Origin of the sequence: Enterobacter sp. KB-280D8 (genome assembly GCF_041399405.1) — a bacterium.
Taxonomy (GTDB): domain Bacteria; phylum Pseudomonadota; class Gammaproteobacteria; order Enterobacterales; family Enterobacteriaceae; genus Enterobacter; species Enterobacter cloacae_N.
Genome location: NZ_JBGKEC010000001.1, coordinates 508,415 through 623,341 on the forward strand (window position 1 = coordinate 508,415; position 114,927 = coordinate 623,341).

A 114,927-nucleotide genomic window follows, 5' to 3' on the forward strand; every position below is an offset into this window, starting at 1 on the left:
GAGTCCAGCATCCCGCTGACGTAGGCTTTCTTTTCCGTTCTGATAAGCCGCATGCCGCTGCTGTCTGAAATACGACGGGAGCGGCTGTTCGCGGCGGCCTTCGGCGCCCGCAAAACGGGTTTGTTCAGCGTATTAAACCAGTAATCCGTCGCCGCAATGCTGGCCTCACGCATATACCCCTGTCCCTGAAACTCCGGAGCCAGCCAGAATCCGCGGTTATTATCGTCAACGTCGTACAGGCAGATAATCCCCATCAACTCATCCGGCACCTCGCTACGGCGGATGCTCCAGAACCAGGCAATCCCTTTTGCCATATCCGGCAGCGCGACGTTGTTGACATAATTTTCCGCGCCGTTATCCGGGTAGGGCCAGGGCACTGTAGAGACCATATAGCGGACAATCTCCCAACGCGGATACAGCTTTTGAATCTGAACCGCATCTTCGGCAACCAGCGGTTTCAGCAGGAGACGTTCTGTCGTAAGTGTCGGTATCGTCATCTGCGGATCTCCATATTTAAGCGTTATGTTTTTGTTTGCGTTCTGGTATTTTCACTTCTATCACATTCTGTTTAGTTGCGTTGTAACTTATTTACTACCAAAATTTTGCTCTGCAGATCTCTCGATTACCGTCAGATTAGTTGGGTTAACCTACCCACAAACATAAGGAGTAATGTATGGTTTTGCCTGGAATGAATCCTGAGAAAAATCTACCCGGATATGATTATGCTCGCATGGCAGGTTTTGGAGCTGCGGATTTCGATTTCAAAGCATTGGGTTCCGCAATGGACTGTAATCGCGAATTCACACAAGCCGGGATCATTTATGCTGATGGAGCTCAACGATACCTGGTTCGTTCTGGTCAACGTCATCCTAATGGTCAAAGTGGTATTGGTTGCGTCACCCGGTAACATACCACGGACGGGTAAATACATTATCGGTACCATTCAGTCGCTGGCGGTATTCTGATGAGCTTTCTGAGTTTTTTAACCGGACGCGTATTCCAGGATCTCCTGCTGCATGGCAAAGAGATAGAAGAGGCTGTTGCTCGTCGCGATAGCCGCCTTTTAAACCATTCCACTCCCGAGCTGGAACGGTATTTTTCCCGGCCGCTCAGCGAGCTTCCGCGTCAAAATCCTTATCCGGTAGCGGCGCTGTTACCTCTGTTTTTAGTGGCATTTGCGTTAAACCTTTTGCCTTTTCTTCACGCATTGCCGGGCTTATCGCCATTACAGCATGCACTGAGTTTTTTCATACCATCATTAACAATGACAGGCGTGCTCATTGCGATAAGCGTACTTCTGGCCCGTGGAAAGACGTCTGGATTGTTGGGGTTTATGGCCTTGTTCATCATTCTGCTGATAACGACCCTCGTTCAGGCGCTCCATATACTGCTTTCTCATGACGGAAGTCTTTGGCCACTGGTCATCGCATTTTTCGCTCTGCTACTTTGTCGGATGGTGATGAACAGCAGAGGCTTTGTGCTGTTTACGCTCTATTGTCGCACTCAGCGTCTTGCCAGACTGGCACGCGAAATGCGGCTAAAAAGCCATTAATGAGGTGATATGACGTTACGAACTGCTCATCCGCAGGAAGCCGAAATACTCTGGAATATACGCAATCAGGCGATTCGTTACGGCTGCAAAACCAGCTACGAAGCTGACGTGATTGCACGCTGGACGCCGGATCTGATGCCCGAGCATTACCGCCAAACGATCATTCAATACCCTTTTTACGTGGTGGAAGACGAGAAGGGCGTCATTGCGGCAACCGGCTACCTGGATCTTGATACCCATTGCCTGGAGGCCATATTCACCTTGCCCTCAGCCACCGGGAGAGGCATGGCGACCCGGATTATCAAGGCGCTTACAAACGAGGCACGCAGTCGGGGAATAACCCGCCTGAGGCTGGATGCAACGCCTAACGCCCAATCCTTTTATCAGAAGCTGGGGTTTGTGACGCTGGGCGAAAACTATCATCACTCGCGTATGGCGGGGGCTGATTTACGCTGTTTTGAAATGGCAATCGACTTGTAATGTGAGGAACGCATGGCTGTTACGGTAAGACCTCTCCGCGAAGACGACTATTCCCAGTGGCGACCGCTGTGGGATGGCTATACCCATTTTTATGATTGCTACCTTGACGAGCCCGTCACCGCATCGACATGGAAAAGGGCGCTCTCAGCGCATTCTCCGATGTTCTGCCGCGTGGTAGAGAAAGACGAAAAGGTCATCGGTTTCGCAATGTGTGTTCTGCACGAAGGAACCTGGTCAACCGCGCCCATTTGCTATCTGGAAGATCTGTTTGTTGATGCCGACGAACGCGGCGCGGGAGCGGGTAAGGCGCTTATTGATGCCCTGATAGCGGAAGGCAAGCGTGAAGGGTGGTCAAAACTGTACTGGGTCACCCGGGAGAACAATCCGGCACGTAAGCTCTACGATCGATACGGTGACGCTGACGATTACGTCCGCTATCGAATCTCTCTGTAAGGCAACAGCGCCTGTGTTTGTATCACACTGTATCTGCATACCGGATACATACGCAGGCTTGCAATAAACCCGCTTTCGCACATATCCGCTATACATTGCAGTGTTGTTATATCCCCGTGAATTGTACTCAACCGGAGATACCAACATGTTCAGCAAACTCGCTTATTCAACGCTTGCTCTCACCGTTTCCCTTGGCACCGTCATGTCATGTCAGGCCGAAGTCACCGGCACTAACTTCGCGACGGCTTTCGATCGTCCACAGCAAATTAACGCCGGCGATCTTAACGTCGGGTATGTCGACATTGGTCCTAAAGACGGCCAACCGGTTATTTTATTACACGGCTGGCCCTACGATATTCACAGCTACGCTGAAGTCGCGCCTGCGCTGGCGGCAAAAGGCTACCGCGTGATTGTGCCTTCCCTGCGCGGCTACGGCACTACGCGTTTCCTGTCTGCAAAAACACCGCGCAACGGCCAGCCTTCCGCAATGGCGAAAGATATCGTGAACCTGATGGACGCCCTGAATATCAAGCAGGCGGTATTTGCAGGCTATGACTGGGGCGCCCGTACGGCGGATATCGTTGCGGCGCTGTGGCCAGAACGCGTTAAGTCGCTCGTTTCGGTGAGCGGTTATCTCATCAGCAGCCAGCAGATTGGCAAACAGCCGTTGCCGCCAAAAGCGGAGCAGCAGTGGTGGTATCAGTTCTATTTCGCCACCGAGCGTGGTGCTGAAGGCTATGCCAAAAACACCCATGACTTCGCTCGTCTGATCTGGTCTCAGGCCTCGCCTGACTGGAAATTTAGCGATGCAACCTTCAACGCCAGCGCCAAATCCCTTGATAACCCGGATCACGTTGCGGTTACGCTTAGCAATTATCGCTGGCGCTTAGGGCTGGAAAAAGGCGAGCGCAAATACGACAGCTACGAGCAAAAGCTGGCCACACTGCCGAATATCACCGTTCCAACGATCACCATCGAAGGCGGAAACAACGGGGCGCCGCATCCGGCACCGCAGGCCTACGCGGGTAAATTTACCGGTAAATATGAACACCGTACCTTCGGCGCAACCGTGGGGCACAATCCCCCTCAGGAAGATCCGCAGGATTTCGTCAAGGCAGTTGTTGACGCTGACAAACTCTGAAATGTGCTATTTTCAATACGTTACCCTTCGGTCTGGAGATTTCGGTGGAGCATATTGATCATATCCTTGTCGTCGATGACGACAGGGATATTCGTGAATTGATTATCGACTATCTCGTTAAGTCCGGTTATCGCGCCACTGGCGCGGCAAACGGCAAAGAGATGCGCGTCGTGCTGGATAAGCAGCATATCGACCTGGTGGTGCTGGACGTTATGATGCCCGGCGACGACGGGCTTACGCTGTGTCGGCAATTACGCGTCGGGAAATATAAAGATCTGCCCATCCTGATGCTGACGGCGCGCAATGAGGAGACGGACAGGATCCTCGGTCTGGAGATGGGCGCGGATGACTACGTGGTGAAGCCGTTTGTCGCCCGCGAACTGCTGGCACGTATCAAAGCGATTTTACGCCGTTTCCGTGCAATGCCGCCCAATTTACAGGTCACGGAAGCAGGGCGGCTGGTGACGTTCGGTGAATGGCAGCTCGATACCGTTGCCCGCCACCTGATTGACCCGGAAGGGGTGATCGTGGCGCTCAGCGGGGCAGAATATCGCCTGCTGCGCGTTTTCCTTGACCACCCGCAGCGGGTGCTGACCCGCGATCAGCTGCTCAACCTGACGCAGGGGCGTGACGCCGAACTGTTTGAACGCTCAATCGATCTACTGGTTAGCCGGGTTCGCCAGCGTCTGAATGAAGATGCCCGCACGCCCGCGTATATCAAAACCGTGCGCAGCGAGGGCTACGTTTTTACCATGCCGGTCACCATCAAAGAGGCTAACGAATGACGCTCTGGCCCCGCTCGCTGCTGGCCCGCTTGCTGATCGTCGTGCTGCCCGGACTGTTGCTGGCCAACGCCCTGAGCCTGACGCTGGTCATGATTGAGCGAATGCACAGCGCCCGAACGGTGATGCTCGGTAATCTGGAATACGATGTCGCGACCAGCGTGGCTATTTTGGACCGCTTACCCGCCAATGAACGCGCGGCCTGGCTGCCGCGACTTGAACGCGGTAACTACCGCTATATTCTGGGGCCAGGAGAACCCGGCAACGCGCCGACGGATAAGCGTTCGCGGGACGCCATCCGAACCTTAAAAGCGACGCTTGCGGCACAGTACCCGCTCAGCTTCACTGCCGTTCCCGGCGCCATTTCACACATTCAGGCGCATCTCACGTTACGCGATGGTGCGCCGCTGACCATCGATCTGATCCCACGGATGCCGCCGGTCGCCAGCTGGCTGCCCGTGGTTTTGATTCTGCAGCTGCTCGTGCTGGCTGCCTGCTCCTGGATTGCCGTGCGGCAGGTGGTGAGGCCTTTTTCGCAATTTACCCGCGCGGTAGATTCCCTGGACCCGGCCGCCAACACGCCAATGACGGAAAAGGGGCCGGTTGAGGTGCAGCGTGCAGCGCATGCCTTCAACGCGATGCAGGCGCGAATTCAGTCCTATCTCAGGGAGCGGGCGCAGATCCTGGCGTCCATTTCGCACGATCTCCAGACGCCCATTACCCGCATGAAGCTTCGTGTTGAGATGGCCGAACAGCCTGAACTGCGCGACAAACTTTTAAACGACCTTGATAATATGACGCGTCTGGTGCGGGAGGGTATTGCGTATGCCCGGTCATCAGAATTACTGGAAGAAACCTCGCTGAAGCTGGAGCTTAATGCCTGGATAAACAGCATCGCCTGCGATTATCAGGACATCGGTAAGAACGTGCAGTTTCAGGCAGGCGAGACCCGTTTGCCCATCGTCACGCGTCCACAGGCGCTTCGCCGGGTGATGACCAATCTGCTGGATAACGCCCTGAAATTTGGCGAGTACGCCACCATTAGCATTGATGACTCGACTACCGGAGAGGTGACCATTCACATCATGGACGGCGGGCCGGGTATACCGGATGCCGAACTGGAGGCAGTATTACAGCCGTTTTATCGGGTGGAAACATCACGCAACCGCGATACCGGCGGGACAGGCCTTGGCCTGGCGATCGCTGCGCAGCTCACCGCACAGCTGGACGGAAAGCTGAAGCTGGCAAACCGCGCAGAGGGCGGGCTGGACGTCTCGATTACACTCCCGTGCCGTTAATTGTACGGCTTTGTATCTGCCGGAAAGGGCGATACAGAGCCAGACAAAAACCACGCTTTTACACATGTCCTGAACACATCCGTACGATGAAATAACCTCACTGCAGCGTCGCAGGACTTGTATTGTGAGGTGTTTATGTTTCTGATAATTGCTTTTCTGGGCGGGATGATAAGCCTGCTCAGTCCATGTACGCTCCCGGTTATTCCACTCCTGTTCGCCGGTTTTCAGGGGCAGCGGCGGCACATTCTGGCGCTGCTCGCGGGGATGATCGTCATGTTCACCCTAGTGGCGATGGTCGTCACCGTTGCCAGCGAGTGGATCGCCGAGGCAACTATCGTCGGGCGCTGGATCGCCCTCGTCATTCTGGCCGCGGCCGCGCTGGCCTTAATTTTTCCTGCTTTTGCCCAGCGTATTGCCGGGCCGGCTGTCAGCGCAGGAAATGTCCTCAACGCGCGAAGCGGGCAAACGCGCGGTATGGCATCGGCATTTCTGGCCGGGCTTGCGGTCGGGCTGCTCTGGTCTCCCTGCGCGGGACCGATCCTGGGCGCCATTTTCAGCATCAATATTGCCGGACATTCGGCCATTGCCACAGGCGCTTTGCTGGCCGCCTATGGTAGCGGCTGCGCGCTGATGCTGGGTTTACTCGTTCTCGGAGGCCGCACGCTGATGGCGCCGCTGAGAGCCAAATCGGCGCTGATGGAAAAGCTACGTCAGGGGGCAGGCGTGGTAATGTTAGCGGCCGTCGTCTTTAACGCAACGGGGATGACCTCTGTTCTGCAGGGCGCAAACGGCGTCGCGGATCGCCTTGAAACCGCGCTGCTGAATCTGGCCAAACCTGCCACGCAGCCGCCGAAGCTTCAGCCGGTAGTGATGACCGAGCCCAGCAGCCAACTGCCTTCATTAAGCGGTGGGACAGGTTGGATTAACGGTGACCCTGTCACGTCTGAATCCTTGCGCGGGAAGGTGGTTCTGATCGATTTCTGGACCTGGGACTGCATTAACTGCCAGCATACGCTTCCGCACGTGCGCGACTGGGCAACAAAATACCAGTCTCAGGGCCTGGTCGTTATAGGAGTACACACGCCTGAATATCCCTGGGAGAAACCGATCGCCTCGGTGAAAAACGCGGTAAATAAATGGCAACTACCGTACCGGGTTGTAACGGACAACAACTATCAAATCTGGAACGCTTTCGGCAACCAGTACTGGCCCGCGCACTACTATTTCGACGCAAAAGGCCAGCTGCGCTATACCGCCTTTGGTGAAGGTGATTATGAGCAGCAGGAAAAAGTTATTCAGCAGCTGCTCAAAGAGGCCCGTTCATAGCCCCGTTCAGGGCTGACGCTGAGCCACAATAAACAGCCGCGGGAAAGCCAGCAGTATCTGCCCGTTTTCCTGGAGTGGATACTGCTCTTCCAGCAGTTCGTGATAGCGTTTCAGGAAACGTTTCTGCTCGCTCTCGTTCAGATCCTGTAGCCACGGCCGCAAACCGGTGGCGCTGACCCAGTCAATAATGGCCTGGTGCGAGCTCATTCTATGGAAATAGGTTGTCCGCCAGATATCCACATCGCAGCCGGCCTCCGACAAGATATCGTAATAGGCATGCACGCCTGGCAGCGGTTCGCGGCCGCGGTCAGGATAGTCCTGCTCCAGCGCCACTTCGCGCATCGCCACGTGCGTGGGTTCGAGCCAGTTATCCGGCATCTGGATCGCCAGTACGCCATTTAGCGCGAGCAGAGAGACAAGATTAGGCAGAAGATCGTAATGGTCAGGAACCCATTGCAGCGAAGCATTGGCATAAATCAGACTCAGCGGCTGGCCAGGCTTGTACTGGCGGATATCGGCCTCAACGAACTGGCAGCCGGGCAGTGCACTGCGCGCCTCTTCCAGCATGGCTGGTGAGTTATCGACGCCGACGATCTGAGCTTTCGGCCAGCGATGGTGCAGCAGCGCCGTGCTATTGCCCGGCCCGCAGCCCAGATCGGCGATGGTGGCGACGTCATCGAGGGGAATTCTGGCAAGCAGCTCAGCGGCGGGGCGCGTTCGTTCGGCGCCATATTGCAGGTAAAGCGAAGGGTTCCAGTCGGCCATCTTCAGATCTCCGTTTTGCGTGTTTCAGCAAGGATAGCACAGGCCGACACCTGCACCGGGGCAGGCGTCGAGAGCGGCAGGTTACAGAATGCCTTTTAGCGCAATATGATAGAGCAGCATGATGGTTTTTCCGTCGACGATCTTGCCCGTATCAATTGCCCGCAATGCCTCTTCAAAGGGCATTTCCAGTACGTCGATATCTTCTCCCTCCGCTTTGATACCGCCGCCTGCGCTGGTTTTGTCCTTCGGCTGATACTCGGCAAGATAGAAGTAGAGTTTCTCCGTGACGGAGCCAGGGCTCATATAGGCTTCAAAGATTTTCTGCACGCTCGACACGTTAAACCCGGTCTCTTCTTCCGCCTCTGCTTTAATGCGGCTTTCCGGATCCATGTTATCGAGCAGGCCGGCCGCCGCCTCAATCAGATCGTCCTCATGGCCATTAATAAAGACCGGGAAGCGGAACTGGCGGGTCAGAATCACCGTTTTTTTGTCACGGTTGTAGAGCAGGATCGTGGCGCCATTTCCCCGGTCATAAACTTCACGCGTTTGCCGCTGCCATTCGCCATCGCGTCTTTGCAGGTCAAACGTATATTTTTTAAGTAAGTACCAGTTATCGGACAGCGTTTCACTGTCAATGATGCGCACATCTGCACGTTTTGATTGCACGTTTCATCCTCCTTACGTAGAGTAACTATCAATAACAGCATTAGCGTGCAGTTTCAAGATTAAACATGCAACATCAGGAATCCATGATGCTCACCAGTCAGCGAAAACAATTGATCCTCGAAAAGCTCGGCACCGAAGGTCAGGTTCAGTCAAAAGCGCTAAGCGTTCTCTTCGACGTCTCTGAAGACACCATCCGACGCGATTTACGCGAGCTGGCGGCAGAAGGGCGTTTACAGCGAGTTCACGGCGGCGCGCTGCCGTCGTCTTCCGCTATTGTGCCTTTCGCGGAACGACAGTCCGTCAAAATGGATGCCAAAAGAAAGGTGGCGCAGAAGGGAGCGCAGCTGATCTCTTCGGGCCAGGTGGTGATCGTTGACGGAGGAACGACCACCTCAGAGCTGATCGCCTTCTTACCGCATGACCTGCGTATTACCGTGGTGACGCACAGTCCGAGCATTGCTCTGGGGCTTGTTAATCATCCTTACATCGAAGTGATTCTGATCGGAGGCCGTTTGTATAAGCACTCGATTGTGGCCGTCGGCGCGGCGACTATTGAAGGCATTGAGAACATTCATGCGGATCTGTTCTTTATGGGCGTGACCGGCATCCATCCGGAAGCAGGGCTGACGACCGGTGATTTCGAAGAGGCGTGCATCAAACGTGCATTTTCCGGCAGAGCCGCCGAAACGGTTGTCCTTGCGTCGCCGGAAAAAATAAACACGGCGTCATCATTTGTAATAGGCGATGTGTCCATGGCAAATACGATTGTCGTCGAAGGCGATACCGATCGTGGCTGGGTGAATGCGGTATCGGAAAAAGGGGTATCGATCGTGCTGGCTACCGCGTGAGCCAGCCAGAAAACTGGCTGGCGCGGGCAGCGTTAAGCCTGAGGAATGCTTTCAAGTGCGGTATAAATCGTGAGGCCGTGTTTACGGGCAACCTCTATGTCCATATCCGCGCCCTGAGACGCGCCGGCAATACGATAAATCGCATCGCATTTCGCGATGAGCCGGTGCGCAACGGGATACAGCATCGATTCTGCGACCTCATCGGCTACAGACTTCGAGCCCGCGGCCTTCGCCAGTGGAAGCGCCAGCCATTCACCAATCACCGGAACGTGGCCGAGCTGGTAAACGGCTAATGCAGCACGTTCAAGACGGGCAAGATTTTCATCAATGCGTGCCTGAACGCCTTCGGTTCCGCTGCGATAGGGGCCGGCAATCAAAATCAGCTGTTGCGTCATATTCACCTCGTTAAGTGTTTTTGCATGATGTTGCAGGTTTGCGTGTCACATTACGGGGATAATAATCGGCATTATCGTGCAATATCAAGCATTATCATGCATATTTACGAAGTTAAATTATTCCTCCTCGGGGGCATGGCATACCGCTTCGATATTATGACCGTCAGGCGCAATGACAAATGCTGCATAGTAATTTTTGCCGTAGGAGCGCAATCCCGGTGCGCCATTATCGCGTCCGCCTGCGCGCAACGCGGCATGGTAAAAGTCATTAACCTGCTGGCGTGTCGTGGCCACAAAGGCCAGATGAAGCGGAGCGGGTTTATCATTCGACTGAAAAAGGCAAAGAGAAACGTCGCCGGAACTCATTTCGACGCCATAGTCGGGAGAGCCTTCATCGACGAGTTCGACACCGAGCGGTTGAAGCGCCATGAGGAAGAAGGCTTTACTTTTCTCGTAATCGCTGACGCCGAATTTCACATGATCAAACATTATGGACTCCTCAAAAAGTGATAACGAAATGGGAAGTATAGAAAGAGAGTGGAGTCCAATGCGATCAAGGGGTTGTGAATGTGACCGATATCAAGATTCGCTACACAGCAGACCGTTTCCGCCCAACGAATGTCCAACGCAGGTAATCATAAAGCCAGTTAAAGAGCATCGTGTATGGCAGGAAAAATAGAACAAGGCCAATCTCAACAAAAAATGCCTCAGCGATCGTTAAATCCAGCATGAACATGGCTACAGGAATTAAGGAGACGATAAGGCCCGTTTCAAAACCAACCGCATGGATGGCGCGAACGAGGAATGTTCGTTGAAACTGATGTTTTTTCTGCAGGGAGTCAAAGAGCTTATTGAAGACAAAATTCCAGGCCGTTGCGGTAAGTGCGGATATCACGGACAACGAACCGGACTGGAGTACCGAAACGTTCATCAACCATGCAAGAGACAGTGCGATAATGACGTTGGCCGTCACTTCAAAAATGACAGCGTGGAAAATCCTTTCTTTAAAGCTTTTATCGAGTTCAATTTCCATAAGTCTGCGGGAGCGGTGGTCAAAGGCTTGAGTATATCAAACGTTTTTTAACCTTGTATAAACGTAGAAGTTGGCAGCTCACAGGCTTTCTATAACCAGGGCAATCACGACCGTAGAAAGGCAGATTTCCCCTGCCTTCACATTAGTGCGCATAATGTATATTATGTTAAATGACATCTGATAGTTAATCACGAGCCGATACATCAATCTGTTTCTAATTCTGACCTCCCTCTCGCTTCTCGTCTTTCACTGTCGATTACGACGATTTGTGAAAAAAACTCAAAACACCATTCGATGGCGCATGCTGTTTCCCTTCATGTCTGTGCAATACCCTGTCACATACAGAATTGCTGGCAATAAAAGAAGGAACACAGAATGAAGTATGTGAATCTGGGTCGTAGCGGTTTGCAAGTCTCCCGTCTTTGTCTCGGTTGTATGAGCTATGGTGAACCTGAACGTTTGCCTCAACCCTGGTCCCTGGATGAAAAGGCGTCACGTCCGCTCATTCGTCAGGCGCTTGAAGCGGGCATTAATTTTTTTGATACCGCGAATATCTACTCGGGCGGAAGTTCTGAAGAGATCACTGGAAAAGCGCTGAGAGAAATGGCCAGACGCGATGAGATCGTTGTGGCGACAAAGACCTTCTTTCCGTGGCGCAACTCACCCAATACCGGGTTTCTTTCCCGCAAGGCCATTTTTCAGTCTATTGACGATAGCCTGATGCGCTTAGGTATGGATTATGTGGATCTCTTTCAGATTCACCGCTTTGACCACTCCACGCCTGTTGAAGAGACCATGGAGGCTCTGCATGACCTCGTTAAATCAGGAAAAGTACGTTACATCGGCGCATCATCTATGGAAGCCTGGCGCTTTGCAAAAATGCAGCATACTGCAGAGCGTAACGACTGGACCCGATTTATTACGATGCAACCGCAATACAACCTGCTTTACCGGGAAGAAGAGCGCGAGATGTTGCCCCTGTGTGAAGACCAGGGCGTTGGTGTGATCCCCTGGAGTCCGATGGCACGCGGCAGGCTCACGCGCGACTGGAGTGTCACGTCCCGACGAACGCAAAACGATGCCTTTGCGTTAAAAATGTATGAGAACGCAGCCCTTCTGGATAAGCCCGTTATTGATGTCGTTGCCAGAATTGCCGAAAAGCACGATGTGCCAAGAGCCCATGTTGCAATTGCCTGGTTGCTATCAAAAACGGTCATCACAGCACCGATCGTAGGCGCGACGAAACCAGAACATCTTTCTACGGCTATCAGCGCGCTGGACTTTTCACTTAGCGATGCCGAAATCATGGAACTCGAGGCACACTATCTGCCGCACCCCGTCGACGGGATCATTCCCCCGCTTCCGGATACGCCACCTTCACTCACGCCGCCTTCAGCAATACTGGACTGTTAATGCCCTACCCTGGCCCGGCGTTGCCGGGTCTACCTGGCCACTGATGTGAAAAAAGGTGGCCATCACCATTTAACTTTTATCAAACTGACTTTCGGTAAACGGATCTGCGCGACCGCCCTGCAATGGGATCCTGGCAAGCGCTGCATCGATTTCGCGTAACTCGCTGTCCGTCAACCGGACTTGCGGTGCACCGCAATTTTCTATCAGGTGCGGATATTGCGTCGTACCCGGGATAGGGACAATCCATGGCCGCTGTGCCATCACCCAGGCCAGCGCGAACTGAACCGGAGTGGTGTTTTTGCGACGGGCCCACGACTGCGCGAATTCAAGCAGTACCATGTTTTTGGCCAGTGCATCTGGCTGGAAGCGTGGCAGGTTATGCCGCCTATCTGTGCTGTCGAACCGCTGGCTTGGATTGACTGCCCCGGCAAGGAAACTCCGGGCGGTCGGGCAGTAAGGTACAAAGCCGATACCCAGCTCTTCGAGCGTTGGAAATATCCGCGTCTCCGGTTCACGCCACCACATGGCATACTCACTCTGTACTGCAGTCACAGGGAGTACCGCATGTGCGCGGCGGATTGTCCTGGCACTCGCTTCCGACAATCCCCAGTGTTTCACTTTACCCTCCTGGATCAACGCCTTCACGGTTTCCGCCACATCCTCAATCGGCACATTCGGATCGGGGCGATGCTGATAAAGAAGATCGATGTGGTCCGTTTTCAGACGCTTTAGCGAGCCCTCTACGGCACGGCGAATATGGTCAGGATGGCTGTTGAGTGAGGTTGGCTTCCCCTCCTCCACGCCGAAACCGAACTTAGTGGCAATCACCACACGATCGCGAACGGGGGCCAGTGCTTCCCCGACAAATTCTTCACTGAGATGGGGGCCATACACCTCGGCAGTATCAAAGAACGTGATGCCTTGTTCGAAGGCGGCCCGGATGAGCGAAACCATGGCTTTACGATCGCGCGGACCACCGCCGTAATACCCCACCATAGGCAGACACCCGAGTCCCATGCTGGAAACCTCCAGCGAGCCGAGTTTACGCGTGGTTAAGGTCTCCTTCTGGACGGGAACAGCATCCGAAGGGGCGCTCGACGTGTCCTGACCAGCCGGTTTAGCCATCACGGCTCCGCTCCTGCCAAGGGTGGTAGCGGCCAACGCCAGACCGGCGCCGGCGATCAGAAAATTGCGACGATCCCGGGAAGCGGGTACGGAAGCAGAATGCTGGTCATGCATCATCTTGCTCATAAACTGGAACTCCCTATAGCGAAGAAAGGATTCATTAATTTGGGCATTACCAGGCATAAGCCTGGGGCGCTTCTCCCCCGGGGCCGGGCCAGATTTCGTTGAGACAGCTCATGGTGTCGTCTGATAGCGTGATTGTCGTTGCGTGAAGCGCCTCCCGGAGTTGTTCCGCCGTACGAGGCCCGATAAGTGGAGCAGTAACGACAGGATTCTGCAGGAGCCACGCAAGCGCCACATCGGAAGGGGTTTCGCCGAGGTCCTCACATAATCCTTCGTAGGCTTCCAGCTGCGGACGATACTGTTCGATTAGACGGGCAAACGCGGGCCTCGCACGGCGCCCGCTGGCCATCTTTTTCAGTACGCCGCCAAGCAACCCTCCGGCAAGTGGACTCCAGGGAATCAGTCCCAGGCCAAAATGACGGCATGCGGGAATGACCTCCAGCTCAACAGTTCGGGCAGTCAGATTGTAGAGACTTTGCTCAGCAACCAGGCCCAGGGAATGACGGGCCGTGGCAACTGACTGCGCAGTCGCAATGTCCCAGCCTGCGAAATTGCTGCTACCGATATAAAGCACTTTTCCCTGCTGAACAAGGAGCTCCATGGCCTGCCAGACCTCTTCCCATGGTGTATAACGATCGATGTGATGCATCTGATAGACGTCAATATGGTCGGTCTTAAGCCGTCGCAAACTGTCCTCGCAGGCCTTGCGAATATGGTAAGCAGAAAGACGGCGATCGTTCGGACCTGGTCCCATAGGCTGATAGGCTTTCGTCGCCAGAACGATACGGTCACGGCGGCCACCCTGCTGGAGCCAGCGACCAATAATCTCTTCGGACAGCCCCGAACCTTGCTGGATATCGGGTGATTGCTCGGTGCCATACACGTCTGCTGTATCAATGAAATTGATACCCGCCTCAAGCGCTTCATCCAGAATGCGGGCGCTGGTTTTCTCGTCGGTGACGTCACCAAAATTCATGGTTCCGAGACAAAGGCGGCTGACTTTCAGGCCGGTGCGGCCAAGATGCGTATAGTTCATACACGGCTCCGTTAGGTGAATATTCCGCCCTGACCGACGGCCAGAGCGCATAATTTTCAAGAATAACGAAGCACAACGTGTTCAGTGAGAGGCGATGAGTGGATGGACTTGTGAAATAAATTCAGCAACGGATTAGCGCTAATCGGTCTATGGTGTATATCATTTTCGTATCAACGCATTCGGGCCTTAACGCACAAGGAAAACGATTCTGTATGCAAATAAGCAGAGCTGATGTCGCCGATCTCATTTATTTCATGGCTATTGCACGTCATCGCAGTTTCAGCCGTGCGGCGATTGAATTAGGTGTCAGTGCATCAGCGCTTAGTCATGCCCTGAAGGGATTGGAAACAAGGCTCGGGGTTCGCCTCCTTAATCGCACGACCAAGAGCGTTACCCCTACGGCTGCAGGTGAAGAACTGGTTCAGTCTGTCCTTCAGCCTTTCGACAAGATAGAAGGCGCGCTTGAATCGCTTAACCGGTATCGTAATACGCCTACCGGGCGTATCCGCATCAATGCTGCCGTTGAAGCAGCCAATCTTTTGCTTGCACCGGTTATGCCCGCTTTTATGGATCGCTATCCCGATATTGAAATCGATATTGTTGCCAGCAACCGTATGGTTGACGTCACTGATGCGGGCTTCGATGCCGGTATCCGCTATGGTGGCACCGTTCCGGAAGACATGGTTGCCCGGCGTTTATCTGCCGATATTCGCTGGGTTATCGCAGCATCCCCCGACTACCTTGAACGCTACGGAACGCCTGAACATCCGGATGATTTATTACACCATCGCTGTATAAGCAATCGTCTCGGCGACGATCGGATTTATCGCTGGGAACTTGAACGAAACGGCGAAACGTACCAAATCACTGTGCCTGGCTCAGTGACGGTCAACCAGGCAGAAACGGGTCTTGTGGCCGTATTAGGCGGGGCCGGCCTGATGTATTTTCCGGAGCCTCTTGTTGCACCCTATGTGAAGGATGGTCGGCTCCGCCTGGTGCTTACGGAATGGTCCCCGCTGGAGGAAGGTTTTTATATCTATTATTCAAGCCGCCGGCAACTGCCGACCGGGCTTCGCCTTCTGATTGAGTTCATACAGGAGGCCAGGCCACTGGGGTTGTGAAATAGCGCTTCCATACGGGACGATGCGTTATCGTCTTTATCGCCCCGTAGCGGATATCAGAAAATCAATCAGGGCCTTCACTCTTTTCGTTTTACCCGCGTTTTTGGGGTAATAGAGATAGACTGGCGGGTAGGTTTTCCAGTAACTCTCCATCACGGGGATAAAGTGCTCTCTGTCGGGCTGTAACTGCCAGATGGGTTCAAACAGGCGTCCAATTCCCAGTCCGTTACGGATCCCGTCAGCCATAACGTCGATATCGTTACTGATTAACTGCCCGGGCATCTCAACCGTCAACTGCTCTCCGTGGTCGTTCAGGATCAACGGAAGGATGCGGTTGTTAGTAATAAAACGGTAGCCAATCAGCTTGTGTTGACTGAGGTCAGCCGGCACCTCGGGCATTCCATACTCGCGAATATAAGCTGAGGATGCATATAACCCTTCACGAAAGGGTTTCATTAACGGCCGCGCCACCACCCCACCTTCGAGAATATCGCCAAAACGGATCCCAAGGTCAAAACGCTCTTCGATGATATTCACGGTACCGTCGTAAACCGATATTTCCAACTGTATACCCGGGTATTGCTGACAGAATTCCGCCATTGCAGGCTTGAGAATTAACAGATAGGCAAAACGCGAGAGCGTAATTCTCACCACACCAGAGGGCTCCTGATTCTGGTCGCGAATGCTTTCAAGCGAATTTTCCAGCGACTCCACCGCCGCGGCGGTCTGTTCCAGCAACAGCTGCCCGGTTTCCGTCAGCTCAATACGGCGGGTCGTACGCACAAAAAGCGGATGGCCAATATGCTCTTCCAGCAATTTAAGCGCATTGCTGACGGAGGGAGGCGTAATTTCCAGTTTTCTTGCGGCTGCCGAAATATTGCCCTCACGTGCAATGCTCTGAAAGATGCGTATCTGGTTATACAGGGCGTTATTCATAATGTGTTCCTTAAGCAATCACTGCTTAATTATTAAGTACAGCCTAAAGATGCTTAAGTCAATGCCCCTCTAATCTTCGTGAAATTCGCCTCTTATACTTTTATCTCTTTCTACAACAACCTGAGTTCAGGAGACTATGATGCGAATTTTATGTCTGGATATCCCCGCACCTGGAGCATCGCTGGAAAAATATGCTCCACACCTTAACGCTGAAGCGCTGCACGCCTGGGGATTGTATAAATCCGGCTTCATCCGCGACATTTACTTCCGTCAGGACAGACCTGGCGTCGCTATTTTTCTTGAATGTGACTCTGTCGATGAAGCGATGAACGTAATGGCCGAATTCCCGCTGGTAAAAGCAGGCTTATTAAGCTTTGAGTGCATTCCGCTTGGCTCCTTTATTAACTGGGAAAATCTCTTTGCCGCTGAATTTAAAAATAAAGAGTGAGGCCCGATATGAAACCTGCAGATAAACCCGTGCTGTGTGTCGTTTCCAGCCATCCGATTAAAGGCGCATCCGGTGTACCAACCGGTTTTTTCCTGGCTGAGCTGACGCATCCGCTGAAAGTACTGGAAGATGCCGGACTAAAAACGACGATAGCCAGCATTCGCGGGGGACAGCCGCCGGTGGATGGATTTGACCTCAGTGACTCTGTCAACGCCTGGTTCTGGAACGAAACCGATTTTCAGCAGCGCCTGGCCACAACGCCTTCGTTATCCGAGCTGAACGGTACCGATTACAGCGCCGTTTTCTTTGCGGGCGGGCATGGAACCATGTGGGATTTCCGCGACAGCCAGGATGCCCAGCGTATTATCCGCGAAGTGTATGAAAGTGATGGGATTGTCTCAGCCGTCTGCCACGGACCTGCGGCACTGGTTGACGCAAAGCTCAGCAGCGGCGAATACCTGGTGAAAGGCAAAAACGTGGCGGCCTTTACCAACAAGGAAGAGGAAGAAGTTCACACCACAGATGTGGTTCCCTTCCTGCTTGAGACTGCACTCCGCGAGCATGGCGCGCTTCATCATGAGGCCCCGAACTGGTCTGAAAACGTGGTTACCGACGGACGCCTTATCACGGGGCAGAATCCCGCTTCAGCGCACGGTGTGGGTGTGGCGCTGTTAAATGCCCTTCGCCAGCCAACTTAATTCATTCATCTGTCTTTCATCGTTACTCACCCTCTTTGGCCGGTTTAAGTCAGCAACGTTCCGGCCTTTTTACAGGAGCTGAATATGAAAACACTACCTTCCGTCGCGCTGGGCACATGGTCCTGGGGCACAGGCTTCGCCGGTGGCGACACCGTCTTCGGCAATCATCTTTCTGATACTCAGATGGCAGACGTGTTCACCACGGCCATGAGTAAGGGTCTGAATCTCTGGGATACCGCAGCAGTATATGGCATGGGGAGTTCCGAGGCAGCGTTGGGAGCATTAGTCCGTCAGTTCCCCCGCGAGGATATGATTTTATCCACCAAATTCACGCCGCAGATTGCGAACGAACAGTCAGCGCAGCCTGTCAGCGATATGCTTGAGGCCAGCCTCGGACGTCTGGGTGTGGACGCGATTGATATCTACTGGATCCACAATCCCCTCGACGTTGAGAAATGGACGCCAGGACTGATCCCACTATTACAAAGCGGTAAGGTAAAACGCGTAGGTGTTTCCAACCACAATCTGGCACAAATCAGACGCGCCAACGAAATCCTTAACGCTTCCGGTTATTCCCTCAGTGCAGTACAGAATCATTACAGCCTGCTCTATCGCGCTTCTGAAGAGGCCGGGATCCTTGATTATTGCCGACAAAATAACATCACGTTCTTTGCTTACATGGTCCTGGAGCAAGGCGCGCTCAGCGGTCGTTATGATTCAAATCATCCCATGCCTGCCGGGAGTGGCCGGGCCGAAAGTTATAACGAAGTACTGCCGCAGATAGAAAGATTAACCGCCGCCATGAAAAAAATGGGAACCGAAAGGAATGCCAGCGTGGCACAGATAGCCATCGCATGGGCTATTGCAAAAGGTACCCTTCCCCTCGTTGGTGCGACTAAAGTCCATCACGTTCTGGACGCCGCCTGCGCTTCAGACATCCAGTTACGCGATGAGGAAATCATCCTGCTGGAACAACTCGCCACAGAGACCAGAGTGGATACACGAGGCGCCTGGGAAAAACCGATGGTGTAAACCCTGTCCGGGACAGACTGCCATGAATGACACTCACGAACGGGCTGTTCCGGGCGATCCTAATCTGCATCACTTTTACTGCTTTGTATGAAGGGTGAGAATATGAAAATCATTTGCCTCGAAGAACATTATCTCGACAGCGAGTTAGGGCGAGCGTGTATGCCTGTTGCGCTTGAGCAGGCACCTTTCCTTGGCGACTGGGGGAAAACCGTCGCTGATGGTCATAATCCTGACCGAAGCCGGCCGCAGATAGAAAAGAATGCGCTGATAAACGCGAAAGGCGCTGATTTGGGAGGCAGCCGCCTCAGGGATATGGATGAGGCTGGAATTACCCTGCAGATCCTCTCTGTGGGCGGATTCCCCCAGCTGGCTCCCGGTGATAAAGCGGTAACATTAAATACGGCGGCAAACGACCGCCTTGCCGGGGCGGTAAGAAATCATCCGGATCGCTTCGCGGCATTTGCCACACTTCCCTGGGCACAGCCGGAAGAGGCTGAAAAAGAGCTTGTCCGCGCAGTTGAAAAACTGGGGTTTAAGGGGGCTCTTCTGAATGGCCGACCCTCTTCATGCTTTCTCGATCATCCTGACTATGACTCCCTGCTTTCCCGCTTTAATAAACTGAATGTGCCACTCTATCTTCATCCCGGATTACCGGTTAAAAGCGTGCAACAGGCCTACTTCACGGGCTTCAATGCAGAGGTCAACGCCCGGCTCTCCATGTTTGGCTGGGGCTGGCATCACGAAGCCGGGATCCATTTGTTACGGCTGATGTTATCGGGCGCATTTGATAAATATCCCCACCTGCAGGTAATCAGTGGCCACTGGGGGGAGATGCTGCCCTTCTGGCTGCAGCGTCTTGATGACAGCCTTCCGCTGGCTGCAACGGGTCTGTCACGCACGCTAACGAGAACCTTCCAGGAGCACGTTTACGTTACCCCGTCAGGTATGCTGACACTGCCGCACTTCCAGTTTATCTACGCGTTAATGGGGGCAGACAGGATCCTGTTCTCCGTTGATTACCCCTATCAGACCCTGGACGGTGTAAAAACATTTATCGACAGTCTGCCCGTCAACAAGGCTGAAAAAGAGGCCATCGCGTTTCGCAATGCAGAACGTTTACTGGGCATCACGGCGTAGTTCACGGGTTCATGATGACCGGGCACAATGAAATCCGTCGACCATTATTAGTTTTTGTCTAAAAGTGAATGAGCCTTTACTGCTCTAAAAAAAATAATGGTGTCACTCTATACTGGGTTAAAAATCCACCAGCCTCTTTAACGTATTGAAATGAAAAATATCCTTGTTATTTCAGGTCATCCTGAGCTGAACCATTCCGTCGCCAACGCCACTATCCTTGATGAAGTGGCAACCGCCCTTCCCGATGCTGAAATTCGTCGTCTGGACTGGCTCTATCCGGACGGCAAATTCAATATCGCTGCGGAGCAGGAAAGCCTGCTCAGGGCCGATGTGATTGTCTGGCAGTTTCCTTTTTCCTGGTATGGGCTGCCCGGGTTAATGAAACAATGGCTGGACGAGGTCTTTGTCCACGGCTTCGCGCATGGCTCAACGGCGAAACTGGGCGGTAAAAAGCTGATCCTCTCCTTCACTACAGGGGCGCCACAGGCGCTCTATACCGCTGAGGGTTTCTTTTGCCATGCCATTGAAGAGTATCTTATTCCGTTCGAGACCACGGCAAAACTGTGCAATCTTGAGCTGCTGGCGCCGGTTTATACCTGCGGTATCAGCTATGCCGACCGGGATGCCGACAAAATCGCGCAGCATAAAACGCTTGCCCGGGAACATGCTTCAAGGCTTGTCGATCTGCTCAATTCCGTCGTGAATAATCCAGAGGGAGAATAACGATGCAGTATACCCGGCTCGGTAAAAGTGACTTACTGGTCTCCCGCATCTGTATGGGATGTATGGGGTTTGGCGACCCGTTAACGGGCCAGCATCGCTGGACGCTGGACGAAACAGCAAGCCGGGACATCATCCGCTACGGTCTCGAAAAGGGTATCAATTTTTACGATACCGCCATCGCCTATCAGAACGGCTCCAGTGAGCGATACGTTGGCCGGGCGCTGCGGGAGATGGCAAAACGCGAGGATGTGGTGCTGGCCACCAAGTTTCTGCCGCGAACCGCCGCGCAAATTGCCGCGGGGATCGGCGGAAAAGAGGCAATAGCCCGATCGCTCGACCAGAGCCTGCAGAATCTGGGGATGGACTACATCGACCTCTACATCTACCACATCTGGGATTACAACACGCCCGTTATTGAGGTGATTGAAGCGCTTCATGCCGCCGTTACTGCGGGCAAAGTGCGCGCTATTGGTATTTCCAATTGCTATGCCTGGCAGCTGGCGAAAGCGAACGCCCTTGCCGAACGCGAAGGGCTGACGCCCTTTGTTTCCGTGCAAAGCCACTACAACCTGATTATGCGTGAAGATGAACGAGAGCTCTTCGGTCTGTGCGCTGAAGATGATATCGCCATGACCCCCTATAGCGCGCTGGCCAGCGGTCGTCTCTCCCGGAAAGAAGGCCACACGCGGCGAGCCACGGAGGATGATTATGCGCGCGGGAAATATGACAGCACGGCTGAACAGGATCGGCTCATTATTGAGCGTGTCGCCGAACTTGCTGAACGACATCAGGTGTCCTTGACGGAAATCTCACTCGCCTGGCTGCTGACAAAAGTCACGTCACCTGTCGTAGGGGCCACAAAAAAAGATCACGTCGATGGCGCGGTAAACGCCGTAAATCTTCAACTGAGCCCGCAGGAAATCCGGTTTCTGGAAGAAACCTACCAGCCGCACGTTCTGACGGGGATCATGGCGCAAAACACGCCGCAAACGAAAGACGTTAAGCAGGTCTGGACGCGGTAGCAAACAGTAATTTTAGTAAAAGGATCAACGTGAAAAAGCCCCTTATGTTTTTAATTTGTATGCTAATAAGCAGCCCTGTCTTTGCAACAAAACCGGACACGCAGAATAAGCCCGTGATGAATATCTTCGAGCTTGGCGTCAGACCCGATCGGGACAAAGTTTTTGCAGACGTGGCCAGGCAGACGATTTCCGCTTCGGTTGATCATGAAGCAGGTACGCTGGCGATGTACGCCCTGCAACGAAGCGACAATCCACGTCAGGCATTCATGGTCGAACTCTATGAAAACGAGCGTGCTTACCGCAAACATCTGAATGCTGAACCGTACAAGGCATTCGCTGCCCTGGCACCTGACATTATCGATCGGAAAAATAAAATCACTCTGGAGCCCCAATTTCTGGGGGACAAACACATCCTACCGAATGAGCGAACCATTAATAATCTGGTGATCGTTGAGGTAAAGCCTGAATTTCAGACCGAATTTAAAAACATCGTTCTGCCTGAAATGGCTGAGTCGCTCAACGTTGAGAAAGGCGTGTTAGCCATGTATGCCGCTACAGACTCACAGACGCCAAACCGCTGGTATTTCTATGAGGTTTACGCCAGTGAGGAAGCGTATCAACTGCACCGACAAACGCCACACTTCCGGGACTATCTCAGGCAAACGGCGCATATGAGCGCCAGTAAGGACGCTATCCCGGTAAAACCGGTATTTCTTCATAACAAAGGCGGAATCACACAGGATCCGCACCGTTGACCAGTGAGGATTAACATGAAAAGCGTAATTGCAGTGGCGGCCATGTCGCTTGTTATTTCTGATTTTGCTAATGCTGAGGAAACAAGAGGTAAAGCTATGATGAAAATTGAACCTTCAGCGACTCCTGAAGCTGATATTCGTTCTGTCTCACCGGCTCTTGCCCGCTTTGGTCGAGAAGCTATTACTGAAGATCTGTGGACACGCGATGCCCTCTCGCCCAGAGATCGTAGTATGGTGACCGTCGCCATGCTAATTGCCAGAAACCAGCCTGGCGACCTTAAGCACTATATAGACATTGCCCTTGATAATGGCGTTACGCCAGCGGAATTGTCAGAAATCATTACCCATCTGGCGTTCTACTCAGGTTGGCCAAATGCAATGTCAGCCGTCAGCGTGACCAAAGCAGTATTTGAATCTCGTGGCGTCACGGCAGATGCACTTCCTGAAGCTTCTCCGGACCTGCTTCCTCTCAATCAGGAAGCAGAAAAGCAGCGTTCAGAGACAGTGGAAAAAAACGTGGGACCGATATCACCTGGTCTGGTTAAATTTACTGCTGACCCACTGTTCCTGGATCTCTGGCAAAGACCCGCGCTGAAACCCCGCGACAGAAGCCTGATTACGGTCAGCGCGTTAATCGCATCTGGACAGAGCGCGCAGATTGGCTATCACCTCAACAGAGCGATGGATAATGGACTTTCTGCTGAGGAAGCTGGGGAGATCGTTACCCAAGCCGCGTTTTACGCTGGCTGGCCAAACGCATTTACCGCTGCTCCTGTTGTCGGAGAGGTATTAAGCAATCGCTCATCGAGTAAAAGGTAATATTACTTAACACGAAAACCTGAAGTACATCATAAAATTAGAACGAACAATTCATGAACTAACAGACGTAACATCGAGTGATTTCTGGACAGCGTTTAACACAGTTATGAACTAAAACTGAGTTCATAACTGTGAGTTTGAATTGCCATTTGATTAATATCCATTTAAAACGGTTTGTTATACTGTTTCTGGTGCTGAAGTAAATTATGTATATTCCTCAAACCCAGAATAGTTAAATCAAATATGGCCGTTACCCTAACCTCAATTCCTTCAGTTGCATCCTGGGTTTATCCATAAGAAACACCCTCTTCCTTAGCTGATCGGGAAAACTCGCGATGCACACATGCCGCACTAAGTATGCACCCCGTAAAAATACCGCGCTCATTATCCAAGACGCGACACCTTTAATCTCGCCTCGTCCAGATGGCTGCGCAATGCGGCAAGACATGGCGCAAAATTGGCCGAAAAACGGCTGCAACCGGTGGCCAGTGTATAAAAGCGCTCGGCCAGCGCCAGTGCTTCATGCCAGGTTTCTCCCGCGATCGCGTCAATAAGCATGGCCGGACGCAGCGTATTCACCAGTGCGCCTCCTGATTTCGGGGCAAATCCCATGGGCAGCATGTCATAGGCTGGCGCAAGATCATATGGCCGTCCATGGGAACTGATAAACGACAGATTTCCATGGTGCATGTCGGTATTGCCGATCAGCATGCCAAACGCCCAAAGCCGTGAGGTGCGGGCGACCGCATCCGGGTGAACGCAGCCCTGATTTGCCAGCTCATTAACCAGAACTGGCCAGGCCTCTCTTGCCCGGCCGACAAATTCCGCCTCAAGCGCACGTAAAGAAAAAAGCCCCTTACGACCAAGCGGCCCCGTACGGTCGAACCGTGGGATTTCAAGGAAGCGCTGTCCTCCAAAATCAAACACCTCTGTTTCGACGCCAAGCACGCTCAGCGCCAGATGTTCCGCCAGCAGCAAATCTCGCCAACGTTCACTTACAGGGTTATCGTCAGGTGCCGTGAATTTCACAATGACGTGGCCACGTTCTGTATAAGTACAGAATTTCGGCTGCTCACCGCCAGCAGAGGAACCCGGTACATCGCCGGCGCTCACGGCCTGCGCCAACGACGGGTATGCGGTTGCCCGGTCCACTGCAACAGGAGACGGCATCTCTATAAAATGATTCCGCGCCTGCTCACCGATTAGCAGGTTGCCCACCGCATCGTGTCCATGAGCCAGCAAGGCCCTGATAACCTCAGTGTCGCTCCAGTTCTCAGGATTCGGCGGCAGGCCCAGCTCGGATGAAAACCGGGAGGCATACGCGCGGCCAAGGTATCCCTGAGGCCGCATGTCAAACAACCACCACGGCAACCCATCGCTATGGAGGCATATATTATCCGCTTGCTCCATTACAAATCCGTCGGGATAAACCGGAATGAGTTTACCCAGCGATTTAACCTGACCCTCTTCCGATATTCGGTAGACAGGAGCCGAACTGAATCCACGATGCGTATCCCGAAGCACATAGTGAATAGATGGACCAGCGCCAATGCGAACAACCTCATCGCCAAGCGCTTTAATCGAACGCGAAACAGTAGGCTGACTAATACCCATAATATCAGTGAGTTGCTTTACCGATACAGGGCCTTGTCTCAGCAATTGTCGTAGCGTTTCGGATCGATTTATCATGGCATTGAATAGCTTTATGAATAGGTTATTGAATAGCTAATTTATCAGGTATTAACTCCCCTGTCATCTCAACAAATGGCTGTGTTTGTTTTATACCTGCGCAACCAAATCAACTTATACGCCGCAGGAATAATAAACAGCGACAGCAGCGGCGCCGTGATCATCCCGCCAATCATAGGCGCCGCTATCCTGCTCATGACCTCTGACCCGGCACCGGTTCCCCAGAGAATGGGCAGCAGACCGGCAATAATCACCGCCACGGTCATCGCCTTCGGCCGCACGCGCAGCACGGCGCCATGATAAAGCGCGTCATCAAGCTCCTGCTCGGTGAACGTGTCCCGATGGGACAACGCCGGATTCTCCTCAATGGCATGACGTAAATACATCAGCATGACCACCCCAAACTCTGCCGCGACCCCCGCCAGAGCGATAAACCCGGTGCCGGTTGCGACAGACATGTGGAAGCCCTGCCAGTACAGGAACCAAATGCCTCCGACCAGGGCGAACGGCAGACTCATCAGGATTAGCAACGCTTCTTCCACGCGACGGAACGCCAGATACAGCAGAATAAAGATGATCATCACCGTCATCGGCACCATCAGCTTCAGCTTCTTGTTGGCATGTTCGAGGAGCTCAAACTGGCCGGAGAATGACACGCTGGTTCCCGGCTTCAGCTTCACGTTCTGGCTGATGGCCGTCTTCATGTCGTTCACCACCGACACCATATCCCTGCCACGGGCATCGATGTAAATCCAGCTGGCAGGACGCGCATTCTCCGTTTTCAGCATGGTCGGGCCAGATACGACCTTAATATCAGCCACATCGCCCAGCGTGATCTGCTGTTTCATCGGCGTCAGGATCGGCATCTGCTTCAACGCGTTCGGGCTGTTCCGGTAATCCTGAGGATAGCGAATATTAATCGGGTACCGGGCAACGCCCTCCACAGTTTCACCCACCGTCGCCCCGCCGATGGCCGAGGAGACAAACAGCTGCACGTCACCCACCGTCATTCCGTAGCGGGAGGCTTTTTCCCGGTTGATATCGACATCAATGTAGCGCCCGCCCTCCAGACGTTCAGCCAGGGCAGACACCACGCCCGGCACGGTTTTCGCTACCGTCTCGATGCTTTGCGCCGTCGCGTCGATATCAGACAACACGGTACCGGACACCTTGATACCAATCGGGCTTTTGATCCCGGTGGAAAGCATGTCTATCCGATTGCGGATCGGCGGAACCCAGAGATTCGCCAGACCGGGCAACCGAACGGTCTTGTCGAGCTCGTCAATAATCTTGTCAATCGTCATGCCGGACCGCCACTCATTCTCAGGCTTGAGCTGAATGGTGGTTTCCACCATTTCGAGCGGCGCGGAATCCGTAGCCGTTTCGGCTTTACCCGTCTTGCCGAAAACTGAGGCCACTTCAGGCACGGTTTTAATTAACTTGTCCGTGGTCTGTAACAGTGCGGCCGCTTCTGCCGGAGAAACGCCCGGCAATGTTGAGGGCATATACAGCAGATCGCCTTCGTTGATCTTCGGTAAAAACTCGCCGCCCACCTGGCTGAGCGGCCAGATCACCGTGAGGATCGATAAGGCTGCGACTAACAGCGTTGTTTTTGGCCAGTGAAGAACCCTGATAAGCAACGGGTGATAGGCTTTAATCAGCAGCCTGTTCAATGGGTTACTGGTCTCAGCGGGAATCTTGCCCCTGATCCAGAACCCCATCAAAATAGGAATAACAATGATGGCAAGCGCAGCCGCGCCCGCCATGGAGTACGTTTTGGTGAAGGCCAGCGGACCAAACAGCCGCCCTTCCTGTCCCTCCAGGGTGAAAATGGGAATGAATGACAGGGTGATGATCAGCAGGCTGATAAACAGCGCGGGGCCAACTTCGACAGAGGCGTTGGTAATCACCTTCCAGCGCGTGGCGTTATCAATCTGCTCTCCCGGATGCTGGTGATCCCACTCTTCTAACCGCTTGTGCGCGTTTTCAATCATGACGATAGCGGCATCCACCATCGCGCCGACCGCAATGGCAATGCCTCCCAGGGACATAATATTGGCGTTCAGCCCCTGGAAATGCATGACGATAAAGGCAATACACAGGCCCAGCGGCAGAGAGACAATCGCGACCAGCGCAGAGCGAACGTGCCACAGGAACAGCGCGCAGACAATGGCCACCACGATAAACTCTTCGAGCAGCCTGGAACTCAGGTTGTCGATTGCCCGGTCGATCAGTTGGCTGCGATCGTAGGTGGTCACAATCTCAACGCCTTGCGGCAGGCTGGCCTTCAGCGTCTCCAGCTTATCTTTTACCGCCGTAATGACTTCACGCGCGTTTTTGCCCGAACGCAGGATCACCACACCACCAGCGACTTCCCCCTGCCCGTTCAGCTCCGCAATACCGCGCCGCATTTCCGGTCCCGCCTGTACGCGGGCAACATCACGAAGGTAAATCGGTACCCCGTTCTCTCCGGTTTTCAGGACAATGTTATTGAAATCATCCAGAGTCTGCAGATAACCGCTGGCCCGGACCATATACTCCGCTTCCGCCATTTCAACTGACGATCCTCCCGCCTCCTGGTTAGACGACTCAAGGGCCTGCTTAACCTCAGGCAGGCTAACGCCGTACTGAGCCAGTTTTAACGGATTGACCTGAATCTGATACTGCTTAACTACGCCGCCCACCGACGCCACTTCAGCCACGTTCGGGATTGTTTTCAGTTCAAATTTCAGGAACCAGTCCTGCAGCGAGCGCAACTCTGCGAGATCGTGTTTTCCGCTGCGATCCACCAGCGCATACTCGAATATCCAGCCCACGCCCGTGGCATCAGGGCCGATTTCAGAGCTCACGCCCGCAGGCAGTTTGCCCTGAACCTGATTCAGATACTCCAGCACGCGGGACCGGGCCCAGTACAGATCGGTGCCGTCTTCAAAAATGACATACACGTACGAATCGCCAAACTGCGAAAAACCGCGCACGGTCTTTGCGCCGGGCACGGAGAGCATGGTGGTAGTCAGTGGATAGGTCACCTGGTTTTCAACAATCTGCGGTGCCTGGCCGGGATAGCTGGTTTTGATAATCACCTGAACGTCAGAGAGATCGGGCAAGGCATCGACCGGGGTGTTGATGATGGTCCATGTCCCCCAGACGCTGAGGAACAGCGCCCCCATCATGACCAGGAAACGGTTGGCGACTGACCGCCGGATAATCCATTCAATCATCATCGTCTCCTTAATGGCCGGAATGCGCGCCGTCAGCAGCTTCAGCGTGACGCATGCGCTCCAGCGCGCCGGTAATATTGGCCTCCGAGTCAATCAGGAACAGGCCGCTGACCACGACTGAATCCCCTTCATTCAGGCCAGAGCCAATGCCGGACTGCTGCTGAGATTCGTGCAGAACGTGGATCCTTTTCGGGACAAAATTCCCGTCCGCATCTACCGTAATAACGCGCTGTTCTTTGCCAGTATCGATAACGGCCTGGGAGGGGATCAGCAGCATCTCCTGACTTTGGGTATTCAGCTTCAGGTAGGCGTTCATGCCCGGTTTCAGCAGCTCGTCCTTGTTAGAGACCTGCAGGCGAACCTGCAGCGTGCGGGTGGTCTGGTCCACGCTCGGCAGAAGACTCCATTTTTCAACCGGGAAGGTTTTATCCGGATAAGCCGGTACCGAAACAGCAAACTGCGAGGTATCTTTCAGCAGATAAGCAATGGATTCAGGCACTGCCGCGCCGATCCAGACCGGATCCATCCCCTGAATTTGCGCCACTACCTTATCTTTGGAAATATTCATACCGGTACGCAGGTCAAAAGCCGTGATCACTCCGTCGATCGGCGCCTTGATGGTAAAGCGGGTCTGGATCGTTCGGGTGGCACGCAGCCTCTGAATATCCTCATCCGGCATACCCGCCAGGCGAAGACGTTCCAGAACGCCTTTTATTTGCGTCGGCGTTCCGCCGGTGCCGGATAACAGCAGAAACTCGCTCTGCGCCTCTACCCAGTCAGGAATGGTAATATCAATAAGTGGCGTGCCTTTCTTCACCTTATCGCCCGTCGTCAGCGGGTACACTTTCTCCACGAAGCCTTCCGCGCGCGCCTGCACAATGACGAACTGATAGTCGTTATAGCTAACGTTAGCCGGGATGGTCTGAGCATAATTCAGCGTTCCGCGCGTCACCTTTTGCGTTTTTAATCCGAGGTTCTGAACCTGGGTCGGGTCAATACGGATACCGACACTGATTTTATTGTCGTTTTCATCCGCATATTTCGGCACCAGATCCATATCCATAAACGGCGATTTACCGGGCTTATCGAATTTCACGTCGGGCTTCATCGGGTCATACCAGAAAAGCACCTTTCTTTCTGGTGCGCTATTTTCTGTTTTTTCAAAGGAATGAATAGCCTGCCAGGCCGTCACCGATATCAGCCCTCCCGCAATTAGGCTGCTGACTATCATGGCAGCATATTTTATTTTTAATGAGGCCATGCTGTTTCTCGCTATTTAATGCTCTTCAGTAAAGAGATATTGCCCTGCTGAATAAACGAAAAATCAACGTGACTGCCGACTTTTAAGGCATTGATACTCTCATCAGCCTGAATAAAGGTGAAACGCATGGTCATCGCGGGCCAGCCAATCGCCGGGATGGCTTCATGAGAAATCGTCACTTTTTTGTTCGTGAGATCAATGTCCTTCACGATACCGGTCCCGGTGATGAGCTGCTCTGAGGTCCCTTCACTGGCAGCACTGACCATCTCGTGCTGATGAACCTCAGCCTGGAGGCTGGCAGAAAACACAATAGAGACCGCACCGAATACAACGGCTTTAAGTGAATTACGCATTTTTATTTTCCTCTTTAATGAAGTTATTCAACCCAACCGCCGCCGAGCGCGGTGAAGTGATTAATCTCATTCACCTGGCGGGCGTAAATAAGGTCGAGAATGGTTTGCTGCGTGGAGAAAAGAGAACGTTCCGCGTCGAGCACCTCGATATAGCTGACCACACCGCTGGAATATAATCCTCTGGCCCGCTGCAGGGTAATTTGCAGCGAATCAAGATAACGCTGCTGCGCTTCAACTTGCTGATTAATGCTGTCCCGCAGCGCGAGCGCGTCGGCAACCTGTTTGAAGGCGGACTGAATTTTTTGTTCGTAATTCACAACCGACTGCTGCTGGCGAATCTCGGCCAGCTTCAGGTTGGCCTTATTCCTGCCCGCATTAAAAATGGGAATTTCGATTTTAGGAATAAAATTCCACATCCCGCTCCCTGACGTGAACAGGCTGGACAACTCCGTGCTGCCGGTTGAAAGCCCGCTGGTCAGCGAAATGGACGGGAAAAAAGCAGCACGTGCCGCGCCGATATTGGCATCGGCCGCTTTAAGCTGATACTCCGCCTCCATAATATCCGGGCGTTGCAGCAGTATCGCGGAGGAAAGATGGGGAGGTAGTTTTACCGGCGCAACGTCGCTGGCGTTCATGCTGCCGTCGCCCGGCAGCGCGCGATACGTGCCGAGGAGCAGCTGCAGGGCATTATTGGCCTGCGCCAGCTCCCCCTCTCTTTTGGCAATCTCTGCCTGCGTGCTTTCGATCTGTCCCCGGGCCTGTTCCAGCGCCAGGACGTTCGTGCTGCCCGTCACCAGCTGCTGCTCAACGAACGCATAGGAGTGCTGATAATTGGCCAGCGTATCCCGCGCAATACGCAGCTGTTTATACGCCAGTTGCTGGTTGAAATAGCTCTGCGACACATTAGAGACGAGCAGGATATGCACCGCGCGACGGGCCTCTTCGCTGGCAAAATAGTTTTGTCGATCGGCCTCGCTCATGTTTTTCAGCTTGCCGAAAAAGTCGAGCTCGTAGCTAAGCGCTAGCCCCGCGTCATACTGTTGTGAAGTGGGTTTGTCACTTTTCAGCCCGCCGCTGTACGTGATGCCCAAGGAGGCATTCAGTTGAGGATAACGATCCGCATCCGTCACGTTTAACTGTGCCCGGGCTTCCTCAACCTTCAGGGCGGCCATTTTTATATCCCGGTTGTTCTTCAGGGCTTCTGTAATCAGCCCGGCGACCTGGGGATCGACAAAAAAGCGTCGCCAGCCGGTGTCCTGGTACCCCGCCGCCGCGGGCATCAGGCCGTTACGGGAAAGCGAAAACTGCTGGGGTACCGGTGCTTCCGGCCGCTGGTATTCAGGCGCCAGCGAGACGCAGCCTGCCAGAATAAATACCGTACTGATGCTTAGTCGTTTTAACAGGAACATAACGGTTTAAATGAAGTCCAGAGTAGTTTTAGGGTTACTCTACGGAACGCATCCTGTTTGACGGGTGACAGGATAATGACAATGTTGTCATTTTTAGCGTAAGTCATTGTTAACGGTCGCAGGCTCACTAGAATGTCGTCAGCAGCCAGTCAGGGGGAGCACGATGAAAATACTGATCGTCGAAGATGAAATGAAAACCGGTGAGTACCTCAGCAAGGGGCTGACGGAAGCGGGGTTTGTCGTGGACCACGCGGATAACGGCCTGAACGGCTACCACCTCGCCATGACCGCTGAATACGATCTGCTGATTCTGGATATCATGCTGCCCGATGTGAACGGCTGGGATATTGTCCGCATGCTTCGCTCGGCCGGTAAAGGGATGCCCATCCTGTTACTCACGGCTCTCGGAACGATTGAACACCGGGTTAAAGGGCTTGAGCTGGGCGCGGATGATTATCTCATTAAGCCGTTCGCCTTCGCTGAGCTGCTCGCCAGGGTAAGGACGCTGTTAAGACGCGGGAATACGGTGATCGCGGAAAGCCAGCTCCAGGCGGCTGACCTGACGGTTGACCTCGTATCGCGAAAGGTCAGCCGGGCGGGCAATCGTATCCTGCTCACCAGCAAAGAGTTCAGCCTGCTGGAGTTTTTCCTGCGTCATCAGGGAGAGGTACTTCCCCGCTCCCTGATTGCCTCCCAGGTGTGGGACATGAACTTTGACAGCGACACGAACGCAATTGACGTGGCAGTAAAGCGGCTGCGCGCAAAGATCGATAACGATTTTGAACCGAAGCTGATCCAGACGGTGCGCGGCGTGGGTTATATGCTGGAGGTACCGGATGCACGTTAAGCTTCCCAGGCGCCCTTTTTCTCTTGCCTTGCGGCTGACCTTTTTTATCAGCCTCTCCACGATACTGGCCTTTTTCGCCTTTACCTGGTTTATGCTCCATTCCGTTGAAAAGCATTTCGCCGAGCAGGACATAAGCGACTTACAGCAGATCAGCAGCGCGATGCATCGCATCCTCCAGTCTCCGGCCGATCCCGACCAAAAGAAAATCAGCAAGATTAAAGAGTCGGTCGCCAGCTACCGCAACGTGGCCGTCCTGCTTCTGGATCCGCAGGGCAATACCCTGTTCAGCTCGGCGCAAGGGGCGGCACTGCGCCCGGCGATGAATACGGCGAACTTTAGCGCACACCGTCGTGCACAGGATGTGTTTCTCTGGACGGTTGAAGACCCTGCCGCCCCCCTGCACGCCGGGTCCGACATGAAGATGCAAACCTACCGAATTATCGCCTCTTCAGGCACGGCGACACTGCAGGGCAAAACCCAGAACTACGTCATGCTGATCGGGCTCTCGATAAATTTTCATCTCCACTACCTTGAGGCGCTGAAGAAGAATCTTTTTGCCATAGCCGCAGCGATCAGCCTGCTGATTGTGCTGGTTATTCGTATCGCGGTGCGCCAGGGACACTTGCCCCTGCGTAACGTCAGCACCGCCATTAAAAATATCACCTCCGAAAATCTGGATGCGCGGCTGGAGCCGTCCCGCGTGCCCGTTGAGCTGGAACAGCTGGTGATCTCCTTCAACCATATGATTGGGAAAATTGAAGATGTCTTTACCCGGCAGGCGAATTTTTCCGCCGATATCGCCCACGAAATCAGAACCCCCATCACCAACCTGGTGACGCAAACGGAAATTGCGTTGAGCCAGAACCGCTCTCAGAAAGAGCTGGAAGATGTCCTCTACTCCAGCCTGGAAGAGTACAACCGGATGACCCGCATGGTCAGCGATATGCTTTTTCTGGCGCAGGCGGATAATAACCAGCTGATCCCAGACCGGGTGATGTTTGATTTAAGCGCCGAGGTCATGAAAGTGTTCGATTTCTTCGAAGCCTGGGCGGAAGAACGCCACATCTCACTGAAATTTAACGGGATGCCCTGCCTGATAGAAGGCGATCCGCAGATGTTCAGAAGAGCAATCAATAACCTGCTCTCCAACGCCCTGCGCTATACGCCGGAAGGGAAAACGGTAACGGTCTCCATCAGAAAACGGGATAACGACGTTGAGCTGGTGACAGAAAACCCCGGCACGCCGATCCCGCAGGCGCATCTGCCAAAGCTGTTTGACCGTTTTTATCGCGTCGATCCGTCCAGACAGCGCAAAGGTGAAGGCAGCGGAATTGGGCTTGCCATCGTGAAGTCCATCGTCACGGCGCACCACGGCAAAGTCCGCGTGGAATCGGATGCGGTGTCGACGCGCTTCATCCTCACCGTGCCCGGAAAAGTGTTCTGAGCGTCAGCAAACAGCGCGGCACACCTCAAGGACCTTTTCCCTGAGCCAGCGATGCGCCGGGTCCCGCTCCATGCGAGGATGCCACATCTGTGACACCGTAATGGTGCGGGTCTTAAAGGGCAGTTCAAAGACGTGCACGCGCTCGGTCATCGCCTGATTGAGCAGGTACAACGCCGGAACCATAGCAATAAGATCGGAGGCCAGCGCCACGGATAACGCCGTCGGGAATCCAGGCACCACACTGGCGATCTTTCGTTTCATCCCCCGTTCCGCCAGCGCATCGTCAACAGACCCGTGTAATGCCCCATCAGGCGACGCCACCACATGGCCCCACGCGACATAATCGTCAAGGCTGACATCAGGCTGTGACGACAGCGGATGCCCCTTGCGCATCGCGCCAACAAACCGATCCTGAAAAAGCCGCTGCAGGCGTATTTCTGGCCCCATATTGTTCTGCACGCCGATCTCCAGGTCGACAAGCCCCTCCCGCAAATAGCGCGACGTTTTCTCTGGTTTGGGAGCGAAGCGGATGCACACTCCGGGCGCAACGCTCGCCACGGCGGCTATGAGCAGTGGCCCAAACGCCACCACAAAACCGTCGTTGGCCCGGATGGTGAACAGCCGCTCGAGACTTTCCACCTTCAGCGTGTCGGTGGAGGGCTGGAGCACCGCTCTCGCCTCATGCACGGCGCTTCGGGCTCGGTCCCGCGTGGCTTCAGCCCAGGGGGTCAGCACCATCTGCCGACCAGCCCGCACCAGGATAGGATCGCCTGTCACCTCCCGCAGCCTGCTCAGGGTACGGCTCATGGCGGAGGTGCTCAGGTTCAAACGTCGCGCCGCGCCCGCCACGCTGGCCTCGGCCAGCAGAACGTCGAGCGCAACCAGAAGGTTAAAGTCAGGATCGGACACGATGGCTCCTCAGATAAGGCGTTCTATGCAACGATAAAGTGCAAACGCTGCGTCTTCCGCCCTGTATACCCCATGATTATAGTTTCGTCATCACTATTCTTATCCGGAGTAACGACGATGACGCTATTTTCAAACCTGCCCGGCGATGAAGGATTACCCGGTCATGAACGCGCCAGGGTGATGGCCGCCGTCATGACCACCACGCTGATGGGCGTCTTTGACGGCACCATGATCAACATCGCGCTGCCCTCCATGGCAAAGGCAATGCAGGTGCCCGCGAACGTTGCGGTTTGGTTTGCCAACGGCTATCTGCTGTCAGCGGCCATGACGCTGGCCATCTTCGCGGCGCTGGCGGCGCGAGTGGGCTATCGCCCGGTGTTTCTTGCCGGGCTTGCCACCTTTACGCTCACCTCGCTCGGCTGCGCGCTGGCGAAGACGCCCGACATGTTGATCGGCATGCGTATTCTGCAGGGCATCGGCGGGGCGGCCACCCTGAGTATCGCCCCGGCGATCCTGCGATCCGTATTTCCGGGTCGACTGCTTGGCCGAATTCTGGGGCTGCACGCCCTGCTTATCGCCTCCAGCACGGCGATTTCCCCTGTCCTGGGCGGAACCATACTGGACGCGCTGAGCTGGCAGTGGCTGTTCGCCATTAACATCATCCCGGGCAGCGTTGCCCTGCTGCTGGCGTGGCGGGCGTTACCGCGCCAGCCGGACGTTGATCGGTCCCCCTTTGATACGCCGGGCGCCGTGCTCTCCGCCGTGCTGTTAGGTTCTGCAATCATGCTGGCCGACAGCCTTCAGCACATAACGCAAAGTATCAACCCGGCGGCCACAGGCTGGGGGCTCCTCACGCTGGCCAGCGCCCTCGCCTTTATCTGGCGTATTCGGCGCGCGCAAAGTCCCATACTGCCGCCCGTTATTTTCAAAAATGGGTGCTTTACGCTTGCAGCCCTGACCTCGCTGGCCTCGTTTGTCAGCCAGGGCATTACCTTTGTCGCGCTGCCGTTCCTGTTTCAGAGCGTGTATGGCTACAGCCCGGTGGTTTCGGCGCTGCTGTTCACCCCGTGGCCGATTGGCATCGTGCTGATCGCGCCGCACGCGGGGCGCTGGGCGGATACCCTTTCCGCGCCGCTGATCTCGACTGTCGGGCTGATGATTTTTGTCGGTGGGCTGGTTCTGCTGGCGACGTTGCCGGACAGCCCTTCCGTATGGAATATCTGCCTGCGCAGTCTGGTGTGCGGGATTGGGTTTGGCTGCTTCCAGAGCCCCAATAACCGGGAAATGCTCGCTAACGTGGCGCGGGAATATGCCAGCTATGCCTCCGGCGTGTTGTCGATTGTGAGGACATTTGGCCAGTGTCTTGGTGCCGCCGCGGTGGGCGTGCTGCTTGCGACGACCGAATCAGACCATGACCGGGCCGTGCATTTTGCGCTGTGGATCGCCGTCATCGCCTCGACGGGGTCGGTTTTGTTTAGCGCGAGTCGTTTGCGCCCTGCGGTTCGGGCATCAGCCTGATTCGCCCGGCGGCGCTACGCTTGCACAATGCAGGCCGGGTAAGCGCAGCGTCACCCGGCAAAAAAGACGACTCGCTCGTTTACTCCAGCGCCAGCAGCGCAAAGCTCGCCAGCCAGTGCCCGCCGCTGTAGTGGCTGCCCACCACGTGCTCGACGCTTGCCGTCAGGTGTTTCGACACGGCATCACGCAGCGCCTGCTGCGCCGGGTGGTTTGCCGGAAGCGCTTTAGCAATATGCTTCATACACCACGCGCGGCTGAGGTTTAATCCGTCGAGATGGGCGATTTTCGGATCGGTACGGTCGCTCACCTCCGCCGGGTTCATCAGCGCCGCAACGGATCCAACATCCGGCAGAAACGCGTCAAACCAGGCCGGGAAATCTTCCAAAACCTTGCTCATCAGCAGCGCTTCCGTCAGCGCCCCGGAAATGTACTCATCCCCGCCGGGTTCGTAGTGGGCAGGATAGCGCGTGTCGGCGCGATAAAACCGCTCCGCCGCCGTGACAATCGCCTGCTCAAGCGCGCTATCTTCTACGACTCGGGCGTAGTCCAGCCCCAGCGCGAGGGCAAACGCCGTGTTGTAGTGCGTCCCGACGCGGATCGGATAGGTGAGCTTGCTGAGGTAATCCACCAGCCGGTTACGAATATCCTGCGTTAGCGGCTCAAGCGTTTGATACCAGACTGCGGCCTGCGGCAGCGACGACTGTTTCAGCTCCTGAGCCAGTGCCAGCAGCCAGCCGTAGCCATACGGGCGCTCAAACGAGGCGCGGAACGGCGCGGTGAAATAGGCCAGCTCTTTCGCCACGTTCTTTTCCGTCAGGTGTTCGTCGAAAAGCGCGAAGATCGCGTCCCGGCTCGGCAGCTCCGGATAGAGGCGCACGCAGCGCAGCAGCAGCCAGTAGCCGTGCACCGCCGAGTGCCAGTCGAAACAGCCGTAGAAAATCGGGTGCAGCTCGCGCGGCGGCAGAACGTCACCATCATCATTCAGCAGGTGCATGATGTGGTTTGGGTATTCCTGGCGCAAATAGGTTAAAGGCATGCGGGCAAACGCGTCAGCCTGATGTTGCGTCAATTCCATAACAGCTCCTTAGCGAAACACGAGGAAATACATGAGGAACACGTTCACCACCAGCAGGGTTAACGCGGTCGGGATCTGGATCTTGATCACCTGATATTTGTCTTTCAGCTCCAGCAAGGCGGCGGGAACAATATTGAAGTTCGCGGCCATCGGCGTCATCAGCGTGCCGCAGTAGCCCGCGTACATGCCAATCGCCAGCAGCGGCGCCGGGTTGCCGTGATGCACGTTGATCAGGAACGGTAAGGCGATCCCCGCACTCAGCACCGGGAAAGCGGCAAAGGCGTTACCCATGATCATGGTAAACAGCGCCATCCCCACGCAATAAATCACCACCAGCATGAAGCGACTGTCCGGGTTCACGAACAGGCTGACCACCTTCTGCACCGAATCCCCGGTATTGGCCGCGACGAACACGCCGCCGAGCATCGCCAGCATCTGCGGCAGGATCACCGCCCAGCCGATAGTGTCGACAAGACGACGAGACTGGCGAATAGCATGCAGCGGCGTCCCCTTCGTCAGCCACCAGCCGGTGAGGATCGCCGCGACGCAGGCCACGCACAGCGCCGCCAGGGTGAGCTGTTTCTGATCGAGCAGGAACACGCCGCCAACCGACACCCCTTTCAGGAACAGCGTCCCGATAACCGTTACCACCGGGATCATCAGCGCGGGCAGGAACAGCCAGTTTTTAAGGCACTTTGACGAGGCAATGCGTTCCTCCTCGGAGGCCATTTTGTAGTGCCCTTTCCCGACCAGGCCAAAACCCGCCAGCAGCGCGATAGCGATGACGCACCCGCCAACGATCCGGTACGCCAGCGATTTACCCAGCTCCTGCACCATCAGGTCACCGAACAGGAAGATCCCGCCGAATAAAAACCAGAACAGCGCGGTGGTAAAACGCTTCGGATTGGCGCGATCGCGCAGGGTCATAACGACCAGCAGCATCACGACAAAGCCGATCAGGTAATACACACGGTTAATGGTGATAAGCGTCATCATTGCGCGGCCCCCTGCGTTCCCTGCTCTGCACGCCATGCCATCACGTCGCGACGGATGCTGGCGTCCAGGCGCAGCAGGCGCGTCATATGAATAATCAATGCCGCAATCGCGGTTGGGATAGCCCACAGGCCGATATGCAGCGGTTCGATGCCCTGAATACCGTTCTCTTTCAGGAACGCGTCGATCAGCAGCACCGCACCAAAGGCGATAAAGATGTCTTCTCCAAAGAAGACCGCAATGTTGTCGCACGCCGCGGCATGGGCCTTGATTTTGTCGCGAATGTGCTGCGGCAGCTCGCCGTATTCGTTCAGGGCGGCCCCTTCAGCCATCGGCGCCAGCAGCGGACGCACCGTCTGGGCATGGCCGCCCAGCGACATCAGCCCCAGCGCGGCGGTGCCTTCACGTGCCACGAAGTAGAGCATCAGGATACGCGCCGAGGTGGCGCTGGCGATCTTCGCGACCCAGGCCTGGGCGCGCTCTTTAAGCCCGTAGTATTCCAGCAGACCAATCACCGGCAGGATCAGGATGAAGGTCGCCAGCGATCGGCTGTTGACGAACTTCTCGCCGAAGGTTTCCAGCAGCATCCCGAAATCCATCCCGACCAGCAGGCCCGTCGCCAGCCCCGCCACCACGACTACCAGCAGCGGGTTGAAGCGCAGTGCAAAACCAATAACCACGATCGGTATCCCGATCAGCGGCAACAGCGTAGTACCGTCCATAACGTTTACCCTATCGAAAGTGAGCGTTGCGCGCCGACGGCTATTTTTTTAATTTGCGGCGAGCGATGTTGTGTTTTACGTCAGGCTTCACAAAACCTGCGCTAAAAAGCTATATCTGAACCTCAAAAACATGTAAACAAATTATCAATAAAATGTTCTTATTTTATCGACGAGTTTACATTTCTGGCTAAGGAACGTTATGACCTCGAAAAAGAGTGCTTCACCCGATCGCGACGATATCAACGATGGCCGGATCGTCTCTTCCCGCCATCTGGTTTCCGAGCGCTGCGCAGAACTGTCAGAGCTGGAGTACGCGCTGATCATGACCGGCAACGCGTTCAACAAGTGGATGGTGCGCTGCATGACCGCAGCCGGCGAACCGGATATGGGCGCCTTTGACGTTTCGCTGCTGCATCACGTGAACCACCGCGACCGCAAGAAAAAGCTGGCCGACATCTGTTTCGTGCTTAACGTGGAAGATACCCACGTGGTGACCTATGCCCTGAAGAAGCTGGTCAAAGCGGGCTACGTGACGAGTGAGAAAGCGGGTAAAGAGCTCTTTTTCTCCACCACGGAGGAAGGGAAAGCGTTGTGCATGAAGTACCGGGACGTGCGGGAAGCGTGTCTAATTGCCATCCACGCGGAGAGCGGCATTTCCGGGAAAGCGATCGGCGAAACCGCGCAGCTGTTACGCGCGATCTCCTCCCTGTATGACACCGCCGCCCGCGCGGCGGCGTCGCTCTGAACTACGGACGTCTGAACAGAGTAATGCTGCGTCCGGCCAGCTCGTACTCTACGGTGTCGGTGATTGCTGTTCCGGCGGCAGCGTCATCCGCCGTAGACAGTTCAAGAACCCATCCCCCTTCGCCAAACTGCGGGATCTGGAACGGCACGGTGCCTTCGAACGGGTTAAACAGCATCAGCACGTCGTGCCAGATTCCGTCCTCCTGCCTGAGATCCGGTCTGCTGATGGAGACCCCGAGCGTCGAACCTTCATCCCACTGCTCGGCCTGCTGCGGACCGCCCCCGGCATTAAACCAGCGGATCTCCAGCCCGTCGCGCCAGCTTTCACGGCGCAGCAGCGGCTGTTGCGCGCGAAGGGCAATGAGACGACGAGTAAACTCGCGCAGCGCAGCGTCGTTTTCGGAGAGCCCCTTCCAGTCAATCCACGAGATCTCGCTGTCCTGGCAGTAGCCGTTGTTGTTGCCCTTCTGCGTGCGGCCAAACTCGTCGCCCGCAAGCAGCATCGGCGTGCCGTGGGAGAACAGCAGCGTGGTCAGGAAATTGCGCTTCTGCCGTTCGCGTGTAGCAATAATATCCGGGTTCTCCGTCGGTCCTTCTTCCCCATAGTTGTACGAGCGGTTATCGTTATGCCCGTCGTTATTGTCCTCTCCGTTATCGGCGTTATGCTTCTCGTTGTACGACACCAGATCATTCAGCGTAAAGCCGTCGTGAGCGGTGATGAAGTTGACGCTGGCCCACGGACGACGCCCGCGCAGGTCGTACAGATCCCCGGAGCCCAGCAGACGCGCGGCAAAGTCGGTGGAGACGTTATCCCCCTTCCAGTACTCGCGAACGGTATCACGATACTTATCGTTCCACTCCCCCCAGCCCGGCGGGAAACCGCCGACCTGATACCCGCCGGGGCCAATATCCCAGGGTTCGCCAATCAGCTTGAGTCTCGATAACACCGGATCCTGAGTCATGGCGTCGAAGAAACCGCCGCGTGGGTCAAACCCCTCGGGCTCGCGGCCCAGTATCGTCCCCAGATCGAAACGAAAACCGTCAATATGCATCGATTCCGCCCAGTAGCGCAGGGAGTCCATCACCATCTGTAGCACACGCGGGTGCGAGGTGTTGACCGTATTCCCCGTCCCGGTGTCGTTGATGTAGTAACGGTGCTGGTCCGGCAGGGTTCGGTAATAGCTGTAGTTATCGATCCCCTTAAACGAGAGCGTAGGCCCTAGCTCGTTACCTTCCGCCGTGTGGTTATAGACCACGTCCAGAATCACCTCAATGCCCGCGTCATGATAGGCGCGCACCATGTCGCGAAAGCCCTGGATCCCCGCCGGGCCGTAGTAGCGCGACGCGGGGGCAAAAAAGCCCAGCGTGTTATAGCCCCAGAAGTTTTTCAGGCCACGGTCGAGGAGATGCTGGTCGTCCGGGAACCAATGAACCGGCAGCAGCTCCACCGAGGTAATGCCCAGGCTTTTGATGTAGTCGACCGAGGCTTTATGTCCCATCCCCTCAAACGTTCCGCGCAGCTCGGGCGGGATGGCCGGGTTCATCTGGGTAAAGCCCTTGACGTGGCTCTCATAGACAACGGTATGCGGCCAGGGCACGTTTGGCCGGTTGTTATCCTGCCAGTCGAAAGCGTTCGGGTCGATAACCTTGCATTTCGGCGTGAACGGCGCGCTGTCCCGCGTATCAAAGCTTAAATCTAACTCGTCATGCCCCAGCTCATAGCCGAAATGGGCATCGTTCCAGTCGATATCGCCCACCAGTTCACGGGCATACGGGTCGATAAGCAGCTTATGCGGGTTAAAACGGTGACCGTTTTCAGGGTCGTAAGGTCCGTAGACGCGATAGCCATACAGCGCGCCGGGCTTCAGATCGGGCACATAGCCGTGCCAGACCTCATGGGTATATTCCGGCAGCTCCAGCCGGGCGATTTCCGTTTTCCCGGACGGGTCAAACAGACAGAGCTCCACCCGCTCAGCGTGCGCGGAGAACAGCGCGAAGTTAACGCCCTTCCCGTCATAATTCGCCCCCAGCTGTTGGCCATGACCGGCCCGAATTTCAAACGTAGTATCCTTTGCCATTTTTGTTCTCCACGATTATTCGCAGGTAAGCAGAACCAGTACACATCCCTTTTCTGACGTTAAATCCAGCGTCTCTTGCAGAATGCGGCTCTCACCGCTGAACAGATCCCGATAGCGCTTCCCGGCCAGTTCGTCGGGTATCGCTACCGTGGTATTGACCCACAGCTGATGATTATCGGTGACGCCAAAAACCAGACGCGGCACGGCAACGATCAGCGCCTCGTCGTCCTTAACCCGCGCATAGACAATCAGGTTTTCCTCGCGCTCGCCGGAAACCTTGAGCGGCAGCCAGTCGCCGTAGCGGAAAAGCGCGTCGTAATGCGGTCGAAGTCGTAACAGCGTGGCGGTAACGAACTGTTTAACGCGCCCGTCACGCCAGCAGGCCGGGTTGTCAAACACCGTGGCATCCGCCGCGCTGAGGTTTTGCACCAGGGCCGGGAAGTCCGGCTCCCGTCGGTTATCCGGGTCGACCAGGCTAAAGTTGAGCGCCTCGCTGCCCTGATAGATATCCGGCACGCCGGGAGCTGTCAGCTTGATCAGCGTCTGGCTGAGGCTGTTCATCAGCCCGGCGCGGATAAAGGGCTGCATCGCCTCGCTGAAATCGTGCAGGAACAGGCTGTTATCCGAGGACAACAGGTGCCGCGCGTAGCTCAACACCACGCTCTCGTAGCTCTCGTTGCTGTCGATCCAGTCGGTGCGCTGCTTCGCCTCGCGAAGCGCTTTCTCAAGGAAGCCAAGGAAGCGCGTCTCCAGTGATGCAAGCCCTTCAGCGTCGTCCGGTGACAGCGTGGCAGGCCAGACGCCCGCCAGCGCCTGGTAGATCATCCAGGTATCTGCGGCGTTCGGCGCGGTGCCGTCATTAAGAAAACGCACCCGGGTCTGGTTAATCTGCCGCCAGCGGGCGAGATTTTCTCCCCAGCGTTCCGGCGCCTCCGTCAGGGTGTAGAGACGCGCCCGGGCGTCTTCTCCGCGCTTGGTATCGTGCGTGGAAGTGCCCAGCAGCGCGTCCGGCTGACGGGCCAGACGAATGCGCATCTCCTGATGAAAGCGGGATAGTGAAAACGCGCGCGGCGTCGGGTCAGCGCCCACTTCATTGAGCGCAAGCTCAAGGTTAAGGCGGAAAAACAGCGTGTCTTCCACCGACTTCGCCATCAGCGGCCCGGTCAGCTGCTGGAAGCGTGTTCTGAAAAGCGCGGCGGACTCGCGGCAATCTTCCGGCAGGTCGCCGGTAAGAATGCGCACAATCAGACTCAGGGCCGCCTCGGACGTATTTACGCCGGCGACCACGCGGCTAAGCAGCGCCACGTCCGGCGGGGTTAACCCCTCGCGAGTGCCATAGGTGCGGTACACCGGAAACGCAATAAGCAACTCGCGCAGCGCGTGACGGATTTCCTCGCGCGGCAGCGCTACCTCATTACGGCGGGCCAGATCGTCCGCAAGGTTTAGCAGCGTGGTGAACTCGCCCTCAAAATTACGATCGGTCATCAGGCCCTTGGCATCGCGCAGTTCAGCGTGGCGATCGACCATCATTCCCAGCGTCTCGTCGTGGATGGTCTCCAGACGCGACAGGTTATCGTCGTCGACCAGCACCTCCGCCAGCGAGGCGATAAACTCGTACCCGGTGGTACCGGAAACCGGCCAGTCGGTGGGCAGCTGCTCTCCCTTCGCGAGAATTTTCTCGACCGTGATGTAGCAGTCGGGTCCGGTTTTCTGCCGCAGGCGCTGCAGATAACCCAGCGGATCGGCCAGGCCGTCAATATGGTCAATGCGCAGGCCGTCTACGACGCCCGCGTGAACCAGCTCAAGGATCAGCCGGTGCGTATCGTCGAAGACCGCCTCGTCTTCAACCCGAACGCCCACCAGACCGGTGATCTCGAAGAAGCGCCGCCACGAGAGCTGCTTCGGCGCTTCCCGCCAGGACATCAGCCGCCAGCTTTGCGCGTCGTGCAGTTCGGCAATGCTTTTCTCCTCGCTGTAGGTGCCCGGGTTGAGCGGGTACGCGGTGTCGTAATAGACCAGAGAGGCTCTATTAGTGACAGTGCCACGTTCTAGCGTGATAGCCCCCTTCTCCAGCTCCGCCTCAAAGGTGTCGCCGAGAAACGGCAGCGTCAGTGGTCGCGACGCGTCGATATCGAAATAGCGGAAATAGCGGCTCTGCTGGCCGTATTCAATCACGTCCCGCCACCAGGTGTTCTCCAGCGAGGTGGACATATGGTTTGGGACAATATCAAGAATCAGCCCCATGCCGGCCTGCCTGAGCGCCGCGGCCATGCGGTCAAAGCCTTCCCGACCGCCGATCGCGGGATCAATTTCATTCGGGTTGGTCACGTCATAGCCGTGAGTGGAACCCGTTGTGGCGGTAAATACGGGCGAGGCGTAGAGGTGGCTGATGCCGAGGTCTTTCAGATACGGCACCAGTTCGACAGCGCGATCAAACGTCATGCCGTTGCGGAACTGGATACGGTACGTGGCGGAAGGGATCATAACGATGCGTCTCCATCAGCAAAGCGAACGACAATACTGTTCGGCGGCAAAACGTCCGTTACCTCCGGCCAGGCAAAGCGCGTCTCCCCTGAAAGCACAGGCAGATCGACAGGCTTAGGGCCGATATTAAGCGCCAGATAGAGCGTCCCGGACGGGAAGTGCCAGCTCACCACCGCCATGCCGGGCACGGTCTTGATTACCTTGCCCTGAACGGTGCCGCCGTGACGCAGAAGCGGAACGATATGGCGATGGCGCAGCGTCAGCAGGTGGCGCGTGAAGCGCAGCCACGTTTTACCTTCGTCGGTGGCAATCTTATGCCAGTCGAGCTTTGATCGAACGAAGGTGTTCACGTCGTTCGGATCCGGGACGGTTTCATCGTGCCCGGCGTGGCCGGTAAACTCTTTCGCGCGCCCTTCCCGCACCGCTTTTGCCAGTTCGCCGTGAAAATCGGTGAAGAACAGGAACGGGTGCGTTTCACCGAACTCTTCGCCCATAAACAGCAGCGGGATATGGGGAGAAAGCAGCAGCGCGGCAAGCAGCACCCGCGTCTTATCGGCCCCCGCGAGGGTGATAAGCCGCTCGCCCTGGGCGCGATTCCCGGTCTGATCGTGGTTCTGAATAAAATCGACGAAGAACTGCGGCGGCTGCGTGCTGCACTCCACCCCGCGAGATTCCCCGGTTTGCAGCGAAATCTCACCCTGGTAGACAAACCCTTCCGCCAGCGCACGAGCGAACTTTTTCTCCGGCTCAAAGGCAAAATCCTGGTAGTAGGCGTGCGTTTCGCCGGTAGCAAACACGTGGGCAGCGTTGTGGAAGTCATCATTCCACTCGGCGGTGAACAGCGGCGTGTTGCCCTGTTCATCGCGCGGATGCAGGAAAATCACGTTGCGGCTGTCTTCCGTGGTCAGGTGAACGTGACGGTGCGGGAGCGCCTCGCGGATCTTCGCGGCAATCTCCTCAAGAATGTGCGTCTCCTCGCTGTCTTTAATCTGGTCGATGGCATCAAAGCGCAGGCCGTCCAGACGGTATTCCGTCAGCCAGTAGAGCGGCGCATCGGTAATGTACTGCCTCACCGGCACGCGCTCGTAAGCGATGCCGTTGCCCCACGGCGTCATCCGATTCGCATCGAAAAACGCGGGCGACAGCAGAGGCAGATAGTTCCCCTCCGGGCCGAAGTGGTTGAGCACGATATCCAGCACTACCGAAAGCCCCAACCCGTGCGCGGCATCGATAAACGCGTGGAAATCCTCCGGCGTGCCGTAGGCAGAGTGCGGGGCATACAGCAGCACGCCGTCGTAGCCCCAGCCGCGGGATCCGCCAAACTGGGAGACGGGCATAACTTCAAGCTGGGTGATACCCAGCTCTGCAAGATAAGGCAGCTTGTCAATGGCCGCCCGGAAGGTGCCCTCCGGGGTAAAGGTGCCGATGTGCAGCTCGTAGATAACCGTCTCTTCCCACGGCCGCCCTGCCCAGTCCCGGTTAACCGGCTGATAGCGTCGGGGATCGATAACGACGGAGGGGCCGTTAACATCGCCCTTTTGCGCGCGCGATGCCGGGTCGGGTACCGCCATGCCGTCCTGCAGGACAAACTGATACTCTGTACCGTGCGTGACGCCATGAACGTCTGCCTGGAACCAGCCGTGCCCCACCGCCGTCATCGGCACGTCGATGGCGGCCAGACGTAGCGTAAGTTCTTTCTGTCCTTCAGCCCAGACGCGAAAACGTACAACGTCATCGGAAATAAACTCAGCACCCCACTGCTTTTGAAATGTCCTGAATTCCATTCATTGTCCTCGAATGACCCACATTTTACGCGGAACGAAGTACAAGCTTAGTTCAGGATTAAAAGTCCGTTAGCTCAGCGGATTTAACCGCTTCGTCTATTCTTTATGAAATAACTCACTACCGGGAATACTATGCAGATTCGAAAAGGATTAAATACCGATCTCCCACGCCTTGAATGCTGTGACTTTTCTTTCACCATTAGCCGCATCGCCAGAGAACCTTTTATCCACGGTGATTTGCATATCGAAGCCGTTGCCGAGCCCTGGATAAAAACCTACGAGCTCGACATCCAAACCCTTGAAAACCACTGTGTTAATCCGGATGCCATCTTTCTTGTTGCTGAAACGGATGACGGTCAAATAGCCGGATTTATTACCGCTTCGATCGGCTGGAATAAGTTTATTTCGGTGGATTACATCGCCGTGGAGCGCACGAAACGCCGAACCGGCGCCGCGCAAAAGCTGATGGCCGCCGCGCACGTCTGGGCCCGGAGCGTAAACGCGCCGGGATTACGGCTTGAAACACAAAATGTGAACGTCTCTGCCTGTCTGTTTTACCGTCACTACGGGTTTACCCTGGGCGGATACGATCGTTATCTCTACAACGCCTTGCCGGAAAAAGACGAAGTCGCCCTGTTCTGGTATTACATGCTGGTGTAGCGATGCAGCCTTCATATTTCTGTCATTGAACTTCATTACGCTTTCGGGATTTTAACCACGGTGTTGAGGAAAGAAGTGTGAATTCAATGGCTAAGGCATTACTGCTGGTATTACCTGTTATGAGTGCAGCGGCGACGGCCGCCGGGCGAGACCTGTGTGAACCCAAAGCGTACGAAATGGCGCTGCGTTATCAGCAGAAATCGGCAGAGATTATGGCCCTTCAGCTGCAGACGTATCGGTTTGCCACCGAGCGCTTCAACGAGAAGTTAAAGGATCTGAAAACGCCTGAAAATTACGCCGTAGTGATGGACCTAGATGAAACGGTGCTGGATAACACCCCCCTGCTGGTGCGCGACATGGAGCAGTGTCACGACTATACAAAATGGGATACCTGGAGCGACTGGGAGAAGCAGGGAAAACCCGGCTTAATTCCGGGAGCGAAGGCATTTCTTGACCACGTTAATCAAAGCAAGGTCCGTATCTATTACGTCTCGGACCGCATGCAGGAAAATAAAGCCGATACGCTCAGAACGTTAACAGCCCTGGGACTTCCGCAGGTGTCCGATGAAAGCGTGCTTCTGGATACGGTCAGCAAGGAAGAGCGTCGCCAGAGCATCCTCAAAAAGCAGCAGATCGTGATGCTGTTTGGCGACAGCCTGCCGGATTTCGCCGTGCAGTTTAAAAACAAAAAGCCGAGCGAGCAGCAGCGCGAGCTGGTTGAGGCCAGCGTGGAACACTTCGGTAATGACTGGATTGTGCTGCCTAATGCCGCTTATGGCTCCTGGTCGAAAGCCACTCCGGACGGCTGGAACGCATCGCTGAAAAAATAACGTTTTACGAGCCGGGAAAGGCTTCACTGTCACCCGGCTTTTGCGCTGAGCTATTTATCTCGTTTATAGGTCCTATCATTTCCGGGCAGGTTCTTATACTTTTACGGAGCAGTAAGATGAGCACTTTCAAAGGAGACTCGTATGCTTACCGTGAAAAAACTTGCTCTTTCCACGCTGATTTCAAGTTCAATGCTTTTTTACCCTACGCTGCAGGCCTCGGCGGAAACGCCGCAGCACGTCGTTAAACAATCGGCAGGCGGTTACAGCGTGCAGGTCGGCGACGTTGTGGTGACCTCGTTTACCGACGGGACCGTCGCGCAGGATCTGCACAAGCTGCTGCGCCGGACCACAGAGCAAAAAACTGACGCACTGCTCGCGAAAAATTTCCAGACCAACCCGGCGGAAGTGTCCATCAATGCCTTTCTGATTGCGATGCCCGGACACAAAATCCTGGTCGATACCGGCTCCGGCCAGCTCTTTGGCCCCGGTAACGGCGGACGTCTGATTGAGAGCCTCGCCACCAGGGGAATCAAACCCGGGGACATCACTGAAGTCCTGCTGACCCACGCCCATTCCGACCATGCGGGCGGCCTGGTGAAAGACGGCAAGGTGGTGTTCAGCAACGCGCGCGTTTACGTCGGCAAACCGGACGTCGACTTTTTCTTTAACGAAGACAATCAGAAAAAAACCGGCTACGACCAGAACTACTTTGACGTCGCGCAGAAAACCTTAAAGCCCTATCTTGACGCCGGCAAAGTGGTGCCGTTTAGCGGAACCTCTGAGATTCTTCCGGGGCTTACCGGCACGGTTCACCCCGGACACACGCCGGGTTCGGCCTTCTACACGCTTGAAAGTAAAGGCGAGAAGATCACCTTCATCGGTGACGTTATTCACGTTGCGGCGGTCCAGTTCCCGCAGCCTGAGGTTACTATCGCCTACGATCAGGATCAGGACGGCGCAGCACGCGTGCGCGAGCATGCGTTCGCAGAGTTTGTGAAAAACAGAGACCTGGTTGCCGCACCCCATCTGCCTTTCCCGGGCATCGGGTATGTGACGAAAGGAGAGAAAGGCGGCTATGTCTGGGTACCTGTCACCTATACCAACCGGGACGCCAGCAGCGCTAAATAAGATGGCGCCCGTTTCTGAGATGGACATAGACCTGCTCCTGACGCTGGACGCTCTGCTTCAGGACAGGAACATCACCCACGCGGCCGCGCGGCTGGGCATCAGCCAGCCCGCGCTGTCCGCTCGCCTGGCGCGTCTGCGCGCGCTCTTTGGCGAACCGCTATTTATTCCTTCTCCACATGGACGCGGGGTGTTACCCACGCCGAGAGCGGAAGCGCTGAAGCCGCAGGTAGAGAGCGTTTTGCGCGGCATTAGCGCGATGTTTGCCCCCGCCGCGTTTGATGGGAAGACCAGCACCCGGACCTTTGTCATCGCGCTGCATGAAAACCCGGCGCTGATGCTGGGCACCGGGCTGCTTAATCAGGTGATGGCCGATGCTCCCGGCATCCGCCTGCGCTTCGCCCTGCCGGAGATGGCTGCCCTGCCGCAGCAGCTGGAAAACGGTGATGTCGATATCTATATCGGCGTGAGCGCGGGTGCCCATGACGGCTGGGTAAGGCGCAAATTGCTCGACGACGCGTTTGCCACCGCCCAGCGCAAAGGCCATCCGCGCGGGACCGGTACGTTAGACCTGGAAAGCTACTGCGCACTTTCCCATCTGGTAGTGTCGTCAGCCGGGGATCCGTTTACCGGCTTTGTCGATCAAACCCTGGCCGGGCTGGGCCATCAGCGGCACGTCGCGATGTCAACCCAGAGCTACGCCATGGCGCCTGCGCTTGTCGCCGGTACCGATCTCGTTTGCACCTTACCGGAACGGATGCTGCGACAGTTCGCCAGCACGCTGGATATTTTTCCCCCGCCGCTGCCGCTCCAGCCGATTACCATTTACATGTACTGGCACCCGAAAAACAGCCGGGATCCGGCGAGCGTCTGGCTGCGCGAGCAGCTGCTGGAGGCGGCCGGGCGTCAGATGTGATCGAGGGTAACCAGAAACTTTTTAAGCACTTCTGAGCGAATAATCCGGTGGCAAACCAGCGTCAGCTCGCTTTCCCGGAGCCGGTCCAGGATGTCCACGTAAACCACATTCTCGACGCTCACCGCCTTTGCCGACGCCGGCAACAGCGCCAGGCCAAATCCGGCCGAGACAAGGCTTATCACCGTGGGCACGTCAGTCGCGTTTTGTACCACGTCCGGCTGAAAGCCCGCGCCGCTACAGGCGTCAAAGAAATACTGTTCCAGCCCCATTCCCTCCGGGTCGCGCAGGGAGATCCATTTTTCATCTTTCACCGACGAAAGCGTCAGCGCGGACGATCCCGCCAGCGGATGCTGACGATAAAGCGCCAGGACCGTTTTCTCTGACGCGAACGGGCGGCTTTGCAGATCGTCAGGCAGCGACGGCAGCGGTGCCCGGATAATGGCCACATCCAACTGGTTACTCTGCACAGCAGCGTAGAGCGTCTGCACGTTTCCCGTCACCAGCGACATGGTAATGGCCGGCCAGCGCGTGTGCATCTGGCGCAGCGCAGTGGGCAACCTGCCGTCAAACATCGCGCTCGATACGCACCCCAGGTTTAACACCCCCTGCTCACCTCGTGCCGTTTGTCTGGCGTCCAGAACCGCCTGCTCGGTCAGGGAGATGGCGAGCCTGGCTTTCACCAGAAACGCTTCGCCCGCAGGTGTCAGGGTTAAGCGGCGGTTCGCCCGGCTAAAGAGCGTAACGCCTAAACGTTCTTCCAGCGCCTTTATCTGCTGGCTTAACGCCGGCTGCGCCATGTTCAGACGCTCGGCGGCCCGATGCATGTGGAGCTCTTCGGCAACGACGATGAAATGGCGCATCTGACGAAACTGCACGGAACGCCTCCTTATTTTGATATGAATTCACTTATCAATTTAACAGCAATGATGCAATTGATGCTATTGGTCATTGCCATAAAAATGGAGGTATTCAAACGAGGGAGGAAAATATGGAAAACCCGATCAACGATCTCCGCAGCGCCATCGCCCTGCTTCAGCGCCACGAAGGGCACTATCTTGAAACCGATTATCCGGTCGATCCCAACGCGGAGCTGGCGGGTGTGTACCGTCATATCGGCGCGGGCGGTACGGTAAAACGTCCGACGCGCATTGGCCCGGCCATGATGTTCAACAGCGTGAAGGGCTATCCGGGCTCCCGCATTCTGGTGGGCATGCACGCCAGCCGCGAGCGCGCGGCGCTGCTCTTGGGCTGCGAGCCCTCTGAGCTGGCAAAACGCGTCGGCCAGGCGGTGAAAAAGCCGGTCGCCCCCGTTGTCGTCCCCGCCTCGCAGGCGCCGTGTCAGGAGCAGGTTTTCTACGCTGACGATCCTGACTTCGACCTGCGTAAGCTCCTTCCGGCACCGACCAATACGCCGATTGATGCAGGCCCGTTCTTCTGCCTGGGGCTGGTGCTGGCAAGCGATCCTGAAGATAGCTCGCTGACGGATGTCACCATTCACCGCCTCTGCGTCCAGGAGCGCGACGAGCTTTCTATGTTCCTTGCCGCCGGCCGGCATATCGAAGTCTTCCGCAAAAAGGCGGAAAAGGCCGGAAAACCGCTGCCGGTGACCATCAACATGGGGCTCGACCCGGCCATCTATATCGGCGCGTGCTTTGAGGCCCCTACCACCCCGTTTGGCTACAACGAGCTGGGCGTCGCCGGGGCGCTGCGCCAGCAGCCGGTCGAGTTGGTACAGGGCGTGGCGGTAAAAGAGAAAGCGATAGCGCGGGCGGAGATTATCATCGAGGGTGAACTGCTCCCGGGCGTGCGCGTTAGAGAAGATCAGCACACCAACACCGGCCACGCGATGCCGGAGTTCCCGGGCTACTGCGGCGAGGCGAACCCCTCCCTGCCCGTGATCAAAGTGAAAGCGGTGACCATGCGAAACCACGCGATCCTGCAAACGCTGGTGGGACCGGGAGAAGAACATACCACGCTGGCCGGTTTGCCGACGGAGGCCAGCATCCGCAATGCCGTTGAGGAGGCGATTCCAGGCTTCCTGCAAAACGTCTATGCGCACACCGCAGGCGGCGGCAAGTTCCTCGGCATACTGCAGGTAAAAAAACGCCAGCCGTCGGACGAAGGACGTCAGGGCCAGGCGGCGCTTATCGCCTTAGCCACCTATTCGGAATTGAAGAATATTATCCTTGTCGACGAAGACGTGGATATTTTCGACAGCGACGACATCCTGTGGGCGATGACCACCCGTATGCAGGGCGATGTCAGCATTACCAATATTCCGGGGATCCGCGGCCACCAGCTGGATCCGTCCCAGTCGCCGGAGTACAGCACCTCGATTCGCGGAAACGGCATCTCCTGCAAGACCATCTTCGACTGCACGGTGCCGTGGGCGCTGAAGGACCGCTTCGAGCGCGCACCGTTTATGGAGGTGGATCCGCGTCCGTGGGCGCCGGAGCTGTTTAAAGACAAAAAGTAAACGGACATTTCTCTTTTCTTCACCCCTCAGGGGTGAAGAATCTCACGCTAAAATTGCCGCTTCCCCTGCTTTCTTGTACCCTTTCACCGGTAAACCCACCCCCACTAAAACTGAGACCTTCGACACCTATGACTGCACACATTTCCAAAGATCCTTTACATGGCGTAACGCTGGAGATGATGGTCAACGCCCTGGTGGCGAAATATGGCTGGAGCGAGTTGGGTGACCGCATCAAAATTAACTGTTTCAGAAAGGACCCCAGCGTTAAATCGAGCCTGAAATTTCTGCGCCGCACCCCATGGGCGCGGGCGGAAGTTGAAGCCCTGTATCTGGACTCCCTCAACGACGAGGAAAGTGCAGAACAGGCGGTGCCCACCTTTAATCCCTGGGCTAACAGTCGGATTATCAAGAGCTAATACGCAAATGACGCGACACGTAAAACGGATCGGTGCGCTGGCTGCCTGCGCACTTTTACTTGTAAGCTGCTCCTCAAAACCACCCAAATCACTGGTTACCCCTCTTCCCACCGCGAGCAAACCGACACCGCAGGCCAACGCGCCGATGCGCGGGATCTGGCTGGCGACCGTCTCGCGTCTCGACTGGCCGCCGGTGGCCTCGGTGAATGGCCGCAGCGCCGACCAGCGCATCGCCATGCAAAAGCAGGCGCTCACCAGCAAGCTCGACAATCTTAAGCACCTCGGGATTAACACGGTATTTTTCCAGGTGAAGCCGGACAGCACCGCGCTCTGGTCATCAAAAATTTTACCGTGGTCGGATATGCTGACGGGCAACATCGGCGAGTACCCGGGATACGATCCGCTGCAGTTTATGCTGGATGAAGCGCACAAGCGCGGCATGAAGGTCCATGCCTGGTTTAACCCATACCGCGTGTCGACCAACACGAAGCCGTCAACCATCGCCGCGCTGAACCGAACCTCATCTCTCTCTCCGTCCAGCGTCTATGTGCAGCATCCGGAATGGGTGCGCGTCTCCGGCGATCGTTTTGTTCTCGACCCAGGCATTCCCGAAGTGCGCGACTGGATAACCAAAGTGGTGACCGAAGTGGTGGCGAACTACCCGGTAGACGGCGTGCAGTTTGATGATTATTTCTATGCCGAATCGCCGGGATCCGCGCTCAACGACGCGCAGACCTGGCGACAGTACGGCCAGGGATTTGCCTCAAAGGCCGACTGGCGAAGACACAACACGCAGCAGCTGATCGTGCAGGTGTCCCGCGCGATTAAACAGACGAAGCCCGACGTTGAGTTTGGCGTCAGCCCGGCGGGCGTGTGGCGTAACCGCTCCTTTGACCCGGCAGGCTCGGACACCCGCGGCGCGGCGGCTTATGATGAATCCTACGCCGATACGCGGCAGTGGGTGCAGCAAGGCCTGCTCGACTACATCGCGCCGCAGATTTACTGGCCCTTCTCCCGGGACGCCGCGCGCTACGACGTGCTGACCAGATGGTGGGCCGACGTGGTGAAGCCAACCCACACGCGCCTGTATATCGGCATTGCGTTCTACAAGGTGGGCGAGCCCTCGAAAAATGAGCCGGACTGGACGGTTCAGGGCGGCGTGCCGGAGCTGAAAAAGCAGCTCGATCTCAACGATTCGCTGCCCAACGTCAACGGCACCATCCTGTTCCGGGAAGATTACCTGAACCAGCCGCAGACGCAGCAGGCGGTGAACTATCTGAAAGGGCGCTGGGGAAGCTAAGTAACCATCAGGCAGAAACGGGACGTTTCTGCCTGATTTTTTTACGGCTTCGGCCCGAACATCGCCTCAAGCTGCTGAGCGTCCGGCATTCCGACCACCTGCTGTAGCTCATTGTCTGCATTCAGATAGTAAATGGCCGGCGTGGCATTAGCGCCCAGGCTGTCCATCAGCGTCTGGTGCTTCTGCAGGATTGCTACCGTTTCGCGGGAAGCGTCCCCCTCTGGCCTGGGCAATTTTTTCCCACCGGAAAGCTCGTATTCACGCCAGGCGGAGACCGGATCTTTCGCATTCAGGATCGCAGAGGCGTTGCGCCCGCTGTTAGGGTTGAGAAACGCCACCAGCAGCGTGTTGAGCTGAACCTTGCCTGCCTTCACCCACGGCTGCGCTTCGGCCCAGAACTGCTTGCAGTACGGGCAGAACGGATCGGCGAAGACGAAGACCTTACGCGGGGCGTTTTCCGCCCCTTCCTTCAGGGGATGCGCAGCGTTCAGGTTCTTCCACATCTCGCGTCCCATCGGAGCGTAGATCTCTTTCTGGAAATAGCCCTCGCTGAGGTTTTTTCCTTTGTCATCGTACAGATAGCCCGAAATGACGTGCTTGCCGTCCGGCGTTAAAAAGATCGTCACGCCCATGTCCTGATATTGCCCCAGCCAGGCCGGTGCGCCGCCGGGAGCATCAAGTTTCTTAATGATTTTGATCTGCTGCTGCTCGCTGAACTGCTTCACCACATCCGGTATGGTATCAGCGGCCTGGGTCAGCCCTGAGGTCGCCAGCGCCGAAAGTAACAGTAATTTTTTCATTTCCCTCTCCGGTTTGTCGGGGGCATTCCGCCCCCTTCAGGTTAGCGGTTTTTCAGAGCGTCACTGACCATTTCGTCGAACTGCTCAAACGGAACCCAGCCGGGCAGCAGCCCTTCGCCGATAAGCGTGGCGGGCGTGCCCTGAATTCCCATTTTTTCTGCGACGATCAGGCTGCGTTTGATCGACACCATACTCTCATCATCCGGCGCGGTGACGCTCACCCCGGCCCGTTTTTGCGCCTCCTGAATGCTGGCGTCATCGTGGTATCCCTTTTTTGCCATCAGGGTATGGTTAAATTTCATAAACTGCTCGGGATGCGCGCGCCAGACGGTTAACGCGTCACGTGCGGCGGTCAATGAACTTTCCGAGCGGAAAGGTAAAAACTTAAAGACCACCGCAACATCCGGGTGTTTTTCGACGATCTTCTCCAGGTACGGATCGAATTTCTTACAGTACGGGCAGTTGTAGTCGGTAAACACCACCAGGGTGAGCTTTGGATTTTTCGCGCCGATACGCGGTGAGTTCGGATCGTTAAACAGGAAATCAGCGATCATTTTCTGCGCGCGCTGCTCCTGGTCCGGCGTCAGCGGCTGGGCAGCGAACACCTGAAGCGGGGCCAGCAGGAGCAGAAGCGTTATAAGGAATTTTTTCATGACACAGTTAGCCTTTTGCGTTGTTCAGGGTGGTGACCAGGGTGCGCTTATCCAGCAGCGGGGAGAGGATCTCCCCCTCAGGCGTGCCGGGGCCATACACCTCATTAAAGGGAATGGCGTAGCGGTTTCGCTTCGCCAGAAAATCCGCGATTAGCGCGGAGGGCTGGCTCCAGTCTCCGCGCAGGGCCACCACGTCCGGCTGGCTCAGCGCGGCAATAACGTCCGGCTGACGCAGTACACGATGCTCGTTAACTTTGCAGGTCACGCACCAGTCCGCGGAGATATCCACAAACACCCGTTTCCCCTGCGCCAGCGCCAGCTGGATGGCCTCCTCGCTGAGCGGCTGCCACGGGATAGTCTGAGCGTCATTCCGCGCCACGGCGTCAGACGGTGAGTTAAGCAACCCGCGCAGCTGATACCCGCCGAACACCGACAGCGCGATAACCACGATCCAGAACAACGGCGAAGAGGTTTGCCCCTTCTTCACGAACAGTGCCAGCGCGATAGCGATCAGCACCAGCATCACGATCTGGCTGACCGCCTCGCCCAGATGCAGGCTCAGCAGCGTGACCAGCCAGAGGCTGGAGGCCAGCATCATCAAGCCCAGGATCGTTTTGAGCGTGTTCATCCAGCGGCCGGGTTTTGGCAGCAGCATGGCCGTTTTCGGCACCAGGGCGACAAACAGCCACGGCAGGCTCATGCCCACGCCGAGCATCAGGAAGATGAGCCACAGGGAGTGCAGCGGCGCGCCAAGGGCAAAAGCAACCGCCGTACCGAGAAACGGTGCGGAGCACGGCGTCGCCAGCAGCGTGGCGAACATCCCTTCGCAGAAGCTGCCGCCGATCCCCGCTCCCCCTGCCGTCGCCAGCCGTCCTGCCGCAGAGGAAGGCAGCAGCATTTCAAACGCCCCAAACAGGTTCAGCGCAAACAGGAAGGTGACGGCGACCATCAGGCCGATAAACCAGGGGTTCTGGAACTGAATTCCCCACCCCAGCGACGCCCCGGCCAGCTTCAGCGCGGTCACCATCGCGGCCAGCAGCATAAAGGAGGTAAGGATCCCGGCGCTGGTTGCCAGGAAGCGCAGCCTGATGGCGCGCCTGTCCGATCCTGCCAGCAGGATGCTGTTAAGCTTCATGCCCATGACCGGCAGCACGCAGGGCATCAGGTTCAGGATCAGCCCGCCCAGCAGGGCAAAAAGCACCATTTTACCCGTTCCGCCTGGAGTGGAAGGCTCTGCGGGGGTTGCCCCAACGGTCATGGTGGTCTGCTGCGCGTTACCGCCATTGGTCAGCACAAACGACAGACTCTTGCCTTCCAGCGAGGCGGGTTTATCGCCCCATTCGTCGGTCACGGGTACCGCCACCCGAAGCGTATTGCCGTCGTGTTTAATGACCGGCTCGCCGGGAAGAATGTCTCCCTCCAGCTGGTCAAAATAGATCCCCGGATTGACCCACTTCCCGTCCGTGGTACCGGTAATCACCAGCTTGTCGCCAGAAAGCCAGGCGGAAAGATCTGCGGATACGCCAGACGTGCCCGGAACGGTGCGCATCGCTTGCTCGAAGGCGGCCTGGAAGCCCTTATCCACCGGCTGGGTGAAATCGAGATGCAGCGGGTAGTCCGTCAGCAGGCAGACGTTACTGCACGTCGAGAGTGTGAGCGTTCCGTCGAGTGTGTCGCCCTTCACTCCGTCGAGAACGATCGGAATCGTGACCTTATCGTGATACCCCTGCGTCGTCATGCCGGAGATATCGAAGCGCGATGGAACCGGCCAGGACCAGCTGTCCGTTACGCCTTCCGGCCAGCTGATTTTTGGCGCGACGCCGCCCTCTCCCGGCGATCGCCAGTAGGTTTTCCAGCCGGGCTTTAGCTCAACGGTGAGCAGGCCTTTTACGTGCGTTTGTTCCCTCTCCGCCTGAAAGCGGATGCGGGCGTGATCGTTTTGTGGGGAGACCAGCCAGCCGGTGTCTGCCGCATGGGCAATGCCGATGCAGGACAGCCACAGAAAGACGAATCCCCTGAAGAGGTTAACCATGTATTACTCCGTGAACAGTGAAAAATTATCGTGTGGTGACGATGATTTTCATTCACGGAAAACGCAGTTTTTAAGGTGTATTCTGGGAGGCGGTGCCTGAACGGGCTGTTCCGCGGGAGCGAATGCCCGCCCTTGCGTAAGCAGCTGTAACAGCGCGAAGAAGATAATGATGGCCGGTAGCGCGCCGTCAAAGAACAGCGGCTGGGCACAAAGAAGCGACTGGGCGCCTAACTGGCAGGGCGATGGCCCGGACTGCTCGGTGCTGCTTTGCGTTGGGGCATCTGCACTCAGTGAAATCTGCGGATCCAGTCCCTGTAAAAAATGGTTGAGCATCACCGCACGCTGCACGAGGCAAAGCGCCATCGCGAGACAGGTGATAATCAAAAGCCATTTTCCGAGGAGCTGACGGTTGCGCATAATATTCCAGAGTAACAAGACGCCCCGATCATAAACGATAGTAATGAATCTACAAGTGCCCGGAGTGTAAGGTTTTGTCTGTCGCCGCTATTCACCCGTCAGCGCGTCGTAGATATCCCGCAGCCGAGTACGCAGAAACAGCACCGCCTTGTGCTTGCGGGATAATAGCGCCTGCTCTGTGGCCCCCGTCTCCTCTGCCAGCATTTTAATGCTGTAGCCGTGCAGCTCGGTCTTCTCAAACACCTCGCGCTGCGGCGGCGGCAGTTCAGACAGCGCCTGCCCCAGCTCTTCCCACAGCAGCGTTTTGAGATACTCCTCCTCTGGCGTTTGCGGTACGCCGAACAGGGTTTCAGCCAGCTCGTCTTCCGGGAAACCCTCGTCGTCATCCCCCGTAAAATAGCCGGAGAGCGAGACCTCACGCTTTTTACGCGCCCGGTCGGTCATCTCGTTACGCGCCGCACGAAACAGCCAGGCGGCGACGTTTTCGACCGGCTGCTCCACTTTCATCAGCTGATAGGTGACTTCCTGCAAAATGTCGTCGGCATCATCGCGAACGGACGTCCGTCCGCGAATGAAGGCTTTCAGCCGGGCGCGGCAGGCATTGAGCGCCGACATCAGCATGGATCCGCCCGCCTCCCCGGCTTTCATTTCGCTCACTCGGCTTCCGGCGCTTTTGGCGCGGCGTCATCGCGCTTATCGTCACGATGACCGTGCCAGCCGCAGTGACCACGACCCTGGCGACCAAAGCCTTCGCGCCGCTGCTGAATAAACGCCTCACGCTGCTCGGGCGTCATGTTCATCCAGCGCTCGTGCATCCGGCGGTGCGCGCCAAACATCCCCGGGCGGAAACCCAGCCCGCCGAAAAGAATGCGGCTCAGCACCAGAATCCCCAGCGCCTGCCAGAATCCGATGGCCTTCACGCCGAGGATCGCCGGGAGCAAGGCGTTCCACAGGGACATCACCAGCAGGCCGAGCACGATGAAAATTACCGCGCCGATGATTAAACCCTTGCCCATACGGTGGCGACCGAATCCGCGCCCGTGACCCCTGCCGTGCAGTTCAAAATCTCTCATGGTGTTTACCTCGTTTACAGTAACTGATTATGGCTTGTGATGAGGTAGACGGATGAGGAAGAGAAATATTGCTGGGGTGAATATAAAATTTTTTGTGCTGTCGGATTTGGAGTCATAGCTGTTAGAGCTGGCGGGCGCTATGAGTCTCCTTGAGGCCATCACTTTTTTCGAAAAATTCACTTAACGAATGCGATAGCGATGGCTGCCAGTATGATTGACACCAGTGCGAGGAAGATGAGCGAGGATAAGAGTGGATTTAACAAGCCACCTAAACTGGTGAAGTCGCTGATACGTCCAAGTTGCTCGGACGTGCATACACGCAGAATGATCTCAGGAATAATAAGCAAAAATATAATGACGGTCAGGACATAAACCAAAGCACTCTTGCGCTTTCCCATTTCCGTTGTTGCTCCTCTATCAAACATGATAAATGATAATAAGGTAATGATATTGCAAGGTTATATAAAATGGCACAAAACTATTTGCAACTGAAAATGCAGTCGAATAAACAGTTAGCTATTGCACTAACAAACTCACTTCGAGACATGCATGAAGACCATATGGCAACCCTGGAAAAGGTGAAACAGGGCACACAGCGGCTGGTTAGCTACGGTGCATGCCTGATGCCAGACGAATATTATCGTAACCAATCGCTAATAAACATAATTTGCGGTGAAGGTTTTCCCTCACCGCTTTTAACTTCAACTCAGCCTTGATTTTTTACAAGGCCCGCAACTCCAGCTAAAGAAATTCTTACCTAACGCATACCATTTATCATATAACTTTGGACTCAAAGGAGGGTTATACCTCCTTAAACTACCTTGATTAATATGTTTTAATGTATTGCTGAGCAAACCATCACCGAACCCATCATAAGTCAAACATGAAGGCTTACAATCACATTTTTTGGAGTCAATGCAATCACATTGAATATCATCGTTAAGTTTTTTCAAGATTGGGCGCCAATAATCCCCATGAGTATTATCGAGTTCCAAAGCAGTTTTTAAATCAAATCCTTTCTTATGATCAAAATAAAATTTTGCCGACTCATCGATTGAACATATTTTTTTAAAAAAATCAAGCGACTCTTGTTTTTTAACTAACAAATTCAAATCAGATAGTACTTTTTCAATTGTCTCAAAAGGTACCAGCGACTCGATTTCATGCACATCTAAAATCTCTACTAAACCTGACTTATTGGTTTTAGATTTGATAAAATGAGCACTAGTCCCTCCGAATGGAGCTCTAGGATGCTTCTTATCATTATCAACTATGCAAAACGCAATTTCGTTGTTTTGTATGGTCCGGTCAAAAACATCCTTTGTACTCCCACCGCCACCATTTAACGCAATGAAATTTATTGAACACCCTGACAATGACTCTTTTCTAGCATAGAAACTGGCAACTATCTTAAAAAAATCAGAATCTAAGGGATTTTCACAAACTATTTTGGTTTTCTGTAGTTGGGATGAGTCACTAAAGAATAAAGGGCCACAGACAAACTTATACCTCACACCCAAATCGACCCAACTAAATGAATTATCACGAATTGAAAAATCTATAGAAACATAAAAAGATACTTGATTGATGATCGAATGGTACTCTAGCAACCCAGATAAAGCTTCAGAAGCAAAATGCTTTGAAGATGTACTATAAACATCGCCCTGTGATTCAATTATATTCTTAAAAAAAGCCCTTTGTGCAATTAGCAAATGCTTTTCTTCAGCAAATGAACGCAGAATATTCTCAATTGAAATTATATAATCTTTATTGAGAACATCCTCTTTAGTCGCATTTTCAATTTTAATCAACATCATTATCTACCTGAAAAGAAACCTACGGGCCAGTTCTGGAGGTAACCATCTTCGTTGAAATAGGTTTTTTTGACGATGGTCTGCTGCTTTGAATTTTTTTCAAAGACTAAAACTGAAACATCATCTTCTGATAATCCCACCTCACCTTCAATGCACTCACCTAAAGCTTCAATCATTGTTTGGCTATGTGTTTCAAAAATTATTTTTAGATCAATTTCATTCTCTTTTGCTTTAGTAACAACTTTTGCAAATATCTTTGCCAAGTTATGCTGATATGATGGATGTAAATGAAGTTCTGGTTGCTCAATGATAAATGTAATAGGTCTTCTCGGACTACTAGCTCTACGTTCCGTTTCAAGCCAAATTGCAGCAACGATAGGTAGCACTTGAGAATAACCAAACCCCATATCACTTATATTATAGTTTTCAGCATTGTCACCAGTATTAACTAGGATAGCGAAATGAGAACCCGATTGTTCGACTTTAATAATAAAGTCGAAGTTAGTCTTGGTCCACTCTTCAAATTTTGCTTTATCTGTTGGCCTTAATGAATTGAGGAGCATCGCTAAATTAGACCCAGTATGATCTATTTCATTTACCTGTAAATCTTGAAAGCGATAGAATCGTTCTGAAGTTGCACGCAGTGGCGCAATATATTTTACATTTCTAAATGAATCTGCTAAAGATGTGTTAATTATATCAATAATATTATTAATATTCCAACCAATGACAAAAGGATATAACTCATCCATAATGTCATCTTTATGTTCTTTGAGATTCTTAGTGAATATTTTTTGTTCTTTGAAGAGGAATTTCAAAAGCGAATGTGCATGTTTTTTTGGCACGAATCCGATTTTTTTAAACGATTCAGTGATCTGACTAACGTCGGAATTTATATGGAAATAATTCCTTATCGATTTCGACGCTGCGTCAATAAATGATAACTCTAAAGCCCTGTCACCTCGAGGATGTCTTATCGAAAAGAAAGTTGGCGACGTTACTGTCGAATCCTCTTTACCCTTGGAATGCAGGCTAGGGATGAACTGGCCAAGATTCCTAGCAACAATACCTTCACGCTCTAAAGTCCTTCCTTTAGATTCTATTTGCAACTTCACATTGCTATTCTCGTCAAGAGATATTGTTATGATACCATCATCCAAAATCAATTTTATATTTTTTGTCTTAGTTTTTTTATCCTTAGAATAAACCGTCAATTCAGTTTCAATATTTGTAACCGTTTTGGCAGAATCATTAAATCGATAATAAGCGTATCTTTGCGAAATTTCCGGCGGCACAGAAAGCGAAAAACTAAAAGTAATTTCTTTATTCTCTGAGTTTCGAGACAATACATCTGTAAAGTCACCAAAGTCTACAAAACGCCCATACCAAAGGATAGGACCTGTGGTATTTTCTTCAACAGATTGACGCAGCAGAGGGAACGTACGTAATAATGAGCTTTTGCCGCTACTGTTTTTTCCAACAAATACAGTGATTGGTTTGAGATCTATAAATGTTTTATCCACAAAGCTTCTAAAATTTTGCAGGCCAATGCCATTAATCATTTTTATTCATCCCTAAGTAAAATTTACGGCTCACTTAAACTTATGAATTAATATATTGCTTTTAGTTCTATCGCGCAATGCTTTCCCCGCCTCGTCTGCCCGCTTAAGGGTGCGATTCTAATGCAGGTGCACCAGGAGCCCCGAGCCGTGCCAGCGCTGCAGCTGACTGGCAAACGCTGGAATATTAGACGGATGCAAACTCATGCACCTGATGCATGTAGAGCTTAAAAATGAGAAAATCGCGAGTAGATGGCGTAAAAAGACCGGCATTCTGAGTGTCGGTCTTGTGGCTTATTTCATGCATCAGTTTTGCCATGATATGATGTCGTCCAGACCAGAGAGCAGGTCTGGAAAGTAACTTTCATCGATATCGAAGGAATCATCCAGAGTAATACTGTCAGCATGGTTTTCAGGCTTAAGTACCATACTAACGCCAACAGCCCCGGCAAAATGTGCCTGATGAAACTTAAGCACAACCTGCTCGAATACCGAGGTTAAACTAATATCCTTAAATCTCTCACCTGTCCTTAAGGCCTGATGGAAACCATGTGTATCATTCCTGAACTGCTCCAACTGACCGACAAAAAACTCTGCAGCAAACTCTGTTTTTAAGGCAGGGATTGAGAATTCAACCCAAACCATAATACGGCTATAGGCAGGCTCTTCGGGCTCAGTCAGCCTTTCATAAGGCGTTAATTTAAGGTGCCTGTCACCGCTTGTGATATCTATCATGATCCCCCCTTACGGCATGTACTGAAAATGCATGATAGTCCAGTCAGTTTCCCTGACCAAAACCTCAAGACGGTAAGACTTATAAATATAAGTGCCTTTATTTTGCCTGTCTTCCACAAGCTTATACATTCGAGCCTCGTAACGGAAAAGCCCTGGCTTTTTGAGAGGGTCCGGCGTTCTGATGCCATAACGAATGGCCTTTTCCTGAATCTGTAAAGGCACATAACGACCTGGGGTCAGCATGTGTTTTGCAGATGACTCACTCATCCTGAGCGCGCGAGCTGATAAGCCCATTTTAAGACGGCCACGCAAGAGACTGATGGTAGCCTCACTGAGTCTCACAGTTACGGCGGCTTTGACACCACTTTCCAGTAACGCCTTACCTGCTCGAAAAAGACGAAATGCACCAAAAGCAATTAAAGCGAGGTCTGTTGGGTCAATCAGGGGGGGTTCTAATGGCGCTTCTTCCAGCCTGACAAACATGCCGTCTGCATCATAAATCTGCCACAAACCGGGAGCCTGAGCGACGGAATAACCAATACACATCCCGCTTTCGTCATCAACGATGGGTTTTGAGTTCAATGGAGGATTGCGGGGGCGAAATTCGAAATATTCACCGGCTGGCAATGTAGACTGGAAGGTGTAGAAACGTCCCGGCTCGTCTGTAATTAATCCAACGCTCATTGTCATGATTTCCTTTTGGGCTAACCTTTGAGTCATCATAAAGGACGTTTTTACTTCAATCTACTTTCCTGACCCTGATTTATCGACTTAGAAGCTAACGACTCGTAGGGCTCGTTGTTCAACACCACCGATACTGAAAGTGAGTTTCAGCGCCGGCGGCGTTTGCTATCGTAGACGTGGCGGCGGAATTAAGCACCAACGAATGAATCACTGGTGCTCTTCAAAACATTAAAAAGGCCCCCTCAGGAGCCTCCCCTCATTCAATCAAGCCTGCACCGGCAACCTAAAACTCGAAATACTCCGTGAAAGCTGCTGCGCCTGCTCTTCCAGCGAGGCCGCTGCGGCGGCGGACTGCTGCACCAGCGCGGCGTTCTGCTGGGTCACGCCATCCATCTCGGTCACCGCCTGCCCGACCTGGCTGATCCCGCGGCTCTGCTCTTCGGAGGCGACGGAGATCTGCTCCATCAGCGTATTCACTTTGTTCACCGACGAAATAATCGAGTCAATCACCTCGCCCGAGCGGCTGACCAACTCCGCACCGTTTTTCACGCTGGAGACCGACTGCGCAATCAGGCTCTCGATATCCTTGGCTGCCACCGCGCTTTTCTGCGCCAGGGTGCGCACTTCGCTGGCCACGACCGCAAAGCCGCGACCTTGCGTACCGGCGCGCGCCGCTTCAACCGCCGCGTTCAGCGCCAGAATATTGGTCTGGAAAGCGATGCTGTTAATCACGCTGGTAATGTCTTCGATGCGCTTCGAGTTCGCCGCGATGGTGTTCATCGTGTCGATCACTTCACGGGTCACCGCTTCACCGGTATGGGCATTTTTCACCGCGTCCTGCACCAGTTTACCGGCCTGATAGACGTTGTCGGTATTGTTCGCCACCGTCGCGCTTAGCTCTTCCATGCTCGCTGCCGTCTGGGTCAACGCGGAAGCCTGCTGTTCGGTACGTGACGCCAGGTCGATATTCCCGGAGGCAATCTCCTGCGCCGCGTGCGTTACGGTATGGCTCGCATCGCGCACCTGGGCGATGGTCGCGAGCAGTGCCTGACGCATCTGCTCCATCGAGCCCATCAGGTGGTCGATTTCGTTATGTGAACTCCCCTTCACCGGCACCGGAGTGTCCAGCTTGCCCGCCGCAATCTGGCTGCAGTGCTCGCGCGCCAGGTTAACCGGGGCAAAGACGAAGCGCTTCATAAAGAGGCTGACCGCGACAATCACCGCCAAAAACAGGCAGGCAATAACGGCAATCATCGCCAGGCCGGACACGAAATTACTGCGCGCATCCTCGTTCAGGCTTTTGGCGTATTTCTGGTGGACCGAAAGCACCTGGTCGAGAACGATTTCGTACTGACGGTCGAGGCGGGAAACTTCCGGGATCAGGGCGTTAAATTTAGCGACATCGTGCGCCGCCGCGGCATCGATCAGCGGTGCCAGCCCCTGATTGCGGTAGTTTTGCCAGGCGTCCTGATAGGCACTCACCAGCGGCGCTTCATCCGTCAGACGCGGCGAAGCCATAAAGGCCGCAAAGGCATTGTCGGCTTTGGTCAGCGCCTCTTTCACTGCGGCAAGCTTTGCAGACTCGTCTGTCGAGTTGCCCGCTTCCACCATCTTCACGTACTCCATCACCCGCACGCGCAGCGTACGGCTGTGGTTGATGGGGTCAATAATCGACAGCACCACCTGGATCTCTTTGTTCACGTTATCCAGGGAGTTATTACTTTTAATGATGAGGCCAACGCTCGTCACGGTGCTGACGATAAAGAACAAAAGCAGCGAGAACAGGACAATCAGGGACGACTTTTTCAACGACATAAACCAATACCTCAAGGAGAATTATTCCTTATGGTTATCGGCGCTTCCAAAACTTAAATTAATTAAAGTTATTGATGTATCGCGCGGGGCTATACCGCTGGCTTATAGCGCCGCTGCAGAGTGGCATCCAGCTTGCGCTGCAATGGTTGCGGCGTCTCCCCTTCGATCAATTTACCAATCAGATCAAAGCAGTGCCACGCCAGCTGGCGGTTGTCCTGACGAATGGTATCCACCGGGATCGTCAGCGAATCGTAGAGATAGTGATCGTCGAAGCTGGCTAACCTGATATCGCTTTGCAGCAGATTATGCTGGCCCATATAGCGCAGAACCCCCTCCAGCAGCCCACAGGCGGCGGTGAACAGCGCTTTTGGCGGACGCCCAAGGCGGGCGCAGAGTTCGGCAAACATCTCGTACCCGGAGCTCGGGTGATAGTTGCCGTGAACGATCCACTCGGGGCGCAGCGCCACGCCGGCCTCTCTCAGACCTTGCTTAAACCCTTCCAGGCGGTCGCGCGTCGGAGACAGGCGCGGCTGTCCGCCGAGGAAGTAGAACTCATCCGGATGCTGACGCGCAATGTCCGCTACCAGCGCCGTCGTCGGGGTAATGGAGTCGGTGATCACCAGCGGCAGCGCGCTGTCGTTCATGTGGCGGTCAAAAAGCACCACGGGCAGCTGCTCGCTGAGCTTCAGGTAGTCCGCATCGTTCAGCATGCTGGAGGCCACAATCAGCCCGTCCACCTGACGCGCCACCATGTTGTTCACCACCACTGTCTCCTGCCCTGGGTTTTCATCGCTGCATGAGATCAGCAGCTGAACGCCGGCCTCGCGGCACAGCGTCTCCAGCTCGTGAGAAAACACGGCAAAACCGTAGTTGGTGATCTCCGGAACGACAAGACCAATGGTGTGGCTGCGGTTATCGCGCAGCGACCGGGCGTGAATGCTTGGCTGATAGTGGTGCTCTTTTGCAATCGCCAGCACACGCTCGCGCGTCTCTTCCGCCACGCGAAGCTCTTTGCTACGCCCGTTCAGGACCAGGCTGGCGGTGGCTTTTGACACCCCCGCCAGCTCCGCGATGTCTTTGATGGTGACGCGTTTTGTTTTTCTCACAACGACTTAGATCCGGCTGCCAAAACCCTCATTCTATCATGCAGGCGCGCAGCGACCAGTAGCGTAATGTGATGTCGGACGCACCTTCGAATCGCACCCGGGCCGGATGGTCAGGAAAATAGCGGCTGCTCATCACCCCTTCACCGTGATTGATGAAAATTTCAACGCTGGAGCAGTCGCACAGAACGCGTAAATGACGAACCTCCCCCTGCCAGTAGCGAGTCAATGTTTCACCGGTTTTCAGGCCCGCGCGTTCAAGGCGTAAACCCTGCTCATCGACCGTGAGGCGCAGCGCGCCGGCAAAATCGATATTCACCTGCGATGCGCCCAGCTCAAACTCCAGGCGCGTCGCGTCCAGTTCCGGCGCCTCGCTGGCGCGCCCCTGCCAGCGCTGCTCATCTTCACGCAGCGCCGCCAGCTCGCGCGCCGGGGTCTGCCAGAGCCTGCCGTCGCTAAAGCGCAATTCTCGCGGGCAGGTCATCTGGTGCATCCAGCCGTGCGCCCGCGTGGGCTGAAGCATCTCTTCCCCGTCCGGTACGCCCATCCAGCCGATCAGAATGCGGCGTCCGTCCTCCGCCAGCGCGGTTTGCGGGGCGTAAAACTCAAAGCCCGCGTCCAGCTCGTGCAGCTCGCCGTGATCGAATGCGGCGTTTGCATAGTCAAACGCCCCGCTCATCCAGGTGGCCGGATAGGTGTTGAGATAGCGATGCGGCTCGCGCGCCAGCCCCTGCGGGCAGCAGATCAGCACGTGCGTTCCGTCGAGGGCGAACAGGTCCGGGCACTCCCACATGTACCCTGCGTCCGTCAGGCCGTTGACCCCGTGACCGGCGATCTCCCCGCAGGACGCCCAGGCGTGCAAATCGGCTGATTTAAACAGCAGCACTTTGCCGCGCTTTTGCACATCCTGCGCGCCGAGCACCATGTACCACTCCCCGTCGTGTTGCCACACCTTCGGGTCGCGCACGTGTCCGGTGTAGCCTTCCGGCAGCGCCAGCACCGGCCCCAGCTTCTTAAAGGTTCCGTCCGCTTGTTCCTCCGCCAGGCACTGCCAGGCGGTGCGGCTGCCATCATCAAACTTAACGTTGCCGGTGTAGCACAGCGTGAGGACGCCGTGGTTGTCCACGGCGCTACCGGAGTAGCAGCCGTTGCGGTCATACGCTTCGTCGGGCATCAGCGCCAGTGGCTCGTGCCGCCAGTGCACCAGATCCGCAGAGCTCCAGTGCCCCCAGCACTTAAAGCGATGCTCGCAGTCCAGCGGGTTCCACTGATAGAACAGATGGTAGCGTCCGGCAAACCAGATAAACCCGTTCGGGTCGTTCATCAGCCCCGTCACCGGCGCGGGGTGCCACTGCGGGTAGTGGCTATCCGCCTGCGCGCGGGGCTGACCTTTCATAACGGCCTGCAGGATCGCAGGCCAGCGGGAAGGTAACGTCATTATTCAGAGTCCGTTTTATATTTCAGCAGCAGCGAGACGGTAAACGCCACGCCGAAGGCAATCACCATGCCGATAATATAGTTAAGGAGCGAGCTGGCCTGCACGATAGCCATGCCCGGAATAGCGGTCAACCCGACGGCGGTCATGTAGACATGCACTGACACCACCCAGGCCCCGCCCGCCGCGCCGCCGATCAGCGCAGCGATAAACGGCTTCACGAAGCGCAGGTTGATACCAAAAATGGCCGCTTCGGTAATGCCCAGCATGGCAGAGAACGCCGACGGTAAGGTAATGGCTTTGATTTTGGCATCTTTGGTTTTGAACCACACCGCCAGACAGGCGCCGCCCTGCGCCACGTTCGCCATGGCCCAGATCGGTAGCAGGAAGTTTACGCCAATCGACGGGTTACCCAGCAGCCCGGCTTCAATCGCGTGGAAGCTGTGGTGAATACCGGTGATCACAATCACCGAGTAAAGCCCGCCGAACAGTAGCCCGGCCAACCAGCCCGCGTGTTCAATCAGCGTGCTCAGGATAAAGGAGATGCCGTCGCCCAGCGCGCGCCCCGCCGGGCCGATAATCAGCAAGGCGATAAAACCGGAGATAACGACGGTGAGGAACGGTGTCAAAATCAGATCCAGCGCGTCCGGGATTGCGCGGCGCAGGTTTTTCTCTACGATGCTCATAAACCAGACGGCCAGCAGCACCGGGAATACCGTGCCCTGATAGCCAATCATCGCGATCTCAAGGCCGAAGAAGTTCATAGTGTGGAAGCCGGAGGCCACGCCCCAGGCGTTGGTCAGCGCCGGGTGGGTCAGAATGCCGCCCAGCGTCGCTCCGAGATACGGGTTGCCGCCAAACTCCCGCGCGGCGGTAAAGCCGATCAGAATAGGCAGAATGATAAACGCCGCCGAGCTGCACATGTCCAGCATGATGTAGAGGGCATTATCCGCGTTGACCCAGCCGTAGGTTTTCACCATGCCGAGCAGGCCCATCAGCAGGCCGGAAGCCACAATCGCAGGAATGATCGGGACAAAGATATTGGAAAGCAAACGCGCAATGCGCTGGAACGGGTTCAGCTTGCGCGCCGCGATATCCGCCGCTTCAGACTTGCTGGACTCGCTAATCCCCGCCTCCTGAATAAACGCGGCGTAGACTTTATTCACCACGCCCGTGCCGAAAATCACCTGCATCTGCCCGGCGTTACGAAAACAGCCTTTTACGCCGTCGACCTTACCGATCGCCTGCTGATCGGCAAGCGCGTCATCGACCAGCACCAGACGAAGACGCGTAGCGCAGTGCGCCGCGCTGGCAATATTTTCCTTACCACCGAGCAGCGGAATAAGCTCGCGGGCGATTTGATTAACATCCATAGATACCTCTGCCTGACTTCTTTTTATGATGTGCGAAACGCCCCCGCCGGGCGGGAACGTGATGGGTTAAAACCAGGTTTCCATCTGGACCCCAAAGTTCCATTCCCCGCCGGCGTTGAAGCCGCTGCTGCCAAAGGCATCATCGCTGGCGTAATTATCGAGCTTGCTGCTCCAGTCCATCCAGGTGGCAAACAGGCGCAGCTCCGGACGGCTGAAGAAATCGCCGATTTTGCTCGCTTTTAACGTTGGCGCAAAGGTCAGCTTGTAGAAACTGCCGTTAACGGCGTTGCGGTCCTTATAGCCTTCCGGATTTAAGTCCATGTACTGATAGCTTCCCTCAAACGCCAGCGCGAAGTTCTGGGTTACCTCTTTAATCAGGCGGGTGTTGAGCGTCACCCACTCATAGCTGTCGCCCTTGACGTAGCGATCTTTACTGCTCTGCGCCAGCACGGCAGGCGCAACGCTCCAGCCACCGCCGATTGGCGTGACACCGTAACTTGCGAAGCGCCAGGTATCAGCATCAGACAGCAGCGCGCCGTCGGAGCCGATGCTTTTTACTTCCGCACCCAGACCGTGGCCGTACAGCAGCGCCGTTTTGGCACTTCCTTCACGCAGGCCGTAGAAGCTCTCGTTGTGCAGCCCCACCAGGGCATGAACGCCGTTATTTGCCGCGTCGGTTTTAATGAGATCGCCGTTAGCGTCTTTCCGGTCGTCGTTATCCTTCGCCCGCAGGCCGCTCACCATTACCTGCAAAGGCCCGGCGAAGTGGTTCATGCTGAGGATGTAGTTCTGAACGTTGTTGTCTGTCTGCTCCACGCTGCCGAAGTTGCGGCCGTAGATCGAGAAGTTGCTGCGCAGTGAATCGTTCCACTTCACGTCGTAGACGCCGCCGCCGGTACCGGCCAGAAACACCACGTCGGAATCCAGCCAGTGAATATCAAAGTTGTCGCGGTCGAAGCGTTTACCCGCCCAGAAGGTACTGCCCTTCAGCGCGCCGGTAAAATCAGGCAGGTTGCCCAGCTCCGCAAAAGCCTGGCGAATGTTGAGATCGCTGGTATCGGCTGACCAGTCGTTATAGGTTCGCTGACCGTCGGCCAGCATCGCCTTGAAGCGCGTGGTCGCCCCGTTATCCAGAGTTTGCTTGTGCTCCAGGTTCAGCTCGACGTAGGTGTCGGCTTCGTTACCCAGACGCCCTACCGCACCGCCGGTTTCCCCGGCCGGGGTCAGGTAAGGACCGCTTTTGCTGCTGGAGGCCGCATCGTTCATCAGCAGGCCGGAACGGGCGTAGCCATGGAACTCAAACCCGCTGCTCTGGTCCGCTTTTTTCTCCAGCGCGGTGGTGCGCTGCGCCACCGCCTGGGCCGTGGTTTGCGTCTGCTGCTGGGCGGCTACCAGCTGCTGCGTTTTTTGTTCGGCTTCGGTGGCCCGTTTTTCAGCGACCTGCGCACGCGCTTCAGCAGCCTGAAGGCGCTGCTCCATTGCGGCAAGGCGCGCTTCGATACTTGTCATATCCGTCTGAGCAAAAACAGAGGTACTGCCGGCCAGCATGCCTATCATCACGGCAAGTCTGCGTTTTTTATACATTTTGTCGCATCCCTAAAAGTATTAATCGAACGTGCTAAATTGCTAAACCGGTTTAGGTTGCTGATACTAAACCCCGGAATTTTGGATCGGCAATCTTTTTTGCTAAACCGTTTTAGTAAGTGTGATCGAGGCGACAATTCAGGCCGCCGGTCGGCGGCCCGTGAAGGAAGGATTACAGGTCGTGCTGCCAGGGCAACGCGGTCATCGCCCCCTTTGCCGTGGTGGCTAACGCGCCGCAGCGCTGGGCTAAGGCGATTACCGGGACCAGCTCCTGACCCGCGGCCAGCCCGTAGAGCAGCCCGGCGACGAAGGCATCGCCCGCGCCGGTGGTATCAACGCATTGCACAGGGTTAGCCGGATAGTGTTTCACCACGCCTTGGTGCCAGGCGATAACGCCCTCTTTACCCTGCGTCACCAGCACCAGACGCGCCGGGCAGCGCTGCATCAGCGCGTTCAAACCGTCTTGTACATCCGTATCGCCGGTTAAAAACGTCAGTTCCTCAACGGAAAGTTTCACCACGTCGGCGCTCTGCAGGGCCTGTTGCAGGCAGCGACGCAGCGCGTTTTCATCCGGCCAGAGGTCAGGGCGAATATTGGGGTCAAAGCTTACGTAACCGCCCGCTTTCCGGATGGCGTCCATCGCCTGAAAGGTCGCAGAACGGCTCGGCTCTGCGCTTAACGCGATGGAACAGACGTGCAGCCACTCGCCCGCGCTGAACGTCGGCAGGTCAGCGGGTTCAAGAAACAGATCGGCGCTCGGCCGCACCATGAAGGTAAACGAGCGTTCGCCGTGATCGTCCAGATCGACTACCACGGTAGAGGTGCGGTGCGTCGGGTCAAGGCGTATGTACTTCACGTCGACCCGCTCGTTAGCAAGAGTTTTCGCCATAAAGCGCCCGAAAGGATCGTCGCCAACCCTGCCGATAAACGCGCTCTGACCGCCCAGACGGGCAATGCCCACCGCGACGTTTGCCGGTGCGCCGCCGGGGCACTGCAGTAATTTCCCTTCACCATCGGGCAATAAATCCACTACCGCATCGCCAAGTACCCAAATTTTTTCCATGTGACCCTCGAAGCTAAACTATGTTAAACCGTTTTAGCTATTTAAGCACAGGCAGACCAAAGGGGAAATAACGCGGGAGGAAAATTGCCTAACGTTTCAGATGCGGCCAGCGGATATCGCCGACGCCGTTAAGCTGCGGACGAGCAAAAAGAAAGCCCTGGAAGCGGCGGATCCCGGCAGATTCGAGCCAGCACCACTCCTCTAACTTCTCGATCCCTTCGGCCACCAGGGTAATTTCAAGATCGGAGCAGCAGCTGATGATGGAGCGCACAATCGCCTGCTTCGGGCCGCTGAGGTGGATATCGCTAACTATCTCCCGGTCAATCTTAATTTTATCCGGCTGGAACCGGGTCAGCAGCGAAAGACCGGCATAGCCGGAACCAAAATCATCAATTGCCAGCCCAACGCCCTCGCCGCGAAGCTGCTTAATGGCGCTGTTGAACTGGTTAAGTCCGGAGATCATCTCGTTTTCTGTGATTTCAATAACCACCTGCTCCGGCTGAAGCCCATGCTGTTTAATCTGATCAACCAGAAACGCCACTGCGCCAGGAACATTCACCAGCGACATCGGCAGCAGATTGACCGCAATCTTATGGCTGCCAATCCCCAGCTTTTCGGCCAGCGCGAAGGCATACGCTTTCGTCTGTAGATCGACTTCATAAACTTTGGCCGGATCCAGAGAGCTGAAGAAATGCTCCGGGCTGCCGCCGTCATTGCCGCGGATAAGGGTTTCAAAGGAGCTGATCTTGCCTTCCGAGGGCTCAACAATGGGCTGAAGCGCAAACTGGCAATGCTGGCTGGCAATCAGACCCAGGCTCTCACCCAGAGGCAAGGTTTCCGTTGAGAGCGTCCACTTTGCCGGATCGTAGCGTCCCCCCGACGGGGCCGGACGTTTGCCCATAATAAAGGTCTGAATAAATTTGAACACCCGGTCATCGGATGTCAGATAGCTGTCCAGCCTGCTGTAATTCAGAACCGACTGCAGCACCTCTTTCGGTGACTGCGTCTGCAGATCGAACAGCAGCATACCGACATTTTCAAAACGCCTGCGCGGGCCATAATCCCGCATCAGTTCAACCACCCCACTGTGCCGCTTGTCATCGCGGATTTTATGGAACAGCTTAACCACGCTCTCCTCAGAACCTTCGAGTATTTGCAGCACGTCACTGCCCTTTGCGAGCAAAACCCCGGTGATATTCAGATTGGCATTGCGGATCCGGGCGTGCTCCACCAGCTCCCTCAGCACGGAGGACTGACAGGATAATTTTAACTGGCTTCGGTAAATCAGCGTGGTCAGCACAAAAAGGTGTTCCGATGAATGAAAGGTGCCTTAAAGCTACTGTTTAACATACTTTAACAATGTGACCTAACACATTCACACCACGTATAGAACGCTACTTTTTCTCGTCGCCAATCCGGCTGTTAATCCTCTCCTGCATATAGCCATAAAACGGGTTTGAGGTGACCCGCATCAGCGCCTCTTTTCCGACGCTCAGCACGGACGTTTCTCCCCACAGCGCAATCGTCCCCAGGCTGATGCCATAGCGGTTTTTCACCCCAGGTTCGCGACCATAGAGATCGTCATCCGGCGGGAACGGCACCGCAACGTGCGACAGGGAATAGACATCCTGCGGCCAGGCCTGCGCAAGCGGCACAACCGTCTCCCGCATGCTGCCTGCCGGGGTGGTTTTCGCCACCGTCGAGAAACTGTGCTCGCTGGCATTGGTGATAATCGTGACACTGTAACGTCTCTGCGCAACCGGCAGAAGCGCCGAGGTTGCTGTCCACGACGACGGCTTGAACAGCGGACGGAAGCTGGCCGCCTGGTTGATATCAAACACCACCAGTTCGCTGCCGTTTGCCGGAAGCTGGTCAAACAGGCCGGTCACCACCGCGCGGGTGCTGACCGTGGAATCCATGACCGACTGGAACGCCAGCACCGGCGGCAAATTCGCCAGCCTGTTTTCCCGAGCCTCGCGTCCTGTCTGCTCCTGCAGGGCCTTCGTCAGCAGCCAGGACTGGCGGGCTGCGTTCACCGGGAACGAGTTGTATTTATACGGGTTATATTCCGGGGAGATATTCAGCCACGCCGCTTTGGCAAACGCCGGCAGCAGCGCCGGTAGCCCGGCGAAACCGGCAAACCGCGCAAAGGCCGTCACGCCGATCATCGGTGAAAGCAGTACCACCTGCTGCGGCCGACGAAGCGCAGGTGATTCCAGCGCATCGAGGGCATATTTCATCGCCAGCGCCCCGCCGTTGGAATAGCCCACCAGATGCAGAGGCACGTTCTCCCCCGCCAGGCGTGTGGCTTCCCGCACCGCAAGACGCGTTGCGGCGAGCCACATCTCCCAGTCAACGTCCGTCAGCGCACCGGGCGCGGTGCCGTGTCCGGGCAGGCGCGGAGCCACGGCCACAAAGCCGCGCTGCTGATAGTTCTCGGCGAGGTGCCTGACGCTGTAAGGCGAATCCGTCAGCCCGTGCAGCAACACCACCGCGCCGCGCGGCTTCCCGGCAGGCATCAGCACAAAGGAGCGGTTGGCATCGGGCGTAAACTGCCCCGGCCATACCAGGCTCTGGCGATAATAACGGTTTAGCGGCGTTTGTTCCTCGCGCCCCGTTTTCGCCGTCACGGCGTTATCGAGATCGGCGAAAATGGCGTTTTCCCGGGCGACATAACCGGCAAAGTCGGCGTTATCCATTTCACGTTCGGACATCTCATCTGCCCGCCAGGTGTGCCAGAGGTGCAGTTCCGGCCCCTGCTGCGAGAGATAAACCCGCACCGCCAGCAGGACGACAAGGACGATCCCCACGACCATCCCTGTTTTCTTTGCAAGCGCCACCAGGCGCATGCTGATTCGCCAGGGCAAATTCGCCATGCCGGGATCCTTTTTATGTTCACAATGCTTCTATCTTATCAAAAATGTGAACGGGCTGACGTATTCACCAAATTCATACCTGCCGCGTCAGCCACTGCACCAAAAGTGAACTACGCTGCACAAATGTTGATCATCGGTTAACCAAATATTGCATGAAGTTTACAGCGCAGCGGGTTTTGACCGCCCTGTGAAAATGGCACGCGTCATGCATTGTTAACCGGATAACACACATCCAGCTTTTGACAGCCAGTTAACAGCGAGGCGGTATGACGACGAAACCCGAGATGTTGAGCCGTATCGAAGCGACGTTCAGCCAGCTCACGCCCAGCGAAAAGCGGGTCGGAAGCTGGCTGCTGGCGCACGCCGCGCAAATCCCGTTTGAAACGGCGGAGAGCGTCGGCCAGGCGAGCGGAACCAGCGGAATTACCGTCGGACGCTTCCTGCGCAAGCTGGGGTATCGCAACCTGGAAGATGCCAAAAAAAGCCTGCGCGATCCGTATCAGCCCTGGGGCATGAACGAGCGGCTGGACTCCTGGCAGCAGCAGCCCCCCCTGCCCAACCGCCTTCAGCACGCCCTGGCGCTGGAGGTGGACGCTATCGCGCAGGTGTATCAGCTGGCACAAACGGACGCCTTCCGGCAGGTGGTGCACAACCTCGCCCACGCCGACGCGGTGTTTGTGCTGGGGATCCAGTCCACGCGCGGGATTGCCAACGCCTTCTTCAGCCACCTCGAATATCTCCGTCCGCGCGTGAGCTATTCAGAGGGGGCTTCCGGCAGCTGGGTGGAATCCCTGAACTCGGGTTTTTCGCACCCTTATGTTGTGCTGACCGACACGCGCACCTACTCGGCGATGGCCCGCCAGTACTGCCGCGTCGCCAGCGAGAAAGGCATTCCGCTGGCCTTGATCACCGACATCTGGTGCCCGTGGGCTCGGGATTACCCGATGGATTTACTGCAGGTGAAAACCGATACCGGTCATTTCTGGGATTCACTTGCCCCCGTGAGCTGTCTGTTCAACCTGCTGCTGTCGGGCGTGGTGGAAGCGCTGGGTGATGCACTCCCGGCGCGCCTGGCGGTAAACCGACAATTACAACAAGAGTTTGGTCAATTCGAACGCTAAAGGAGCGGAGCTATGCCCGAAGAGAGTGAACTGATTGATGTGGCGAAGACGTTTCCCACGCTGCACATCGATCTGAAGTACGCCACCGCCGACAACATCACCGGCCGCCCGATCTATCAGGAGGCGCTGTGCCTGCTGCATACCGACGCGGCCACCGCGCTGGCAAAAGCCATCAGCATTGCCGCGCTGGCCGGGCTGAAGCTGGTGGTCTACGACGCCTATCGCCCGCAGCAGGCGCAGGCCCAGCTGTGGGACGCCTGCCCGAACCCGGAATACGTGGTCGACGTGGCGATTGGCTCTAATCACAGCCGCGGGACGGCCATCGACGTCACCCTGATGGACGAACATAACAGCGTGCTGGATATGGGCGCCGGCTTTGACGAAATGCATGACCGATCGCATCCCTATCACCCTTCCGTACCCCCGCACGCCCAGCGCAACCGTCTGCTGCTGAACGCCATCATGTTCGGCGGCGGTTTTGTGGGGATTAGCAGCGAATGGTGGCACTTCGAACTGCCGAACGCCGCCAGCTACCCGCTGCTGGAAGACCGTTTTGCCTGTTTTCCCCTGACGCACACCACTCTTTAACCTGGAGCACTGCCATGAAAACAACGCTTCTCACAACCCTGATTGCCGCCACGCTGGTTTTAAGCCCCCCGCTGGCGCTGGCTGCCGTTCCGAAAGACATGCTGGCGATCGGTAAAGCCGCCGATCCGCAAACGCTCGACCCTGCCATCACCATTGATAACAACGACTGGACCGTCACCTATCCGTCCTACCAGCGTCTGGTCAAGTACAAGCCTGGCTCTACCGAGGTGGAGGGCGATCTGTCGACGGGCTGGAAGGCATCCGACGACCAGAAAGAGTGGACCTTTACCCTGGCGGATAACGCCAAATTCTCCGACGGTACGCCGGTCACCGCCGAGGCGGTCAAGCTCTCCTTTGAGCGCCTGCTGAAGCTCAGCCAGGGGCCGTCTGAAGCCTTCCCGAAAGATCTGAAAATTGATGCCGTGGATGACCACACGGTGAAATTCACCCTCAGCCAGCCGTTCGCGCCTTTCCTCTACACGCTGGCAAACGACGGGGCGTCTATCATTAACCCGGCGGTGCTGAAGGCGAATGCCGCTGACGATGCGCGCGGTTTTCTGGCGCAAAACACCGCCGGCTCCGGGCCGTTTATGCTCAAAAGCTGGCAGAAAGGCCAGCAGCTGATCCTGGTGCCTAACCCCCACTGGCCGGGCGACAAGCCGCACTTTAAGCGCGTCTCGGTGAAAATTATCGGCGAGAGCGCTTCGCGCCGACTGCAGCTTTCCCGCGGCGATCTGGACATTGCCGACTCTCTGCCGGTCGATCAGCTCTCGGCCCTGAAGCAGGAAGGCAAAGTCGCCGTCGCCGAATACCCGTCCCTGCGCGTGACCTATCTCTACCTCAACAACAGCAAAGCGCCGCTCAATCAGGTGGATTTACGCCGGGCTATCTCCTGGGCGACGGATTACCAGGGGATGGTAAAAGGCATTCTGAGCGGCAACGGCAAGCAGATGCGTGGCCCGATCCCGGAAGGTATGTGGGGCTTTGACGCCGCGGCAATGCAGTACAGCTTCGACGAGGCCAAAGCCAAAGCGGCGCTGGAGAAGGTCAAAGACAAACCCGCCAGCCTGACCTTCCTCTACTCGGACAACGATCCGAACTGGGAGCCAATCGCCCTCTCCACTCAGGCCAGCCTTGGCAAGATCGGCATTAACGTCAAGCTGGAAAAACTGGCCAATGCCACCATGCGCGACCGCGTCGGCAAAGGCGATTACGACATTGCCATTGGCAACTGGAGCCCGGACTTTGCCGACCCGTACATGTTCATGAACTACTGGTTCGAATCGGACAAAAAAGGGCTGCCGGGCAACCGTTCGTTCTATGAGAACAAAGAGGTCGATTCGCTGCTGCAGGCCGCGCTGAAAACGACTGACCAGGCGGAACGCACCAAAGATTACCAGCAGGCGCAAAAGGTGGTCATCGACGAGGCGGCCTACGTTTATCTGTTCCAGAAAAACTACCAGCTGGCGATGAACAAAGAGGTCAAGGGCTTCACCTTTAATCCGATGCTGGAGCAGGTATTCAACATCGCCACCATGAGTAAATAACGGTTCTCGCCGGGGGAAAGCGTATGACGTTCTGGAGCATAGTGCGCCAGCGCTGCTGGGGGTTACTCCTGGTGGTGGCCGGTGTCTGTATCATTACCTTTATTATTTCACATCTGATCCCAGGCGATCCGGCCCGTCTGCTGGCGGGCGATCGCGCCAGCGACGAAATCGTGCAGAACATCCGCCAGCAGTTAGGGCTGGATCGGCCGCTGTACGTTCAGTTTGGCCGCTACGTGGACGCCCTGGCCCACGGTGATTTAGGCACGTCCATCCGTACCGGACGCCCGGTTGCGGAAGACCTGAAGGCCTTTTTCCCCGCCACGCTGGAGCTGGCCTTTTGTTCTCTGCTGCTGGCGCTGGTGATCGGCGTGCCGCTGGGGATTTTGTCGGCGGTCTACCGCAACCGCTGGCTGGATCACCTGGTGCGTTTAATGGCGATGACTGGGATCTCCACGCCGGCTTTCTGGCTTGGGCTGGGCGTCATTGTCCTGTTCTACGGGCACCTGCAGCTTCTGCCCGGCGGCGGCAGGCTGGATGACTGGCTCGATCCGCCGACCCACGTCACCGGGTTTTATATGCTGGATGCCCTGTTGGAGGGCAACGGTGAAGTGTTCTTTAACGCGCTGCAGCACCTGATTTTACCCTCGCTGACGCTGGCGTTTGTTCACCTGGGGATTGTGGCGCGTCAGGTGCGCTCGGCGATGCTGGAGCAGCTCAGCGAGGACTACATCCGCACCGCGCGCGCCAGCGGCCTGCCCGGCTGGTACATCGTCCTGCGCTACGCCCTGCCCAATGCGATGATCCCGTCCATTACCGTGCTCGGGCTGGCGCTGGGCGATCTGCTTTACGGTGCCGTACTGACCGAGACCGTCTTTGCCTGGCCTGGCATGGGCGCCTGGGTGGTGACGTCCATTCAGGCGCTCGATTTCCCGGCAGTGATGGGCTTTGCGGTCGTCGTTTCGCTGGCCTACGTGCTGGTTAATCTGGTGGTCGATCTGCTTTACCTGTGGATTGACCCGCGAATCGGGCGCGGAGGTGCCGAATGATGTTAACGCAGGAAACACCCGTCCCGGTGAAAACCGCCAGACAACGCGTCAACTGGGCAAAGCTGTTCTGGATGCTGCGTCAAAGCCCTCTCACGATCGTTGGCGGCGTCATTATGATTGCGATGCTCTTTCTGATGGTGGCCTCACCGTGGATTGTGCCGCATGACCCGAACGCGCTGGATCTGACCGCCCGCCTGCAGGCGCCGTCTGCGCAGCACTGGTTTGGTACCGATGAGGTAGGACGCGATCTGTTCAGCCGCGTGCTGACGGGAAGCCAGCAGTCGATTACCGCCGGGCTGGCGGTGGTGGTGATTGCGGGCGGCATTGGCTCACTGCTGGGCTGTTTGTCCGGTGTACTGGGCGGGCGCGGCGACGCCATCATCATGCGGGTGATGGACATTATGCTCTCCATTCCCTCTCTGGTGCTGACCATGGCGCTGGCCGCAGCGCTCGGTCCGAGCCTGTTCAACGCCATGCTGGCGATTGCGATTGTCCGCATCCCGTTTTACGTCCGCCTGGCGCGCGGGCAAACCCTGGTGGTGCGCCAGTTTACCTACGTGCAGGCCGCACGCACCTTTGGCGCTTCCCGCTGGCATTTGATCCGCTGGCATATCCTGCGCAACGCCCTGCCGCCACTGATTGTGCAGGCTTCGCTGGATATCGGCAGCGCCATTTTGATGGCCGCCACGCTGGGGTTTATTGGCCTGGGCGCGCAGCAGCCCACTGCCGAATGGGGCGCGATGGTGGCCGTTGGCCGTAACTACGTCCTGGACCAGTGGTGGTACTGCGCGTTTCCCGGTGCGGCGATTTTGATTACTGCCGTGGGCTTTAACCTGTTTGGCGACGGCATCCGCGATCTGCTGGACCCGAAATCGGGAGGAAAACAGTGATGACCGAATCGGTACTCAATATTGAAGACCTGCATCTGAGCTTCCCGATTTTTCGCGGTGAGGTTCATGCGCTGAACCACGTCTCGCTGGAGATCGGCAGGGGCGAAATTGTCGGTGTGGTGGGCGAATCAGGGTCGGGCAAATCCGTTACCGCCATGCTCGCCATGCGCCTGCTGCCGGAGGGCAGCTACCGTATTCATCACGGTCAGGTGAGATTACTCGGTGAAAACATCCTGACGGCGTCCGAGAAACAGCTCCGTCAGTGGCGCGGCGCTAAAGTGGCGATGATTTTTCAGGAGCCGATGACCGCCCTCAACCCGACGCGGCGGATTGGCAAACAGATGGTGGAGGTGATCCGCCAGCATCAGCCGCTTTCCCGGCGCGAGGCGCAGCAGAAGGCGATCGTCCTGCTGGAAGAGATGCAAATCCCGGACGCGAAACAGGTCATGGATCGTTATCCGTTTGAACTCTCCGGCGGCATGCGCCAGCGGGTGATGATTGCCCTTGCCTTCTCCTGCGAGCCGGAGCTGATCATCGCCGACGAGCCAACCACCGCGCTGGACGTTACCGTCCAGCTCCAGGTGCTGAGGTTGCTGAAGCATAAGGCGCGGGCCAGCGGCACCTCGGTGCTGTTCATCAGCCATGATATGGCCGTGGTGTCGCAGCTCTGCGACAGAATGTACGTGATGTATGCCGGCAGCGTGATCGAGAGCGGCGCCACGCAAACGCTGATCCACCGCCCCATGCATCCTTATTCCATTGGGCTGCTGCGGTGCGCGCCGGAAAACGGCCAGCCGCGCGCCCCGCTTCCCGCCATCCCCGGCACGGTGCCCAACCTCAGCCAGCTTCCGCAGGGTTGCGCGTTCCGCGAGCGCTGCTTTGCCGCCGGGGCGAAATGCAGCGAAACCCCGCGCTTAGTGCCCACTGGCGCAGAAGGCCAACAGGCTGCCTGCTGGTATCCACAACGGGAGAAACACCATGTCTGATGTACTGCTGGAACTGGATAGCGTGCACGTGAACTTTGCGGCGCGTAAAAACTGGCTGGGCCGCGTGACGGAACATGTCCATGCGCTTAACGGGCTGGACCTTGAGATCCGTCGGGGTGAAACGCTCGGCATCGTCGGGGAATCCGGCTGCGGGAAAAGCACGCTGGCCCAGCTGCTGATGGGCATGCTGAAGCCCAGCACCGGCGCGTGCCTGCGGGCGCACCACGCGGGCGGCATGCAGATGGTGTTTCAGGATCCGCTCTCCTCGCTCGACCCGAGGTTGCCGGTCTGGCGCATCATCACCGAGCCGGTGTGGGTGCAAAAACGCAGCAGCGAGCGCGAGCGCCGTCAGCTGGCGGAGGATCTGGCGCTGCAGGTGGGCATTCGCCCGGAATATCTCGACAGACTTCCGCACGCCTTCTCCGGCGGGCAGCGCCAGCGCATCGCCATCGCCCGGGCGCTCTCGTCCGACCCTGATATTATCGTGCTTGATGAACCCACCAGCGCGCTGGATATCTCCGTGCAGGCGCAAATCCTTAACCTGCTGGTGACCCTGCAGCAGCAGCGTAATCTGACCTACGTGTTGATCTCGCATAACGTCTCGGTGGTAAGACACATGAGTGATCGCGTGGCGGTGATGTATCTTGGGCAGATTGTTGAGCTGGGCAGCGCCGCGCAGGTGCTTGGCGAGCCGCGCCATCCCTATACCCGCCTGCTGCTCGACTCGGTTCCCCGCACCGGTGAACCGCTGGATGAAACGCTGGCGTTACGCAAAACGGAGCTTCCCGGCAACCGTCATCTGCCCGAAGGCTGTTTTTTCCGCGACCGCTGCCCGATGGCAGCGCAGGGGTGTGAACGTCCCCAGCCGTTACAGCGCTCACGCGAGGGCCGTAACGTTCGCTGCTGGCGTAATCTGGGTTAAATTTGCGCCATCCCGCCGTCCACAAACAGCTCGGTGGCGTTAATAAAGCTGGCAGCGTCGGAGGCCAGAAACGCCACCGCTTTACCCACCTCACCCGGCGCGCCTAAACGCCCCAGCGGTACCTGCGCGGCCAGCGCGTCGTACAGCCCCTGACGGTGCTCTTCCGGCACCAGATCGCCGAGACCCGGCGTTTTGATCGGTCCCGGGCTTACCACGTTGACGCGGATCCCGCGGCCCTGCAAATCAAGCGCCCAGGAGCGGGCAAAGTTGCGTACGGCGGCCTTACTGGCGCTGTAGACGCTGAAGTTGGCCGTCCCTTTAATGGACACCGTCGAGCCGGTCAGAATAATCGACGATCCGGCGGAGAGCAGCGGCAGCGCCTTCTGCACCGTGAACAGCACTCCGCGAACGTTGGTGCCGAAAATACGGTCAAACTGCTCTTCGGTGATCGCGCCCAGCGGCAGCATATCGCCGCCACCGGCATTGGCGAACAGGATATCAAGACGCCCTTCATCTTTGGCTATCCGGGCATAGACCTCATCCAGATCGGCAAGCTTTGAGACATCCGCGCGAATGCCTACCGCAGTTGAAGCAATTTCAGCCACCGCCGCGTCCAGCTCGGCCTGCCGACGTCCGGTGATGTATACCTTCGCGCCCTGAGCCGCCAGCTCCTGCGCCGTGGCAAGACCAATACCGGTGCTGCCGCCGGTGACCAGTGCGATTTTTCCTGAGAGAGTCGTGTTCATGTCATTTACCTTTTGTTGGGTTTGCGTTGGACAGACTTTAGCCCTTGCGGCATTAGTGAAAAACAGGCAAAAATGAAAATGACTATTCATCCACAGAAATAATCAGAGGTCATTATGGACCAGCTCATGGCGATGCGCGCTTTTACGCGGGTCGTGGAGTCCGGCAGTTTTACCCGCGCGGCGGACTCGCTGAATATGCCGATCGCCACCCTGAGCAAGCTGGTAAAATCGCTTGAGACGCATCTGGAGATACGCCTCCTGCACCGGACGACTCGCCGGGTGGTGGCGACGCCGGAAGGGATGGAATACTATGAAAAAGCGCTCAGGGTGCTGATAGATATCGAAGATATCGACACCTCGTTTCGCGTTTCCCGCGCGACGCCAAAAGGGCATTTGCGGGTTGACGTGGGCGGCTCCACCGCCCGGGACGTGCTCATCCCCCTGCTTCCGGAATTCATGCGGCGCTACCCGGATATCCGCATCGACCTTGGCGTAGCCGACCGGCCGGTCGATCTCATCAGCGGTAACGTAGACTGCGTGATCCGCGGCGGGCCGCTGGACGACTCGACCCTCATCGCCCGTCATCTCGGTAACGCCGAAATGGTCACCTGCGCGACGCCGGGTTACCTGAAAAATCACGGCGTCCCGGCCTATCCGCAGGAGCTGTGCAACGGGCACAAGCTGATAAGCTACCTTTCGCCCGTCACCGGGCGGGCATTTCCGTTTCGTTTCAGACAACACGGCGAGGCGCTGGAAATCAATATTCCGCACTATCTTGGCGTCAATGAAAGTAATGCCCATCTGGCTGCTGCCGCGGCGGGGCTGGGGATCGTTCAGACCTTTGAGTATTCGGCAAAGTCGTATTTGCTGGCGGGAACGCTGACGGCGATTCTCGGCGACTGGCGCCCTGCCGCCTATCCGTTTCATGTGGTTTACCCGCAGAACCGGCATTTGACGCACAGGCTGAAGGTATTTATCGCCTGGCTGGCTGAGGTGTTCCCCGCCGCGCTGAAGGGATAGCCGGGCGCGAACCCGGCTGGGGCTTAGTTAAGCTTATAGTCCAGGGTAATCTCGGCTTTCAGGAGCTGCGACACCGGACAGCCCGCTTTGGCTTTCTGAATAATGCCGTCAAACTGCTGTGGCGCAATGCCCGGAACGGTTACCTTGCTTTGCAGTGCAACCTTAGTGATGGCAAAGCCGCCGTCGGTTTTATCCAGAGAGACGTCCGCGGTCGTATCAATCGAATCAGCGGTATAGCCCGCTTCACCCAGCATCAGCGACAGCGCCATTGAGAAACAGGCCGCATGTGCCGCGCCAATCAGCTCTTCCGGGTTGGTCCCCTTTTCACCCTCAAAGCGGGTATTGAAACCATAAGGCTGTTGATTGAGAACGCCGCTCTCGGTGGAAACCGTTCCTTTTCCGCGCTTAATGTCGCCAGACCAGTGTGCCGAACCGTGCTTATGAATAGTCATTCTTGCTCTCCTTTTGGCTTACAAAGGGTTAAGTATAGACTACGCATCTGACACGCCCAGGAACACAGACGATTCCGGGACTTTCACCTGCTGTACCGACAACAAGGATAACGATATGACGCTAAAAATCAGGATGGCCGTCGCGGTAACCACGCTGGCTCTCTCACTGTCTTCACTGGCCAAAACGCCGGAGAACTTTATCTATACCAGCTCGGGCGACCTCGACGCGGCGCTCCCGCTTGTTGCGCGTAGCGACATCGGCGGCGTGCAGATCGTGTACAACTGGCGCCTGCTTGAACCCGAGAAGGATAGCTATGACTTCACGCGAATTGAGCAGGATCTGGCGCGCGTTAAATCCGCCCGGAAAAAACTCTTTATTCAGATCCAGGATCGTTTTTTTGAGCCGGACGCCCGCTACGTGCCGGACTATCTGATGCACGATAAGCAATACAACGGCGGGATTGCGCCGCAGTTCGATAACCCCGGCGAAGGCAAGCCTGTCGGCGCGGGATGGGTAGCGCGTCAGTGGGACCCCACGGTGCGCCAGCGCTACCAGGCATTGCTGGCAGCGCTCGCAAAACGCTTTGACGGCGAGGTGTATGGCGTAAACCTGCCTGAAACCGCCATTGATATCGACGAAAAAAATCCGCCCGCCGGGTTTACCTGCGACAGCTATTTCACAGGGGAGATGGAAAATCTGGCCTTTGCGCGCAAGGCTTTTCAGAAATCACACGTGGTGCAATACGTGAACTTCTGGCCGTGCGAGTGGGACAATGACCACAACTACATGGGGCGTCTTTTTGCGTATGCCAGCGCCAACAATATCGGCCTGGGCGGGCCGGACATTGTTCCCAACCGCAAGGCACACATGAAGAATGCCTATCCCTTCTTCCATAAAAATAAACAGACGCTGCCGCTCATCGCCATGGCGGTTCAGGAACCGACCCTGACCTATAAGAATCCTCAGACCGGAAAACCGTTCACCAAAGCGGAATTTGTCCGCTTCGGCGAAAGCTATCTCGGGGCCGATATTATTTTCTGGAGTACGTCGTCTCCCTGGCTAAAGGCGAAGTAACCCCTTCTTATGCCAGGTAGCGCGAAAGTTCGTCGAGAAACACGCGCAGCGCGGCAGGCTGATACTCCCGGGACTGATAAATGCCATGGATGGCAAGCGGTTTCGGCTTAAGCGCCTCCAGCACCGGCACCAGCAATCCCTTCTCCAGCGCGGCACGCGCTTCGCGCTCCGGCAGCATGGCAATGCCGCAGTGCTCGATCGCCGCGTCCATCAGCAGCGAAGAGATGCTGGCGCTCAGGTTGCCGCTGACGGCCACGCTCAGGCTTTCGCCTTCCGGCGTCAGGAAGTGCCAGGACTGCCCGGCGAAAAAGCTATAGTGCAGGCAGTTGTGCTGTGCTAATTCTTCGGGGCTGGCGGGTGTTCCGTGCTGCGCCAGATACGCCGGCGAGGCGCAGAGTACGGAGCGACACTCCCCCAGCCGGCGGGCAATCATGCCGGGTTCGGGGTTATCCGTAATGCGCACGGCGACGTCTATGCGCTCTCCCACCAGGCTGACCGGATGATTGTTCACGTCCAGCTCGATGCGCAGCTGCGGGTAGCGCGAGAGCAGTCCGGGCAGCACGGGCGCAATCAGGTGCATCGCGGTAAAGTGCGCGCAGGCCACCCGCAGCGTGCCGGACGGCAAATCTTTTACCGACTGACCTTCAATTTCCTGCGAGATCTGCGAGAGCGTCCGCGTTTTTTGCAGCACCTTTTCACCCGCCGCGGTCAGCGTTAGCTTGCGCGTGGAGCGGTTTACCAGCCGCGTACCCGCCCACTTCTCCATTTGTTCCAGGTAGCGGCTCACCATCGGGCGGGAGATGCCCAGCGCGCGCGCCGCCGCGCTCAAGCTTCCCAGCTCACATATCCGGTTGTAGACCTGAGCGGCAATAACGCGATCCATAAAAGCTCCATCTGCTCGATTTATGAAACTAAGCATGTCTTGTTTCAGGAATTCTGGCAAATGAGAATATCCGTACAATAGCGATATTCCTGAACAACTGAGACAACAGCATGAAACTCACTCATATTGCCCTGCTTTCCACCCTTTTCGCTCCGGCTGCTTTTGCCGCACCGTTGACCATTGATACCTATAACCCGCAGGAAAAAGGCATTTTCGCGGTCTCCTCCACGCTGGTGTCCGGCCCGAAAGAGGCAGTGCTGTTTGACGCGCAGTTCAGCGTGAAGGATGGCGAAGCGCTGGTAGAGAAAATTCGCCGCAGCGGTAAGACCCTGAATAAGATTGTGATCACCTCCGGCGATCCGGATTTCTACTTTGGCCTGCAGCCGCTGGTGAAAGCCTTCCCGAATGCCAAAGTGGTGGCCACGCAGCAGGTGGTTGACCATATTAAGGCCACCAAAGACGCCAAGCTCGCCTTCTGGGGCCCGCAGATGAAGGACGGCGCGCCGACTAAGCTGGTGGTGCCGCAGGTGCTCGCCTCCACCACGTTCATGATTGACGGTGAAAAGATCGATATCGAGCAGCCGGACAGCTACGCGGCCTATGTGTGGATCCCGTCTGCAAAAACGATCCTTGGTGGCACCGGCGTATCCTGGGGCATTCACGTCTGGACAGCAGATACCCAGACGCCGGCTCGCCGTCAGCAGTGGCAGCAAACCCTGGACAATATGGCCGCGCACAAACCTGAACGCGTGATCCCGGGCCACTATCTGGGTACTCCGCCTGCAGGAACCGGGGCGATTGATTTTACCCGTGACTATCTGCAGCATTTTGAACAGGCGTTATCGGCACATAAAAACTCAGCGGGCGTCATCGGTACCCTGAAAAAACAGTATCCGGGCCTGGCTGAAGAGAGCTCTCTGGAATTAAGCGCCAAAGTGAATACTGGCGAAATGAAGTGGTAACTTAAAAACGGCTCCTGCTATATTTTCGTGATGGCAGGAGCTCCCAAAAATATCTTCACCGCTACATATCAATATATCCCCACATTTTAAAAGCGCATAAAAGCATACACTTATGTCGTTTTTATTTCTAAGATGAATCTGAGCCACAACCGGGAAAATATTTGCCATTCTGTTTATGAATTAAATTTTTTGCGAGCCGTACCATTAAACAGACAACGACACGGAGGCAGCATGTTTACTTATTACCCGGCGAATACCGCAGCAGCACAACCTGAACTCGTTAACGCGATTGCGCAGGGTCTTCACGCCGAGCACGGTGCTGTGACTGAAGATGACATTTTGATGGAACTGACCAAATGGGTGGAGTCCACGGATAATGACATCCTCAGTGACATCTACCAGCAGACCATTAACTACGTCGTCAGCGGGCAAAACGCACCTTTGTAAAAACCTGCTAAGCTGGATCTGCAACCTAAGGGGTTACATTTCGTTTGCGAAAGCAAACTGGTCCTTAAAACTATCAACAGGATTGAGGAGTTAACATGAAATCGAACCGTCAGGCACGCCACATTCTGGGACTGAACTACAAGCTTTCTAATCAGCGTAAAGTGGTGATTGAAGGCGACCACGAAACGCAGGTCACTCACGCCACCGGCAGAAAACGCCACGCGGGCAAGTAAGTTCCAGACTGAGATTCAGAACACCATCGGTAATCCCGATGGTGTTTTTGTTTATGTGTTGCGGTAATTAATATTTAGCTCCTTTATAATACCGCCCGACCGCACCCCGTAGCACAGGCCAGAAAGATGACAAACAGCAGTGTCAGGGACGGATCTTCAAAAAAAAAGAGTGAGTGACATGGACAACAAACTGAAAAAACATCGTTCCTTATATATCCCTTATGCCGGCCCGGTTTTACTCGAATTCCCCCTGCTCAACAAAGGTAGCGCCTTCAGCATGGAAGAGCGCAGCAGCTTTAACCTGCTGGGCCTGCTGCCGGAAGTGGTTGAAACCATCGAAGAGCAGGCAGAGCGTGCGTGGATCCAGTATCAGGGCTTCAAAACCGAGATCGACAAACACATTTACCTGCGCAACATCCAGGACACCAACGAAACCCTCTTCTATCGCCTGGTACAAAACCATCTCGAAGAGATGATGCCGGTGATCTACACGCCAACGGTAGGTGCGGCGTGTGAACGCTTCTCTGAGATCTACCGTCGCTCACGCGGCGTCTTTATCTCTTATCAGAACCGTCACAATATGGACGACATCCTGCAGAACGTGCCGAATCACAATATTAAAGTGATTGTGGTCACCGACGGGGAACGTATTCTCGGCCTCGGCGACCAGGGCATTGGCGGGATGGGGATCCCAATCGGTAAGCTCTCTCTCTACACCGCCTGCGGCGGCATCAGCCCGGCGTATACCCTGCCGGTAGTGCTGGACGTCGGCACCAACAACCAGCAGTTGCTTAACGATCCGCTGTACATGGGCTGGCGCCATCCGCGCATTACCGACGACGAGTACTACCAGTTTGTCGACGACTTCATCCAGGCCGTGAAGCACCGCTGGCCGGACGTTCTGCTGCAGTTTGAAGACTTCGCGCAGAAAAACGCGATGCCGCTGCTGAACCGCTACCGCGATGAGATCTGCTCCTTTAACGACGACATCCAGGGCACCGCAGCGGTGACCGTGGGGACGCTTATCGCCGCCAGCCGCGCGGCCGGCAGCCAGCTGAGCTACCAGAAAATCGTCTTCCTGGGCGCAGGCTCTGCGGGCTGCGGTATCGCCGAGCAGATTATCGCCCAGACGCAGCGTGAAGGCTTAAGCGAAGAGCTGGCCCGCTCCCGCGTCTTTATGGTGGACCGATTCGGCCTGCTGACCGACGGCATGCCGAACCTGCTGCCGTTCCAGACCAAGCTGGTGCAGAAGCGCGAGAACCTGAAAAACTGGGATACCGACAACGAAGTCCTATCCCTGCTGGACGTGGTGCGCAACGTGAAGCCAGATATTCTGATCGGTGTTTCCGGGCAGACCGGTCTCTTCACCGAAGAGATTATTCGCGAGATGCACAAGCACTGCGCGCGCCCTATCGTGATGCCGCTCTCCAACCCGACCTCCCGCGTGGAGGCGACGCCGCAGGACATCATCGCGTGGACTGAGGGTAACGCGCTGGTCGCGACCGGCAGCCCGTTCGATCCGGTGGTGTGGAAGGATAAAACCTATCCGATTGCCCAGTGCAACAACTCCTATATCTTCCCGGGCATTGGTCTGGGCGTGATCGCCTCCGGCGCGTCCCGCATTACCGATGAGATGCTGATGTCGGCGAGCGAAACCCTTGCGGGCTACTCGCCGCTGGTCAACAACGGTGAAGGGCTGGTGCTGCCGGAGCTGAAAGACATTCACAAGGTGTCGCGCGCTATCGCGTTTGCGGTCGGTAAAATGGCGCAGCAGCAGGGCGTGGCGGTGAAAACCTCTGCCGACGCGCTGCAGCAGGCTATTGACGATAACTTCTGGATGCCTGAATACCGCAGCTATCGCCGGACCTCGATTTAATCCGCTCCGACCGTTTCCTCTCCATGTGGGAGACGCGGTGCGGCCCAATCGCCCGGTGGCGCTTCGCTTACCGGGCCTACGGGTGGGGTGTTTTCCCTCTCCCTGTGGGAGAGGGTTAGGGTGAGGGCATCAGACCGCACCATTGAATACCCACTAGCCAAACCCCTTTTCCCCCGCTACACTCCTTTCATCCATTAACTCACTGAATATATAAGGAGGCCATTTATGCTGTATCGTGAAATTTTCAATGTTTCACATACATTTGGTGATCGCACCAGCTCAAGCGTTATCGGTATCGTGCTGCGATAACTTCTGCTTGAGCGAAGACACCAACCCCTGAAATCCCTTCTCTCGGGCTTACTGAGTTATCGTCAGCGATGTTTGACGAGGCATAAACATGCCTGTAACTCTTGGGTAAGCAACAATGAGCACTTTACTCACTGCACAATCTTTACGCGTTGATACGGCGTTTGGCACGCTCTTCGACTCTCTCTCCTTTACGCTGAAAAAAGGCGACCGCATTGGCCTGCTGGGCGACAACGGCTGCGGCAAAAGTACGCTGCTGAAGGTGCTGGACGGCACAGATTCCCCTACCGCCGGAACGGTCGCGCTGGCCGGGCACTGCCTGATGGCACGCGTGGAGCAACATCTCCCGGACGCCATTTTCCCGCTGACCATGCTGGATGCGGTACTCGCACAGCTGCCCTTAGCTGAGCGCGATAGCCTGCGCTGGAAAGCCGAAACCCTGCTGACCAGCATGGGCTTCACGCCGCAGGATATGATGCTGCAATCCGCCACGCTGAGCGGCGGGCAACACACACGCCTGCTGCTGGCGCGGGCGCTGATTCACGAGCCGGATCTGCTCCTGCTTGATGAACCCAGCAACCACCTGGACCTGCCGACCATGCTCTGGCTGGAACACTTCCTACAGAACTGGTCAGGCAGCTTCGTGCTGGTCTCGCACGACAGACAACTGCTGGATGCCGTCACCAACGGCAGCTGGATCCTGCGCGATAAGACGCTGCACTACTTCGCCCTTCCCTGCACCGCCGCGCGCAGGGCGCTTGCAGCAAAAGATGAAAGCGACGCGCAGCGCCACAAGGCGGAGCAAAAGGAGATCGACCGCGTAACCGCCAGCGCGAAGCGGCTGGCGACCTGGGGTAAGGTTTACGACAACGAAGACCTGGCCCGCAAAGCCAAACAGATGGAAAAACAGGTCGAACGGCTGAAGGAGAGCCAGACGGAAGTAACGGCAGGCAGTCAGTGGACGTTAACCCTGCGCGGTGACGCGCTGCGGGCAGACCGTCTGCTGGAGATGGAAAACCTCGACGTTCCGCCTGCTCCGGAGCTACCGCCGCTGTTTAACATCGACGTTGCGCGGCTAAAAAGCGGCGACCGCGTGGCGATTGTCGGTCGTAACGGCTGCGGTAAATCGTCGCTGATGAGGCTTATCTGGCAACAATTTGCCGATATGCCCGCAGACAGCGGGTTGAAAATCCATCCGCGCGTGTCGCCAGGCTATTACGACCAGACACTGAATCAGTTGCCGGATGACGCCACGCTGCTCGACGCGCTGGAGCCTTTCGCGCCAGATCCGCAGAACCGCAAAATGGCACTGATAAGCGCGGGATTCCCATGGGCGCGTCACGGGCAAAAAGTCAGTACGCTCAGCGGTGGCGAGCGCTCTCGTCTGCTGTTTGTCGGCCTGACGCTTGCCCGCTATAGCCTGCTGATGCTGGATGAACCCACCAACCATCTCGACATGGAAGGCAAAGAGGCGCTGGCGGAAACGCTGCAACAGTTCGAAGGGGGCGTGCTGCTGGTCAGCCATGACCGACAGTTAATCAGCCAAAGCTGCAACCGCTTCTGGCTGATTGAAGAGGGAAAGCTGAGCGAGTGGCACGATGCAGAAGCGGTGTTTGAGCGCCTGCGTGAAAGCGCGGGGCTGGTGACATCCACCGCGCCCGTCATCGCCGCTGGTGAGGTTCAACCCTCCTCCCCGTACGACGATCTGCTTGAACGGCTGGTCGCGCTGGAAACGCTGCTGGAAGACGATCTGGCGCGTAAGCCGAAGCATCAAAAGCCGCAGCTGCAGGCGCAATGGCGTAAAGAGATTGAGGAGATAGAAGCACTGCTGTAAATCTGCGCCCGGCGAGTCTCTCTCGTCGGGCCAGTATTTTCCCCCTTAATTATTAGAGGAACGCCGTATTCTTAATCTGAAATCGGCTTAAATGATGACATTATGTTGCTGCAGCCTTGCATTACCAGGCTAATGTATTAATCCTTAAGAGGTATTACCCTGCTATGCAGATACTTATCATGAACAAGGAGATACACATGAAGGCTGCTGTTGTTACTCAGGATCATCAGGTCAACGTCACCGAAAAAACCTTACGCCCGCTAAAGCACGGGGAAGCCCTGCTGAAGATGGAATGCTGTGGCGTATGCCATACCGATCTCCACGTGAAGAATGGTGATTTCGGCGATAAAACCGGGGTGATCCTGGGCCATGAAGGGATTGGCATCGTGAAGGAAATCGGCCCCGGCGTGAAATCACTGAAAGTTGGCGATCGTGCCAGCGTGGCGTGGTTTTTCGAAGGTTGCGGCCACTGCGAATACTGTAATACCGGCAACGAAACTCTGTGCCGCGACGTGAAAAACGCCGGTTACTCCGTTGACGGCGGCATGGCGGAAGAGTGCATCGTCACCGCTGACTACGCCGTAAAAGTGCCGGACGGTCTGGAATCCGCTGCGGCCAGCAGCATCACCTGCGCCGGCGTTACCACCTACAAAGCGGTGAAGGTCTCGGGTATCAAACCGGGCCAGTGGATCGCCATTTACGGTCTCGGCGGGCTGGGTAACCTCGCTCTGCAGTACGCTAAAAACGTCTTTAACGCCAAAGTCATCGCCCTTGACGTTAACGACGAACAGCTGAAGCTGGCGGCCAGCATGGGTGCAGATTTAACCATTAACTCCCGCAGCGAAGATGCCGCGAAAATTGTGCAGGAGAAAACCGGCGGTGCCCATGCCGCAGTCGTCACTGCCGTCGCCAAAGCGGCATTCAACTCCGCCGTTGATGCCGTGCGTGCCGGTGGCCGCGTGGTGGCGGTTGGCCTGCCGCCGGAAGCGATGAGCCTCGATATTCCGCGTCTGGTGCTGGACGGCATTCAGGTGGTGGGTTCGCTGGTCGGTACCCGTCAGGATCTGCAGGAAGCCTTCCAGTTTGCGGCCGAGGGCAAAGTGGTGCCGAAAGTGACGATGCGTCCGATCGAAGACATCAACGCCATCTTTAAAGAGATGGAACAAGGCCAGATCCGTGGTCGTATGGTGATTGACCTGCGTTCGTAATCACCCACCGTACATCACCGCTCCTTACCGGGGCGGTTTTTTTATAGCCATTTTCCGGCAATCCTTATCTTAATTCCTTTGTTCACTTGTTTTCCCGCGCGCCCGATGATGAATCCGACGCTAACAAGAAGATAACAAAGGAATTCACCATGCAAACCCCATTTCGTCTGCCGCTACTGACGGCGCTGATTCTGACGACCACCGCAGCCTGGTCCGCGGATGCGCCTGTTAAAGGCGGCACGCTGATTTATCTGGAGCAACAGGCGCACACCAACCTCTATCCGCCTGCCGGCGGCTTCTACCCGAACGGCGGCATTCTGAACCAGATCACCGACAAACTGACGTGGCAGAACCCAAAGACGCTGCAGGTGGAACCCTGGGTGGCAGAAAGCTGGACCACCAACGCCGATAAAACCGAATACACCTTTAAACTGCGTCCCGGTATTACCTTCTCCGACGGCACGCCGCTGGATGCTAACGCCGTGGCGAAAAACTTTGATACCTACGGCTTAGGTAACAAGGCGCAGCGCCTGCCGGTGTCAGAAGTGATCAATAACTATGATCGTAGCGAAGTCATCGACCCGCTGACCGTGAAGTTCTACTTCAAAAAACCGTCGCCGGGGTTCCTGCAGGGCACCGCCACCATTGGCTCGGGTCTGGTCTCGCTCAGCACGCTGAAGCGCAACTTTGAAGAACTGGGTGACGCCCGCCACATCATTGGCTCCGGGCCGTTTGTGGTGAAGGACGAGAAGTTGGGGCGTGAAGTGACGCTCGAAGCCCGTAAAGACTACCAGTGGGGGCCCAAAAACCTGCCGCAGCAGGGGCCAGCCAATCTGGACGGCATCAAGTTTATCGTCACTCAGGAAGACAGCGTGCGCATCGGCGCCCTGCTGGCCGGCCAGGCCGACTTTATTCGCCAGGTGCAGGCGTATGACGAAAAGCAGGCGACCGACCAGGGCTATAAAATCTACGCTGCCCCAACGCGTGGGGTGAACGACAGCATCAGCTTCCGTCCGGATAACCCGCTGGTCTCCGATATTCGCGTACGCCAGGCGCTGCTGCATGCCACCAACGCAAAACAGGTGGTCGAGACCCTCTTCTCGGCCAACTATCCGCAGGCGAAGTCGGTGATTGCCGATTCCGCAGCAGGCTTTGTCGATCTCAGCGACAAATTGACCTTTGACCCGGTAAAAGCCAACAAGCTGCTGGACGACGCGGGCTGGAAAGCGGGCAGCGACGGGGTCCGCGCCAAAGACGGCCAACGACTGGCGCTAACGGTGTATGAATCCCTGCCGCAGCCGCAAAACAAAGAGGTGCTGCAGCTGGTTGCCCAGCAGTGGCGACAGGTGGGCGTGGCGCTGAGCGTCAAAGCCGGTGACGCAGGCAGCCGCACGCTGGATAACCTTGACCCGCTGAAAACCCCGTTAACCGTCTCCGAAGTAGGCCGCGCCGATCCTGACGTGGTGAAAAGCATGTTCTACCCGGCTAACCGCGACGCGCTGCTGCAAAAGGGCGGCTCCAGCGACAAGGTCAAAAACTTCCGTGACGACAAGCTGAATGAGCTGCTGGTGAATATTTCTGCTGAGGTCGATCCGCAAAAACGCCTGCAGCTGACGGGCGACGCCCAGCGCTACCTGCTGGATAACGCCTACGTCATCCCGATTTTCGAGGAGCCGCAGGTCTTTGCCGGTGCGCCGTGGCTGAAAGGCGTCAATTTTGAAGCGGTAGGCCGCCCGTCGTTCTACGGCGCGTGGATTGAGAAACACTGAGGAGCTGACGATGCGCCACGCACTTCTTCAACGCTTTGGGCACGGGCTGCTGGTACTGTGGGCCGCCTTTACCCTCTCGTTCGTGTTGCTCCAGGTGCTGCCGGGCGACGCGGTGCTGATTAAATTTCAGAACCCGGACCTGGGCCTAAGCCCGGCGCAAATCGAGGAGATGCGCGTGGCCTACGGTGCGGACAGCCCGCTGTGGCAGCAATACGGCCACACGCTGGTGGCGATGCTGCGCGGGGATTTCGGCTATTCGTTACAGGCAGGGGTGCCGGTCAGCGAGTTGATTGCCAGCAATCTGCCGGATACCCTGAGTCTTGCCCTGCCCGCGTTTGTGCTCGCGGTCCTGCTGGCGTTTGCGCTGGCTTTTGCATCGCGTCTGCCGGGTCTGCGCTGGCTGAGCAATACCCTCCAGTCGCTGCCGGTCCTGTTTATCTCCTTACCCACGTTCTGGCTGGGGATTGCCCTCATCCAGCTCTTTTCATTTCAGTTGCGGCTGATCCCGGTGATTAACCCGACGCCGCTGCAGGGGTTGATCCTGCCAATCGTCACCGTCGCGATCCCGATCTCCGCCCCGCTGGCGCAAATCCTGATGCGCAGCCTGGACCAGGTGGCAACGCAGCCGTTTGTCGCCGTTGCCCGGGCCAAAGGGCTGAGTGAAACCGCCGTTCTGTGGCGTCACGTCACCCGCAACGCCCTGCTACCGGTCCTGAACATTGCCGGGCTGCTGCTGGGCGAGCTGATTGCCGGGGCGCTGATCACCGAAACCGTTTTTGGCCGCAGCGGGCTCGGCCAGTTGACCCAGCAGGCGGTGAATAACCAGGATATCGCCGTACTTCAGGCGGTAGTGATGATTTCCGCCCTCGGTTTTGTCCTGATTAATCTGCTGGTGGATCTGCTGATGCCGCTGCTGGATCCCCGTCTGCAAACCGTTACCGGAGGTGCTTCATGAGCCTGGTCGATTACGCCGCCGCCGCGCGAAAGCGCGTTCCAGCGTGGCAGGAAGTGGAATGGCAACCGGGACTGTGGCTGGCATGGGGGGTGATTATTCTCGCCGCTTTTGCCGCCGTGGCGCCCGGCCTGTTAACCCACTACAGCCCGATTGAGGGCATCGCCGGGGCACAACGCCTGGCGCCGCAGGCGGGACACTGGCTCGGCACCGATCAGCTTGGCCGCGATGTTTACACGCGCATCGTGTACGGTGCCTCACACTCCCTGAGCGCAGCGCTGGCCGCCGTGACGATGGGTCTGGTGGTGGGTACCGGCTTAGGGGTGGTTGCCGGGGCGTTCGCCGGACGCGTCGAGTCTTTCCTGATGCGTTTTGTCGACGTGCTGCTGTCCATCCCGTCTCTGCTGCTCTCACTGACGGTCATTATTCTGCTCGGGTTTGGCACCGTTAACGCCGCGATTGCCGTAGGCGTTGCCTCCATTGCCAGCTTCGCCCGCCTCGCGCGCGGTGAAGTGGTGCGCATCCGGCATACGGATTACGTCGAGGCGGCGTTTGGCAGCGGCGGGACGTTTTTCGCCGTGCTGTGGCGACACATTCTGCCCAACGCGTTAACCGCCGTCCTCGCCTTTGCCACACTGCAGTTTGGTCAGGCCATCCTGGCGCTTTCCACGCTGAGCTTTCTCGGCTACGGCACCCCGCCACCCGTGCCGGAATGGGGCTTATTGATTGCCGAAGGCCGTAACTATCTCTCTACCGCCTGGTGGTTAACCACCTTCCCCGGCGTCGTCGTCATCGCCGTGGTGCTGGCCACCAACCGTATCAGCCAACAGTTCAGCGGAGGTCGCTAATGACCGTTCTCTCAGTGGAAAATTTGACGATCAGCTACCGTACCGCGCGCCAGTGGCGAGAGGTGGTGCATAACGTCAGCTTCACGCTCGGGCGAGGGGAAATGCTGGCGTTTGTCGGTGAATCCGGATCCGGCAAAACGACCACGGCACAGGCGATCATTGGTCTGCTGGCCGACAACGCCCGGCGCGATGCGGGAAAAATATCGCTCAACGGCGAAGAGATTAGCCTATGGTCCGCTAAGCGTCTCGATACCCTTCGCGGGGCGCGAATTAGCCTGGTTCCGCAGGATCCAGGTAATTCGCTCAACCCGGTGAAAACTATCGGCGCTCAGGTCGGAGAAATCATTCAGCTACACCAGAAAGTGACCCGCGCCCGGCGCGACGAACAGGTGCTCGCCCTGCTGACAAAGGTCGGCCTGAGCCACCCCGAACAGCGCATGACGCAGTATCCCCATCAGCTCTCCGGCGGGATGAAACAGCGCGTGCTGATTGCCATCGCCATTGCCCTGCGCCCGGACGTCATCATTGCCGATGAACCCACCAGCGCGCTGGATGTGACGGTGCAAAAGCGTATTCTCGATCTGCTGGATATCCTGCGCCGGGAATCGGGTACCGCCGTTCTGTTTGTCACCCACGATCTGGCGCTGGCCGCGCAGCGCGCCGACAGGCTGCTGGTTTTTCGCTATGGCGAGGTTCAGGAGCAAGGCAACACCGCCGATATCGTACGCACGCCGCAGCACGCCTACACCCGCCAGCTGCTGAGCGATCTCCAGGGCCAGCGCCTGACCATCGCCCCGGTGGCCGGCCGCCCGCTCGCGTCCCCGGCCATTCGCGCCCGCGCCATCAGCAAACAATTCTCCCTGGGCAAAGGTCATCAGCTTCAGGCGCTGGATCGGGTGACGTTTGACGTCAGGCGCGGCAGCACGCACGCGCTGGTCGGGGAATCCGGCTCCGGGAAAACCACCCTCGCCCGTATTTTGCTGGGTTTTGAACAGGCCGACAGCGGGCAGGTCATCATTGACGATATTGATGCCACCGCGCTCAGCCGCGAGGCCCGCCGCCAGCTGCGCCAGAAGATCCAGTTTGTTTACCAGAACCCGTTTGCCTCTCTCGACCCGCGTCAGACGCTGTTTGACATCATCGAAGAGCCCCTGAAGAACTTTTCTCGCCTCGGTAAGGCGGAGCGCAAAGTCCGGGTCGAGACCGTGGCACAGCGGGTTGCCCTGCCGGTCGATATATTGAGCCGCACCGCCCGGGAGCTTTCAGGCGGACAGCGTCAGCGCGTTGCCATCGCCCGGGCGCTGATCCTGGAGCCGACCATTCTGGTGCTGGACGAAGCCACCTCCGCGCTGGACGTCACCGTGCAGGCGCAGATTCTGGCTCTGCTTCAGCAGTTGCAGCAGCAGCTGGGACTGACCTACCTCTTCATCACGCACGATCTGTCCACCGTCCGCCGGATCGCCCACAGCGTCACGGTGCTGCGCAGCGGTCAGGTGGTCGAACAGGGCGATGTCGGAACCTTATTCGCGTCGCCGCAGAACGACTATACCCGCGAGCTGATTGACGCCATTCCCCATTTTTCACCCGCTACGGAGGAGTTCGCATGACGCGAAAACGCCTGGGATTTTTCACCCGCCTGCTTGACGACGCCACGCCGAAGGAGCGCTATCGTCTGGCAACCGAACAGATCCGCCACGCCGAACGCCACGGCTTTGACAGCGCCTGGATCGCGCAGCACCACTTCCATGAAAGTGAAGGCGGCCTGCCGTCGCCGCTGCTGTTTCTGGCGCACGTGGCCGCGCATACCGAAACCATCCGGCTGGGCACGGCCATCATTACCCTGCCGATGGAAAACCCGCTGCGCGTGGCGGAAGATGCCGCCGTGCTCGATTTACTCGCCGATGGCCGTCTTGAAGTCGGTTTTGGATCGGGCGGAACACCGACCTCCTTTCTGCCGTTCGGCCTGACGTTTGAGGATCGCGGCGCGGCCTTTGCGGACCATTTGCATGTGATCCAAAGCGCCTGGCGCGGGGATTCACTGACCCATCCTGATAACCACCTTTATCCGCCGGCGCCACAGCTTGCCGACCGTATCTGGATTGCCACCTTCTCCGTTGACGGTGCCGTTCGCGCCGCCCGGGCTGGACACGGTTTAATGCTCTCCCGCACGCAGCCTCGCCCGGCAGACCGCCCGGATTTAACGCTCGACGCGATCCAGAACCCGATTGTGGATGCCTACCTCGATGCGCTACCTGCGGACATCGCGCCGCGTATTCTGGCCTCCCGTACGGCGTTCGTCGCCGACAGCGATGACTATGCACTCAGGGTCGCAACGCTGGGCCTCACGAAACAGGCCCGGCAGCATCGCGCTGCCGGGTACGCAGTTAAAGGTGACACCGTCACCGATTATATCCGCCAGTTTGACGCGCATATCGGTTCCCCCGATACGGTCCTGCATTCGCTGAATGCTGACTCCGTTCTCAGGCGCGCAACGGATATTTCATTCCAGGTCCATTCGGTCGAACCCACGCACCGCGACACGCTGCGCTCCGTTGAGCTGATCGCAGAACAGATTGCCCCCCACATCCTTTGAGGAGACACCTATGTCATTAAGTCAGGACATTCTCGCCGAGCTGGCGGAAATTAAACCCGGTTCCCCTCTGGCAGAGGCGCGCGCTACGCGAGATGCCGCCACACGCCACGCCCAGGGCAGCTACGAAATTCTGTTTAGCCAGCAGGATAATGATTTTGCACTCGACGAGCGCTTCGCCGTGGCGGCCAAAGTCGCCAGGTGGCACAGCGCGGAGGCGCTGGCCGCGCACTATGCGGGGTTTGGACTGGCCGACCCCACCTCGGACCGCCTGACCCCGGCGCTGAACTTCGCGCGCCTGCTGACGTTTTCACCTGTCGAAGCCACGCCGGCCGCGTTAACGGCGCTGACCCAGGCCGGGTGGAGCAAGGAAGGCATCGTTACCCTGGCACAGCTCGTCGCGTTTGTGAGCTTCCAGAGCCGACTCGTCGCCGGGCTGCGTCTGCTGAACGACAGGCCCGTCGCGGCAAGCGAAACGTCGGTGGCGGCAGGCGTCTGGCACACGACCGCAACCACGGTCACCGGGAAGGAGGCACCCGTCGCGTTCACCCAGCAGGAGCTGGGATGGGAACCGTGGATAGCGGCCAAACCGCTGGCGGACTTCCGTGACGATGAGGTTGCCATCCTGGCGAAATTTGGCCATACCGATTCCGACTACTTCCGCCTGCTGGGGCGCAACCTGCCGGTACTTGAACAGCGCACGCTAACGGATAAAGGAATTTTTTATACGCCGGGGGGATTGCCGCGCGCCGAGCGCGAGCTGGCCGCAACGGTCGCCAGTAAAATTAACGGCTGCATCTACTGCGCATCTGTCCATGCGCGTAAAGCCAGCCAGCTGTCAAAGGATGACGCTGCGGTAGAGGCCCTGCTGGCCGTGCGGCCGGGGCAGTCCCTCAGCGAGGGGCAGTCTGCACGCTGGCAGTCGGAAATTAACTTTGCGGGGGCGCTGTCTGTCACGCCGCCTGCCGCCACGCCGCTACACCTCGCCGCGCTGGAAAAAGAGGGGCTGGATACCCTGGCGCAGCTTGACCTGGTGCAGTCCGCCGCGTTCTTCGCCTGGGCCAACCGGCTGATGCTGACCCTGGGTGAACCCTGGCTTGCGTAAACCCCATCAGGCTAGCGCGCGAGCGTTAGCCTGGGCACGTCTCGCCCGCAGGTAACCGTAAATCAGCAGCGCGCTCATGGCCGAGAAAGAGAGTATTGCCGCTGGCAGCGTGACGTAGCGCCAGCTAAAGCCGAGGGTAATCATCATCCCGCCGAAGTACGCACCGATCGCACTGCCGAGATTAAACGCCATCTGCCCTCCTGCTGCCCCCAGCATCTCACCGCCCTTCGCATTTTGCAGCAGCAGGATCTGCAGCGGCGCGGAGAGCGCAAACAGCCCGGCACAGCAGATAAAGCCCATGACCAGCGAGGCCGCTTGCAGTTCGCCAAAGGCAAAAAGCAGCAGCAGTGAGGCGACAATCACCATGTCGGTAGCCGCCGCAATGCGCAGCGGGCTAAACCTGCCAGAGAGCTTACCGCTCAGCAGATTACCTAACACCATGCCAAGCCCCATCAGCATCATGATGACCGTCATCAGCCCTTCCGAAAAGCCGGAAACATTGACCATAAAGGGCTTAACGAAGCTAAACCACGCGAACACCCCGGCATTACCAAACATCGTGGCGGCAAAAATCAGCCAGGGTTCAGGTTTCCTCAGAAATTTGAACTGCTCGGTCAATTTGATTTCTGACGTGTCGCGGATGTCCGGCACCCAGAGCAGAACTGAGAGGATCACCAGCGCGTCGAACACCGCAATCAGGAAAAAGGTATAGCGCCAGTTAAAGGCGTGCCCCAGCCAGGTCCCCAGCGGCACGCCCACCAGGTTGGCTACGGTCATACCGGCGATCATCCCGGCCACCGCGACCGTCACCTTACCCGGTGGCGCAATTTTGGAGAGGATTATCGCCCCGACGCCAAAAATGGCCCCGTGCGGAAAACCGGAAATCAGCCGCCCCAGCGCCAGCCAGAAATACGACGTAGAAAACGTAAACAGGGCATTGCCTACAGCGCACATCGCCACCAGAAACAGCAGCGTGGTTTTTAAGGAGAACTTGCCTGAAAACAGCGCCACAATCGGGGCGCCAACCACCACACCGAAAGCATAAAACGAGATCATATTCCCGGCGGAGGGAATCGAAATGCCGGTGTCATGCGCCAGCTCGGTTAGCACGCCCATAATGCCAAATTCAGCCATTCCCAGGCCAAACGTGCCAAGCGCCAGCGAAAAAATTGTCTTTTTCATACCGCAACCACAGGTTAAAAACTCGCGACGGGCATTATTGAACAATCTTGTATGGTGAGCCAGTTCAAATCAGCTGGCTGACACATTAATCCATTAATTCAGGTGGATTACACTTTGTAGTGCGGCCTCGTTTTTCCCGTGCCGGACAACCAGAGGATGACAATTATGGGAAGTAAAAAGAAAGCCCCTGTCGCTGTTGAAGTCGTAAAGAGTGCTCCGCTAAAGACTAAAGAATATGAAAAAGAGCTACGCCGCCTGCACGTCGAACTGGTCAAACTCCAGCAGTGGGTTGTCGCCAAAGGACTGAAGGTGTGTATCGTTTTTGAGGGGCGCGACGGCGCCGGTAAAGGCGGCACCATCAAAGCGATTACCGAGCGCGTCAGCCCGCGCGTCTTTCGCGTCGTCGCGCTTCCCGCGCCTACCGATAAAGAAAAAAGCCAGCTCTACTTCCAGCGCTACGTTCCGCATCTGCCCTCAGCGGGCGAAATCGTCATCTTCGACCGCAGCTGGTATAACCGCGCGGGCGTCGAGCGCGTGATGGGATTCTGTACCGAAGAACAGGTGGAGAAATTTCTGGACGGCACGCCGGTCATGGAAAAAGCGATGGTCGATGCCGGCATTATCCTGCTGAAATACTGGCTGGAGGTGACGCCAAAAGAGCAGGAGCGCCGCCTGCGCGACCGCATCAACGATGGGCGCAAAATCTGGAAGCTGTCCCCCATGGACATTAAATCTTTTAACCTGTGGGACGAGTATACCCTCGCCCGCGACGCCATGTTTGAAGCCACCGATACCGCCTGGGCGCCGTGGTTTGTGGCCCGTTCAGAAGATAAAAAACGCGTGCGCCTGAATATTATTTCGCACCTGCTGACGCAAATCCCCTATAAAGAAATACACGTAGACAAGGTGGATTTACCGAAACGTAAAATTGGTAAAGTTAAACCCACAAAATATCCGTTCCGGTATGTGGAAGAGCGGTTCTGATATAGCAGGGGTAGGCCCGTGCAAGCGCAGCGCCGCCGGGCAAAGCCGACGGCGCAGGTCTTACTTGATCCCTTCCGTACTTTCCTGTTTCGCTTCCAGACGTTCCACATCACGATACCAGCGCGGATGGTGTTTCTGCGCCCAGCGGCGGCTCACCTTCCCTTCAATCATGCCTTTAATCGACCCTTTTACCCAGAACGCCATATACATATGGATCAGGATGGCGTGGATCAGAATGATGGCCGACGTGGCGTGGATCAGCAGCGCGTAGCGAATTACCTGAATGGGGAAATACTGGGCAAAATACGGACGCCAGATAATTACGCCGGTCACCAGCAGCACAAAAATCATGCTCATGATGGTCCAGAACATCATCTTCTGTCCGGCGTTGTATTTGCCCACCTTCGCGACTTTATGCTCGTTGCCCTTCAGGACTTCGACGATACCTTTCAGCCACGGGATATCCTGCTTGTCCGGGATGTTATGGTGGACAAAGCGCACGAACATAAACATCAGCACCACGAAAATCAGCACGCCGAAGAACGGGTGCAGAATGCGCCCCATTTGCGGCGTACCGAAGGTCTCGGTCAGCCACTGTAGCGTCGGGAAGAAGAACGAAATCCCCGACACCGCCACCAGGAAGAAGCAGATCACCACCGTCCAGTGACAGGCGCGGTCGATAAACTTTGTGCGCACAATCATTTTCGACTTACTCATGGTGCTCCTCCTCGTCGTCATCCACCTCTTTGTTTGGCCCGATACCGATGTAGTGATAAATCAGCCCCGCAAAGGTGGCGATAAAGCCCGCCGCAGAGAGCGGTTTAAGCGCCCCTTTCCACAGGTTGATGGAGGTATCGATCGCCGGATCTTTCGGCAGATTATGATACAGCTCCGGCTGATCGTTATGGTGGAGCACGTACATTACGTGCGTGCCGCCCACGCCCTGCGGGTTGTAAATGCCCGCCTTGTCGTAGCCGCGCGCTTTCAGCTTTTCCACCCGCTCTTGCGCCACGTCCAGCATCTCTTTTTTGGTGCCGAAGTGGATAGCACCAGTGGGACAGGTCTTGACGCAGGCAGGCTCCTGCCCGACGCTGACGCGGTCCACGCACAGGGTGCATTTATATACCCGGTTATCCTCTTTATTGAGGCGCGGGACATTAAACGGACAGCCCGCGATGCAGTACCCGCAGCCGATGCAGTTGTCCTGCTGGAAGTCGACGATCCCGTTGGCGTACTGAATAATCGCGCCGGCAGACGGGCACGCCTTCAGGCAGCCCGGATCTTCACAATGCATGCAGCCGTATTTGCGGATGAGCCACTCCAGCCTGCCGTTCTGGTCGGTTTCGCTAAAGCGCATCACCGTCCAGGATTTGGCGCTCAGATCCGCCGGATTATCGTAGACCCCGACGCAGTGCCCCACCTCGTCGCGGATATCGTTCCACTCCGAACAGGCCACCTGGCAGGCTTTACAGCCCACGCAGGAGGAGACATCGATAAGCTTGGCGACCTCTGCCTTATAGTCCCGCGCGCGGGGCGCGGGGGTGATCGGGTTGGTCGCGGAGCGTTTAATAATGTCTTGTGTTTCCATCGCCATTTAATCGCTCCTTACGCTTTCTCGATGTTGACCAGAAACGCTTTGTACTCCGGCGTTTGCGAGTTGGAATCGCCGACGTTTGGCGTCAGGGTGTTGGCGATGTAGCCTTTTTGCGCAACGCCCTCAAAGCCCCAGTGCAGCGGGATACCGACAGTTTCTACCTGCTGGCCGTGCACATTCAGACTTTGCAAACGACGGGTGACCACCGCCACCGCGCGAATAAAGCCGCGCTTGCTGCTCACCTTCACACGGTCGCCGTTGGCAATGCCTTTCGCCTTCGCCAGCGTTTCGCTGATCTCCACAAACTGTTCCGGCTGCGCGATAGCGTTAAGCCGCGCGTGCTTGGTCCAGGTATGGAAATGCTCGGTCAGGCGATAGGTCGTTCCGACATACGGGAATTTGTCCTTTTTACCTAAGCGCAGCACGTCCTCTTCGTAGATCCGCACCACCGGGCTGGAGACCACGTTCGGGTGCAGCGGGTTAGTGCCGAGCGGCGTTTCCATCGGCTCGTAGTGTTCCGGGAACGGCCCTTCCGCCAGCTTGTTGAGGGCGAACAGGCGTCCCAGACCTTCCGGCTGCATGATAAACGGCCCGGTGTTGCTGCCTGGAGCGGCGGTGTTGTAGTCCGGGATGTCGTTCCCCGTCCACTTCGTCCCGTTCCACTGGATCAGCATCCGTTTCGGATCCCACGGCTTGCCGTTCACGTCGGCGGAGGCACGGTTGTACAGCACGCGACGGTTCAGCGGCCATGCCCAAGCCCAGCCCAGCGTGTTGCCCAGGCCTGACGGGTCAGCGTTGTCGCGGTTCGCCATCTGGTTACCCTGCTCCGTCCAGCTGCCGGTGTAGATCCAGCAGGATGATGCCGTGGTACCGTCGTCACGCAGCAGCGCGAAGCTGTTCAGCAACTGGCCTTTCTTCGCCACCAGGTTGCCGTTGGCGTCGTAGAGATCTGCCAGCGCCACGCCGTTGTTCTCTTTCGCGACTTCCTCAGACTCAGGACGATCCGGCTGCTTGTAGTGCCAGCTCATCTTCAGCAGCGGCTCAGCGCCTTTGCCGCCTTCAGTGCGGTACATTTCGCGCAGGCGATGGTAAATGCCAGCCAGGATTTCGCCGTCGTTACGCGCTTCGCCCGGCGCGTCCTGCCCTTTCCAGTGCCACTGCAGCCATCGGCCGGAGTTGGCAATAGAGCCGTCCTCTTCCGCAAAGCAGGTAGATGGCAGGCGGAACACTTCGGTCTGAATCGACGCCGGATCGACATCGTTTGACTCCCCGTGGTTCTGCCAGAAGGTGGAGGTCTCGGTCACCAGCGGATCGATAACCACCATGTACTTCAGCTTGCTCAGGCTGCGAACGACTTTGTTCTTGTCCGGGAAGGAGGCCACCGGGTTGAAGCCCTGGCAGATATAGCCCGTGACGTTGCCCTTATCCATCATGTTGAAATACTTGATGACGTCGTAAGCCTGGTCCCACTTCGGCAACCACTCAAAGCCCCAGTCGTTCTCCTTCTGCGCCGCGTCGCCGTAGAAGGATTTCATCAGGCTGACGTAGAACTTCGGATAGTTGCTCCAGTAGTTCACCTGATCCGGCAGCGTCGCTTTTGGCGTATTGGCCTCAAGATATGCTTGCAGATCGGCCTGCTTTTCAGACGGCAGCGTCAGGTAGCCCGGCAGGCTGGTGGAGAGCAGACCGAGATCGGTTAAGCCCTGAATGTTAGAGTGGCCGCGCAGCGCGTTCACGCCGCCGCCTGCCATCCCCATGTTGCCGAGCAGCAGCTGGATCATCGCCATGGTGCGGATGTTCTGCGCACCCACGGTGTGCTGCGTCCAGCCCAGCGCATACAGGAACGTGGTGGTTCTGTCGGCGGCGCTGGTGGAGGCCAGCACTTCACACACCTTCAGGAAGTCCGCTTTCGGTGTGCCGCAGATGTTCTCCACCACGTCCGGCGTATAGCGGGAAACGTGCTGCTTCAGCAGGTTCCACACGCAGCGCGGATGCGTCAGGGTTTCATCCCGCATCGCATAGCCGTTTTCGTCGAACTGATAGTTCCACGAGGACTTGTCGTACTGGCGTTTTTCAGCGTCATAGCCGCTGAACAGCCCGTCATCAAAGGCAAAATCATCCCGCACCAGCAGGTTCGCGTTGGTGTAGTGCTTAACGTATTCCGCGTTGATTTTGTTGTTTTCGATCAGGTACAGCAGCACGCCGGACAGGAACGTAATGTCCGTACCGGAGCGAATCGGCGCATAGATATCGGCCACAGATGCTGTACGCGTAAAGCGCGGATCGACGACGATAAGCGTCGCATCGTTGTTGTTTTTCGCTTCCATCGCCCAGCGGAACCCCACCGGATGGGCTTCAGCGGCATTACCGCCCATCACCACCACGACGTTAGCGTTTTTGATATCAACCCAGTGGTTGGTCATCGCACCGCGACCAAATGTTGGAGCAAGACTTGCTACCGTTGGTCCGTGTCAGACGCGTGCCTGGTTGTCTACCGCCAGCATGCCGAGAGAGCGCACAAATTTTTGTGTCAGCATGCCGGTTTCATTGCTTGCCGCAGATGCGCACAGCATCCCGGTAGAGAGCCAGCGGTTGACCGTTACGCCCTGCTCGTTCTTTTCAATAAAGTTGGCGTCACGGTCGGCTTTCATCAGTTTTGCAATACGGGAGAAAGCCTCATCCCAGGAGATACGCTGCCATTTGTCGGAGCCCGGCGCGCGGTATTCCGGGTAGCGCAGGCGGTTTTCGCTGTGGACATAGTCCAGCAGCCCCGCCCCTTTCGGGCAGAGTGCCCCGCGGCTCACCGGATGATCCGGATCCCCTTCAATATGGTAAATCGCTTCTCTGGCGTTCTTCGCGCCATCGCCCAGGCTATACATCAATAGCCCACAACCCACGGAGCAGTATGTGCAGGTGTTACGGATCTCTTTCGCACGCAGCAGCTTATAGTTGCGTGCCTGAGCCAGCGCCATTTTGGGAGCAAATCCCAGCATTGCGGCTGTGGTTCCGGCCATACCGCCCGCGCAGATTTTGAAAAATTGTCTGCGGCTGACGTCCATTGTTGTCCTCGTTATCTGATAAGACTTCGCGCCGCAAACTAACAGCAAAGTCCCTGTTTTTTTTGCGTCAAATCAAGGTCGCCTGACTTCGCCCCCTTAATAGTCACCGCTGCCGCGTTTGAATAATCCTTTAGGGTTAAACGCCTGAGAGAATAATTCGCGACAGGGTCAGGATTAATGCGATACATTTTTCCTTTGTTTTTTTAGCGATGAAGACGTAATGGACAGAAAGAGAGCAACGCTCACAGGACTGGCGGCAATACTGTTGTGGAGCACCATGGTGGGCCTGATTCGCAGCGTGAGTGAAGGGCTTGGGCCGGTCGGCGGCGCGGCGATGATATATACACTCAGTGGATTGCTTTGCCTGGTGACGGTAGGATTTCCTGATATTAAACGTTTTTCTCCCGGGTATCTTATTGCAGGCAGCGTACTGTTTGTCAGTTACGAAATTTGCCTGGCGCTGTCGTTAGGCTATGCCGCCACGCGAGCGCAGGCCATTGAAGTCGGTATGGTAAATTATCTCTGGCCGAGCCTGACGATCGTCTTTGCTATTTTATTCAACGGACAGAAATCAACGCTGTGGGTCATTCCCGGGTTAGCTATCGCGCTGCTCGGCGTGTGTTGGGTATTAGGCGGTGAGCAAGGGTTACATATTGATGAAATAACCCGCAATATCGTCTCGAACCCGCTCAGCTACGCGCTGGCCTTTGCGGGGGGATTTATCTGGGCCGCTTACTGCACGGTAACCGCTAAATTTGCCAGAGGCCAAAACGGTATTACCCTCTTTGTTTTGTTAACTGCGCTCAGCCTTTGGGTGAAATATTCTCTGAGCGATCAGCCGGAAATGGTGTTCAGTTTTCCGGTTATCGTGAAGCTCGTTATGTGCGGTATCGCGCTTGGGTTTGGCTATGCCGCATGGAATATTGGCATTCTGCACGGTAACGTTACGGTGCTGGCTGCCGTGTCCTATTTTACTCCCGTTCTCTCTGCCGCGCTTGCTGCCGTGCTGCTGAGTTCTCCCCTCTCTTTCTCGTTCTGGCAGGGTGCGCTGATGGTCTGCGCCGGGTCATTGCTCTGCTGGTACGCCACACGGAAATAGCGTCCGGATTTCTGCCGGGTGTGATTAAACCCGGCAGAAAATTAACATAAATTTAATATGTGATCGCACCAGAAAATATTAATCTGAACATTAGTGAGATCGTTTAGGTTCTGTTTATATTATCATCCTTTCGTAAATGCCACACACCTTAAATTGACATAACCTGACACCTGCGCGTAACTACTTCCCTGCGAATATTACCGTCCTTAATAGTAAGAAATGCAATGGTCCACGCCTCCGGAACCGTTTAAAAATAAATCCACGCCGATTAAATATTCGCCATCTCAAATTATCATGGCGTCATTAACCCGATCTCGATCACACTAAATGAAATTATTACTCATATTTTGAAACTTATTATTGAAAGGCAGCGACAAGATTTTTAAAAATAGCACGCCGTTGTCGAACAGCCTCGTATAGAAATTGCTCGCAATGGTTCAGGAAATACTGAAAAAAATTATAAGGAATATTTAAGATGAAACTTAAATTAGTTGCAGTGGCAGTCACTTCCATGTTGGCAGCAGGCGTTGTAAACGCAGCTGAAATTTATAACAAAGACGGTAACAAGCTGGATCTGTACGGTAAAGTGACAGGTCTGCACTATTTCTCTGATGACGCTGGCGCAGACGGTGATAAAACCTACATGCGTATCGGCTTCAAGGGTGAAACCCAGGTTAACGACCAGCTTTCCGGTTACGGCCAGTGGGAATACCAGATTCAGGGTAACAAAGATGAAGGCGACAACCAGTCCTGGACCCGTGTGGCCTTCGCAGGTCTGAAGTTCGCTGAAGCCGGTTCATTCGATTACGGTCGTAACTACGGCGTGATTTACGACGTGACCTCCTGGACCGACGTTCTGCCAGAATTCGGCGGAGACACCTACGGCGCAGACAACTTCCTGCAGTCTCGTGCAAACGGCGTAGCAACATACCGTAACCAGGACTTCTTCGGTCTGGTTGACGGCCTGAACTTTGCCCTGCAGTACCAGGGTAAAAACGGCAGCGTAAGCGGTGAAAACACCAACGGCCGCAGCCTGCTGAACCAGAACGGCGACGGCTACGGCGCATCCCTGACTTACGATCTGGGTGAAGGCTTCAGCGTTGGGGGGGCAATGTCCTCCTCCAAACGTACCGCTGACCAGAATGCGGCTGGCGTATACGGTGAGGGCGACCGCGCTGAAGTGTACAGCGGCGGCGTGAAGTACGACGCGAACAATATCTACCTTGCCGCGCAGTACTCTCAGACCTACAACGCGACCCGCTTCGGTACCTCTAACGGCAACCGCAGCGACATTTACGGTTTCGCAAACAAGGCGCAAAACTTCGAAGTTGTTGCTCAGTACCAGTTCGACTTTGGCCTGCGTCCATCCATTGCTTACCTGCAGTCTAAAGGTAAAGACATCGAGAACTTCGGCGACCAGGATCTGGTTAAATACATCGATGTTGGCACGACCTACTATTTTAACAAAAACATGTCCACCTACGTGGATTACAAAATCAACCTGCTGGACGATAACCAGTTCACTCGCCAGGCAGGTATCGGTACCGACAACATCGTTGCGCTGGGTCTGACCTACCAGTTCTAAACCTTGTTTGTACAAAAGCCAGCTGAATAAGCTGGCTTTTTTCTTCTCTTTACCCCGCAGACGTCTCCCCGCCCGCAGCCCTGCGAAGCCAGTTTTGCAGCAGCTTACCGTCCTCGGTCATCTCTGAATCTGTACGTACGCAGAGGTGATAGTCGCGCCCGTCATCGATGGGTAGGTCAAATATCTTCACCAGCTCACCGCTCTCCAGGTAAGGTGCGATCAGCGGCTCGCGCATTAACGCGCAGCCCAGCCCGGCCTGCACACCTGCCAGCGTCAACAGCCCGTCTTCAAACAGAGGGCCGCTGCGCCGGAGAGGACGTTTTACCCCCTGCAACAGAAACCACTGCGCCCACGTGGTGCGCTCTTCATCATGCAGCAGCGGCATTTGCAGCAGCTGCTCAGGCGTGTCGATATGGCCATGAATACGCAAAAACGTGCGGCTGCACACCGGCACCATCTGTCCGGAAATTAGCTTTTCACTTTGATAGCCCGCCCACTGACCGTTACCAAAACGAATCGACATATCCGACGCATCGCTCAGATAGTTACGATGGTTGGCATACACTACGTTGATCTCGGTCTGCGGATTCGCGCGCATAAAAGCAGGCAGACGCGGGATAAACCACCCCATGCCAAAGAGCGGGATCAGACTGATGGTGACCTGACGCGTTTGCGCCTGCTCAGCCAGATGCTCCGTTGCCTGGCGCAGCACGTTAAACGCCGCACGGATCGAGCGGTAGTATTCACGTCCGTGCTGGCTCAGCACCAGCCTTCGCCCCTGACGCTCCGTCAGTGGCATTTGCAGATAGCCTTCGAGCACCTTGAGCTGATGGCTGACAGCCGACGGTGAGATCTCAAGTTCCTGCGCGGCCAGCGTGACGCTGCCCAGCCGGGCAATGGCCTCAAAGGCACGTACGGCCCGAAGCGGTGGATCGTTTGCCAGGCGACTGTCTGCATAAGCAGACGCATCCGCTAATTGTTCTGTTTTATTCATATATTGATTTCTTTAGGCTTATCCGCCAAAAACAGGCTTACACTATCTTTATATAAATCATCAATATAAAGCAATATCGGTTTATCATAAGAAATAATATATGTGTATTTTACAATTTAATTCATTTATCGGATGGTAGCGGCAGAAGAAGCTCTTTGCGGGTACAAACGTTGGATACACTCATACAACAACTGATCAACGGCGTGATGCTGGGAAGCATTTACGCGCTGATCGCGCTGGGCTATACCATGGTGTATGGCATCTTGCGCATTATTAACTTCGCTCACGGCGATATTCTGATGGTCGGGGCGCTCACCACGCTTTCCGCCATTAACGCCCTGAACGCCACCTTTCCGCACATGCCGCTGCTGTTGCAGCTTGGTGTTGCCCTTGTGATTGCGATGGCCGTCTGCGCCCTGCTGGCCATGGCCGTTGAGCGCTTTGCCTACCGCCGGCTGCGCAACGCCCCGCGCCTGGCGCCGCTGATCTCGGGTATCGGCGTCTCCGTCCTGCTGCAAACCCTGGCGATGATTATCTGGACGCGCAACCCGCTGATGTTCCCGCAGATCCTGCCGATGGACCCTATCGCCGTCACATCCGGCAGCGAAGCGCATCCTCCCGCCATCATCACCGTCACCGGTATCGTCACCGTTGTCCTGGCGCTGGCGGTAATGACTGGGCTGTGGCTGCTGGTGGAATACACCCGCCTGGGGCGCGGCATGCGCGCCGTTGCGGAAAACCCACGCGTGGCAATGCTGATGGGGGTTAACCCAAACGCCATTATTACCCTGACGTTTGCCATTGGTGGCGTATTTGCCGCGCTGGCAGGCGTGATGATGGCGAGCAACTACGGCAACGCCAGCTTCTCAATGGGCTTTTTGCCCGGGATTAAAGCCTTTACCGCCGCCGTACTGGGGGGCATTGGCAACATTCGTGGCGCAATGGTTGGCGGCATCCTGCTCGGTATTATCGAAGCGCTGGGCGCAGGTTACCTTGGTGAACTAACCGATGGCGTATTTGGCAGCAACTATCAGGACGTCTTTGCCTTTATGGTGCTGATCCTGGTGCTGGTCTTCCGTCCGGCTGGCCTGCTGGGCGAGCGCGTGGCGCACAGAGCGTAAGGAATACCATGACAACACTTCAACTCCAGACCCCGGCAACAACGCGTAAATTCTGGTCAGGCATGAGCCTGTTCTGCCTTGCGCTGCTGGTTGCCCCCATGGTAGCCACGCAGCTGGGCGGCAACTACTGGGTGCGCGTTATCGACTTCGCCCTGCTCTACATCATGCTGGCGCTGGGGCTCAATATTGTGGTGGGCTATACCGGCCTGCTGGATATGGGGTTTATCGCCTTTTACGCGGTCGGGGCTTACCTCGCTGCGCTAATGGCCTCGCCACATTTGCTGGAGGTATTTCCTCTCCTCGGCGTCTGGTTCCCGGACGGGCTGCACACGTCATATCTGTTGATTATTCCGCTGGCTGCGCTTGTTGCCGCAGTCTGCGGCATTTTACTGGGTGCTCCCACGCTGAAGCTGCGTGGCGACTACCTGGCGATAGTGACCCTCGGATTTGGGGAAATTATCCGCATCCTGATGCGTAACCTCGACCGTCCGGTGAACATCACCAATGGTGCAAAGGGCATTACCGGGGTGGATACGCTGAATCTGTTCGGCCTGAAGTTCAGCGGCGTATACCACTGGTTTGGTTTCAAAGTGCCTGCCCTGTGGCTGTGGTACTACCTGCTGATGCTGGTCATTGTGGCGATTATTGTTGTCTGCCTGCGCCTGCAGCACTCGCGTATTGGCCGCGCCTGGCACGCCATCCGTGAAGACGAGGATGTGGCCCGCGCGATGGGCATCAACGTACGTAACTACAAGCTGCTGGCCTTTGCAATGGGCGCCTCTTTTGGTGGCGTGGCGGGCGCCCTGTTCGGCGCGTTTCAGGGCTTTGTCTCCCCGGAATCCTTCACTTTACAGGAATCCATTGCCGTGCTGGCGATGGTGGTGCTGGGCGGTATGGGGCACATTCCCGGCGTGATCCTCGGCGCGGTACTGCTTACCGCCCTGCCGGAACTGCTGCGCAGCCAGGCAGCCCCGATACAGCAGGCGCTGTTCGGCACGGTACTGATTGACCCGGAAGTGTTGCGTCAGCTTTTCTACGGCCTGGCGCTGGTACTGGTCATGCTGGTGCGCCCCTCTGGGATCTGGCCGGTACGCCACAAAGAGGTGAATACATGAGTCTGTTAACCGTGCGCAATATGTCAAAACGCTTCGGCGGCCTTACCGCCGTGGACGACGTTTCGCTCTGCGTAAATAAGGGTGAGATCTACGGACTCATCGGCCCTAACGGGGCGGGAAAAACCACCTGCTTTAACCTGATCACCGGGCTTTATCCGGCGGACAGCGGTGAGTTTTCTATTGCCGATAAGCCCTATTTCCCGAAGCACATTGAGAAAGTTACCGCCGCCGGGATTGCGCGCACCTTTCAGAACGTGCGCCTCTTTAGCAACATGTCGGTGCTGGAAAACGTGATGGTGGGCCGCCACGTGCGCACCCGTAACGGTCTGTGGGCCGCGCTGAGCCGCCACAGACGTGCACGCGAGGAAGAGAGGCAGACCCGGGAGCTGGCCTGGCACTGGCTGGAGTACACCGGTATTGCGAAGTTCGCCCACTACCGCGCCCGCGATCTGGCCTATGGTCACCAGCGCCGTCTCGAAATTGCCCGCGCGCTGGCAACGGAACCGCTGCTGCTGGCGCTGGACGAACCCGCCGCCGGGATGAACGCGGCGGAAAAAGTGGCGCTTGGCGAACTACTTACCCGTATTCGGGATGACGGTAAAACCCTGCTGATGATTGAGCATGACGTCAAGCTGGTGATGGGCATCTGCGACCGTCTGACGGTGCTCGATTACGGCAAAACGCTCGCCACCGGCACGCCGGAAAGCGTGCGTCGCGACCCGGCGGTGATCGCCGCCTGGCTTGGAGGCAACGCCCATGTCTGAATTACTGAAGGTAGAACGTCTGGACGTGCATTACGGCGGCATTCAGGCCGTACGCGATGTCTCCTTTACCCTTCACGAGGGCGAACAGGCTACGCTGATCGGCGCTAACGGCGCGGGGAAAAGCTCCACCGTGCGCGCCGTTACCGGGCTGGAAAGCTTTAGCGGCAGCATTGAATTCAGCGGTAAAGCGGTACGTAAACACAGCCCCGAAACCCTGCTCCGCGACGGTCTGGTCATGGTCCCGGAGGGACGCGGGCTCTTCTCCCGCATGACGGTACTGGAAAATCTGCAGATGGGTGCCTGGCTCAGGCGTGACACTGTCACCGTCAAGCGCGAGATGAACGCCATTTTCGAGCGCTTCCCGCGTCTGGGCGAACGTCAGCATCAGCTTGCCGGCCTGCTGTCCGGCGGTGAGCAACAGCTGCTGGCCCTTAACCGTGCCCTGCTCAGTCACCCGCGGCTGTTGATCCTCGACGAACCCTCGATGGGCCTTGCGCCGAAGATGGTAGAAAACATTTTTTCCGTCATCGCCGACCTGCGCGAGCGCGGCGTTGCCCTGCTTCTCATCGAACAAAACGCCCGTCTCGCGCTGGAAGTCACCGACAGCGCGTGGGTGATGGACAGCGGCAGCATCGTCCATCATGGCGAATCGAAAGCGCTGCTCAATGACAACCAGATTGCACAGATTTATTTGGGCGAAATGCCCGTTTAACAACACCAGCCAACATCAGGGAAATACAATGAAAACAGTAAAAATCAGTGCGCTTTGCGCCGCTATTCTGCTCGGTGGTTTTGTCTCTACCGGTGCCTGGGCCGCCGAAGGGGAAACCGTAGTTATCGGTCTGGCAGGCCCGCTCACCGGCCCGTCTGCCCGTATCGGTAAAGATCTGGAAAACGGCGCGCAGCTGGCTATCGATGACATCAACAAGCAGCACCCGACCATCGGCGGCAAAGCGGTGACCTTCAAACTGCAGTCCGAAGACGATCAGTCAGACCCGCGCACTGCCGTAGCCGTCGCGCAGCGCCTTGTGGACAGCGGCGTGGCAGGCGTGGTCGGCCACTGGAACACCGGCACCAGCATTCCTGCGGCCCGCATTTATCACGATGCGGGCATCGCCCAGGTGGCACCGGTCGCAACCGGCCATGCCTATACCAAACAGGGTTTTGACACCAGCTTTCGCGTGATGGGCCACGACGATGACGGCGGCCAGCTCGCCGGCCAGTACGCGGTCAACGCGCTGAAAGCCAAACGCATTGCGGTGATCGACGACCGTACCGCATTTGGTCAGGGTCTGGCGGACCAGTTTATTAAATCGCTGGAAGCGCAGGGCGTGAAGGTTGTCGATCGGCAGTACGTGGATGACAAAACGGTGGACTTCAGCGCCGTGCTGACCGCTATCCGGAGTAAAAACGCCGATCTGATCTTCTTCGGCGGCGTCGACAGCCAGGCTGCACCGCTGGCGCGTCGTATCAAACAACTGGGCATGAACGCCACCCTGATGGGCGCAGGCGGATTTGTCAGCCAGACGTTCCTGCAGCTGGCGCAGAAAGAAGGCGAAGGCGTGGTCGCGCTGGAGCCGGGTCTGCCGGTAGACGAGATGCCGGGCGGTAAAGCGTTCGAACAGGC

General features: G+C 56.3%; 109 protein-coding genes (2 of these 109 only partly in view). 60 read left to right on the top strand and 49 right to left on the bottom strand.

Features of this window, described 5'->3' with window-relative positions; all coding sequences use genetic code 11:
* A protein-coding gene (locus AB8818_RS02480) for a GNAT family N-acetyltransferase (protein WP_192982334.1) crosses the window boundary here: on the bottom strand, nt 1-497 show its 5' portion. It extends 52 nt beyond the left edge of the window; 497 of the gene's 549 nt are visible here — the first part of the coding sequence; the start codon lies at nt 495-497; its stop codon lies beyond the left edge, outside the window.
* 324 nt (nt 498-821) lie between these two features.
* Between AB8818_RS02480 and AB8818_RS02485 the strand changes: the two genes are divergently transcribed.
* From AB8818_RS02485 to AB8818_RS02520, 8 genes are all read left to right on the top strand, one after another.
* Nucleotides 822-965, top strand: a complete 144-nt coding sequence (locus AB8818_RS02485) for a hypothetical protein (RefSeq protein ID WP_162874948.1) — start codon at nt 822-824, stop codon at nt 963-965.
* A complete protein-coding gene (locus AB8818_RS02490; protein WP_192982332.1) occupies nt 965-1,552 on the top strand; it encodes a hypothetical protein in 588 nt (195 codons plus the stop codon). The genes AB8818_RS02485 and AB8818_RS02490 overlap by 1 nt, the downstream gene beginning before the upstream one ends.
* A gap of 9 nt (nt 1,553-1,561) precedes the next feature.
* Nucleotides 1,562-2,032 carry a GNAT family N-acetyltransferase gene (locus AB8818_RS02495; RefSeq protein WP_192982330.1) on the top strand — a complete coding sequence of 157 codons (471 nt, stop codon included), beginning with the start codon at nt 1,562-1,564 and terminating at the stop codon, nt 2,030-2,032.
* 12 nt (nt 2,033-2,044) lie between these two features.
* Nucleotides 2,045-2,485, top strand: coding sequence for a GNAT family N-acetyltransferase (locus tag AB8818_RS02500; protein ID WP_116339896.1), 441 nt, complete (start codon nt 2,045-2,047; stop codon nt 2,483-2,485).
* Between the two features lie 145 nt (nt 2,486-2,630).
* Nucleotides 2,631-3,626: an alpha/beta fold hydrolase gene (locus tag AB8818_RS02505; RefSeq protein WP_192982327.1), complete on the top strand. Its 996-nt coding sequence runs from the start codon at nt 2,631-2,633 to the stop codon at nt 3,624-3,626.
* 44 nt (nt 3,627-3,670) lie between these two features.
* Nucleotides 3,671-4,411, top strand: coding sequence for a response regulator (locus AB8818_RS02510; protein ID WP_192982325.1), 741 nt, complete (start codon nt 3,671-3,673; stop codon nt 4,409-4,411).
* On the top strand, nt 4,408-5,706 hold the full coding sequence (locus tag AB8818_RS02515; RefSeq protein WP_192982322.1) for an ATP-binding protein: 1,299 nt from the start codon (nt 4,408-4,410) through the stop codon (nt 5,704-5,706). The genes AB8818_RS02510 and AB8818_RS02515 overlap by 4 nt, the downstream gene beginning before the upstream one ends.
* Nucleotides 5,707-5,841: 135 nt before the next feature.
* A complete protein-coding gene (locus AB8818_RS02520) occupies nt 5,842-7,032 on the top strand; it encodes a cytochrome c biogenesis protein/redoxin (protein WP_192982320.1) in 1,191 nt (396 codons plus the stop codon).
* A 6-nt stretch (nt 7,033-7,038) separates the two neighbouring features.
* On the opposite strand, the gene tam is transcribed toward AB8818_RS02520, so the two are convergent.
* Both tam and AB8818_RS02530 read right to left on the bottom strand, forming a co-directional pair.
* Entirely contained in the window at nt 7,039-7,797 is a 759-nt protein-coding gene (gene tam, locus AB8818_RS02525) for a trans-aconitate 2-methyltransferase (protein WP_192982318.1), read from the bottom strand.
* Between the two features lie 81 nt (nt 7,798-7,878).
* Nucleotides 7,879-8,463 (bottom strand): NUDIX domain-containing protein, encoded by a 585-nt coding sequence (locus AB8818_RS02530; protein WP_192982316.1) that lies wholly within the window; start codon nt 8,461-8,463, stop codon nt 7,879-7,881.
* Nucleotides 8,464-8,549: 86 nt separating this feature from the next.
* Between AB8818_RS02530 and AB8818_RS02535 the strand changes: the two genes are divergently transcribed.
* Nucleotides 8,550-9,311, top strand: coding sequence for a DeoR/GlpR family DNA-binding transcription regulator (locus tag AB8818_RS02535; protein ID WP_192982512.1), 762 nt, complete (start codon nt 8,550-8,552; stop codon nt 9,309-9,311).
* A gap of 32 nt (nt 9,312-9,343) precedes the next feature.
* Here the strand turns inward: AB8818_RS02535 and AB8818_RS02540 are convergent, their stop codons facing one another.
* From AB8818_RS02540 to AB8818_RS02550, 3 genes are all read right to left on the bottom strand, one after another.
* On the bottom strand, nt 9,344-9,706 hold the full coding sequence (locus AB8818_RS02540; protein ID WP_316379145.1) for a DUF4406 domain-containing protein: 363 nt from the start codon (nt 9,704-9,706) through the stop codon (nt 9,344-9,346).
* A gap of 117 nt (nt 9,707-9,823) precedes the next feature.
* Nucleotides 9,824-10,195, bottom strand: a complete 372-nt coding sequence (locus AB8818_RS02545; RefSeq protein WP_163329408.1) for a VOC family protein — start codon at nt 10,193-10,195, stop codon at nt 9,824-9,826.
* Between the two features lie 100 nt (nt 10,196-10,295).
* Nucleotides 10,296-10,739: a PACE efflux transporter gene (locus AB8818_RS02550; protein WP_080327072.1), complete on the bottom strand. Its 444-nt coding sequence runs from the start codon at nt 10,737-10,739 to the stop codon at nt 10,296-10,298.
* 375 nt (nt 10,740-11,114) lie between these two features.
* Here AB8818_RS02550 and AB8818_RS02555 point away from each other — a divergent pair, with 375 nt between their 5' ends.
* Entirely contained in the window at nt 11,115-12,152 is a 1,038-nt protein-coding gene (locus AB8818_RS02555) for an aldo/keto reductase (protein WP_192982314.1), read from the top strand.
* A 69-nt stretch (nt 12,153-12,221) separates the two neighbouring features.
* Here the strand turns inward: AB8818_RS02555 and AB8818_RS02560 are convergent, their stop codons facing one another.
* Together AB8818_RS02560 and AB8818_RS02565 are read right to left on the bottom strand one after the other, a co-directional pair.
* Nucleotides 12,222-13,169 carry an aldo/keto reductase gene (locus AB8818_RS02560; RefSeq protein ID WP_226857550.1) on the bottom strand — a complete coding sequence of 316 codons (948 nt, stop codon included), beginning with the start codon at nt 13,167-13,169 and terminating at the stop codon, nt 12,222-12,224.
* A 280-nt stretch (nt 13,170-13,449) separates the two neighbouring features.
* Nucleotides 13,450-14,436: an aldo/keto reductase gene (locus tag AB8818_RS02565; protein ID WP_192982309.1), complete on the bottom strand. Its 987-nt coding sequence runs from the start codon at nt 14,434-14,436 to the stop codon at nt 13,450-13,452.
* 212 nt (nt 14,437-14,648) lie between these two features.
* On the opposite strand from AB8818_RS02565, the gene AB8818_RS02570 reads away from it, so the two are divergent.
* Nucleotides 14,649-15,557 carry a LysR family transcriptional regulator gene (locus tag AB8818_RS02570; protein WP_116339872.1) on the top strand — a complete coding sequence of 303 codons (909 nt, stop codon included), beginning with the start codon at nt 14,649-14,651 and terminating at the stop codon, nt 15,555-15,557.
* 36 nt (nt 15,558-15,593) lie between these two features.
* Here AB8818_RS02570 and AB8818_RS02575 read toward each other — a convergent pair whose 3' ends face one another.
* Entirely contained in the window at nt 15,594-16,493 is a 900-nt protein-coding gene (locus AB8818_RS02575; protein WP_116339870.1) for a LysR family transcriptional regulator, read from the bottom strand.
* A gap of 139 nt (nt 16,494-16,632) precedes the next feature.
* Between AB8818_RS02575 and AB8818_RS02580 the strand changes: the two genes are divergently transcribed.
* From AB8818_RS02580 to AB8818_RS02615, 8 genes are all read left to right on the top strand, one after another.
* Complete coding sequence (locus AB8818_RS02580) at nt 16,633-16,941, top strand: hypothetical protein (RefSeq protein WP_045413930.1); 309 nt, start codon at nt 16,633-16,635, stop codon at nt 16,939-16,941.
* A gap of 8 nt (nt 16,942-16,949) precedes the next feature.
* A complete protein-coding gene (locus AB8818_RS02585; protein WP_116339868.1) occupies nt 16,950-17,639 on the top strand; it encodes a type 1 glutamine amidotransferase domain-containing protein in 690 nt (229 codons plus the stop codon).
* Between the two features lie 84 nt (nt 17,640-17,723).
* The gene (locus AB8818_RS02590) at nt 17,724-18,671 is read left to right on the top strand and encodes an aldo/keto reductase (protein ID WP_192982307.1); all 948 of its coding nucleotides are present in this window, start codon (nt 17,724-17,726) and stop codon (nt 18,669-18,671) included.
* A gap of 102 nt (nt 18,672-18,773) precedes the next feature.
* Nucleotides 18,774-19,808 carry an amidohydrolase family protein gene (locus AB8818_RS02595; RefSeq protein ID WP_192982304.1) on the top strand — a complete coding sequence of 345 codons (1,035 nt, stop codon included), beginning with the start codon at nt 18,774-18,776 and terminating at the stop codon, nt 19,806-19,808.
* A 150-nt stretch (nt 19,809-19,958) separates the two neighbouring features.
* On the top strand, nt 19,959-20,531 hold the full coding sequence (locus AB8818_RS02600) for an NAD(P)H-dependent oxidoreductase (RefSeq protein ID WP_192982302.1): 573 nt from the start codon (nt 19,959-19,961) through the stop codon (nt 20,529-20,531).
* A gap of 2 nt (nt 20,532-20,533) precedes the next feature.
* On the top strand, nt 20,534-21,553 hold the full coding sequence (locus AB8818_RS02605; RefSeq protein WP_192982299.1) for an aldo/keto reductase: 1,020 nt from the start codon (nt 20,534-20,536) through the stop codon (nt 21,551-21,553).
* Nucleotides 21,554-21,612: 59 nt separating this feature from the next.
* Entirely contained in the window at nt 21,613-22,308 is a 696-nt protein-coding gene (locus AB8818_RS02610) for an antibiotic biosynthesis monooxygenase (protein ID WP_316387395.1), read from the top strand.
* A gap of 15 nt (nt 22,309-22,323) precedes the next feature.
* Nucleotides 22,324-23,127, top strand: a complete 804-nt coding sequence (locus tag AB8818_RS02615) for a carboxymuconolactone decarboxylase family protein (protein ID WP_192982296.1) — start codon at nt 22,324-22,326, stop codon at nt 23,125-23,127.
* Between the two features lie 384 nt (nt 23,128-23,511).
* Here AB8818_RS02615 and yjjJ read toward each other — a convergent pair whose 3' ends face one another.
* The 5 genes from yjjJ to AB8818_RS02640 form a co-directional block, all read right to left on the bottom strand.
* Nucleotides 23,512-24,816, bottom strand: coding sequence for a type II toxin-antitoxin system HipA family toxin YjjJ (yjjJ, locus tag AB8818_RS02620; protein WP_192982294.1), 1,305 nt, complete (start codon nt 24,814-24,816; stop codon nt 23,512-23,514).
* 68 nt (nt 24,817-24,884) lie between these two features.
* Entirely contained in the window at nt 24,885-28,037 is a 3,153-nt protein-coding gene (silA, locus tag AB8818_RS02625) for a Cu(+)/Ag(+) efflux RND transporter permease subunit SilA (RefSeq protein ID WP_192982506.1), read from the bottom strand.
* A 10-nt stretch (nt 28,038-28,047) separates the two neighbouring features.
* Complete coding sequence (locus tag AB8818_RS02630; RefSeq protein ID WP_192982292.1) at nt 28,048-29,298, bottom strand: efflux RND transporter periplasmic adaptor subunit; 1,251 nt, start codon at nt 29,296-29,298, stop codon at nt 28,048-28,050.
* 11 nt (nt 29,299-29,309) lie between these two features.
* Nucleotides 29,310-29,651, bottom strand: coding sequence for a cation efflux system protein CusF (gene cusF, locus AB8818_RS02635; RefSeq protein WP_192982290.1), 342 nt, complete (start codon nt 29,649-29,651; stop codon nt 29,310-29,312).
* Nucleotides 29,652-29,674: 23 nt separating this feature from the next.
* Complete coding sequence (locus AB8818_RS02640) at nt 29,675-31,060, bottom strand: efflux transporter outer membrane subunit (RefSeq protein ID WP_192982288.1); 1,386 nt, start codon at nt 31,058-31,060, stop codon at nt 29,675-29,677.
* A gap of 163 nt (nt 31,061-31,223) precedes the next feature.
* Between AB8818_RS02640 and AB8818_RS02645 the strand changes: the two genes are divergently transcribed.
* Both AB8818_RS02645 and AB8818_RS02650 read left to right on the top strand, forming a co-directional pair.
* Nucleotides 31,224-31,907 carry a copper/silver response regulator transcription factor gene (locus AB8818_RS02645; protein WP_116339845.1) on the top strand — a complete coding sequence of 228 codons (684 nt, stop codon included), beginning with the start codon at nt 31,224-31,226 and terminating at the stop codon, nt 31,905-31,907.
* On the top strand, nt 31,897-33,351 hold the full coding sequence (locus AB8818_RS02650) for a Cu(+)/Ag(+) sensor histidine kinase (RefSeq protein ID WP_192982286.1): 1,455 nt from the start codon (nt 31,897-31,899) through the stop codon (nt 33,349-33,351). The genes AB8818_RS02645 and AB8818_RS02650 overlap by 11 nt, the downstream gene beginning before the upstream one ends.
* A 3-nt stretch (nt 33,352-33,354) precedes the next feature.
* Here AB8818_RS02650 and AB8818_RS02655 read toward each other — a convergent pair whose 3' ends face one another.
* The gene (locus tag AB8818_RS02655; RefSeq protein ID WP_371199743.1) at nt 33,355-34,260 is read right to left on the bottom strand and encodes a LysR family transcriptional regulator; all 906 of its coding nucleotides are present in this window, start codon (nt 34,258-34,260) and stop codon (nt 33,355-33,357) included.
* A 117-nt stretch (nt 34,261-34,377) separates the two neighbouring features.
* On the opposite strand from AB8818_RS02655, the gene AB8818_RS02660 reads away from it, so the two are divergent.
* Entirely contained in the window at nt 34,378-35,778 is a 1,401-nt protein-coding gene (locus tag AB8818_RS02660) for an MFS transporter (protein WP_163329434.1), read from the top strand.
* A 79-nt stretch (nt 35,779-35,857) separates the two neighbouring features.
* On the opposite strand, the gene AB8818_RS02665 is transcribed toward AB8818_RS02660, so the two are convergent.
* Genes AB8818_RS02665 through AB8818_RS02675 form a run of 3 tightly spaced genes read right to left on the bottom strand, consistent with a single transcriptional unit; the run spans nt 35,858 to nt 38,568 of the window.
* Nucleotides 35,858-36,853 (bottom strand): DUF2891 domain-containing protein, encoded by a 996-nt coding sequence (locus AB8818_RS02665; protein ID WP_192982281.1) that lies wholly within the window; start codon nt 36,851-36,853, stop codon nt 35,858-35,860.
* A gap of 9 nt (nt 36,854-36,862) precedes the next feature.
* The gene (locus AB8818_RS02670) at nt 36,863-37,849 is read right to left on the bottom strand and encodes a DUF979 domain-containing protein (protein WP_192982278.1); all 987 of its coding nucleotides are present in this window, start codon (nt 37,847-37,849) and stop codon (nt 36,863-36,865) included.
* Nucleotides 37,846-38,568 (bottom strand): DUF969 domain-containing protein, encoded by a 723-nt coding sequence (locus AB8818_RS02675; protein ID WP_192982276.1) that lies wholly within the window; start codon nt 38,566-38,568, stop codon nt 37,846-37,848. The genes AB8818_RS02670 and AB8818_RS02675 overlap by 4 nt, the downstream gene beginning before the upstream one ends.
* A gap of 199 nt (nt 38,569-38,767) precedes the next feature.
* On the opposite strand from AB8818_RS02675, the gene AB8818_RS02680 reads away from it, so the two are divergent.
* Complete coding sequence (locus tag AB8818_RS02680) at nt 38,768-39,313, top strand: winged helix DNA-binding protein (protein ID WP_116339832.1); 546 nt, start codon at nt 38,768-38,770, stop codon at nt 39,311-39,313.
* A 1-nt stretch (nt 39,314) separates the two neighbouring features.
* Here the strand turns inward: AB8818_RS02680 and glgX are convergent, their stop codons facing one another.
* The 3 genes from glgX to treZ are packed head-to-tail and all read right to left on the bottom strand — an operon-like array spanning nt 39,315 to nt 45,658.
* Nucleotides 39,315-41,390, bottom strand: a complete 2,076-nt coding sequence (gene glgX, locus AB8818_RS02685; protein ID WP_192982273.1) for a glycogen debranching protein GlgX — start codon at nt 41,388-41,390, stop codon at nt 39,315-39,317.
* Nucleotides 41,391-41,405: 15 nt separating this feature from the next.
* Entirely contained in the window at nt 41,406-43,874 is a 2,469-nt protein-coding gene (gene treY / locus AB8818_RS02690; protein ID WP_371199744.1) for a malto-oligosyltrehalose synthase, read from the bottom strand.
* Nucleotides 43,871-45,658 carry a malto-oligosyltrehalose trehalohydrolase gene (gene treZ, locus AB8818_RS02695; protein ID WP_371199745.1) on the bottom strand — a complete coding sequence of 596 codons (1,788 nt, stop codon included), beginning with the start codon at nt 45,656-45,658 and terminating at the stop codon, nt 43,871-43,873. The genes treY and treZ overlap by 4 nt, the downstream gene beginning before the upstream one ends.
* Nucleotides 45,659-45,790: 132 nt before the next feature.
* On the opposite strand from treZ, the gene AB8818_RS02700 reads away from it, so the two are divergent.
* The 4 genes from AB8818_RS02700 (at nt 45,791) to AB8818_RS02715 (ending at nt 49,189) form a co-directional block, all read left to right on the top strand.
* Nucleotides 45,791-46,318 (top strand): GNAT family N-acetyltransferase, encoded by a 528-nt coding sequence (locus AB8818_RS02700; protein ID WP_116339824.1) that lies wholly within the window; start codon nt 45,791-45,793, stop codon nt 46,316-46,318.
* A gap of 77 nt (nt 46,319-46,395) precedes the next feature.
* Complete coding sequence (locus AB8818_RS02705; protein WP_116339821.1) at nt 46,396-47,148, top strand: 5'-nucleotidase, lipoprotein e(P4) family; 753 nt, start codon at nt 46,396-46,398, stop codon at nt 47,146-47,148.
* A gap of 141 nt (nt 47,149-47,289) precedes the next feature.
* Nucleotides 47,290-48,276 carry an MBL fold metallo-hydrolase gene (locus AB8818_RS02710; RefSeq protein ID WP_166711217.1) on the top strand — a complete coding sequence of 329 codons (987 nt, stop codon included), beginning with the start codon at nt 47,290-47,292 and terminating at the stop codon, nt 48,274-48,276.
* Nucleotide 48,277: 1 nt separating this feature from the next.
* Nucleotides 48,278-49,189: a LysR family transcriptional regulator gene (locus AB8818_RS02715; protein WP_371199746.1), complete on the top strand. Its 912-nt coding sequence runs from the start codon at nt 48,278-48,280 to the stop codon at nt 49,187-49,189.
* Here AB8818_RS02715 and AB8818_RS02720 read toward each other — a convergent pair.
* A complete protein-coding gene (locus AB8818_RS02720) occupies nt 49,180-50,064 on the bottom strand; it encodes a LysR substrate-binding domain-containing protein (protein WP_371199747.1) in 885 nt (294 codons plus the stop codon). The genes AB8818_RS02715 and AB8818_RS02720 overlap by 10 nt on opposite strands.
* A 113-nt stretch (nt 50,065-50,177) precedes the next feature.
* Here AB8818_RS02720 and AB8818_RS02725 point away from each other — a divergent pair, with 113 nt between their 5' ends.
* From AB8818_RS02725 to AB8818_RS02735, 3 genes are all read left to right on the top strand, one after another.
* Complete coding sequence (locus tag AB8818_RS02725; RefSeq protein ID WP_371199749.1) at nt 50,178-51,665, top strand: UbiD family decarboxylase; 1,488 nt, start codon at nt 50,178-50,180, stop codon at nt 51,663-51,665.
* A gap of 128 nt (nt 51,666-51,793) precedes the next feature.
* Nucleotides 51,794-52,081, top strand: coding sequence for a VF530 family protein (locus tag AB8818_RS02730; RefSeq protein ID WP_163329459.1), 288 nt, complete (start codon nt 51,794-51,796; stop codon nt 52,079-52,081).
* A 7-nt stretch (nt 52,082-52,088) separates the two neighbouring features.
* Complete coding sequence (locus tag AB8818_RS02735) at nt 52,089-53,381, top strand: glycoside hydrolase family 10 protein (RefSeq protein ID WP_371199750.1); 1,293 nt, start codon at nt 52,089-52,091, stop codon at nt 53,379-53,381.
* A gap of 41 nt (nt 53,382-53,422) precedes the next feature.
* Here AB8818_RS02735 and dsbG read toward each other — a convergent pair whose 3' ends face one another.
* The 7 genes from dsbG to AB8818_RS02770 form a co-directional block, all read right to left on the bottom strand.
* Nucleotides 53,423-54,181, bottom strand: coding sequence for a thiol:disulfide interchange protein DsbG (gene dsbG, locus AB8818_RS02740; RefSeq protein ID WP_371199751.1), 759 nt, complete (start codon nt 54,179-54,181; stop codon nt 53,423-53,425).
* A 41-nt stretch (nt 54,182-54,222) separates the two neighbouring features.
* Nucleotides 54,223-54,834: a DsbA family protein gene (locus AB8818_RS02745; protein WP_192982242.1), complete on the bottom strand. Its 612-nt coding sequence runs from the start codon at nt 54,832-54,834 to the stop codon at nt 54,223-54,225.
* 7 nt (nt 54,835-54,841) lie between these two features.
* A complete protein-coding gene (locus tag AB8818_RS02750; RefSeq protein WP_192982240.1) occupies nt 54,842-56,866 on the bottom strand; it encodes a protein-disulfide reductase DsbD in 2,025 nt (674 codons plus the stop codon).
* A gap of 48 nt (nt 56,867-56,914) precedes the next feature.
* On the bottom strand, nt 56,915-57,283 hold the full coding sequence (locus AB8818_RS02755) for a hypothetical protein (RefSeq protein WP_059354588.1): 369 nt from the start codon (nt 57,281-57,283) through the stop codon (nt 56,915-56,917).
* An 87-nt stretch (nt 57,284-57,370) separates the two neighbouring features.
* Nucleotides 57,371-57,931, bottom strand: a complete 561-nt coding sequence (locus AB8818_RS02760) for an RNA polymerase sigma factor (protein ID WP_192982501.1) — start codon at nt 57,929-57,931, stop codon at nt 57,371-57,373.
* A gap of 5 nt (nt 57,932-57,936) precedes the next feature.
* Nucleotides 57,937-58,356 (bottom strand): hypothetical protein, encoded by a 420-nt coding sequence (locus tag AB8818_RS02765; RefSeq protein ID WP_192982238.1) that lies wholly within the window; start codon nt 58,354-58,356, stop codon nt 57,937-57,939.
* 176 nt (nt 58,357-58,532) lie between these two features.
* Nucleotides 58,533-58,754 carry a hypothetical protein gene (locus tag AB8818_RS02770; RefSeq protein ID WP_192982236.1) on the bottom strand — a complete coding sequence of 74 codons (222 nt, stop codon included), beginning with the start codon at nt 58,752-58,754 and terminating at the stop codon, nt 58,533-58,535.
* Between the two features lie 69 nt (nt 58,755-58,823).
* Between AB8818_RS02770 and AB8818_RS02775 the strand changes: the two genes are divergently transcribed.
* On the top strand, nt 58,824-59,072 hold the full coding sequence (locus tag AB8818_RS02775) for a hypothetical protein (RefSeq protein ID WP_226857547.1): 249 nt from the start codon (nt 58,824-58,826) through the stop codon (nt 59,070-59,072).
* On the opposite strand, the gene AB8818_RS02780 is transcribed toward AB8818_RS02775, so the two are convergent.
* From AB8818_RS02780 to AB8818_RS02835, 12 genes are all read right to left on the bottom strand, one after another.
* A complete protein-coding gene (locus tag AB8818_RS02780; protein ID WP_371199752.1) occupies nt 59,058-60,173 on the bottom strand; it encodes a hypothetical protein in 1,116 nt (371 codons plus the stop codon). The two genes, AB8818_RS02775 and AB8818_RS02780, sit on opposite strands and share 15 nt — an antisense overlap.
* Entirely contained in the window at nt 60,173-61,732 is a 1,560-nt protein-coding gene (locus AB8818_RS02785) for a DUF3696 domain-containing protein (protein ID WP_192982234.1), read from the bottom strand. Before AB8818_RS02785 ends, AB8818_RS02780 begins: the two co-directional genes overlap by 1 nt.
* A 303-nt stretch (nt 61,733-62,035) precedes the next feature.
* On the bottom strand, nt 62,036-62,464 hold the full coding sequence (locus AB8818_RS02790; protein WP_226857545.1) for a hypothetical protein: 429 nt from the start codon (nt 62,462-62,464) through the stop codon (nt 62,036-62,038).
* A gap of 9 nt (nt 62,465-62,473) precedes the next feature.
* Complete coding sequence (locus tag AB8818_RS02795; RefSeq protein ID WP_226857544.1) at nt 62,474-63,148, bottom strand: hypothetical protein; 675 nt, start codon at nt 63,146-63,148, stop codon at nt 62,474-62,476.
* Nucleotides 63,149-63,412: 264 nt separating this feature from the next.
* Complete coding sequence (locus tag AB8818_RS02800) at nt 63,413-64,963, bottom strand: methyl-accepting chemotaxis protein (RefSeq protein WP_192982232.1); 1,551 nt, start codon at nt 64,961-64,963, stop codon at nt 63,413-63,415.
* 89 nt (nt 64,964-65,052) lie between these two features.
* Nucleotides 65,053-66,069, bottom strand: a complete 1,017-nt coding sequence (locus AB8818_RS02805) for a LacI family DNA-binding transcriptional regulator (RefSeq protein WP_116339792.1) — start codon at nt 66,067-66,069, stop codon at nt 65,053-65,055.
* A 28-nt stretch (nt 66,070-66,097) separates the two neighbouring features.
* Nucleotides 66,098-67,504 (bottom strand): sucrose-6-phosphate hydrolase, encoded by a 1,407-nt coding sequence (locus tag AB8818_RS02810; RefSeq protein WP_192982230.1) that lies wholly within the window; start codon nt 67,502-67,504, stop codon nt 66,098-66,100.
* On the bottom strand, nt 67,504-68,874 hold the full coding sequence (locus tag AB8818_RS02815; protein WP_192982228.1) for a sucrose-specific PTS transporter subunit IIBC: 1,371 nt from the start codon (nt 68,872-68,874) through the stop codon (nt 67,504-67,506). The genes AB8818_RS02810 and AB8818_RS02815 overlap by 1 nt, the downstream gene beginning before the upstream one ends.
* A 66-nt stretch (nt 68,875-68,940) precedes the next feature.
* Nucleotides 68,941-70,458, bottom strand: a complete 1,518-nt coding sequence (locus tag AB8818_RS02820) for a carbohydrate porin (RefSeq protein ID WP_116339786.1) — start codon at nt 70,456-70,458, stop codon at nt 68,941-68,943.
* Nucleotides 70,459-70,630: 172 nt separating this feature from the next.
* The gene (locus AB8818_RS02825; protein WP_192982226.1) at nt 70,631-71,521 is read right to left on the bottom strand and encodes an aminoimidazole riboside kinase; all 891 of its coding nucleotides are present in this window, start codon (nt 71,519-71,521) and stop codon (nt 70,631-70,633) included.
* Between the two features lie 88 nt (nt 71,522-71,609).
* Nucleotides 71,610-72,821 carry a diguanylate phosphodiesterase gene (locus AB8818_RS02830; protein ID WP_192982223.1) on the bottom strand — a complete coding sequence of 404 codons (1,212 nt, stop codon included), beginning with the start codon at nt 72,819-72,821 and terminating at the stop codon, nt 71,610-71,612.
* A 94-nt stretch (nt 72,822-72,915) separates the two neighbouring features.
* Nucleotides 72,916-74,397: a carboxylesterase gene (locus AB8818_RS02835; protein ID WP_192982221.1), complete on the bottom strand. Its 1,482-nt coding sequence runs from the start codon at nt 74,395-74,397 to the stop codon at nt 72,916-72,918.
* A 266-nt stretch (nt 74,398-74,663) separates the two neighbouring features.
* On the opposite strand from AB8818_RS02835, the gene AB8818_RS02840 reads away from it, so the two are divergent.
* The 7 genes from AB8818_RS02840 to AB8818_RS02870 are packed head-to-tail and all read left to right on the top strand — an operon-like array spanning nt 74,664 to nt 81,497.
* The gene (locus AB8818_RS02840; RefSeq protein ID WP_163329486.1) at nt 74,664-75,518 is read left to right on the top strand and encodes a MurR/RpiR family transcriptional regulator; all 855 of its coding nucleotides are present in this window, start codon (nt 74,664-74,666) and stop codon (nt 75,516-75,518) included.
* 12 nt (nt 75,519-75,530) lie between these two features.
* Nucleotides 75,531-76,106 carry a D-alanyl-D-alanine dipeptidase gene (gene ddpX, locus AB8818_RS02845; protein ID WP_166711233.1) on the top strand — a complete coding sequence of 192 codons (576 nt, stop codon included), beginning with the start codon at nt 75,531-75,533 and terminating at the stop codon, nt 76,104-76,106.
* 14 nt (nt 76,107-76,120) lie between these two features.
* Nucleotides 76,121-77,653, top strand: coding sequence for an ABC transporter substrate-binding protein (locus AB8818_RS02850; RefSeq protein WP_192982218.1), 1,533 nt, complete (start codon nt 76,121-76,123; stop codon nt 77,651-77,653).
* A 23-nt stretch (nt 77,654-77,676) separates the two neighbouring features.
* Nucleotides 77,677-78,699, top strand: a complete 1,023-nt coding sequence (locus tag AB8818_RS02855; RefSeq protein ID WP_192982215.1) for an ABC transporter permease — start codon at nt 77,677-77,679, stop codon at nt 78,697-78,699.
* The gene (ddpC, locus tag AB8818_RS02860) at nt 78,696-79,589 is read left to right on the top strand and encodes a D,D-dipeptide ABC transporter permease (protein WP_192982212.1); all 894 of its coding nucleotides are present in this window, start codon (nt 78,696-78,698) and stop codon (nt 79,587-79,589) included. The genes AB8818_RS02855 and ddpC overlap by 4 nt, the downstream gene beginning before the upstream one ends.
* Nucleotides 79,589-80,575, top strand: coding sequence for an ABC transporter ATP-binding protein (locus AB8818_RS02865; protein ID WP_192982209.1), 987 nt, complete (start codon nt 79,589-79,591; stop codon nt 80,573-80,575). Before ddpC ends, AB8818_RS02865 begins: the two co-directional genes overlap by 1 nt.
* Nucleotides 80,568-81,497 (top strand): ABC transporter ATP-binding protein, encoded by a 930-nt coding sequence (locus tag AB8818_RS02870; RefSeq protein ID WP_192982206.1) that lies wholly within the window; start codon nt 80,568-80,570, stop codon nt 81,495-81,497. Before AB8818_RS02865 ends, AB8818_RS02870 begins: the two co-directional genes overlap by 8 nt.
* Here the strand turns inward: AB8818_RS02870 and AB8818_RS02875 are convergent.
* On the bottom strand, nt 81,494-82,243 hold the full coding sequence (locus AB8818_RS02875) for an SDR family NAD(P)-dependent oxidoreductase (RefSeq protein ID WP_116339766.1): 750 nt from the start codon (nt 82,241-82,243) through the stop codon (nt 81,494-81,496). The two genes, AB8818_RS02870 and AB8818_RS02875, sit on opposite strands and share 4 nt — an antisense overlap.
* A 114-nt stretch (nt 82,244-82,357) precedes the next feature.
* On the opposite strand from AB8818_RS02875, the gene AB8818_RS02880 reads away from it, so the two are divergent.
* Entirely contained in the window at nt 82,358-83,263 is a 906-nt protein-coding gene (locus AB8818_RS02880) for a LysR family transcriptional regulator (RefSeq protein ID WP_116339764.1), read from the top strand.
* Between the two features lie 23 nt (nt 83,264-83,286).
* On the opposite strand, the gene AB8818_RS02885 is transcribed toward AB8818_RS02880, so the two are convergent.
* Nucleotides 83,287-83,715, bottom strand: a complete 429-nt coding sequence (locus tag AB8818_RS02885; protein WP_028013230.1) for an OsmC family protein — start codon at nt 83,713-83,715, stop codon at nt 83,287-83,289.
* Nucleotides 83,716-83,830: 115 nt separating this feature from the next.
* Here AB8818_RS02885 and AB8818_RS02890 point away from each other — a divergent pair, with 115 nt between their 5' ends.
* On the top strand, nt 83,831-84,790 hold the full coding sequence (locus AB8818_RS02890) for a hypothetical protein (protein ID WP_192982203.1): 960 nt from the start codon (nt 83,831-83,833) through the stop codon (nt 84,788-84,790).
* A gap of 7 nt (nt 84,791-84,797) precedes the next feature.
* Here the strand turns inward: AB8818_RS02890 and AB8818_RS02895 are convergent, their stop codons facing one another.
* On the bottom strand, nt 84,798-85,673 hold the full coding sequence (locus tag AB8818_RS02895; protein ID WP_116339760.1) for a LysR family transcriptional regulator: 876 nt from the start codon (nt 85,671-85,673) through the stop codon (nt 84,798-84,800).
* Nucleotides 85,674-85,783: 110 nt separating this feature from the next.
* Here AB8818_RS02895 and AB8818_RS02900 point away from each other — a divergent pair, with 110 nt between their 5' ends.
* The 12 genes from AB8818_RS02900 (at nt 85,784) to AB8818_RS02955 (ending at nt 99,803) form a co-directional block, all read left to right on the top strand.
* On the top strand, nt 85,784-86,635 hold the full coding sequence (locus AB8818_RS02900; protein WP_116339758.1) for a Vmh family MBL fold metallo-hydrolase: 852 nt from the start codon (nt 85,784-85,786) through the stop codon (nt 86,633-86,635).
* A gap of 231 nt (nt 86,636-86,866) precedes the next feature.
* Entirely contained in the window at nt 86,867-87,082 is a 216-nt protein-coding gene (gene bdm, locus AB8818_RS02905) for a biofilm-dependent modulation protein (RefSeq protein WP_013096534.1), read from the top strand.
* A 95-nt stretch (nt 87,083-87,177) separates the two neighbouring features.
* Nucleotides 87,178-87,315 carry a stationary-phase-induced ribosome-associated protein gene (sra, locus tag AB8818_RS02910; protein WP_008501714.1) on the top strand — a complete coding sequence of 46 codons (138 nt, stop codon included), beginning with the start codon at nt 87,178-87,180 and terminating at the stop codon, nt 87,313-87,315.
* Nucleotides 87,316-87,493: 178 nt separating this feature from the next.
* On the top strand, nt 87,494-89,191 hold the full coding sequence (locus tag AB8818_RS02915; protein ID WP_116339756.1) for an NAD-dependent malic enzyme: 1,698 nt from the start codon (nt 87,494-87,496) through the stop codon (nt 89,189-89,191).
* Between the two features lie 424 nt (nt 89,192-89,615).
* Nucleotides 89,616-91,331 (top strand): ABC-F family ATP-binding cassette domain-containing protein, encoded by a 1,716-nt coding sequence (locus AB8818_RS02920; protein ID WP_316387196.1) that lies wholly within the window; start codon nt 89,616-89,618, stop codon nt 91,329-91,331.
* Nucleotides 91,332-91,528: 197 nt separating this feature from the next.
* Nucleotides 91,529-92,539 carry an alcohol dehydrogenase AdhP gene (gene adhP / locus AB8818_RS02925; RefSeq protein ID WP_032656937.1) on the top strand — a complete coding sequence of 337 codons (1,011 nt, stop codon included), beginning with the start codon at nt 91,529-91,531 and terminating at the stop codon, nt 92,537-92,539.
* A 149-nt stretch (nt 92,540-92,688) separates the two neighbouring features.
* The gene (locus tag AB8818_RS02930) at nt 92,689-94,308 is read left to right on the top strand and encodes a TIGR04028 family ABC transporter substrate-binding protein (protein ID WP_192982197.1); all 1,620 of its coding nucleotides are present in this window, start codon (nt 92,689-92,691) and stop codon (nt 94,306-94,308) included.
* Between the two features lie 10 nt (nt 94,309-94,318).
* Entirely contained in the window at nt 94,319-95,263 is a 945-nt protein-coding gene (locus AB8818_RS02935; RefSeq protein WP_192982194.1) for an ABC transporter permease, read from the top strand.
* Nucleotides 95,260-96,108 (top strand): ABC transporter permease, encoded by an 849-nt coding sequence (locus AB8818_RS02940; protein ID WP_163329503.1) that lies wholly within the window; start codon nt 95,260-95,262, stop codon nt 96,106-96,108. The genes AB8818_RS02935 and AB8818_RS02940 overlap by 4 nt, the downstream gene beginning before the upstream one ends.
* The gene (locus AB8818_RS02945) at nt 96,108-97,715 is read left to right on the top strand and encodes an ABC transporter ATP-binding protein (RefSeq protein WP_192982191.1); all 1,608 of its coding nucleotides are present in this window, start codon (nt 96,108-96,110) and stop codon (nt 97,713-97,715) included. Before AB8818_RS02940 ends, AB8818_RS02945 begins: the two co-directional genes overlap by 1 nt.
* Nucleotides 97,712-98,701, top strand: a complete 990-nt coding sequence (locus AB8818_RS02950) for a putative FMN-dependent luciferase-like monooxygenase (protein ID WP_192982188.1) — start codon at nt 97,712-97,714, stop codon at nt 98,699-98,701. Before AB8818_RS02945 ends, AB8818_RS02950 begins: the two co-directional genes overlap by 4 nt.
* A gap of 10 nt (nt 98,702-98,711) precedes the next feature.
* Nucleotides 98,712-99,803 carry an alkylhydroperoxidase domain protein gene (locus tag AB8818_RS02955; RefSeq protein WP_192982186.1) on the top strand — a complete coding sequence of 364 codons (1,092 nt, stop codon included), beginning with the start codon at nt 98,712-98,714 and terminating at the stop codon, nt 99,801-99,803.
* Between the two features lie 6 nt (nt 99,804-99,809).
* On the opposite strand, the gene araJ is transcribed toward AB8818_RS02955, so the two are convergent.
* Entirely contained in the window at nt 99,810-100,985 is a 1,176-nt protein-coding gene (gene araJ / locus AB8818_RS02960; protein WP_116339739.1) for an MFS transporter AraJ, read from the bottom strand.
* Nucleotides 100,986-101,150: 165 nt separating this feature from the next.
* On the opposite strand from araJ, the gene ppk2 reads away from it, so the two are divergent.
* Entirely contained in the window at nt 101,151-101,969 is an 819-nt protein-coding gene (ppk2, locus tag AB8818_RS02965; RefSeq protein ID WP_080329185.1) for a polyphosphate kinase 2, read from the top strand.
* Nucleotides 101,970-102,029: 60 nt separating this feature from the next.
* Here ppk2 and fdnI read toward each other — a convergent pair whose 3' ends face one another.
* Genes fdnI through fdnG form a run of 3 tightly spaced genes read right to left on the bottom strand, consistent with a single transcriptional unit; the run spans nt 102,030 to nt 106,622 of the window.
* On the bottom strand, nt 102,030-102,686 hold the full coding sequence (gene fdnI / locus AB8818_RS02970) for a formate dehydrogenase-N subunit gamma (protein WP_163329508.1): 657 nt from the start codon (nt 102,684-102,686) through the stop codon (nt 102,030-102,032).
* On the bottom strand, nt 102,679-103,563 hold the full coding sequence (gene fdxH / locus AB8818_RS02975; protein ID WP_371199755.1) for a formate dehydrogenase subunit beta: 885 nt from the start codon (nt 103,561-103,563) through the stop codon (nt 102,679-102,681). The genes fdnI and fdxH overlap by 8 nt, the downstream gene beginning before the upstream one ends.
* A gap of 11 nt (nt 103,564-103,574) precedes the next feature.
* Nucleotides 103,575-106,622, bottom strand: coding sequence for a formate dehydrogenase-N subunit alpha (gene fdnG / locus AB8818_RS02980; RefSeq protein ID WP_166711267.1), 3,048 nt, complete (start codon nt 106,620-106,622; stop codon nt 103,575-103,577).
* 220 nt (nt 106,623-106,842) lie between these two features.
* On the opposite strand from fdnG, the gene yddG reads away from it, so the two are divergent.
* Together yddG and AB8818_RS02990 are read left to right on the top strand one after the other, a co-directional pair.
* Nucleotides 106,843-107,721: an aromatic amino acid DMT transporter YddG gene (gene yddG, locus AB8818_RS02985; RefSeq protein ID WP_192982183.1), complete on the top strand. Its 879-nt coding sequence runs from the start codon at nt 106,843-106,845 to the stop codon at nt 107,719-107,721.
* A gap of 475 nt (nt 107,722-108,196) precedes the next feature.
* On the top strand, nt 108,197-109,306 hold the full coding sequence (locus tag AB8818_RS02990) for a porin OmpC (RefSeq protein ID WP_061098128.1): 1,110 nt from the start codon (nt 108,197-108,199) through the stop codon (nt 109,304-109,306).
* A gap of 49 nt (nt 109,307-109,355) precedes the next feature.
* On the opposite strand, the gene AB8818_RS02995 is transcribed toward AB8818_RS02990, so the two are convergent.
* On the bottom strand, nt 109,356-110,300 hold the full coding sequence (locus tag AB8818_RS02995) for a LysR substrate-binding domain-containing protein (protein WP_166711269.1): 945 nt from the start codon (nt 110,298-110,300) through the stop codon (nt 109,356-109,358).
* Nucleotides 110,301-110,470: 170 nt separating this feature from the next.
* Between AB8818_RS02995 and AB8818_RS03000 the strand changes: the two genes are divergently transcribed.
* The 5 genes in view from AB8818_RS03000 to AB8818_RS03020 are tightly spaced (at most 28 nt apart) and all read left to right on the top strand, a layout consistent with a single transcriptional unit that may run on beyond the window.
* A complete protein-coding gene (locus AB8818_RS03000; protein ID WP_192982180.1) occupies nt 110,471-111,421 on the top strand; it encodes a branched-chain amino acid ABC transporter permease in 951 nt (316 codons plus the stop codon).
* A gap of 8 nt (nt 111,422-111,429) precedes the next feature.
* A complete protein-coding gene (locus AB8818_RS03005; RefSeq protein ID WP_192982177.1) occupies nt 111,430-112,536 on the top strand; it encodes a branched-chain amino acid ABC transporter permease in 1,107 nt (368 codons plus the stop codon).
* Nucleotides 112,533-113,300 carry an ABC transporter ATP-binding protein gene (locus tag AB8818_RS03010; RefSeq protein WP_192982174.1) on the top strand — a complete coding sequence of 256 codons (768 nt, stop codon included), beginning with the start codon at nt 112,533-112,535 and terminating at the stop codon, nt 113,298-113,300. The genes AB8818_RS03005 and AB8818_RS03010 overlap by 4 nt, the downstream gene beginning before the upstream one ends.
* Nucleotides 113,293-114,012 (top strand): ABC transporter ATP-binding protein, encoded by a 720-nt coding sequence (locus AB8818_RS03015; protein ID WP_192982171.1) that lies wholly within the window; start codon nt 113,293-113,295, stop codon nt 114,010-114,012. The genes AB8818_RS03010 and AB8818_RS03015 overlap by 8 nt, the downstream gene beginning before the upstream one ends.
* A gap of 28 nt (nt 114,013-114,040) precedes the next feature.
* On the top strand, nt 114,041-114,927 hold the 5' portion of the coding sequence (locus AB8818_RS03020; protein WP_192982168.1) for a branched-chain amino acid ABC transporter substrate-binding protein. 271 nt of this gene lie beyond the right edge of the window; the window shows 887 of its 1,158 coding nt (coding positions 1-887); the start codon lies at nt 114,041-114,043; its stop codon lies beyond the right edge, outside the window.

Bases quoted from the DNA above. Each gene is read 5' to 3' on its own strand.
- AB8818_RS02485 (WP_162874948.1), top strand. From the start codon at position 822: ATGCTGATGGAGCTCAACGATACCTGGTTCGTTCTGGTCAACGTCATC.
- AB8818_RS02490 (WP_192982332.1), top strand. From the start codon at position 965: ATGAGCTTTCTGAGTTTTTTAACCGGACGCGTATTCCAGGATCTCCTG.
- AB8818_RS02495 (WP_192982330.1), top strand. From the start codon at position 1,562: ATGACGTTACGAACTGCTCATCCGCAGGAAGCCGAAATACTCTGGAAT.
- AB8818_RS02500 (WP_116339896.1), top strand. From the start codon at position 2,045: ATGGCTGTTACGGTAAGACCTCTCCGCGAAGACGACTATTCCCAGTGG.
- AB8818_RS02505 (WP_192982327.1), top strand. From the start codon at position 2,631: ATGTTCAGCAAACTCGCTTATTCAACGCTTGCTCTCACCGTTTCCCTT.
- AB8818_RS02515 (WP_192982322.1), top strand. From the start codon at position 4,408: ATGACGCTCTGGCCCCGCTCGCTGCTGGCCCGCTTGCTGATCGTCGTG.
- AB8818_RS02520 (WP_192982320.1), top strand. From the start codon at position 5,842: ATGTTTCTGATAATTGCTTTTCTGGGCGGGATGATAAGCCTGCTCAGT.
- tam (WP_192982318.1), bottom strand. From the start codon at position 7,797: ATGGCCGACTGGAACCCTTCGCTTTACCTGCAATATGGCGCCGAACGA.
- AB8818_RS02535 (WP_192982512.1), top strand. From the start codon at position 8,550: ATGCTCACCAGTCAGCGAAAACAATTGATCCTCGAAAAGCTCGGCACC.
- AB8818_RS02540 (WP_316379145.1), bottom strand. From the start codon at position 9,706: ATGACGCAACAGCTGATTTTGATTGCCGGCCCCTATCGCAGCGGAACC.
- AB8818_RS02545 (WP_163329408.1), bottom strand. From the start codon at position 10,195: ATGTTTGATCATGTGAAATTCGGCGTCAGCGATTACGAGAAAAGTAAA.
- AB8818_RS02550 (WP_080327072.1), bottom strand. From the start codon at position 10,739: ATGGAAATTGAACTCGATAAAAGCTTTAAAGAAAGGATTTTCCACGCT.
- AB8818_RS02555 (WP_192982314.1), top strand. From the start codon at position 11,115: ATGAAGTATGTGAATCTGGGTCGTAGCGGTTTGCAAGTCTCCCGTCTT.
- AB8818_RS02560 (WP_226857550.1), bottom strand. From the start codon at position 13,169: ATGGGACTCGGGTGTCTGCCTATGGTGGGGTATTACGGCGGTGGTCCG.
- AB8818_RS02565 (WP_192982309.1), bottom strand. From the start codon at position 14,436: ATGAACTATACGCATCTTGGCCGCACCGGCCTGAAAGTCAGCCGCCTT.
- AB8818_RS02570 (WP_116339872.1), top strand. From the start codon at position 14,649: ATGCAAATAAGCAGAGCTGATGTCGCCGATCTCATTTATTTCATGGCT.
- AB8818_RS02575 (WP_116339870.1), bottom strand. From the start codon at position 16,493: ATGAATAACGCCCTGTATAACCAGATACGCATCTTTCAGAGCATTGCA.
- AB8818_RS02580 (WP_045413930.1), top strand. From the start codon at position 16,633: ATGCGAATTTTATGTCTGGATATCCCCGCACCTGGAGCATCGCTGGAA.
- AB8818_RS02585 (WP_116339868.1), top strand. From the start codon at position 16,950: ATGAAACCTGCAGATAAACCCGTGCTGTGTGTCGTTTCCAGCCATCCG.
- AB8818_RS02590 (WP_192982307.1), top strand. From the start codon at position 17,724: ATGAAAACACTACCTTCCGTCGCGCTGGGCACATGGTCCTGGGGCACA.
- AB8818_RS02595 (WP_192982304.1), top strand. From the start codon at position 18,774: ATGAAAATCATTTGCCTCGAAGAACATTATCTCGACAGCGAGTTAGGG.
- AB8818_RS02600 (WP_192982302.1), top strand. From the start codon at position 19,959: ATGAAAAATATCCTTGTTATTTCAGGTCATCCTGAGCTGAACCATTCC.
- AB8818_RS02605 (WP_192982299.1), top strand. From the start codon at position 20,534: ATGCAGTATACCCGGCTCGGTAAAAGTGACTTACTGGTCTCCCGCATC.
- AB8818_RS02610 (WP_316387395.1), top strand. From the start codon at position 21,613: ATGCTAATAAGCAGCCCTGTCTTTGCAACAAAACCGGACACGCAGAAT.
- AB8818_RS02615 (WP_192982296.1), top strand. From the start codon at position 22,324: ATGAAAAGCGTAATTGCAGTGGCGGCCATGTCGCTTGTTATTTCTGAT.
- yjjJ (WP_192982294.1), bottom strand. From the start codon at position 24,816: ATGATAAATCGATCCGAAACGCTACGACAATTGCTGAGACAAGGCCCT.
- silA (WP_192982506.1), bottom strand. From the start codon at position 28,037: ATGATTGAATGGATTATCCGGCGGTCAGTCGCCAACCGTTTCCTGGTC.
- AB8818_RS02630 (WP_192982292.1), bottom strand. From the start codon at position 29,298: ATGGCCTCATTAAAAATAAAATATGCTGCCATGATAGTCAGCAGCCTA.
- cusF (WP_192982290.1), bottom strand. From the start codon at position 29,651: ATGCGTAATTCACTTAAAGCCGTTGTATTCGGTGCGGTCTCTATTGTG.
- AB8818_RS02640 (WP_192982288.1), bottom strand. From the start codon at position 31,060: ATGTTCCTGTTAAAACGACTAAGCATCAGTACGGTATTTATTCTGGCA.
- AB8818_RS02645 (WP_116339845.1), top strand. From the start codon at position 31,224: ATGAAAATACTGATCGTCGAAGATGAAATGAAAACCGGTGAGTACCTC.
- AB8818_RS02650 (WP_192982286.1), top strand. From the start codon at position 31,897: ATGCACGTTAAGCTTCCCAGGCGCCCTTTTTCTCTTGCCTTGCGGCTG.
- AB8818_RS02660 (WP_163329434.1), top strand. From the start codon at position 34,378: ATGACGCTATTTTCAAACCTGCCCGGCGATGAAGGATTACCCGGTCAT.
- AB8818_RS02665 (WP_192982281.1), bottom strand. From the start codon at position 36,853: ATGGAATTGACGCAACATCAGGCTGACGCGTTTGCCCGCATGCCTTTA.
- AB8818_RS02670 (WP_192982278.1), bottom strand. From the start codon at position 37,849: ATGATGACGCTTATCACCATTAACCGTGTGTATTACCTGATCGGCTTT.
- AB8818_RS02675 (WP_192982276.1), bottom strand. From the start codon at position 38,568: ATGGACGGTACTACGCTGTTGCCGCTGATCGGGATACCGATCGTGGTT.
- AB8818_RS02680 (WP_116339832.1), top strand. From the start codon at position 38,768: ATGACCTCGAAAAAGAGTGCTTCACCCGATCGCGACGATATCAACGAT.
- glgX (WP_192982273.1), bottom strand. From the start codon at position 41,390: ATGGCAAAGGATACTACGTTTGAAATTCGGGCCGGTCATGGCCAACAG.
- treY (WP_371199744.1), bottom strand. From the start codon at position 43,874: ATGATCCCTTCCGCCACGTACCGTATCCAGTTCCGCAACGGCATGACG.
- treZ (WP_371199745.1), bottom strand. From the start codon at position 45,658: ATGGAATTCAGGACATTTCAAAAGCAGTGGGGTGCTGAGTTTATTTCC.
- AB8818_RS02700 (WP_116339824.1), top strand. From the start codon at position 45,791: ATGCAGATTCGAAAAGGATTAAATACCGATCTCCCACGCCTTGAATGC.
- AB8818_RS02710 (WP_166711217.1), top strand. From the start codon at position 47,290: ATGCTTACCGTGAAAAAACTTGCTCTTTCCACGCTGATTTCAAGTTCA.
- AB8818_RS02715 (WP_371199746.1), top strand. From the start codon at position 48,278: ATGGCGCCCGTTTCTGAGATGGACATAGACCTGCTCCTGACGCTGGAC.
- AB8818_RS02725 (WP_371199749.1), top strand. From the start codon at position 50,178: ATGGAAAACCCGATCAACGATCTCCGCAGCGCCATCGCCCTGCTTCAG.
- AB8818_RS02730 (WP_163329459.1), top strand. From the start codon at position 51,794: ATGACTGCACACATTTCCAAAGATCCTTTACATGGCGTAACGCTGGAG.
- AB8818_RS02735 (WP_371199750.1), top strand. From the start codon at position 52,089: ATGACGCGACACGTAAAACGGATCGGTGCGCTGGCTGCCTGCGCACTT.
- dsbG (WP_371199751.1), bottom strand. From the start codon at position 54,181: ATGAAAAAATTACTGTTACTTTCGGCGCTGGCGACCTCAGGGCTGACC.
- AB8818_RS02745 (WP_192982242.1), bottom strand. From the start codon at position 54,834: ATGAAAAAATTCCTTATAACGCTTCTGCTCCTGCTGGCCCCGCTTCAG.
- AB8818_RS02750 (WP_192982240.1), bottom strand. From the start codon at position 56,866: ATGGTTAACCTCTTCAGGGGATTCGTCTTTCTGTGGCTGTCCTGCATC.
- AB8818_RS02755 (WP_059354588.1), bottom strand. From the start codon at position 57,283: ATGCGCAACCGTCAGCTCCTCGGAAAATGGCTTTTGATTATCACCTGT.
- AB8818_RS02760 (WP_192982501.1), bottom strand. From the start codon at position 57,931: ATGAAAGCCGGGGAGGCGGGCGGATCCATGCTGATGTCGGCGCTCAAT.
- AB8818_RS02765 (WP_192982238.1), bottom strand. From the start codon at position 58,356: ATGAGAGATTTTGAACTGCACGGCAGGGGTCACGGGCGCGGATTCGGT.
- AB8818_RS02770 (WP_192982236.1), bottom strand. From the start codon at position 58,754: ATGGGAAAGCGCAAGAGTGCTTTGGTTTATGTCCTGACCGTCATTATA.
- AB8818_RS02775 (WP_226857547.1), top strand. From the start codon at position 58,824: ATGGCACAAAACTATTTGCAACTGAAAATGCAGTCGAATAAACAGTTA.
- AB8818_RS02780 (WP_371199752.1), bottom strand. From the start codon at position 60,173: ATGATGTTGATTAAAATTGAAAATGCGACTAAAGAGGATGTTCTCAAT.
- AB8818_RS02785 (WP_192982234.1), bottom strand. From the start codon at position 61,732: ATGATTAATGGCATTGGCCTGCAAAATTTTAGAAGCTTTGTGGATAAA.
- AB8818_RS02790 (WP_226857545.1), bottom strand. From the start codon at position 62,464: ATGATAGATATCACAAGCGGTGACAGGCACCTTAAATTAACGCCTTAT.
- AB8818_RS02795 (WP_226857544.1), bottom strand. From the start codon at position 63,148: ATGAGCGTTGGATTAATTACAGACGAGCCGGGACGTTTCTACACCTTC.
- AB8818_RS02800 (WP_192982232.1), bottom strand. From the start codon at position 64,963: ATGTCGTTGAAAAAGTCGTCCCTGATTGTCCTGTTCTCGCTGCTTTTG.
- AB8818_RS02810 (WP_192982230.1), bottom strand. From the start codon at position 67,504: ATGACGTTACCTTCCCGCTGGCCTGCGATCCTGCAGGCCGTTATGAAA.
- AB8818_RS02815 (WP_192982228.1), bottom strand. From the start codon at position 68,874: ATGGATGTTAATCAAATCGCCCGCGAGCTTATTCCGCTGCTCGGTGGT.
- AB8818_RS02820 (WP_116339786.1), bottom strand. From the start codon at position 70,458: ATGTATAAAAAACGCAGACTTGCCGTGATGATAGGCATGCTGGCCGGC.
- AB8818_RS02825 (WP_192982226.1), bottom strand. From the start codon at position 71,521: ATGGAAAAAATTTGGGTACTTGGCGATGCGGTAGTGGATTTATTGCCC.
- AB8818_RS02835 (WP_192982221.1), bottom strand. From the start codon at position 74,397: ATGGCGAATTTGCCCTGGCGAATCAGCATGCGCCTGGTGGCGCTTGCA.
- AB8818_RS02840 (WP_163329486.1), top strand. From the start codon at position 74,664: ATGACGACGAAACCCGAGATGTTGAGCCGTATCGAAGCGACGTTCAGC.
- ddpX (WP_166711233.1), top strand. From the start codon at position 75,531: ATGCCCGAAGAGAGTGAACTGATTGATGTGGCGAAGACGTTTCCCACG.
- AB8818_RS02850 (WP_192982218.1), top strand. From the start codon at position 76,121: ATGAAAACAACGCTTCTCACAACCCTGATTGCCGCCACGCTGGTTTTA.
- AB8818_RS02855 (WP_192982215.1), top strand. From the start codon at position 77,677: ATGACGTTCTGGAGCATAGTGCGCCAGCGCTGCTGGGGGTTACTCCTG.
- ddpC (WP_192982212.1), top strand. From the start codon at position 78,696: ATGATGTTAACGCAGGAAACACCCGTCCCGGTGAAAACCGCCAGACAA.
- AB8818_RS02865 (WP_192982209.1), top strand. From the start codon at position 79,589: ATGACCGAATCGGTACTCAATATTGAAGACCTGCATCTGAGCTTCCCG.
- AB8818_RS02870 (WP_192982206.1), top strand. From the start codon at position 80,568: ATGTCTGATGTACTGCTGGAACTGGATAGCGTGCACGTGAACTTTGCG.
- AB8818_RS02875 (WP_116339766.1), bottom strand. From the start codon at position 82,243: ATGAACACGACTCTCTCAGGAAAAATCGCACTGGTCACCGGCGGCAGC.
- AB8818_RS02880 (WP_116339764.1), top strand. From the start codon at position 82,358: ATGGACCAGCTCATGGCGATGCGCGCTTTTACGCGGGTCGTGGAGTCC.
- AB8818_RS02885 (WP_028013230.1), bottom strand. From the start codon at position 83,715: ATGACTATTCATAAGCACGGTTCGGCACACTGGTCTGGCGACATTAAG.
- AB8818_RS02890 (WP_192982203.1), top strand. From the start codon at position 83,831: ATGACGCTAAAAATCAGGATGGCCGTCGCGGTAACCACGCTGGCTCTC.
- AB8818_RS02895 (WP_116339760.1), bottom strand. From the start codon at position 85,673: ATGGATCGCGTTATTGCCGCTCAGGTCTACAACCGGATATGTGAGCTG.
- AB8818_RS02900 (WP_116339758.1), top strand. From the start codon at position 85,784: ATGAAACTCACTCATATTGCCCTGCTTTCCACCCTTTTCGCTCCGGCT.
- bdm (WP_013096534.1), top strand. From the start codon at position 86,867: ATGTTTACTTATTACCCGGCGAATACCGCAGCAGCACAACCTGAACTC.
- sra (WP_008501714.1), top strand. From the start codon at position 87,178: ATGAAATCGAACCGTCAGGCACGCCACATTCTGGGACTGAACTACAAG.
- AB8818_RS02915 (WP_116339756.1), top strand. From the start codon at position 87,494: ATGGACAACAAACTGAAAAAACATCGTTCCTTATATATCCCTTATGCC.
- AB8818_RS02920 (WP_316387196.1), top strand. From the start codon at position 89,616: ATGAGCACTTTACTCACTGCACAATCTTTACGCGTTGATACGGCGTTT.
- adhP (WP_032656937.1), top strand. From the start codon at position 91,529: ATGAAGGCTGCTGTTGTTACTCAGGATCATCAGGTCAACGTCACCGAA.
- AB8818_RS02930 (WP_192982197.1), top strand. From the start codon at position 92,689: ATGCAAACCCCATTTCGTCTGCCGCTACTGACGGCGCTGATTCTGACG.
- AB8818_RS02935 (WP_192982194.1), top strand. From the start codon at position 94,319: ATGCGCCACGCACTTCTTCAACGCTTTGGGCACGGGCTGCTGGTACTG.
- AB8818_RS02940 (WP_163329503.1), top strand. From the start codon at position 95,260: ATGAGCCTGGTCGATTACGCCGCCGCCGCGCGAAAGCGCGTTCCAGCG.
- AB8818_RS02945 (WP_192982191.1), top strand. From the start codon at position 96,108: ATGACCGTTCTCTCAGTGGAAAATTTGACGATCAGCTACCGTACCGCG.
- AB8818_RS02950 (WP_192982188.1), top strand. From the start codon at position 97,712: ATGACGCGAAAACGCCTGGGATTTTTCACCCGCCTGCTTGACGACGCC.
- AB8818_RS02955 (WP_192982186.1), top strand. From the start codon at position 98,712: ATGTCATTAAGTCAGGACATTCTCGCCGAGCTGGCGGAAATTAAACCC.
- araJ (WP_116339739.1), bottom strand. From the start codon at position 100,985: ATGAAAAAGACAATTTTTTCGCTGGCGCTTGGCACGTTTGGCCTGGGA.
- ppk2 (WP_080329185.1), top strand. From the start codon at position 101,151: ATGGGAAGTAAAAAGAAAGCCCCTGTCGCTGTTGAAGTCGTAAAGAGT.
- fdnI (WP_163329508.1), bottom strand. From the start codon at position 102,686: ATGAGTAAGTCGAAAATGATTGTGCGCACAAAGTTTATCGACCGCGCC.
- fdxH (WP_371199755.1), bottom strand. From the start codon at position 103,563: ATGGCGATGGAAACACAAGACATTATTAAACGCTCCGCGACCAACCCG.
- yddG (WP_192982183.1), top strand. From the start codon at position 106,843: ATGGACAGAAAGAGAGCAACGCTCACAGGACTGGCGGCAATACTGTTG.
- AB8818_RS02990 (WP_061098128.1), top strand. From the start codon at position 108,197: ATGAAACTTAAATTAGTTGCAGTGGCAGTCACTTCCATGTTGGCAGCA.
- AB8818_RS02995 (WP_166711269.1), bottom strand. From the start codon at position 110,300: ATGAATAAAACAGAACAATTAGCGGATGCGTCTGCTTATGCAGACAGT.
- AB8818_RS03005 (WP_192982177.1), top strand. From the start codon at position 111,430: ATGACAACACTTCAACTCCAGACCCCGGCAACAACGCGTAAATTCTGG.
- AB8818_RS03010 (WP_192982174.1), top strand. From the start codon at position 112,533: ATGAGTCTGTTAACCGTGCGCAATATGTCAAAACGCTTCGGCGGCCTT.
- AB8818_RS03015 (WP_192982171.1), top strand. From the start codon at position 113,293: ATGTCTGAATTACTGAAGGTAGAACGTCTGGACGTGCATTACGGCGGC.